At 70.6% G+C, this 115343-nt stretch carries 81 protein-coding genes and 2 pseudogenes; 40 read left to right on the top strand and 43 right to left on the bottom strand.

Annotated features, from left to right (window positions below):
• The first annotated feature begins 291 nt into the window (after window positions 1–291).
• From CAP_RS09410 to CAP_RS44100, 4 genes are all read left to right on the top strand, one after another.
• Window positions 292–1398 (top strand): penicillin-binding transpeptidase domain-containing protein, encoded by a 1107-nt coding sequence (locus CAP_RS09410; RefSeq protein ID WP_044238779.1) that lies wholly within the window; start codon window positions 292–294, stop codon window positions 1396–1398.
• Window positions 1399–1533: 135 nt separating this feature from the next.
• Window positions 1534–2166 carry an endonuclease III gene (gene nth / locus CAP_RS09405; protein WP_044238776.1) on the top strand — a complete coding sequence of 211 codons (633 nt, stop codon included), beginning with the start codon at window positions 1534–1536 and terminating at the stop codon, window positions 2164–2166.
• Window position 2167: 1 nt separating this feature from the next.
• Window positions 2168–2851, top strand: coding sequence for a uracil-DNA glycosylase (gene ung / locus CAP_RS09400; RefSeq protein ID WP_044238773.1), 684 nt, complete (start codon window positions 2168–2170; stop codon window positions 2849–2851).
• Between the two features lie 13 nt (window positions 2852–2864).
• Complete coding sequence (locus CAP_RS44100; protein WP_231511250.1) at window positions 2865–3674, top strand: YkgJ family cysteine cluster protein; 810 nt, start codon at window positions 2865–2867, stop codon at window positions 3672–3674.
• A gap of 77 nt (window positions 3675–3751) precedes the next feature.
• Here the strand turns inward: CAP_RS44100 and CAP_RS44095 are convergent, their stop codons facing one another.
• The 3 genes from CAP_RS44095 to CAP_RS09380 all read right to left on the bottom strand — a co-directional run bounded on the left by CAP_RS44095 (window position 3752) and on the right by CAP_RS09380 (window position 10880).
• The gene (locus CAP_RS44095) at window positions 3752–7057 is read right to left on the bottom strand and encodes a DUF4215 domain-containing protein (protein WP_052374607.1); all 3306 of its coding nucleotides are present in this window, start codon (window positions 7055–7057) and stop codon (window positions 3752–3754) included.
• A gap of 162 nt (window positions 7058–7219) precedes the next feature.
• Complete coding sequence (locus CAP_RS53470; RefSeq protein ID WP_044238770.1) at window positions 7220–9730, bottom strand: DUF4215 domain-containing protein; 2511 nt, start codon at window positions 9728–9730, stop codon at window positions 7220–7222.
• Window positions 9731–9866: 136 nt separating this feature from the next.
• Window positions 9867–10880, bottom strand: coding sequence for a bactofilin family protein (locus tag CAP_RS09380; RefSeq protein WP_044238767.1), 1014 nt, complete (start codon window positions 10878–10880; stop codon window positions 9867–9869).
• Between the two features lie 143 nt (window positions 10881–11023).
• Here CAP_RS09380 and CAP_RS09375 point away from each other — a divergent pair, with 143 nt between their 5' ends.
• On the top strand, window positions 11024–12115 hold the full coding sequence (locus CAP_RS09375; RefSeq protein ID WP_044238764.1) for a Glu/Leu/Phe/Val dehydrogenase dimerization domain-containing protein: 1092 nt from the start codon (window positions 11024–11026) through the stop codon (window positions 12113–12115).
• Here the strand turns inward: CAP_RS09375 and CAP_RS09370 are convergent.
• A complete protein-coding gene (locus CAP_RS09370; RefSeq protein ID WP_044238761.1) occupies window positions 12087–12842 on the bottom strand; it encodes an SCE4755 family polysaccharide monooxygenase-like protein in 756 nt (251 codons plus the stop codon). The two genes, CAP_RS09375 and CAP_RS09370, sit on opposite strands and share 29 nt — an antisense overlap.
• 247 nt (window positions 12843–13089) lie before the next feature.
• The gene (locus CAP_RS09365; protein ID WP_044238758.1) at window positions 13090–14607 is read right to left on the bottom strand and encodes a hypothetical protein; all 1518 of its coding nucleotides are present in this window, start codon (window positions 14605–14607) and stop codon (window positions 13090–13092) included.
• Window positions 14608–14634: 27 nt separating this feature from the next.
• Here CAP_RS09365 and CAP_RS09360 point away from each other — a divergent pair, with 27 nt between their 5' ends.
• Window positions 14635–15981: an MATE family efflux transporter gene (locus CAP_RS09360; RefSeq protein ID WP_044238755.1), complete on the top strand. Its 1347-nt coding sequence runs from the start codon at window positions 14635–14637 to the stop codon at window positions 15979–15981.
• A 104-nt stretch (window positions 15982–16085) separates the two neighbouring features.
• Entirely contained in the window at window positions 16086–17054 is a 969-nt protein-coding gene (locus CAP_RS09355; protein ID WP_044238981.1) for a class I SAM-dependent methyltransferase, read from the top strand.
• Between the two features lie 51 nt (window positions 17055–17105).
• On the opposite strand, the gene CAP_RS09350 is transcribed toward CAP_RS09355, so the two are convergent.
• From CAP_RS09350 to CAP_RS09335, 4 genes are all read right to left on the bottom strand, one after another.
• On the bottom strand, window positions 17106–18164 hold the full coding sequence (locus tag CAP_RS09350; RefSeq protein ID WP_044238752.1) for a glycosyltransferase: 1059 nt from the start codon (window positions 18162–18164) through the stop codon (window positions 17106–17108).
• Between the two features lie 77 nt (window positions 18165–18241).
• Entirely contained in the window at window positions 18242–19435 is a 1194-nt protein-coding gene (locus CAP_RS09345) for a hypothetical protein (RefSeq protein WP_156040639.1), read from the bottom strand.
• Between the two features lie 12 nt (window positions 19436–19447).
• The gene (locus tag CAP_RS09340; protein ID WP_231511248.1) at window positions 19448–20602 is read right to left on the bottom strand and encodes a hypothetical protein; all 1155 of its coding nucleotides are present in this window, start codon (window positions 20600–20602) and stop codon (window positions 19448–19450) included.
• A gap of 71 nt (window positions 20603–20673) precedes the next feature.
• Complete coding sequence (locus CAP_RS09335) at window positions 20674–21834, bottom strand: hypothetical protein (protein ID WP_044238743.1); 1161 nt, start codon at window positions 21832–21834, stop codon at window positions 20674–20676.
• A 339-nt stretch (window positions 21835–22173) separates the two neighbouring features.
• Here CAP_RS09335 and CAP_RS09330 point away from each other — a divergent pair, with 339 nt between their 5' ends.
• Both CAP_RS09330 and CAP_RS54910 read left to right on the top strand, forming a co-directional pair.
• Complete coding sequence (locus tag CAP_RS09330) at window positions 22174–27990, top strand: alpha-2-macroglobulin family protein (RefSeq protein ID WP_044238740.1); 5817 nt, start codon at window positions 22174–22176, stop codon at window positions 27988–27990.
• Window positions 27991–28140: 150 nt separating this feature from the next.
• Window positions 28141–29478 (top strand): M20/M25/M40 family metallo-hydrolase, encoded by a 1338-nt coding sequence (locus CAP_RS54910; protein ID WP_044238738.1) that lies wholly within the window; start codon window positions 28141–28143, stop codon window positions 29476–29478.
• An 8-nt stretch (window positions 29479–29486) separates the two neighbouring features.
• Here the strand turns inward: CAP_RS54910 and CAP_RS09320 are convergent, their stop codons facing one another.
• The gene (locus CAP_RS09320; RefSeq protein ID WP_044238735.1) at window positions 29487–29807 is read right to left on the bottom strand and encodes a hypothetical protein; all 321 of its coding nucleotides are present in this window, start codon (window positions 29805–29807) and stop codon (window positions 29487–29489) included.
• 481 nt (window positions 29808–30288) lie between these two features.
• Between CAP_RS09320 and CAP_RS09315 the strand changes: the two genes are divergently transcribed.
• Window positions 30289–31902: a hypothetical protein gene (locus CAP_RS09315; RefSeq protein ID WP_052374605.1), complete on the top strand. Its 1614-nt coding sequence runs from the start codon at window positions 30289–30291 to the stop codon at window positions 31900–31902.
• A gap of 33 nt (window positions 31903–31935) precedes the next feature.
• On the opposite strand, the gene CAP_RS09310 is transcribed toward CAP_RS09315, so the two are convergent.
• Window positions 31936–32463, bottom strand: coding sequence for a Uma2 family endonuclease (locus CAP_RS09310; RefSeq protein ID WP_231511247.1), 528 nt, complete (start codon window positions 32461–32463; stop codon window positions 31936–31938).
• A gap of 307 nt (window positions 32464–32770) precedes the next feature.
• On the opposite strand from CAP_RS09310, the gene CAP_RS09305 reads away from it, so the two are divergent.
• Window positions 32771–33397, top strand: a complete 627-nt coding sequence (locus CAP_RS09305; protein WP_156040638.1) for a hypothetical protein — start codon at window positions 32771–32773, stop codon at window positions 33395–33397.
• A 16-nt stretch (window positions 33398–33413) separates the two neighbouring features.
• On the opposite strand, the gene CAP_RS44090 is transcribed toward CAP_RS09305, so the two are convergent.
• The 3 genes from CAP_RS44090 to CAP_RS09290 all read right to left on the bottom strand — a co-directional run bounded on the left by CAP_RS44090 (window position 33414) and on the right by CAP_RS09290 (window position 39286).
• A complete protein-coding gene (locus CAP_RS44090) occupies window positions 33414–36737 on the bottom strand; it encodes an AAA family ATPase (RefSeq protein ID WP_052374602.1) in 3324 nt (1107 codons plus the stop codon).
• A gap of 159 nt (window positions 36738–36896) precedes the next feature.
• Window positions 36897–37283, bottom strand: a complete 387-nt coding sequence (locus CAP_RS09295; RefSeq protein ID WP_044238733.1) for a hypothetical protein — start codon at window positions 37281–37283, stop codon at window positions 36897–36899.
• A gap of 359 nt (window positions 37284–37642) precedes the next feature.
• On the bottom strand, window positions 37643–39286 hold the full coding sequence (locus tag CAP_RS09290) for a DUF4419 domain-containing protein (RefSeq protein ID WP_052374599.1): 1644 nt from the start codon (window positions 39284–39286) through the stop codon (window positions 37643–37645).
• Window positions 39287–39818: 532 nt separating this feature from the next.
• Between CAP_RS09290 and CAP_RS09285 the strand changes: the two genes are divergently transcribed.
• Both CAP_RS09285 and CAP_RS09280 read left to right on the top strand, forming a co-directional pair.
• On the top strand, window positions 39819–41006 hold the full coding sequence (locus CAP_RS09285) for a hypothetical protein (protein ID WP_156040637.1): 1188 nt from the start codon (window positions 39819–39821) through the stop codon (window positions 41004–41006).
• 132 nt (window positions 41007–41138) lie between these two features.
• Window positions 41139–41402: a hypothetical protein gene (locus tag CAP_RS09280; RefSeq protein WP_044238726.1), complete on the top strand. Its 264-nt coding sequence runs from the start codon at window positions 41139–41141 to the stop codon at window positions 41400–41402.
• Window positions 41403–41614: 212 nt separating this feature from the next.
• Here CAP_RS09280 and CAP_RS09275 read toward each other — a convergent pair whose 3' ends face one another.
• A complete protein-coding gene (locus tag CAP_RS09275) occupies window positions 41615–42223 on the bottom strand; it encodes a Maf family protein (protein ID WP_044238723.1) in 609 nt (202 codons plus the stop codon).
• A gap of 97 nt (window positions 42224–42320) precedes the next feature.
• Here CAP_RS09275 and CAP_RS09270 point away from each other — a divergent pair, with 97 nt between their 5' ends.
• From CAP_RS09270 to CAP_RS09245, 6 genes are all read left to right on the top strand, one after another.
• Window positions 42321–43790, top strand: coding sequence for an FAD-binding oxidoreductase (locus CAP_RS09270; RefSeq protein WP_052374597.1), 1470 nt, complete (start codon window positions 42321–42323; stop codon window positions 43788–43790).
• Between the two features lie 2 nt (window positions 43791–43792).
• A complete protein-coding gene (ruvC, locus tag CAP_RS09265; RefSeq protein WP_044238967.1) occupies window positions 43793–44380 on the top strand; it encodes a crossover junction endodeoxyribonuclease RuvC in 588 nt (195 codons plus the stop codon).
• A gap of 253 nt (window positions 44381–44633) precedes the next feature.
• Window positions 44634–45320 (top strand): outer membrane lipoprotein periplasmic chaperone LolA, encoded by a 687-nt coding sequence (gene lolA, locus CAP_RS09260; protein ID WP_044238717.1) that lies wholly within the window; start codon window positions 44634–44636, stop codon window positions 45318–45320.
• A gap of 476 nt (window positions 45321–45796) precedes the next feature.
• Window positions 45797–47161: a protein-disulfide reductase DsbD family protein gene (locus CAP_RS09255; protein ID WP_044238715.1), complete on the top strand. Its 1365-nt coding sequence runs from the start codon at window positions 45797–45799 to the stop codon at window positions 47159–47161.
• Between the two features lie 183 nt (window positions 47162–47344).
• Entirely contained in the window at window positions 47345–48757 is a 1413-nt protein-coding gene (locus CAP_RS09250) for an MATE family efflux transporter (RefSeq protein WP_231511241.1), read from the top strand.
• A gap of 571 nt (window positions 48758–49328) precedes the next feature.
• The gene (locus CAP_RS09245) at window positions 49329–50507 is read left to right on the top strand and encodes a PrsW family intramembrane metalloprotease (RefSeq protein ID WP_044238708.1); all 1179 of its coding nucleotides are present in this window, start codon (window positions 49329–49331) and stop codon (window positions 50505–50507) included.
• 78 nt (window positions 50508–50585) lie between these two features.
• On the opposite strand, the pseudogene selD reads toward CAP_RS09245, so the two are convergent.
• The 3 genes and pseudogenes from selD to CAP_RS09230 all read right to left on the bottom strand — a co-directional run.
• Window positions 50586–51599, bottom strand: a pseudogene (selD, locus tag CAP_RS09240) (selenide, water dikinase SelD); the annotation flags it as partial.
• 288 nt (window positions 51600–51887) lie between these two features.
• On the bottom strand, window positions 51888–54422 hold the full coding sequence (locus CAP_RS09235; RefSeq protein WP_044238704.1) for a hypothetical protein: 2535 nt from the start codon (window positions 54420–54422) through the stop codon (window positions 51888–51890).
• Window positions 54423–54786: 364 nt separating this feature from the next.
• Window positions 54787–55635 (bottom strand): HAD family hydrolase, encoded by an 849-nt coding sequence (locus CAP_RS09230; RefSeq protein ID WP_044238701.1) that lies wholly within the window; start codon window positions 55633–55635, stop codon window positions 54787–54789.
• Between the two features lie 283 nt (window positions 55636–55918).
• Here CAP_RS09230 and CAP_RS47780 point away from each other — a divergent pair, with 283 nt between their 5' ends.
• The 4 genes from CAP_RS47780 to CAP_RS52080 all read left to right on the top strand — a co-directional run bounded on the left by CAP_RS47780 (window position 55919) and on the right by CAP_RS52080 (window position 60828).
• Window positions 55919–57604: a serine/threonine-protein kinase gene (locus tag CAP_RS47780; RefSeq protein ID WP_231511239.1), complete on the top strand. Its 1686-nt coding sequence runs from the start codon at window positions 55919–55921 to the stop codon at window positions 57602–57604.
• A 25-nt stretch (window positions 57605–57629) separates the two neighbouring features.
• Window positions 57630–58610, top strand: a complete 981-nt coding sequence (locus CAP_RS09220; RefSeq protein WP_044238699.1) for a peptidase associated/transthyretin-like domain-containing protein — start codon at window positions 57630–57632, stop codon at window positions 58608–58610.
• On the top strand, window positions 58610–59824 hold the full coding sequence (locus CAP_RS09215; protein ID WP_044238696.1) for a hypothetical protein: 1215 nt from the start codon (window positions 58610–58612) through the stop codon (window positions 59822–59824). Before CAP_RS09220 ends, CAP_RS09215 begins: the two co-directional genes overlap by 1 nt.
• A gap of 125 nt (window positions 59825–59949) precedes the next feature.
• Window positions 59950–60828 carry a hypothetical protein gene (locus CAP_RS52080; RefSeq protein ID WP_197041092.1) on the top strand — a complete coding sequence of 293 codons (879 nt, stop codon included), beginning with the start codon at window positions 59950–59952 and terminating at the stop codon, window positions 60826–60828.
• 18 nt (window positions 60829–60846) lie between these two features.
• On the opposite strand, the gene CAP_RS09205 is transcribed toward CAP_RS52080, so the two are convergent.
• On the bottom strand, window positions 60847–62295 hold the full coding sequence (locus tag CAP_RS09205; protein WP_044238694.1) for a M20 family metallopeptidase: 1449 nt from the start codon (window positions 62293–62295) through the stop codon (window positions 60847–60849).
• 310 nt (window positions 62296–62605) lie between these two features.
• On the opposite strand from CAP_RS09205, the gene CAP_RS44080 reads away from it, so the two are divergent.
• On the top strand, window positions 62606–63379 hold the full coding sequence (locus tag CAP_RS44080; protein ID WP_197041091.1) for a DUF4142 domain-containing protein: 774 nt from the start codon (window positions 62606–62608) through the stop codon (window positions 63377–63379).
• Between the two features lie 89 nt (window positions 63380–63468).
• Here the strand turns inward: CAP_RS44080 and CAP_RS09195 are convergent, their stop codons facing one another.
• Together CAP_RS09195 and CAP_RS09190 are read right to left on the bottom strand one after the other, a co-directional pair.
• Entirely contained in the window at window positions 63469–64356 is an 888-nt protein-coding gene (locus tag CAP_RS09195) for an RDD family protein (protein WP_044238693.1), read from the bottom strand.
• Entirely contained in the window at window positions 64353–65354 is a 1002-nt protein-coding gene (locus CAP_RS09190; protein WP_044238692.1) for a stage II sporulation protein M, read from the bottom strand. Before CAP_RS09190 ends, CAP_RS09195 begins: the two co-directional genes overlap by 4 nt.
• Before the next feature lie 239 nt (window positions 65355–65593).
• Between CAP_RS09190 and CAP_RS09185 the strand changes: the two genes are divergently transcribed.
• Complete coding sequence (locus tag CAP_RS09185) at window positions 65594–66799, top strand: CHC2 zinc finger domain-containing protein (protein ID WP_044238691.1); 1206 nt, start codon at window positions 65594–65596, stop codon at window positions 66797–66799.
• Between the two features lie 24 nt (window positions 66800–66823).
• Here the strand turns inward: CAP_RS09185 and CAP_RS09180 are convergent, their stop codons facing one another.
• The 4 genes from CAP_RS09180 to CAP_RS44075 all read right to left on the bottom strand — a co-directional run bounded on the left by CAP_RS09180 (window position 66824) and on the right by CAP_RS44075 (window position 75701).
• On the bottom strand, window positions 66824–67930 hold the full coding sequence (locus CAP_RS09180; RefSeq protein ID WP_044238689.1) for an STAS domain-containing protein: 1107 nt from the start codon (window positions 67928–67930) through the stop codon (window positions 66824–66826).
• Window positions 67931–67974: 44 nt separating this feature from the next.
• The gene (locus CAP_RS09175; protein ID WP_044238687.1) at window positions 67975–68694 is read right to left on the bottom strand and encodes a glutathione S-transferase family protein; all 720 of its coding nucleotides are present in this window, start codon (window positions 68692–68694) and stop codon (window positions 67975–67977) included.
• Window positions 68695–68832: 138 nt separating this feature from the next.
• Complete coding sequence (locus CAP_RS09170) at window positions 68833–73848, bottom strand: translocation/assembly module TamB domain-containing protein (protein WP_044238684.1); 5016 nt, start codon at window positions 73846–73848, stop codon at window positions 68833–68835.
• A 143-nt stretch (window positions 73849–73991) separates the two neighbouring features.
• Entirely contained in the window at window positions 73992–75701 is a 1710-nt protein-coding gene (locus CAP_RS44075; RefSeq protein ID WP_052374584.1) for a protein kinase domain-containing protein, read from the bottom strand.
• 102 nt (window positions 75702–75803) lie between these two features.
• On the opposite strand from CAP_RS44075, the gene CAP_RS09160 reads away from it, so the two are divergent.
• Window positions 75804–77423, top strand: a complete 1620-nt coding sequence (locus CAP_RS09160) for a phytoene desaturase family protein (protein ID WP_156040634.1) — start codon at window positions 75804–75806, stop codon at window positions 77421–77423.
• A 103-nt stretch (window positions 77424–77526) separates the two neighbouring features.
• On the opposite strand, the gene CAP_RS09155 is transcribed toward CAP_RS09160, so the two are convergent.
• The 14 genes from CAP_RS09155 to CAP_RS09090 all read right to left on the bottom strand — a co-directional run bounded on the left by CAP_RS09155 (window position 77527) and on the right by CAP_RS09090 (window position 92610).
• Complete coding sequence (locus CAP_RS09155; RefSeq protein ID WP_044238679.1) at window positions 77527–78747, bottom strand: hypothetical protein; 1221 nt, start codon at window positions 78745–78747, stop codon at window positions 77527–77529.
• Between the two features lie 410 nt (window positions 78748–79157).
• Window positions 79158–79754, bottom strand: coding sequence for a hypothetical protein (locus CAP_RS09150; RefSeq protein ID WP_044238676.1), 597 nt, complete (start codon window positions 79752–79754; stop codon window positions 79158–79160).
• A 161-nt stretch (window positions 79755–79915) separates the two neighbouring features.
• Window positions 79916–80299 carry a cytochrome C oxidase subunit IV family protein gene (locus tag CAP_RS09145; RefSeq protein ID WP_052374582.1) on the bottom strand — a complete coding sequence of 128 codons (384 nt, stop codon included), beginning with the start codon at window positions 80297–80299 and terminating at the stop codon, window positions 79916–79918.
• Window positions 80300–80312: 13 nt separating this feature from the next.
• Window positions 80313–80948, bottom strand: a complete 636-nt coding sequence (locus tag CAP_RS09140; RefSeq protein ID WP_044238675.1) for a cytochrome c oxidase subunit 3 family protein — start codon at window positions 80946–80948, stop codon at window positions 80313–80315.
• Window positions 80926–82599 carry a cytochrome c oxidase subunit I gene (locus tag CAP_RS09135; RefSeq protein WP_081864705.1) on the bottom strand — a complete coding sequence of 558 codons (1674 nt, stop codon included), beginning with the start codon at window positions 82597–82599 and terminating at the stop codon, window positions 80926–80928. The genes CAP_RS09140 and CAP_RS09135 overlap by 23 nt, the downstream gene beginning before the upstream one ends.
• The gene (gene coxB, locus CAP_RS09130; RefSeq protein WP_044238672.1) at window positions 82596–83705 is read right to left on the bottom strand and encodes a cytochrome c oxidase subunit II; all 1110 of its coding nucleotides are present in this window, start codon (window positions 83703–83705) and stop codon (window positions 82596–82598) included. Before coxB ends, CAP_RS09135 begins: the two co-directional genes overlap by 4 nt.
• Window positions 83698–84612 (bottom strand): SCO family protein, encoded by a 915-nt coding sequence (locus tag CAP_RS09125; RefSeq protein WP_052374579.1) that lies wholly within the window; start codon window positions 84610–84612, stop codon window positions 83698–83700. The genes coxB and CAP_RS09125 overlap by 8 nt, the downstream gene beginning before the upstream one ends.
• Window positions 84609–84977, bottom strand: coding sequence for a hypothetical protein (locus CAP_RS09120; RefSeq protein WP_044238671.1), 369 nt, complete (start codon window positions 84975–84977; stop codon window positions 84609–84611). The genes CAP_RS09125 and CAP_RS09120 overlap by 4 nt, the downstream gene beginning before the upstream one ends.
• Window positions 84974–86161: a hypothetical protein gene (locus CAP_RS09115; protein WP_044238668.1), complete on the bottom strand. Its 1188-nt coding sequence runs from the start codon at window positions 86159–86161 to the stop codon at window positions 84974–84976. The genes CAP_RS09120 and CAP_RS09115 overlap by 4 nt, the downstream gene beginning before the upstream one ends.
• Complete coding sequence (locus CAP_RS09110; RefSeq protein ID WP_052374575.1) at window positions 86158–86841, bottom strand: c-type cytochrome; 684 nt, start codon at window positions 86839–86841, stop codon at window positions 86158–86160. Before CAP_RS09110 ends, CAP_RS09115 begins: the two co-directional genes overlap by 4 nt.
• Complete coding sequence (locus tag CAP_RS09105) at window positions 86838–87455, bottom strand: DUF3341 domain-containing protein (protein WP_063748661.1); 618 nt, start codon at window positions 87453–87455, stop codon at window positions 86838–86840. The genes CAP_RS09110 and CAP_RS09105 overlap by 4 nt, the downstream gene beginning before the upstream one ends.
• Window positions 87452–88795, bottom strand: a complete 1344-nt coding sequence (nrfD, locus tag CAP_RS09100; RefSeq protein WP_044238665.1) for an NrfD/PsrC family molybdoenzyme membrane anchor subunit — start codon at window positions 88793–88795, stop codon at window positions 87452–87454. The genes CAP_RS09105 and nrfD overlap by 4 nt, the downstream gene beginning before the upstream one ends.
• Window positions 88796–88798: 3 nt before the next feature.
• On the bottom strand, window positions 88799–91762 hold the full coding sequence (locus tag CAP_RS54905; RefSeq protein WP_269324149.1) for a 4Fe-4S dicluster domain-containing protein: 2964 nt from the start codon (window positions 91760–91762) through the stop codon (window positions 88799–88801).
• Window positions 91763–91959: 197 nt separating this feature from the next.
• Window positions 91960–92610, bottom strand: a complete 651-nt coding sequence (locus CAP_RS09090) for a cytochrome c3 family protein (protein ID WP_044238659.1) — start codon at window positions 92608–92610, stop codon at window positions 91960–91962.
• Between the two features lie 238 nt (window positions 92611–92848).
• On the opposite strand from CAP_RS09090, the gene CAP_RS47770 reads away from it, so the two are divergent.
• The 8 genes and pseudogenes from CAP_RS47770 to CAP_RS09055 all read left to right on the top strand — a co-directional run bounded on the left by CAP_RS47770 (window position 92849) and on the right by CAP_RS09055 (window position 104410).
• Window positions 92849–93490 (top strand): carboxylesterase family protein, encoded by a 642-nt coding sequence (locus CAP_RS47770; protein WP_081864703.1) that lies wholly within the window; start codon window positions 92849–92851, stop codon window positions 93488–93490.
• Between the two features lie 584 nt (window positions 93491–94074).
• Entirely contained in the window at window positions 94075–94527 is a 453-nt protein-coding gene (locus CAP_RS09080; RefSeq protein ID WP_044238657.1) for a PA2169 family four-helix-bundle protein, read from the top strand.
• 666 nt (window positions 94528–95193) lie between these two features.
• Complete coding sequence (locus CAP_RS09075) at window positions 95194–97020, top strand: Hint domain-containing protein (protein WP_044238653.1); 1827 nt, start codon at window positions 95194–95196, stop codon at window positions 97018–97020.
• Window positions 97021–97389: 369 nt separating this feature from the next.
• A pseudogene (locus CAP_RS44060) lies at window positions 97390–98936 on the top strand (DEAD/DEAH box helicase); the annotation flags it as partial.
• A gap of 357 nt (window positions 98937–99293) precedes the next feature.
• The gene (locus CAP_RS55675) at window positions 99294–99683 is read left to right on the top strand and encodes a DbpA RNA binding domain-containing protein (protein WP_081864724.1); all 390 of its coding nucleotides are present in this window, start codon (window positions 99294–99296) and stop codon (window positions 99681–99683) included.
• A complete protein-coding gene (locus tag CAP_RS09065; protein ID WP_044238650.1) occupies window positions 99680–101863 on the top strand; it encodes a bifunctional alpha,alpha-trehalose-phosphate synthase (UDP-forming)/trehalose-phosphatase in 2184 nt (727 codons plus the stop codon). The genes CAP_RS55675 and CAP_RS09065 overlap by 4 nt, the downstream gene beginning before the upstream one ends.
• 76 nt (window positions 101864–101939) lie before the next feature.
• Window positions 101940–103211: a hypothetical protein gene (locus CAP_RS09060; RefSeq protein ID WP_044238648.1), complete on the top strand. Its 1272-nt coding sequence runs from the start codon at window positions 101940–101942 to the stop codon at window positions 103209–103211.
• Window positions 103187–104410, top strand: coding sequence for a hypothetical protein (locus CAP_RS09055; protein ID WP_156040633.1), 1224 nt, complete (start codon window positions 103187–103189; stop codon window positions 104408–104410). The genes CAP_RS09060 and CAP_RS09055 overlap by 25 nt, the downstream gene beginning before the upstream one ends.
• A 116-nt stretch (window positions 104411–104526) precedes the next feature.
• On the opposite strand, the gene CAP_RS09050 is transcribed toward CAP_RS09055, so the two are convergent.
• The gene (locus CAP_RS09050; protein ID WP_063748660.1) at window positions 104527–105837 is read right to left on the bottom strand and encodes a patatin-like phospholipase family protein; all 1311 of its coding nucleotides are present in this window, start codon (window positions 105835–105837) and stop codon (window positions 104527–104529) included.
• Window positions 105838–106625: 788 nt separating this feature from the next.
• On the opposite strand from CAP_RS09050, the gene CAP_RS09045 reads away from it, so the two are divergent.
• The 5 genes from CAP_RS09045 (at window position 106626) to CAP_RS09025 (ending at window position 112276) form a co-directional block, all read left to right on the top strand.
• Complete coding sequence (locus tag CAP_RS09045) at window positions 106626–107234, top strand: nuclear transport factor 2 family protein (protein ID WP_081864701.1); 609 nt, start codon at window positions 106626–106628, stop codon at window positions 107232–107234.
• A gap of 103 nt (window positions 107235–107337) precedes the next feature.
• The gene (locus tag CAP_RS44055; RefSeq protein WP_052374562.1) at window positions 107338–108540 is read left to right on the top strand and encodes an STAS domain-containing protein; all 1203 of its coding nucleotides are present in this window, start codon (window positions 107338–107340) and stop codon (window positions 108538–108540) included.
• 30 nt (window positions 108541–108570) lie between these two features.
• Window positions 108571–109464: an SOUL family heme-binding protein gene (locus CAP_RS09035; protein WP_197041090.1), complete on the top strand. Its 894-nt coding sequence runs from the start codon at window positions 108571–108573 to the stop codon at window positions 109462–109464.
• Window positions 109465–109576: 112 nt separating this feature from the next.
• Window positions 109577–110422 (top strand): hypothetical protein, encoded by an 846-nt coding sequence (locus tag CAP_RS09030; protein WP_156040631.1) that lies wholly within the window; start codon window positions 109577–109579, stop codon window positions 110420–110422.
• A 321-nt stretch (window positions 110423–110743) separates the two neighbouring features.
• Window positions 110744–112276 carry a hypothetical protein gene (locus CAP_RS09025; RefSeq protein ID WP_044238639.1) on the top strand — a complete coding sequence of 511 codons (1533 nt, stop codon included), beginning with the start codon at window positions 110744–110746 and terminating at the stop codon, window positions 112274–112276.
• 34 nt (window positions 112277–112310) lie between these two features.
• Here CAP_RS09025 and CAP_RS09020 read toward each other — a convergent pair whose 3' ends face one another.
• From CAP_RS09020 to CAP_RS50075, 3 genes are all read right to left on the bottom strand, one after another.
• On the bottom strand, window positions 112311–112718 hold the full coding sequence (locus CAP_RS09020) for a Uma2 family endonuclease (RefSeq protein WP_052374560.1): 408 nt from the start codon (window positions 112716–112718) through the stop codon (window positions 112311–112313).
• Between the two features lie 293 nt (window positions 112719–113011).
• Complete coding sequence (locus tag CAP_RS09015; protein ID WP_044238637.1) at window positions 113012–114004, bottom strand: SDR family oxidoreductase; 993 nt, start codon at window positions 114002–114004, stop codon at window positions 113012–113014.
• 101 nt (window positions 114005–114105) lie between these two features.
• Window positions 114106–114261 carry a hypothetical protein gene (locus CAP_RS50075; protein ID WP_156040630.1) on the bottom strand — a complete coding sequence of 52 codons (156 nt, stop codon included), beginning with the start codon at window positions 114259–114261 and terminating at the stop codon, window positions 114106–114108.
• Between the two features lie 824 nt (window positions 114262–115085).
• Between CAP_RS50075 and tssD the strand changes: the two genes are divergently transcribed.
• A partial coding sequence (tssD, locus tag CAP_RS09010) for a type VI secretion system tube protein TssD (protein WP_044238634.1) occupies window positions 115086–115343 on the top strand: 258 nt, incomplete at its 3' end.

The following is a 115343-nucleotide window of genomic DNA, read 5'->3' as shown; positions in this document are numbered from 1 at the left end:
GTCCCCAGAGTCCCGAGGACAAGCGCCAGTCCCACTGCAACTTGTCTTGTAAGACGCATAAGAATGCGTGCCCTTCCACGACGGCTTCGGCCCGAATGAACCTCCGGGCGCAGAACGTCCGGTCTAATAAATTATGCAACGAGGTAGGTTCATGGAAGCCGAAAGCACCCACGACAGTTTGGTTCGGCAGTAGGGGGTTGAGTCGCATTTCGCGACAGTGGGCCGGCTTTCGGGATCCAAGGAAGGTCGGATACTTGGCCCGCGTTGCCCGGCCCGGTGATGTAGGCACCTGTGCGACCCCATGGCCTCTTCGCGCTCGTTCTTGCCGCGCTCCTCGGCCTGATTCCGGTGCGGGCCCTTGCGGCTCCCGGGGTCCGCGCCCTGCGCATCCGCAACGACGCGGCGTTTGCGGTGGTGGGCGCCTCGGGCAAGCAGGTGAAGCTCACGGTGGATCCCGAGCTGCAGCGCGCCGCAGAGCGCCTGCTGGAGCGCTCCGGGGCCCCGGAGGCCGCCATCGTGGCCTCGGACGTGAGGACCGGGCGCATCCTGGCGTGGGCGAGCCGCGGTGACAGGGACTATGTGGTGACCCCGCTCGCCCCGAGCGCGAGCCTGTTCAAACTGGTCACCGCCTCGGCGCTGCTCGAGGAGAACAAGGTCACTCCGGCGTCCACCGTCTGTTACACGGGCGGGGAGCGGTCCATCACCCAGCGGGAGCTCTCCGCAAAGGGGGCGACGTGCACGTCGTTCGGCGACGCGCTGGGCTACAGCATCAACGCCGTGTTCTCGCGGCTGGCGGACAAGCACCTGTCGGCGTCGGATCTGCGCCGGAAGGCGCATGATCTGGGGTTCGCCGGGCGGGTGCCGATCGACATCCCGGTGCTCGCGAGCGAGGTGGAGATCCCGGAGGACGAGCTGGGGTTCGCGCGGGCTGCGGCCGGGTTCTGGAGCGGTCGGCTGACGCCGCTCGGGGCGCTGTTCGCGATGCAGACCATCGCCAACGACGGGGAGCGGGTGAAGCTGTCGCTGCTCGATCGGGGCGGTGAGCCGCTCCGGGTGGTGGAGGGCCGCGGGCTCGGAGGGCGTGAGGCGCGGATGATGCGGCAGATGCTGCAGATCACGACGCGCCGCGGGACGTGCGCGAAGGCGTTCCGGAAGCCGGACGGCACGCGCGCGCTCGGCACCATGCCCGTCGCTGCCAAGACCGGGACGCTGGTGGGCACGATCCCGGGACAGAAGGGGAAGCCCCGGATGTTCTCGTGGTTCGCGTCCTTCGCGCCCGCGGACAGGCCCCAGATCGCGGTGGCGGTGATGCTGAGCAACGGGGTGAAGTGGCGGACCAAGGCGAACCTGGTGGGCCGGGAGCTCCTGGAGACGTACTTCGCCGCGCGCAAGAAGTGAGGCGCGAGGGCACTGTCTCGGGGCGGTGGGCGGGGTCGCGGGGGTAAGACATTCTCTAGCCGGGACGCGCCTCCGGGACGCGCGGCGCAGGTGATCCGGGGTGCGCATCCAGGTAGGCTGCATGTGGAGTTGCCCATGACACCTGCCGAGATCATTCCCCCGATGCTGGCGCGGTTGCGAGAGGAGCACCCGGACGCGAAGTACGAGCTCGACTGGACCACGCCCTTCGAGCTGCTGGTCGCCACGATGCTCGCGGCGCAGTGCACCGACGAGCGCGTGAACCGGGTGACCGCGACGCTGTTCAAGAAGTACCAGGGGCCGCGCGCGTTCGCCGAGGCGGACACGGCGGAACTCGAAGAAGATCTGAAGCCCACGGGCTTCTTCAAGCAGAAGGCGAAGAGCGTGCAGTTGATGAGCCGGGAGCTGCTCGCGCGGTTCGGCGGCGAGGTGCCGACCACGATCGAGGCGCTGATCACGCTGCCCGGGGTGGCGCGGAAATCCGCGAACGTGGTGCTCAACACGGCATTCAACATGCCCACCGGGATCATCGTGGACACGCACGTGGCGCGGGTGAGCCAGCGGATGGGGCTGAGCCAGAAGGACAAGCCCGAGGAGATCGAGAAGGACCTGATGAAGGTCGTGGCGCAGGACGAGTGGACGTTCTTCGGGCCCGCGACAGTGCTGCACGGGCGCTACACCTGCATGGCGAAGAAGCCGCAGTGCAGCACGTGCGGGATGGCCGACCTCTGCGCGAAGAACGGGGTGTGAGGTGAAGATCGATCTGCCTGGATCGTGGGAGGCCGTGCTCGCCGACGAGCTGTCGAAGCCCTACTTCACGAAGCTCTCGGCCTACGTGGACGGCGAGCGCGCCGCCCATCAGGTGTTCCCGCCGGAGGACGACGTGTTCGCCGCGCTGAAGCTCACGCCGTATGCCGACGTGCGGGTGCTCCTCCTCGGGCAGGACCCCTACCACGACGATGGGCAGGCCCACGGCCTGTGCTTCTCGGTGCTGCCCGGGGTGGCGACGCCGCCCTCGCTCGCGAACATGTACAAGGAGGCCGTGGAGGACGTGCCCGGCTTCCAGATCCCGCGGCACGGATGCCTGACCTCGTGGGCCGAGCAAGGGGTGCTCCTGCTGAACACCGTGCTGACGGTGCGCGCCCACCAGCCGAACTCGCACAAGGGTCAGGGCTGGGAGACGTTCACGGACGCGGTGATCAAGAGGGTGAGCGAGAAGACCACGCCGGTGGTGTTCGTGCTGTGGGGCGGCCACGCGCAGAAGAAGGAGAAGCTCATCGACGCGAAGCGCCACGTGATCCTGAAGTCGGCGCACCCGTCGCCGCTGTCGGCGCGGGCGGGGTTCTTCGGGAGCAAGCCCTTCTCCAAGATCAACGAGGCGCTGCGGGGCGCAGGGCACCGGGAGATCGACTGGACGCTGCCCGTGGAGCTGTGAGCGTGGCGCGGGCGTGGAGGAGCGTCCCGGGGGTCACGTGACGGGCGACGCGGAGGCGCCGCGCCGGTCGCTGCCCCTCGCGCAGCCCACCCGCTACACGCCCGCCGTGCTGGAGGGCATCGCCGACGGGGAGCGCGCCGCGCTGGGGCCGCTGTTCAGGCGCGGCGAGGCGGGCGCGATCGAGGCCACGGCGCAGGCCCTGGGGCGCGCGGAGGCGCTCGCGGCAGCGGCGCGGGAGGCGGAGCCGCCGGAGACGCCCCTTGCGTGCGGGCCGAGGTGCCCGAGCTGCTGCCTGTCCAAGGTGCTGGTGCTGGCGCCGGAGGTGCTGCGCCTCGCCGCATGGCTCAGGTCGACGCGGACCCCCGAGGAGCTCTCCGCGCTGCTCGAACGGGTGCGGGCAGCGGACGCGGAGACGCGGGGACTGAGCCGGCTCGCGCGGGCGCAGCGGGGCGTGCCCTGTCCGTTGCTCGACGCGGAGGGGTCGTGCTCGGTGCACCCGGCGCGGCCCCTGGTGTGCGCTTCGTGGACCTCGCTCGACGTGGGCGCATGCCAGCGCCACGCCGCGGAACCCTTCGGAGAGCCAGCGGCGCCGCTCCACGCGCCCGGCTACGAGGTGACGAACGCCGTGATGGCGGGGCTCGGGTGGGCTGCGCGGGAGCAAGGGCTGGATGCGACGCCGCTCGAGCTGAACGCCGCGCTGCGGATCGCGCTGGAACGGCCGGGTGCCGGGGAGCGGTGGTTGAGGAGGCTGCCGGTGTTCTCGACGGCGCGGGATCCCGAGTGGCTCGCGGCGCACGGGGGACCGTCGGAAGGCGGGGGTTGAAGGGCTGAGCGGGCCTGTCTCGGCAGGGCTCGTGCGTCGCGCGCGAGTCCCTGCCGGAGGGGGCTGCTTCGTGGGGATCAGGCGGCGCGGCGTGAGCGCCGGCGGCGTGCTGCTGCCGTGAGGAGCCCGCCGAGGACGAGGAGGAGGCCCCCCTGCGTACCCTGCTCGGAGCCGGCGGTGCGGCAGCCGCAGCCGCTGTCACCGCTGCTCGGAGGCGTGCTGCCACCCGCGCCCTGGGTACCGCCTTCACCGGTGGCGCCGGCTTCACCGCCGGAGCCGCCCTCGCCACCAGCACCGCCGCTTCCACCGGCGCCGCCCGTGCCTCCCGCACCGCCAGCGCCGCCGCTCCCGCCGGAGCCGCCCGTGCCGCCAGCGCCGCCGACGCCGCCCTCGCCGCCAGCACCGCCGCCACCACCCGCGCCCCCCTGGCCTTCGCTCAGGCAGTCGGCGTCGCAGCCATCGCCAGCCGTGGTGTTGCTGTCGTCGCAGTCCTCGACACCATCCTGCACGTAGCCATCCCCGCAGGCCGCCACCTCGCAGCCGTCGACGCAGCCGTCGGTGTTGCTCTGGTTGCCGTCGTCGCAAGCCTCGACACCAGCGCGGACGAAGCCGTCGCCGCAGGAGGCCTGCATGCAGGTGTTGAGGCAGGCGTCGGTGTTGACCTGGTTGCCGTCGTCGCAGGTCTCGCCGGTCTGGACGACCCCATCCCCGCAGCTTGGCGAAGAGCAGTTGTTGCGGCAGGCGTCGGTGTCGACCTGGTTGCCATCGTCGCAGGCCTCGACGCCGGTCTGCACCACCCCGTCGCCGCAGGAGGCCGCGACGCAGGTGTTGAGGCAGGCGTCGTTGTTGGCCTGGTTGCCATCGTCGCAGGCCTCGACGCCGGTGCGGACGACGCCGTCGCCGCAGGTGGCGGGCATGCAGGTGTTGAGGCAGGCGTCAGTGTTGACCTGGTTGCCGTCGTCGCAGGTCTCGACGCCGGCGCGGACGAAGCCGTCGCCGCAGGCAGCCTGCGCGCAGGTGTTGAGGCAGGCGTCGTTGTTGCTCTGGTTGCCGTCGTCGCAGGCCTCGACGCCGGCGCGGACGAAGCCATCGCCGCAGGTGGCGATCATGCAGGTGTTGAGGCAGGCGTCGCCGTTGTTCTGGTTGCCGTCGTCGCAGGTCTCGATGCCGGCGCGGATGAAGCCGTCGCCGCAGGATGCCTGCGCGCAGGTGTTGAGGCAGGCGTCGGTGTTGACCTGGTTGCCGTCGTCGCACATCTCCACGCCCGCGCGGACGACGCCGTCACCGCACGTCGCCTGGACACAGGTGTTGAGGCAAGCGTCGGTGTTGTTGGCGTTGCCGTCGTCGCACTGCTCCGGGCCGTTGGTCACGCCGTCGCCGCAGCGCGGACCGAGGCCCGAGCAATCCGTCCGGCACTGGTTGTACTGCCCGTTGAGGGGGCCATTGTCACAGACCTCGCCCGGGCCCAGGATGCCGTCGCCGCAGATCGTCGGCGAGGGCAGCTCGTACGCACCCATGTCGTGGGCGGGCCCGTTGATCTGGTCGCCGTCCATGGGGCGAGGGTTCCCCTCGATGTCGCTGTTCGGTGCGCCGACCGAGGTCCCCGCGTCGATGCACTGGCTGGTGCCCTGGAGCCGCAGGTTCCCGGGCGCCCCCGCGTAGAGGGGGTTGACCGAGATGCACCCGGTGCCTGCGGAGACGCCGCTGTAGTCGAGGGTCGAGTTGCCCCAGACGTCGGAGTAGGTGACGGCGACGTTGACGGTGCCGCCGTTGGTGGAGCGGTAGACGCCGCGGGCGTTGCCGGTGATGATCGCGTTCTTGACGTTGACGGTCAGGTTCGCGGCGTTCGCGCCGTTGACGTCCACGCCGTAGCTGCTGTTGCCGTAGACGGTGCAGTTGGTGACGTTGACGATGCCGGTCGCGCTGGCGGCGATGCCGGCGTAGATGCCGGTGGAGCTGTTGTCCCGGATGATGGAGTTCAGCACCGAGCCGGAGGCATTGCCGGTGAAGTAGATGCCGTAGGTGTTGGTGTGGGCGGTCAGCCCGTTGAAGGTCTGGGTGCCCCCGTTGAGCCAGATGCCGTAGATGGCCTCGGAGACGATGGCATTGGAGAAGGAGCTGTTGGTGGAGGTGGGCGCGAGCTGGATGCCCCACCAGACGGAGGTGCCCGAGCCGCTGGAGTCGATGTTGACGGGCTGCGCCGTGGTCCCTGCCGCGTGCAGGGTGCCCCGCACGATGAGTTCGCTGCGGGAGAGGTCCTGCCCGGTGACCATGGCGTCGCTGGCGCCGAAGCGCAGCGTCGTTCCCGGCTGGAGGGTCAGGGTCACGCCGGGCGCCACGACGAGATCGCCGGTGACCAGGTGGGGAGAGCCGGCGGTGCCCAGGGTCAGGTCACTCCAGAGCGTACCGGCGAGGATGCCCGTGCTGTCTCCGGCGTAAGGCAAGGCGCCGATGTCGCCGCCGAGCTCCGCGGCGAAGCGCGCCGGGGAGTTCGAGGTGATGCGGAGGTTCGTCGACGAGACGTAGAGCGGGTTCGCGGAGAACGAGCCGGTGCCTGCGGAGACGCCGCTGTAGTCGAGGGTCGAGTTGCCCCAGACGTCGGAGTAGGTGACGGCGACGTTGACGGTGCCGCCGTTGGTGGAGCGGTAGACGCCGCGGGCGTTGCCGGTGATGATCGCGTTCTTGACGTTGACGGTCAGGTTCGCGGCGTTCGCGCCGTTGACGTCCACGCCGTAGCTGCTGTTGCCGTAGACGGTGCAGTTGGTGACGTTGACGATGCCGGTCGTGCCGGCGGCGATGCCGGCGTAGATGCCGGTGGAGCTGTTGTCCCGGATGATGGAACTCAGCACGGTCCCGGACCCATTGCCGGTGAAGTAGATGCCGTACGAGTTGGTGTGGGCGGTGATCCCGACGAGCGTCTGCTCGCCGCCGCTCACGTGAATGCCATAGATGGCGTTCCGCACCTCGAGGTTCGACGTGTTGAGCACGGAGCTCGCCTGGTCCGCGCGCAGCCCGTACCAGACGCTGGTGCCCGAGCCCGAGTTGGCCTGGAACACGACGGGGCTCGCCACCGTGCCGTTGACGTTCAGCGTCCCCCGGATGGTCATCTCCACCCGCGAGGCGTCCGTGCCGGAAGCCTGTCCATCCGAGGACGCGAAGCGCACCTGCGTGCCGGCCTGGATGGTGAGCGTGGCCCCGGCCGGGACGATGACGTCGCCCTGCACGATGTAGGGGCTCCCTGCGGGGGTCCACGTCTGGTTGATGACGTTGCCGCCGGTGACCGTCGTCTGCGCAGCGGCGGTCTGTGTCAGGCCGATGAGCAGGGCGAAGGTCCAGAGCAGGGCGAGCAGGGGAAAGGCGAGCGGTGAATGCCGCTTCAGCATGGTCGAGGCTCCTCGGGAAGCGAAAGCAGGGCAGCGGCGCCTGAGCCTCATGGGGAGCATCAGGGCGCCGAGCCCGCGACCCTATCCGAGGAGCCCCGCCGTCGCAACGGACAGGCTCTGGGGGTGATGCGGGGCGGAGCCGGTGAGCGCCGCCCCCGAGGCTCACGCAGCCCGTCGCGTCCTGCGCCGTCGGCTCCGCGCCACCGCGAGACCGGCGAGCACGAGGAGCACCCCGCCGCGCGTGTCGCCCTCGGAGCCCACAGCCCGGCACCCGCAGCCGCCTTCGTCACCGGACGACGCGCCCTCGCCCGGAGCCCCCGCGCCTCCGTTGCCTCCCGAGGCGTTGCCGCCTGCTCCACCCGCGCCGCCTGCGCCAGGCGAAGCTCCTCCGCTGCCCCCAGCGCCGCCGTTTCCGGGCTCGCCGCCGCCCGTGCTGCTCCCTGCGCCGCCCGCGCCGCCGGCACCGCCCGCGCCGCCTTGCCCTTCGAGCTGGCACGCGGCGCTGCACCCGTCCCCGTTGCTCGTGTTGCCGTCGTCGCAGTCCTCGGCGCCCTCCCGCACGAAGCCGTCGCCGCAGGTGGCCATCACGCAGGTGTTCAGGCAAGCGTCGTCGTTGCTGCCATTGCCGTCGTCGCACGCCTCGGGGCCATTCGTCATGCCATCACCGCAATGCGGACCAGGGCCCGAGCAATCCATGAGGCAATGGTCGTACTGCCCGTTCATGGCGCCGTCGTCGCAGGCCTCCCCTGAGCCGAGGATGCCGTCCCCGCACACCGAAGGCTGGGCGTACTCGTAGGCGCCCATGTCGAAGGCCGGACCGTTGATCTGGTCGCCGTCGAGGGGCCGCGGGTTCCCGTCGAGGTCTGTGCTCGGCGCCCCCGTGGCGGTGCCCGCATCGACGCACAGGCTGCTGCTCTGGAGCCTCAGGTTCGCCGGCTCGGACACGAACAGCGGGTTCGCCGAGATGCACCCCGCCCCGGCATTGGCGCCGCTGAAGTTGCCCCCCGTGTTGCCCCACACGTTGGAGTAGGTGACGTTGACGCTGGTGGTCCCGCCGCTGCTGAAGCGGGTGATGCCCAGGGAGTTGCCGGTGATGATCGCGTTCTTGATGTTGACGGTCAGGTTGCCGTTGTTCGAGTTGTGCACGGCGACCCCGGTGTCCGCGTTGCCGTAGAAGGTGCAGTTCGTGATGTCGAGGGTGATGGTCTGGATGACGCCGATGGTCACGTAGACGCCATCGTTCGTGTTGTCGCGGAAGAGCGCATTGACGAGCGAGCCCGAGCCCGAGCCCGAGTAGTACGCACCCCAGGTGTTGTTCTGCAGCGTGACGCCCTGGATGGCCTGCGTCCCGCTCTCCACCCAGAGCCCGTAGGTGGCCTCGGAGACGACCGCGCTGGAGAGCGAGCTGCCCGTCGACGTGGACGCGAGCTGGACGCCCCACCAGCTCCCGGCGCCGTTGCCGACCCCGTCGAGCCGCACCTGCTGTGCAGGCGTCCCCGCGGCGAGCAGGGTGCCCTGCACGATCATCTCGCTGCGCCCCGTGTCCTTTCCGGACATCATCGCGTCCGACGTGGCGAAGCGCAGGTTCACGCCCGGCTGGAGGGTGAGCGTCACCCCCGGCGCGATGGTCAGATCACCGCTCACCGTGTACGGCGAGCCGGCGACGTTCAAGGTCTGGCTGGTCCACAGCGTGCCGAGCAGGCCGTTCGTGGCGTCGCTCGTGTAGGGCAGGGCCCCGATGTCGGCCCCCGCCTCGCCCGCGAAGCGCGCCGGTGAGTTGGAGGTGAGGCGCAGGTTCGTGGGCTCCGCGGCGAAGAGGGGGTTCGCGGAGAACGTGCCCGTCCCCCCGTTCACGCCAGACAGGTTGCCCCCCGCGTTGCCCCACACGTCGGAGTAGGTGACGTTGACGCTGGTGGTCCCGCCGCTGCTGAAGCGGGTGACGCCCTGGGAGTTGCCGGTGATGATCGCGTTCTTGATGTTGACCGTGAGGTTGCCGCTGTTCGAGTTGTGCGCGGCGACCCCGGCGTCCGCGTTGCCGTAGAGGGTCGACCCGGTGATGTTGACGACGATGGTCTGACCCACCCCGATGGTGGCGTACACGGCGTCGTTGGTGTTGTCGCGGAGGACCGAGTTCACCACGGACCCCCCTCCGCTCTCCGAGTAGAAGACCCCCCAGGTGTTGGTGTGCGCGGTGATCCCCGTCAGCGTCGGCGCGCCGCTCGAGATGAAGAAGCCGTAGACCGCGTTCTGCACCTCCAGGTTCGCGGTATTCAGCACGGCCGACGCCTGATCGATCCGCACCCCGTACCAGCTCCCCGCGCCGGCTGCCGACTGGGATCGGAAGACCACCGGGCTCGCTGCCGTGCCATTGACGTTCAGCGTCCCCCGGATGGTCATCTCCACCCTGCCGGTATCGGTCCCGGAGCCCTGCGCATCCGTGGAAGCGAACTGCACCTGGGTGCCCGCCTGAATGGTCAGCATCGCGCCGGAGGGGACGATGATGTCCCCCTGCACGAGGTAGGGGCTCCCGGCCGGGGTCCACGTCTGGTTGATGACGTTGCCGCCAGGGACTGTGGTCTGTGCGGCGGCCGTGCGGGTGAGGCCGATGAACAGCGCGAGCGTCGCCAGCAGGGCGAGCAGGGGAGCTGCGGGTGCAGGCTGCCTCTTGATCATGGGGGATCTCCTCGGGTCGAAAGCGGCGACGCCGAGACCTGCGTGCATCTCGCTGGAGGTCCGGCGCGGCCGCGACGCTACCCGAGAACGCATGCCGTCGCAAAGCGCCCTCGCCCCGAGAGTGCTTCCATGACGCTCAGGTGGCGGCAGCGGCCTCCGGCGGTCGTCCTTGCATCATCCGCACGGAGCGCAGCACCAGCGCTCCGGCGCCCCAGAGCCCCGCTGCGAGCGCGAGCAGGGTCCCGATCCAGGGAATGAACGACACGAGCTGCAGCACGAGGAGCCCCAGCGCCGCTGCCGCATAGGGGTGGTCCACTGGCCGCGGCGCGCCGCGCCACCCGACGATGAGCACCCCGACGCCCACGCCTGCGACCAGGTATCCCAGGAACCAGAGCACGGGCAGCGCGAAGAGCAGCAGCGCCACTCCGATCGGGATGCCCACCACCGAGAACAGCGCCAGCGTCCCCAGCGCCGGGAGCCCGATCCACAGCGCGAGCGCTGCCACGCCAGCGCCGCCCGGTCGCGCCGACAGCATGCTCGCCGCGGAGGCGAGCTGCCGCCCTCCCACCGCAGCGAACAGGAGCCCGCAGGCCACCACGAACGCGCTCACGCTGAGCCAGAAGAACCACCCCACGCCCCACCCCCAGACGGGGCCGCTGCTCTTCGTGACCTGCCCGGAGATCGCTGCCCCAGGGACGAGCGTCAGCTCCGACTGCACCAGCGTCACGTTGCCCACGCGCGCCCCCGGGCCGAGGTCGAGGCGACCGCCCACGATGGTCACATTTCCCGTCACCTCTCCGGTGACCGAGGCATCGCCCCCGATCACCAGGAGATCGTCGGACACCACCCCGTCCACGCGCGCGTCACAGCCGAGTGTGATCACCTGGCCGACGCGCTTGCCCGCATCCACCTCGGCCGTGGCGCCCATGCGAAAGAGCAGATCGGACCCATCCGCCCGCGCGTCTGGCGTCGGGGCTGCTTCGCTCCTCGCAGAAGGCCCCTTCGCGCCTGCTTCCGGCGTCGCTGCCTCCGTGGGTGCCACGGGCACGGCCGTCGTGTCCGTCGTCGCTGGCGGCTGGGCACCTGCCGGGAATGGGAGACACAGGGAGGTGAGCAAGGCGAGCAGGGCGAGCGCATTCCAGCGGACCATCTCTGGCCCTCTTGCATGCCCCGTGCGCTGCCCTGGCCCTCGGCCATCGCGCTCATCCCCGCCTTCTCGATCATGCTCCTGCAGGCGCCCGGCCCCCGGCTGACCACCCTGTCGGCCCCGCGCCGCGTGGTACGGTCACCCGCATGCAGATCTTCGACACGCTGGCCTCCACGGGCCACGAACAGGTCCTCTTCTGCCAGGATCCCGGCGCGGGCTACCGGGCCATCCTCGCCATCCACAGCACGGTGCTGGGCCCGGCGATCGGCGGCACGCGCGTGCTGCGTTACGCGGACGAGGCGCAGGCCCTCGACGACGCGCTCCGCCTCTCGGCGGGGATGACCTACAAGAACGCGCTGGCGGGCATGCCTGCCGGCGGAGGCAAGGCGGTGATCCTCCTCGGCGATGCCCCTCCCGATCGGGAAGCGCTCTTCCGGGCGCACGGCAGGTTCATCGAGCGCCTGGGCGGGACCTTCATCACCGGCGAGGACGTGGGGACGAGCCCCGCCGACATGGAGTTCATCCGCCGCGAGACGCGCCACGTCAAAGGCCTCCCCGACGGCATGGGCGATCCCTCCCCGTGGACGGCGCGAGGTGTCTTCCAGGCGATGCGCGCCGCTGCGCACTGGCGCTGGGGCAGCGCGGATCTCGCGGGCAAGCGGGTCGCCCTGCAGGGGTGTGGTCACGTCGGCGCGCCCCTGGCACGTGCGCTCTCCGAGGCGGGCGCCCGGCTCGTCGTCGCGGATGTCGATGCAGCGCGCGCCGAGGTGGTGGCGCGCGAGACCGGCGCCGAGGTGACCACGCCCGCGTCGATCGCGCGCGTGAGCGCCGACATCTTCGCCCCGTGCGCCCTCGGGGCCGTGCTCGACGACGCGAGCATCCCCGACCTCCAGGTCGAGGTGGTGGTCGGCGCCGCCAACAACCAGCTCCGCGCACCCCGGCACGCCGACGCGCTCGCGGCGCGCGGCATCCTGTACATCCCCGATTACATGGCCAATGCGGGCGGGGTGCTGAGCGGCGGCGTCGACCTCTTCGACTGGCCACGCTCCGAGATGCAGCGCCGGGTCGACGGCATCCACGACACGGTGCTGGCCATCCTGGAGTCTGCGGTGTCGGAGGGGATCCTGCCGAGCGTGGCCGCAGACCGCATCGCCGAGCGGAGGATCGAGGAGGGGCGGCAGCGTCGCTCTGCGCCCCCCGCCGGAGCCCTCAACGCGCCGAGCGGCGGCGCCGGCTGAAGAGCGCCAGCAGGCCCAGCGCGGCTGCGGCTGCGGCCGCGGTGCTGCCCTGACCCTGACCCTGACCCATGGAGCAGCCCTTGCTATCGTCGGGATACGGGTTGAAGGAGTTGTCGTCGCCGCCGGCTCCGCCCACGCCCGCGCCGGTGCCGCTCGTCATTCCACCTCCGACGCCGGTCCCCGTGGCGCTGCTGGTGGCGCCTCCTGCGCCGCCGGCGCCGGCGGGCGTCAGGATGAGATCCGCGCACTCGTAGTAGGTCTCCTGCCCCGCTGCCGCGTCGTCCATCCACTGGATGAGCTGCAGCGTGCAGTTGTCGCAAGGCATGTCGGGCAGCGTCACGTTCATCTGGTACTCGGGCGCTCCAGCCTGATCCTGAATGCCGTCCGCGAGGCAATACACCCCCGGCGTCACCTCATCGCCCGTGGAGCAGAAGGTCGCTGCGCTCGCAGGGGGGAACTGGAACCCGTCCTGCGCGAACAGGATGCGGTAGTGCCCATTGTGATCGATGGTCTCGTCCCATTTCACGGTGATGTTCGAGCCGGCCACGTATTCCGTGACCAGCGTGGCGCTCCGCGCGTCGTTGGCCACGCCGCACGGCCCTGTTTTCTGGGAGTCGTTGCCCGTGTGCCGGGGCGGCGGATCGAGGAGATCGATGTGCGCCCGAGACGCGGTGGCTGCCGAGAAGACGGCAGCGAAAGCAAGGGATCCAGTCAGCAGCCTGCGCATGAGACCTCTCCAGCGCGCCAATCAGCGCACGGGGACAAGCTACATGCCCGGAGCTTCCGCTGTCTTCATCGTTCTCACCCGAGCGAATAGTCCCGCATGCCTGCAGGGGCGCACGGCCGAGGTGCGTCGTGAGGCATTGGCCCGGCGCCACCTCGGCCCCGAGCGAGCCCCGAGCGAGCCCTGAGCGAGCCTGGAATTTCCCTCCACCCTCCGAGGTGAGGGTCCCCGCGAGCCCCTGCCGAAGGCCTCAGGGCGCGAGCCTCGCCACGAAGCCGTCGACGCCGCTGGTGCTGACGAGCTGTTTGCCGAGATCCATCGTCCCTGAAAAGTAACCCGACACCACGGCGGCACCGGACCCAGCCACCGCGAGCCCGGTACCCACCTGCTCCGCAGCGTCGCCCGCGTGGAGGCTCCAGAGGTGCTGCCCATCCCCGTCGAGCTTGAGGACGAACAGGTCCATGTTCCCCGCGCTGGCGCGTGAGCCCCCGCCGAAGTCCACCGTGCCTTGCATTCCGCCCGTCACCAGCACCGCGCCCGAGGCGTCCACGGCCGTCTTGAAGGCGTGCTGTTCCAGGCCGTCGCCATAACGACGCCCCCAGAGAGGCGTCCCCGCGCCGTCGATCTTGAGCACGTAGACGTCGGGCCCTCCGGCGCTCGTCAGCACGTCGACGCCGAGATCCATCTGTCCCCACAGCGAACCCGCGGCGAGCACGTTGCCCGCGAGATCGAAGGACACGCGTGGTGCCCACTGACTGTCGCCGTCTCCGAGCCGCTTTCCCCAGAGGTACTCTCCGGAGGGGCCGAGGCTCGCGAGGAGCGCGTCATCATCAGTGTCGTCGCCCGGCAGCTCGCCTCCACCGAGATCCAGCGTGCCCGGCGAGTCCATCCCGAGCGCCACCCGGCCCCCGGCGGTCGCGGCCACGCTCCAGCCGAAGTCGGCCCCCGTGCTCCCGTAGGCGTGCGACCAGACCACCTCGCACTGCGCGTCGAAGCGGGCGATGAACGTGTCCCGATCGCCCGCGTTCCCGTAGGTGGTGCCGCCGAGCTCGATGGTCCCGAAGTACATCCCGACGACCACCGCCCCGTTGCCCACCGCGGCCACGTCGATGCCGAACTGGTCGCCGTCGGCGTCCCCGTGCTCCCGCGCGCACAGCGGCGCGCCCGACGCATCGAGGCGCGCCACGAACATGTTCGTGGTCTCCGGGCTGCTCAGGACCTCGCTCCCGAAAGCGAGCTCGCCCTTGTACTCCCCGGTGATGAACACCCCCTCTGCGGCGTCCACGGCCACCCCGTAGATCCGCTGGTCCCCCGGGCCTCCGAGGCGTGCAGTCCAGAGCAGGCCTCCTGTTGGTCCGAGCTTGAGCACGTAGGCATCGCGCTCTCCCAGCGAGGTCATGAGCAACTCCCCGTCACCCCGCAGCTCGCCGCGGAACGTGCCGGCCACGAACACGTTTCCTGCACTGTCGACGGCCACCGCCGGTGCCGGGGTATCCACGTCGTCGTCCGTCAGCGCCATGGCCCAGAGGGGCTCGCCGGAGGACGGCCCCGCGCCGGCACCACCCTGCCCCTGGCCACCCGGGCCTGTGTTGCCGGCGCCAGTCCCCGACCCCGGATCGCCCGCACCGGAGCCCCCTTGACCTGTGCCTCCCTGACTCGCTGCGTCGAGCCGCGGATCGTAAGCGCTCCAGTCGTGGCTGCACGCAGCGCCAAGCACCGCGCCGAGCAGCGCCACGGAGCGGCGCGCGGAGGAGGGGTTCGATCTCATCGGAGGCCCGCCATGGTATCAGGCTCCATGACGGTGAAGCACCACGTGGTGGACGGGCGAAGCCGGACCACCACGATCCTGGCGCTGGGTCTCCCGGTGATCGGGGGCATGATCTCGCAGAATCTGCTGAACCTGGTCGACACCGCCTTCGTCGGCACCCTCGGCAACGCGGCGCTCGCGGCCGTGGGGGTCGGCGGCTTCGTCTTCTTCGTGACCACCGCCTTCATCACCGGCCTCTCCGCCGGGGTGCAGGCCATGGCTGCGCGCCGTCACGGCGAGGGCCGCGTCACCGACACGGCCGTCCCGCTGAACGGAGGGCTCCTCCTCGCGATCGCGCTGGCGCTCCCCCTCACCTCCATCGCCTGGCTCGCCGCGCCAGCCCTGTTCCGGCTGCTCAACCCCGACCCTGAGGTCGTGGCGCTCGGTGTACCGTTCCTGCGCGTGCGCCTCCTCGGCGCCGTGTTCGTGGGGTGCAACTTCGCCTACCGCGGCTACTGGAACGGCATCAACCGGCCTGGCAACTACTTGCAGACGCTGGTGATCATGCACGCGGTGAACATCGTCCTCTGCTGGCTGCTCGTCTTCGGCAACCTGGGCGCGCCGCGCCTCGGCACCCTGGGCGCCGGCATCGCGACCTCTGCCGCGACCGGCGTGGGCACCCTCTACTACACCACCCAGGCGATCCGGCTCGCGCGCCCCTGGGGCTTCCTCCGCGAGGTGCCCGATCCCACGGCCCTGCGGACCATGCTGCGCATCTCCATCCCGGCCGGACTCCAGCAGCTCCTCTACGCCGCGGGCCTCACCACCCTGTTCGCCATCCTCGGCCGCGTGGGCACGGCCGAGGCGGCAGCCGCCAGCGTGCTCACCAACGTGATGCTGGTGGCGATCCTCCCCGGCATCGCCCTCGGCATCGTCGCCGCATCGCTGGTGGGCCAGGCCCTCGGCCGCAAGGATCGCGAGGACGCCTACCGCTGGGGGTGGGACGTGGTGAAGGTGGCCATGGTCGCCATGTCCTCGCTGGGCCTGCCAATGCTGCTCTTCCCCGAGCAGGTGCTCTCGATCTTCATCCACGATCCGGCGACGCTCGCGCTGGCGCGCCCCTCGCTGATGGTCTTCGGCGCCGCCATTGCCGCCGACGCGGTGGGCATGATCCTGATGAACGCCCTGCTCGGCGCGGGGGCGAGCCAGGCCGTCATGCTGGTGAGCGTTGGCATGCAGTGGCTGGTGTTCCTGCCAGCGGCCTGGTTGATCGGGCCCATGCTCGGGTACGGCCTGCTCGGCATCTGGATCGCGCAGTCGTGCTACCGCGCCATCCAGGCCCTGATCTTCGCCGTCCTGTGGCGGCGCCGCGCCTGGGCTGCCCTCGAGGTGTGACCCGCGCTTCTGGGTGGTGCCGAGCCATGGCAGGTGGGCCGGAGCGCGCGCGTCGTTCAGGAGTTTGAAGCAGCTTCCGGCGCCTTCCTGTAGACATGGCTCCCATGGACGAGGAGCTGCGCCTGCTGGAGGAGATCCACGACCGCTACCGCGCTGCAGGTCTCGACGCTGCCGCGGCCGTGAAGACGCCATCGCCCGAGGAGATCTTTTACCTGGCGCTCCTGGCGTTCGCCGATGACCGCGCCCCGGAGGCTGCAGCCTTCGCAGCGCGGGCCGCCCAGGCTGTGCCGGAGGATCGCCTGTTCCAGGCAGCGGCCACCTACCTCGCGCGGGTGGTCCGTGAGGGGAAGCGCCAGGTCTACGTGTCGGCCGAGGGGTTCGCTGCCTTCATCCGCGGCGGAGGCAACGTGCAGCTCTACGAGAGGACCAGCGCCGCGCTCTCGGGCCAGTACCCCGACGCTCCCTTCGATCTGCTCGACATCGGCGTGGGTGACGGGATGGCGCTCCTGCCGGCCCTGACGCGCGCGGTGCGCCACGTGACGCTGCTGGAGCCGGCGACGCCGATGCTTGAGCGCTGCGCCGCGTTGCTCGCGGCTCAGAACCTCCCCTTCGCCACCTTCGCCGGGAGCGCGCAGGCGTTCCTCGCGGCGCCCGAGATGGCCTCACGGCGCTGGGAGGTGGCGCAGGCGACGTACAGCCTGCACGCCATCCCGCCTGCCGACAGACCGGCGCTCCTCCGCTGGCTGCGCGACCATGTCGGCACCTTGCTCGTGGCCGAGTTCGACGCGCCCGACATGCACGACGCGCTCGAACCGCGCATGGTGCGCCACGTCCTCGGCCGCTACCGCGTGGGCCTCGGCGAGTACGAAGGCGCCGAGGGCGAGGTCGTCGTGCAGGGCTTCCTCATGCCGGTGATGTTCGGTTACGTGGACAGGGGAGTCACCCGGGCGACCTACGAGCAGCCGATCTCCGACTGGGCATCGCTCCTCGAAGATGCCGGGTTCAGCCACGTCGAGCGCCATGCGCTGTACCCGTACTGGTGGGCACCGGCCGTCCTCCTCGTGGCCCGCTGACCGGGCGTGCGTGGTGCGACGGGAAGCGCCGCGTGCCTGGGGGCTCCCGCGTCAGCCCTGCCCGCCGCCCGCTGACCGCGCCTTCAGCGCCTCCTGGTAGAGCCGCTCTGCCTCGGCCGCCCCTGCAGGATCGCCGATGGCGCGCAGCGCGAACCGGAGCACGTCGAAGGGCCCCTCGTGGAGCGCGCTCACGTGACGGAACCCGATCCGCTTCACCTTGTGGCCCTCCCCCATGAACAGCCCCATCGGGAGCGCGAGCCGCGCCCAGTACACCGCCTGCTCGGCCCGCCCTGCCTTCCACGACGCGAACGCCGCGAGCCACGGAAGCTCGGCGATCCCCGCGTGGAGCGTGAGCCCCGCCGCGCAGGAGTCCACGGCGTCGGTGTAGCGGCCCAGGGTGATCATACACTCGGCGGCCCTGTAGCAGGCCCACGCAGACTCCTCGTTCCAGCCGCGCAGCGCCGCGCACGCCTTGTAGGCCTTGATCGCCTCCTCGTAGCGCTTCAGGTTCTGGAGCGCGTCGCCGAGGTAGTAGAACCACCGCGGATCCTTGGGGTTCGCCTTGGTGTGCCGCCGCAGCACCTCCGCGTCGCGCTCGAACTTCTTCCGGTAGCCCTCCGGGGACTTGGGCAGCTCCGTGAAGCGCATCCGGGAGAGGGTGCGGCACCCGACCTTGTACGACGGGAAGGACTCGTGCGTGGGCCCCGAGAAGCGAACCTTGACGGGCAGGCGGAAGAACCGCTCCTTCGCATAGGTCCCCGCCGCATCCAGGACCATCAGCACCCCCTCGGTGGCGCCCTCGATCTCCGCGCGGACGTCCTCGCCGCGCAGCTCCATGCGCTCGTCGGTGTCGAGGGTGAGCGCCCAGTCCCCCTGGATCTCGTGGGCCGCGTCGAGGGCGAAGTTCCGCGCCGCCGAGAAGTCGTTGATCCAGCGGAACGTGCGCACGACGAGCTTGTCGCCGGCGATCTCGCGGGCGATCTCCAGGCTGCGATCGGTGACGCCCGTGTCGATGACGAGGCAAGCGTCGACCCAGTCGACGACGCTGCGGAGCGCATCGCCGAGGATGTCGGCGTTGCTCCCGGTGAGGGTGGTGGAGACGAGCTTCATGGAGGTGCGTGGGGAGGAGCCGGGTCGGGAGCGCCGTGCGTGTTGGTTGTCGTTGGTTGTCGGAGGAGGGGGGCTGGTCAGTTGGCGGAAGGGGAGGGCAGACGGCAGCAAAGTCTGGTGGGGCCCTCGGTCACCACGGAACCTTGCCCCTGGCCACCCGTACAAGTGGCCTGACCCGTCACTGTCCCGAGGCTGCTGCGGAGGGAGAACGAGTCGTTGGCGAGGGCATCCGTCACGTTCTGGCACTGAGTCGTCAGGGTGGTCTGCGCGCCCTCGGGCACGCACTCATTCCTGGAGTTGGCCGTGACGCTGCCTCCGGTGCAGCCCACCGCGCTCGTGTTGCAGCCACACGCCGAGCAGCTCCGCTGGTCCGTACCGCCTGCGAAGAGCTGCACGTCGAGCTGCGTCCAGCCGGGGTCGCAGCCATCCGTGCCCTCCTTCACGAGGCAGCTCAAGCCCTCCAGTCCGGGGACACCCGTGGGCGGACGGGGCTGGCAAACCTGACCCGCATCGCAGCCTCCACCCTGGCGCGTGTCGCTCTGGCAGACACGGACCGCGCGGCCCCACGGAGCAGGATCCTGCAGGGTGCTCGCACCCGTGACCGTGCACGTGCCAGCCTGACGCACCGTGCTGGGGCCAGTGATCCGGCAAGATCCGGTGCTCGGGACGGCTCCCTGGAATTGCAGGCATCTGTCCGTGTCCGTGGCATCGACCTGTTGCGTGCCGCCCGAACAGTTCTGCGAGCCCCAGTGGCAGGTGAACTGGGGCGCGAAGCAGGAAGCCGAGTTGGGATCCAGGACGCACGAGCACGCGCTGCACGACGCTGCGCTCGGATCGGCGAAGAAGTCCGCGCCGGTCGTGCCACTGGGGCACTCGGGGAGGTTGTCGATCTCCGCAAAGTTGACGAGGCCGGCGAACGCGTTGGCGGTCCACCCGGTCGGGGGTGTCGGCGCGCACTCGTAGTCCGCAGGGGCGCAGTCTTCGAGGTCGGCGCAGTCTATGAGCCCATCACCGTCATCGTCGAGGCCGTCGAGGCAGTTGGCTTCATGCTGGCCGGGAGTGCTGCCTCCGCCTCCTCCCGTGGTGGTCGGCGCACTGCCTGTGCCCGTGGTGGACGCACCGCCTGTGCCCGGCGCTGCGCCCTGGCCTCCGCTCGTGACCTCGTAGTCATCGAGCCCGCTGAGCACGGCGCAGCTCCCGGCGGTCAGCACCATCAGCAGCAAGGCTCCGGCATGACGCACATCCGTTCGGGAAGCTCGGCTCTTGCGCATGGTCATGTTCCTTCAGGGCACCTGCTGGTGACAGCACAGCTTCGTGGGACCTTCAGGCTCTACCGTGCCGCTACCGAGGCCTCCATCACACGAGGGCGGCTGGGGGGTGGCTGCGGTACCGCGGACGGAGAACTGGTTGTTGTCGATGTAGCTCGACTGATCGGAGCAGAACTGGATAATGGGCAGAACCCCAAACACCACGTTGCAGTCGTCGCTGTCGTAGGCGAAGGCGAAGCCGCCGGTGCAGGTCACCTCTCCACAGACGCAGGGTGAGCAAGCGCGGCTGTCCGCGCCATCGGCGTAGAGCTGGATCTCGGCATCGGTCCAGCCGGAGGGGCAAGCGCCCGTTCCTTCCTGGGTGATGCACACCCTCGCGTCGACGTCCGCGTTCCCGGTGGCGGCGCGGGGCACGCACACCTGGCCGTCGGTGCAGCCGCCGCCTCCCGGGCTCGTGCAGAGCCGCGCCGCTTCGGCAAAGGGAGCCTGCGTTTGCAGCTCACCCGCTCCGGGCGCGGGGGCGCAGGTCCCGGGGTTCGTCACCACACCCGGCCCGGTTCTCTGGCAGGAGCCGCCAGGCATCGGGTAGTTGACGCCCCTGCAGGTGTTGTCGACGAGGTCGTTGAACACCTCGAACGAGGTTCCGCCACAGGAGGTGTTGCCCCACCAGCAGGTCACCTGCGGCGGCGAGCACCGGGCCTGGTCGTCGTCCCAGTCACAGGCGCATGTGCTGCAGTCGGGAGCCGTCGCCGGAGTGGCGTGGTGGTCCTCGGCGGTCGTGCCCGGAGGACACTCCGGCAGTGATCCGGCATCTCCGGTGGGCACCACCGCGGCGCGCACGTTGCCGGTCCAGCCCTCGGGCGCTGCGGGAACGCACTCGTAGGCGGCGGGCGCGCAGTCCTCTTCGTCCTCGCAGTCGGTCAGGCGGTCGCCGTCATTGTCGATCCCGTCGAGGCAGTCCTCGGCGGTCCCGGATGTGCCGCCGCCGCCACCGCCAGCCGCGCCAGTGCCGCCTTCCCCTGCGCTCCCGCTGGAGGCCGTGGTCTCGCTGGCCGTGCCCTCCACGTCGAGCACGCACGACGCGGGCGCGAGCCCCACCAGGGCGATCCCGCAGAGCGCAAGGAGGCAGGCTCTCACCTGCATGCCGAGTCGGTCCTGACGTCCCCTCATGGACCGCAGGGTAGGACGTTGGTGCGGGAGCTACCAGGCCCAGGGCGCGCTCGGCATGCGCAGTCTCTTCATCAATTTGAAGGGGGAGAGGGCGTACGGCAGCAAAGCTTGGTGGGGCCCTCGGTCGCCACGGAGCCCTGGCCTTGGCCACCCGTGCAGGTGGCCTGTCCCGTCACTGTCCCGAGCCTGCTTTGGAGAGAGAACGTGTTGTTGTCGAGGGCAACCGTCACGTTCTGGCACTGAGTCGTCAGGGTGGTCTGCGTGCCCTCGGGCACGCAATTATCCCTGGAGTTGGCCGTGATGCTGCCTCCGGTGCAGCCCACCGCGCTCGTGTTGCAGCCACACGCCGAGCAGCTCCGCTGATCCGTACCGCCTGCGAAGAGCTGCACGTCGAGCTGAGCCCAGCCGGGGTCGCACCCATCCGTGCCCTCCTTCACGAGGCAGCTCAAGCCCTCCAGTCCGGGGACACCCGTGGGCGGACGGGGCTGGCAGACCAGACCCGCATCGCAGCCTCCACCCTGGTGCGTGTCGCTCTGGCAGACACGGACCGCGCGGCCCCACGGAGCAGGATTCTGCAGGGTGCTCGCACCCGAGGTGACCGTGCACGTGCCAGCCTGACGCACCGCACTGGGAGCCGTGATCCGGCACGAGCCTGAGTTGGGGACGGTTCCCTGGAATTGCAGGCATCTGTCCGTGTCCGTGGCGTCGACCTGTTGCGTGCCTCCCGAGCAGTTCTGCGAGTACCAGTTGCAGGTGAACTGGGGCGCGAAGCAGGAAGCCGAGTTGGGATCCAGGACGCACGAGCACGCGCTGCACGAGGCCGCGCTCGGATCGGCGAAGAAGTCCGCGCCGGTCGTGCCACTGGGGCACTCGGGGAGGTTGTCGATCTCCGCAAAGTTGACGAGGCCGGCGAACGCGTTGGCGGTCCACCCGGTCGGGGGTGTCGGCGCACACTCGTAGTCCGCCGGTGCGCAGTCGTCGATGTCCGCGCAATCGATGAGCCCATCGCCGTCGTTGTCCTGGCCGTCGAGACAGTCCTCCTGCGGAGGCGGCTGGCCGCCGCCCTCGCCTCCTCCCGTGGTGGTCGGCGAGCCGCCGCCGCTGCCCGGACCTCCTCCTCCCGGGCCATTGCCGCCGGTGCCTGCTGCGGGGTCCGGGGCTGTCCCCTCCACATCGAGCACGCAGGACACAGGCAGCACGGCGCACGAGACGAGCCCAAGGAAGGCGAGCATCCACGTCGTGCTGCGTCGGAGCCCAGGGTGAGAGTGGCCAATCATGCACCCGATGGTAAGGCGAGCGCGCCGGGAATGGAATCGGCCGGGGGCGGGAGGCGGGAAGAAGGACCACGGAATACGGCGTGACCTGAGTGGCGTTCGAGTGACGTCGCATGACTCCGGTCACGCTCAAGGAGGCTTTTTCCCATGGCTGATCAGCCCCAAGCACGGCCCGCAGAGGCGGAGCCCAGGCCTGCTGCGCAAGGCAGCAAACACCCCGAGGATGCGCATCAGCGCTCTCCTACGGTATCCACGGAACCGTGCGCTCCTCGTGCACGCCGCACGCTCTCTGGAAACTTGCGCCGCAGATGGCTCCTCGTTGCTGCCCTGCTCACCGCGCCCTTCGGTCTCGTCTGCGGTGGCGTCAGCCCCTCGCTGCCGGACGGTGCGCACCTCTCGGAGGCCCCGGTGGAGCTGCTCGTACGCAGCGTGACCGCACCTGCCGGCGAGGTGGTCTTCCCGCCTCCACCAGGTGCCCGCGCGCCGCGGGGCTCCCTCGCGTCGGTGCTCGGGGATGTCCTCGCGGATCCTCAGCGCAAGCAGCCTCCAGGCGTGTCCGAGCCGTCGCTCGATACGCACGGTGCCTTCGCGATCGTCGGCAGGAGCTTCCAGATCTCCTTCGATCAGAGCATGGAACTTCCACCGCTCGCCGCCGCGGCTCCCGCATCGCAGGAGCGCCGCGCCGCGCCCTCCACGCTCCGGCTCACCCCCGAGGTGCCCGGCGTGGCCCGCTGGATCAACCACTACACCCTGGAGTTCACGGCCGCCGCGCAGTTCGAGGCTGGCCGGACCTACGAGGTCGCGCTCGGCGCCCTGAAGAGTGCCTCCGGGGAAGCGCTGCCCGCCTGGAGCGCCAAGCTCACCGCCACACCCAGCGTCACCATCGCCGGCAAGGTCCTCGGCTACGTGCCCACCCCGGCCGTTCACCGCATCATCGCGGTACATCCCTCCGACGAGTCCACGCTCGCGCGCACGCCCACCCTGAGCGTGCTCTACGATCAGCCCATCTCCCTCACGGTGGCCCGGGGGCAGGTCTCGCTCACCGACGCGGATGACCGCTCCATCCCGCTCGTGCTCGACCACCCGCGCAGCGGCACGTTCCAGGGCATCTCCGTCGATCCGCGCCTCGTGGTGCTCGTCCGACCTGCAACCCCCCTCGTTCCAGGGCAGGATGTCGTTTTCCGGGCGAGCGGCGCGGCGAGCGGTGCGGGTGGAGCGCCGGGCCGGGGGGCAGTTGCCTACGAGGACAGCGAGGTCGTCTCCCGGCGCCTCCATGTCGCCAGGTCCCTCGCGCTCGAGGAGGTGAAGTGCGCCCCCTACTACGACGATGACGTGAAGTGCGCGGAGGAGAACGGGCAGATCTGGTTCGCCGATCGTGGCCTCTACCTCCGCTTCAACCACGGCATCGACATGGCCTCCAGCGCCCTCGCGCACCACGTCTCCGTGACGCCGCCCGTACGCAACCTCGCCGTGCGCAACGAGCCGTGGGACAACCGCGTGTCCATCTCCGGGGGCTTCGAGTCCTCGAAGAGCTACCAGGTGAACGTCTCCGGCCTCCTCGACGAGTACGGTGGACGCCTCGCCGAGCCCCTCCGGCTCACCGTGCGCAAGCGCCCCCAGGAGGCCAGCGTCACCATGCCGGAGGGCCTGCTCGTCCTGGACCCCGCCACCTCGAAGAGCTTCCCTCTCACCAGCCGGAACGTGGAGGAGGCCGAGTTCCTCGCCTGGGCCGTCCCTCCGGGCGACGCCGCTGCCTTCGACACGGCCCTCTCCCGCGCGCGGACCCACGCGATCCCCGCGGAGGCGCCCTCGATCCGCGTGCCGGTGCCCGTGAAAGCGCTCCGCAGCGATGCGCTGGTCACCACGGGTGTCGACCTCGGCAAGCTCCTCCCCGGCGGAGGGAGCTACCTCGCCACCGTGCGCCCCGTGAAGCTCGTGTCGGGCGCCAGGGCCGTGGCCTTCCCGCAGGACAGCGAGGCCTCCAGGCCCAGCGTCGCCCTCGTGCGCCCCGCGCGCGAGACCTCGCTCGCTGCGCATGTGCGCACGCTCGCTGGCGCCACCGTCGTGCACGTCACCCGCCTCGCGCGCGGTGAGCCGGTGGCAGGCGCCTCGGTGACGTTCGAGGGGCACGACGCGCAGCCCGCGAAGACGGACCCCCAGGGCGTCGCCCTGCTCGGCGCCTCACCGGGCGGCAAGCTCCGGGTGGAGATGGCCGGCGAGACCTTGTTCCTCCCGCTCGACGAGGGCGGGATCGACGCGAAGCAGCTCTTTCCGGAGCTGGCCGGTGGAGTGCGCAGCGCGGGGGACGAGGAGGACGAGTCGGAGGAGCCGGCAGACGTCGCGCCCTCCGTGGAGCGGGCCATGATCTTCACCGATCGCGGTATCTATCGGCCCGGATCGGCGGCGTTCATCAAGGCCGCCGTGCGCCGCCCCGAGGGAGATCGGCTGGTGCCCGTGGCCGGCGCCCCCGTCGAGGTGCGCGTTGTCGGTCCCACGGGCGAAGAGGTGCGCCGCGAGGCCCACACCACCGGGGATCTGGGCAGCGTCGCCGCGCGGTTCGACATCCCCGCGGACGGCAAGGTGGGCCGCCACCAGGTCCTGCTCACCTCGCAGGACAAGGTGATCGCCTCGACCATCGTGCAGGTGGCCGAGTTCGAGCCGCCCCGCTTCGCCGTCGACGTCGACGCCACGGAGACCCCCGGGGGCATGCGCGCGAAGGTGCGCGGGCGCTACCTCTTCGGCGCGGCCATGGATGGCGGCGACGTGAGCTGGACCTTGCGCCGCGAGCCCGCGTCGTTCCCCGACGGACCGCTCACGCAGGCAGGGCTGAGCTTCCGGCGCCCGCGCGCGTGGTGGGAGGACCGCGACGCGGGCGCCGCGGGCGCTCTCTGGAGCCGCGCCGGTAACGGCACCCTCGGCCCCGATGGCACCCTCGCCGTGGAGCAGGCCCTTGCCATGGACGGCACGGTCGGACCGCAGGCCTTCGTGCTGGAGGCCGACGTGACCGACAGCTCGAACCGCCACATCGCCGGCCGTGCCCGCATGGTGAAGCACCCGGTGTCGCGCTACGCCGGGCTCCGCGTCCCCACCTCGTGGGTCGGCGTGGGCGCGTCCGTGCCCGTGGAGCTCGGCGCGATCGACACCCAGGGACAGCCGGTGATCGGCGCCAAGGTCACCGCGCGCCTCACCCGGCTCTCGTGGTCGTACAGCCAGCAGCGCGGGCCCGGAGGCGCCTTGCGGTGGACCTGGTCGCCGCGCCGGACCGACGTCGGGCGGTGCGAGGTGAAGAGCGCCGCCACGGCGGTCCGCTGCGACCTCGACGTGCAGGGATACGGCGACCACGAGATCACCGCCGAGATCGACGGTCGCCCCGGGGGTACCGCCTCCCTCTGGGCCTGGCGGCATGGCTCCAGCGAGCAGGTGAGCTTCCCCGATCGTGGCCGCGCCGTGCAGCTCACCGCGGACAAGCCCCGCTACGCCGCCGGTGACACCGCGAAGATCCTGGTCCGCAGCCCCTACAAGGCAGCGACGGCCCTCCTCACCGTGGAGCAAGGCCGCCTCCTCGAGCACCGCAGCGTGCGCGTCGAGGGCAGCTCCGCGGTCTTCGAGGTCCCCATCACCGCCGCCCACGCCCCCCACGTGCACGTCGCGGTGACCCTGCTCCCCATCGGAGAGTCAGGCGCCACCGCCCTGGACTACAAGGTCGGCGCCGTCCGCGTCCCGGTCTCCCTTGCCGGTGCGCGCCTCGATCTCACTGCCCGCGCAGACCGGCGCACCTACGAGCCTGGCGAAGAGGTGGCCATCGACCTCTCCCTCAAGGACGGCCAGGCTCCCGTCGAGGGTGCCGAGATCGCGCTCGCCGTCGTCGACGAGGGCATCCTCCGCCTCACCGACTTCCACCAGCCCGACCCGGTGGTGACCCTGCGCCCCGGCCAGCCGCTCCGCTTCCGGCTGCGTGACAGCCGCGAGGGCCTCGCCGAGCTGCTCGAACGCAGCCACATCGCGGGCGACGGCAGCGGCTCCGAGCGCGCCACCATCGACCAGGCCCGCAAGGACTTCGTCGAGACCGCCCTCTGGCGGCCCGACCTCCGCACCGACGCCGCCGGCAAGGCCAGCGTCCGCTTCAAGCTCCCCGACAACCTCACCCAGTTCCGGATCATGGCCCTCGCCCTCGATCGCGCCGGCAAGGGAGCCGTGGCGGAGAGCGACTTCACCGTGCGCAAGCCGCTGATGATCGTCCCCGTCCTCCCCCGGTTCGCCACCCGCGGAGACAGGTTCGAGCTTGCCGCCATGGTCCACAACAACACGGACGCGCCCGTCGCCGGCACGGTCCGCCTCGGTGACCGCACCACCGCAGTCGCGGTCCCGGCGGGAGGCCACAGCAAGGTCGCCTTCCCGTTCCAGGCCACCCAGGCCGGCGAGCAGGCCCTCTCCTTCGCCATCGCCGATGGCTCCGGCAAGGTCCGCGACGCCGTCGACCTCAAGCTGCGCGTCGACGAGCCCGGCCTCGAAGAGCGCCCCCACCTCGAAGGCGCCTTCGTGGCCACCCAGGCCGTTTCCCTCGCCGTCCCCGCGAGCGTCGACACCCGCGGCGGCTCCCTCCGGCTGCGCGTGGGCCAGAACCTCTGGCCCGAGCTGGGCGCGCGCCTGGAGTTCCTCCTCGGCTACCCGCACGGCTGCGTGGAGCAGACCACGTCGAGCACCCTGCCCCTCATCGCCGCGCGCACCATCCTCCCGCGCATCGGCATCTCCCGCCTGAGCGATCAGGACATCGCGGTGCGCATCCGCGCCGGCCTCGATCGCCTCGCCACCATGCGCACCGCCTCCGGCGGCCTCGGGTACTGGCCTGGCGACGACGAGCCCAACGTCTACGGCACCGCCTACGCCATGCGCGCCGTCGTCCTCGCCAAGGCCTCCGGCGTCACCCCGCCCCCCGGCCTCCTCGACGGCATGAAGCGCTACCTCACCGACCGGCTCCTCGACGGCAGCGTCGGCCCCGAGGTCCGCGCCGCCATCGCCCAGAGCCTGGCCGAGCTGCACGAGCTGCCCCCGAGCGCCGCCGACGCCCTCTACGACACCCGCGACAAGCAGAGCGTCTTCGGCAAGGCGAGCCTCGCCCTCGCCCTCGCGAGCCTGCCCGGTCAGGACGATCGCGTCGCCACCCTCGTCGACGCGGTGCTCGCGGGCTTCGACGCCGAAGGCAAGCTCACCTCGCCGCCGAAGTCGGACGACTTCTACTACTACGGCTCTCCCACCCGCAGCCGCGCCCAGGCCGCCATGGCCCTGACCCGCCTGCGCCGGAGCGCCCCCGTCCTCCCCGGCCTGCTCTCCAGCCTGGTCCGCGAGACCGAGGCCTACACGACGCAGGCCACCTCCTACGCCCTCCTCGCCGTCGCCAGCCAGCTCGCCGCCGCCGCGGGGGAGGGGACCCCGGTCCGCGCCTTCGTCGACGGCGAACCCCTCGCGGTGTCCCGCGACCTGGGCTTCGGCAGCAAGGAGCTGACCATCCCCCTCGACAAGCTGCGCGGCAAGCGCGCCACCCTGCGCCTGGAGGCCGACGGTCAGGGCGCCGTCGCCTACCAGCTCGAAGCCGCGTGGCGCCGCGCCTTCGACAGCGAGGAGGCCGGCCAGCTCGCAGCCACGCGCGCCCAGCGCGGCCCCAGCGTGCACCGCATCTACACCGACCCCAGCGGCCGCCCCCTCGACCTCGCCGCCGTGCGCCCCGGTGACGTGGTGCGCGTCGCCCTCCTCATCGGCCTGCCCACCGGCGTCCCCCGCGAGCGCCTCGGCTACCTCGCCATCACCGATCGCCTTCCCGGGGGCTTCGAACCCATCCAGCCCGACCTCAACACCGTCGCGTCCGCGCCGGACCTCGATGGCAATCATCCGCTGGCCGGCGTGCTGCGCTACGGCAGCGACGCGAGCCACGTCGAGCTGCGTGACGACCGGGTGCACCTCTACTTCAACGAGGTCTCGGGCGAGCGCGTGGCCGCGACCTACCTGGCGCGCGCCACGACCGCCGGAGAGTTCGTGGTGCCGCCAGCGTCGGCAGAGCTGATGTACGAGGGGGATTCGACCGGGTACTCGGAGGCGGAGCGGGTGGTGATCCGCTGACGTCCTGCAGGATGCGCCAAGCCTCTGCGGCGCTCAGGGCTGCAGAGGCTCCGCGCTGAGGCTCGCGTCGTACGCAGGTCTTGACCCGCTCCATCCTCGACCTCTCACCCCTGTCCCAGCCTTCCCGCCTCATGCGAGCATGCCTCGGCCATGTCCTCGCCGCCCACCCCTCCCTCCTCCTCGTCTGCCTCCCCGCCCTCCCTCTCCACCGACGGCGACCTCGACGAGCTTGCCTGGGCCCGCGACTTCATCGCGCGCGTCGTCGCTGCTTGCCCTGCGCGCGCCTCCACCAGCGATGACGAGGCCCGCGCCCACACCCTCGTCGAGGCCGAGATGAAGGCCCTCGGCCTCGCCACCGAGCGCCAGACCTTCTCCTGGAACCAGAGCCTCTACGAGAGCCTCGCCCTCCACTTCGGCCTCGGCACCCTCGGCTCGCTCTTCACCGCGCGTGCCCCCCGCCTCGCCTTCGCCCTCCACGCGGGCACCGCGGCCTCGTACCTCGCCGACTCCACCCGCAAGGCCTTCGTCCTGCGCCGCCTCCTCGGCTTTCGCCCCTCCCAGAACGTCCTCGGCACGCTCCCCGCCACCACGTCTGCCGGCCCCGCCTCCTCCGGCCCCGCCTCCTCCGGCCCCGCCTCCTCCAGCACCCCCACCGCGCCCCGCCTCCGCATCGTCTTCCTCGCGCATGTCGACGCCGCCTACACCGGCCTCATCTTCCACCCCGAGGTCGCCTCCCGCGCCGCCGGCTCCAGGGGCCCCCTCGCCAAGCCCCTTCGCCTCGCCACCCTCGCCCTCGCCGGCCTCGCGGCCCTCGACCTCCTCCCGCCCGGCGTCGGCTCTCCCCGCCTTCGCACCGCGGCCCGCGTGGCCCTGACCATCCCCCCGCTCCTCTCCGCGGCGTTCAACCTCGACGTCTCCCTCCGCCGCCAGGTCGTCCCTGGCGCCATGGACGACCTCTCCGGCGTGGCCGCGCTCCTCCTGCTCGCGCGCCGCCTCCGCGCCCACAAGCCCGACGACGTGGAGCTGGTCTTCGTGGCCACCGGCTGCGAGGAGGCGGGCCTCGGCGGCGCCCAGGCCCTCTGCGACGCCATGAAGGAGCGCTGGGACCCGGCGCACACCGTGGTGATCGGCGTCGACAGCCCCGCGAACGGCACCCTCCGCTACTACCTCGAAGGCGAGATCGTCCCCGTCCCCCTCGCGCCGTGGCTCCGCGACGCCCTGGAGCGGGTCTCAGGCTCGGAGCCTCGCTTCGCGGAGGTGAAGCCGTTTGCCATCCCCGTGGGAGGCACCGACGCCATCCCCTTCGCCGTCGCCGGCTATCCGGCCGTCTCTCTCGGCTGCGTGGACGACCGCACCGGCACCCCCCGCCATTACCACCTGCCCACCGACACCCCCGAGAACCTGGAGCCCGAGGCCATCACCCTCTGCCTCGCCTACGTCGAGCGCCTCGTCGCGGAGATCGGCGCCCACGTCCGCGCCTCGACCTGAGCGGAGCCTCAGGCCCGCCCCCGACCCTCCCGCCCCCTCAGCCTCACGGCGCCCGCGGCGAGCAGCTCGTCCTGCGGCGCGCAGGCATGCTCGCGCAGCACGGCCGCCGCGAGCTTCACGTCGTGCTCGTCCTCGCTCTCCGCGCCGCCAGCGGCGATCGCGGCGGGCGAGGTGTCGAGCTTGCCGAGATCCACGTCGGGCGCGAAGGTGGTCCTGAGTGCGGAGCCTGCGGTCGCCGGGTCTGCGTGCGTCGCGTGCAGCGCTGCCACCACCTGGAAGACGGCGCCGAGCGCCGCGCGCTTCGCCTCCTCGTCCAGCACCTCGCTCACGAGCCGCAGCGCGCTCGTGGCGGTGACGGCGTGCAGGAAAACGAAGCACCCCGCGCAGATCCCCCGCGCCCACCGCGCGCTCGTACCGGGCGATGCCTTCCTTCGCCTCCTCCGTGAGTGGCCGCAGCTTCGGGAGATAGGCCTCCACGAAGGGCTCCACCCGATCGGGCCTCCCGAGGGAGACGAGCGACTCGGCGGCCATGGGGCCGTGGTTGGAGAGGCCTTCGAGGCCCTCCGCTGCGTACTCGAAGTCGGTGGCATGCAGGCGCTCGAAAGCGCGATCGAGGGGGTCGGCCGACATGCCTGTAAGATGTCCCCCTCCACGTCCCGGTGCCACCCACTCCGGCTCCACGGCACCCGTGTACGGGGATGGCCCCCACGAATGCACCTTCACGCCACCTCTTTGCGCTCCTCTCCGGACCACCGGCATCGGAAGCTCTCGTCAGCACGCGACGGTTCCCCTGCAGCGAAGGACTCCACCATGCGCCTCTCCCTCTCCTCCCTCCTGGTTTTCACCCTCCTCGCCGCCTGCTCCAGCGACCCCGGCCCCTCGTCCACCGGCGGCGGCGGTCAAGGGCAGGGGGGACAGGGCGGTGGCCAGGGAGGGCATGCAGGCCACGCCGGAGGCAGCGGCGGTGGGAGTGGGGGCGAGGGGGGCGGCGTGACCGTCTCGCCGCCGCCGTACGACGTGGTGGGCATCGTCGGCACCGGCCAGAGCCTCTCGGTCGGCGTGAGCGGCAACCCGGTGCTCAGCACCACCCAGCCCTACGGCAACCTCAAGCTCGACGACGCTGGCTCCGACCCGAAGTACGACGGCCAGGGAGATGTCCTCTCGCTCGTGCCCCTCACCGAGCCCGTGCGCGGCGGGCTCACGGGCCTCCCCGCGGGGCCGTACCCGAACAACATCTTTGGCGAGACCATCCACGCCGGCATGGCCAACCAGCTCTCCGCGACCGCGATGGAGCACGGCTTCGACTACACCTCCGCGCACACGGTCATCGGCGAGTCGGGCCAGAGCATCACGGTCATCGAGAAGAACGGCACCGGCAAGGCCTACGCGGCGACCCTCTACGAGGTGGAGGCCATCAAGGCGCTCACGGCCGCCGCGGGCCAGAGCTACGGCGTCGCCGCCATCACCCTGACCCACGGCGAGACCGACACCGCCGACCCCACCTACGCCGCGCAGATTCACCAGCTCTGGGCCGATTACAACACCGACCTGCCCGCCATCACCGGCCAGACCGCGCCCATTCCGATGCTCGTCACCCAGCAATCGACGTTCCCGGGCCAGGCCGGCGCGCGCAGCGTCTCGACGGTCGCGCAATGGCGGCTCGGCCTCGACTACCCGGGCGAGATCCTCTGCGTGGGGCCCAAGTACCAGTACGGCTACGCGGGCGATCGCGTTCACCTCGACGCCCCGGGCTACGTGCGCCTCGGCGAGAAGAACGCCGAGGTGCTCGCCCGGATCTCGCTGCTCAACCAGACCTGGAAGCCCCTCCAGCCGAGGGCCATGTCGCGCAATGGCGCCACGATCACCCTCGACTTCGACGTGCCGGACCCGCCGCTCGCCTGGGAGGAGACCATCACGCCTCCCCACCAGGTCGCGAACACGGCCTGGGCCAATGGTCGAGGCTTCGAAGTGGAGGACACCACGGGCCCGCTCACCATCGCCTCGGTGGCCATCGAGGGGCTCGCGGTGAAGATCACCCTCGCGGCTCCCCCCGCCGGCCAGAACCTCGTGGTGCGCTACGCCATGACCCAGGACGTGGACGGCTTCACGGGCGGCACGGCCGACGCGCGGCGGGGGCAGCTCCGGGACTCCGATCCCTTCGAGGGGCAGAGCAAGCAGACCGTCATGAGCACGGTGACCAGCGGCTCGGCGCAGATCACCGGGCCGGCCGGCGCCTTCGCCGCCCGCGCCGTGGGAGACCTGGTGAGCGGCGGCGGCCTCCCGGAGGGGACCGTGGTCCTCACCAAGGCGTCGAACGAGGCCCTGGTGCTCTCGCAGCCCTTCCCCGGCGCGAGCGGCGCGGCGGACCTGACCTTCCACCACGACCACCGGAACTACTGCGTCCAGTTCGAGATGGCCGAGTGAGTGAAGAGCGAGCGCTGAGGGACTCCAGGCCCCTCAGCGCTCGCCGCCCTCGTCGTCGGCCGGAGCCGGGAGCCAGAAGGGCCCCACGGCCATCTCTTCTCCGAAGGGCGGCAGCGCCACCCGAGCATCCTCCGTCGCCACGGCCGTGAGCGCGGGCTGGTGATCCACCGCCTCGAAGACTTCGATCCACCGCCGCCTCGGGTCGACGAGCCAGATCCACGTCACCCCCGACCGCGCGTAGAGTGGCAGCTTCACCGCCACGTCATCCCGCGCTGTGCGCGGAGACAGGACCTCGCAGCACCAGTCGGGCAGGATCGTGAGCGGGTTCTCGTCGGGCAGCTCGGGCACCCGCTCCACCCTGAACCCTGCCAGAGCCGGCACCAAGAGCCGCCCACCCGGGAACCGGATCTCGGCCTCCTGCCCGATCCACCACCCGGCGCCGCCCACGTTCGCGTCGACCTTCCCGAGCCCATGCAGGCACTGTCGCGCCGCGTGTCGGTGCGCCTTCCCGGGCCTCGACACGGTGCGCACGACCCCCTGCTCCAGGATCTCTCCTGCCACGTTCTCGGCAACGCGCGGATCTGTGCGTAGAGCTCGTCGAACGTCGGCGTTCTCGGAGCAGGTTGACCCACGCCCAGAGGTTACCCCGAGGCCCCCACAGGCGCGAGCCCCCCCCGTGCCCGCAGAGCGCATGACCGCTCCTCCTGCACGACTTCCTTCCACCCTTCCACACCCGTCCACCACCTCCTTCGCGAGGCCGCGGCGCTGCATTGCGTACGTGACGCTCTCGTCGCACCACGGGTACGCTTCCCACCGCGTTCCTCACCGCCCCGGAGCATCCATGACGTTTTCCCGATCCGTGTCCTCCATGTCAGCAGCCCTTCTCTTCGTCGTCCTCGCCGCCTGCGGCTCCAGCGACGACGGCGAGGGAGGCGCACCCGCGTCCGGTGGCGGCGGTCAGGGTGGCAGCGGCCACGGCGGCGCGCACCATGGCCATGGCGGCGAGGGCGGCAGCGGCGGCGACGGCGGCAGCGGCGGCGGCGTCAGCGCCGACGATCTCGACATGGCCGCGGCGGACTTCGACTGCATCCTCGGCTGGGACAAGGTGCGCAAGTTCCGCGTCTCGAACCGCCTCGGCCGCCAGGAGGAGGCCCTCGCCGTCGCCAACTCGCCGGACGGCGGGGTCTACCCGGTGGGCACCGTCCTCCAGCTCGTCCCCACCGAGGCCATGGTGAAGCGCCGCGCCGGCTTCGACGCCACGACGCGCGACTGGGAGTTCTTCTCGCTCGAGGTGAGCGCCTCGGGCACCACCATCCTCGCCCGCGGCGCGGCGGAGACGGTGAACGCCTTCGGCGGCAACTGCTTCGACTGCCACGCGCTCGCCCAGCCGCAGTGGGACCTCATCTGCGAGGACACCCACGGCTGCGACCCCATCCCCCTCAGCGCCGAGCAGATCCAGCAGATCCAGGACGGCGACCCGCGCTGCGCGCCCTGAGCGGCGCCCGCTAGCGTCAGCGCCACCCCGCAGCCGCGATCTCGGTGAGCACCTCCGCTGCCTCGCGGTAGACGGGCGTGTCGTGCCCCTCGACCATCTTTGCCATGGTCTCGGTCAGGTGCTTGCCTGCGCGCTCGCCCCCTCGACAGGACAGGAGGGCGCGGGCGAGCCGCGTCACCGCATGCAACTCGTGGTAGACGGCGCCGTGCTCCTGGGCGACGGCGATCGCCTGCTCGTAGTGCGGGATGCCCGCCTCGGGGTCACCGCTCCGAGCCGCGACGAGATCGCCTTTCAGGCGCAAGAACTCCGGCTGGTAAAAGCTGACCGAACTCGTCCACCCATCGGCGATGGCCTGGTCGATGGCCAGCAACCCATCGTCGTGGCGTCCTGCGCGCAGATAGACCTCACCGAGGGCAGCGCGATAGAGGACCAGCGATGGTTTCATCCCTTCAATGAGCTCGTGGGACCTGCTGATCTCTTCTATCTCCGCTGCCCAGTCATCGTGATCACCGAGCATTGCGCGAGCCCAGCCTCTGGCCCTCCGGACATTGACGTACCAGAAAGGGAATCCTTGCGCGGTGACCAGCGACGTCACCTTCTCCGAGAGCTCATAGGTTCGCTCCACATCACGCAGCTCACGGTGAACGATCACCGAGAACACCATGGCCAGGATGGACGTGAGAGGATGCCCGATGTGCTCTGCGAGTTCTCTCGCCTGGCAGGTCGATGTACGGGCCTGGTCGGCTCGCCCGGCCATGGCCTCGAGCCAGGCGCGATGGCCCAGCGCGAACAACCCGTGATCGTCGCCGAACAGCTCCACGAACCGCGGATTCATGCTGGTGTCGTAGGAGGCGATCGCCTGGTCCAGCGCGCGCCAGCCTTGGTCGAGGCGACCGCGGTAGAAGTGCGTCACGCCGACGGTGAAATGCGCCGTGACATCGCGCATGGGCGCCGGGTGAGCGAGCGCGAACTCGGAGAGCTGCGTCGCACAGCGCTCGGTCATCTCCCGGCGCCCTGCCGACATGTTGTTCGTGCATAGACCATAGAGCACCGGGAACAGGATCGTCGGGTCGCCGATCTTTTCGCCGAGCTCACGAGCCTGCAGAAGATTGTCTGTCACCTCTGGTGCGGCGTACCCCGTCACGGGTACGAGCGCGCCGCCGAGCGCAGAGCGAAGGGCGAACTCCTGGTGCCACCGCTCGTTGTCCTCGGGCAGGCCGTCGAGCAGCGTGATGCCCTTCTTGAGCGAGGCCATGGCTTCCTTGTTCGCCCCGCGACCGAGCGCCCTTCGGCCAGAATGGAGCAGGTAGGTCGAGGCCTTGCTCAGCGACTCCGCGGTCTCCCAGTGCCGCGCCAGGATCTCCGGTTGCGCCTCACCCACCTCGGGGAAGTCGCGCTCCAGCGTGCGCGCGATCCGCCCGTGGACCTCGCGCCGCCGGCCCTTCGGCATGGTGTCGTAGGCCGTGTCCTGCACGAGCGCGTGCTTGAAGATGTACGAAGGGTTCCGCAGGCGGCGCCGGTGGTACACCAGATCCGCGGCCACCAGCGTGTCCAGCTCTTCGCGCAGCTTGCGCGCGTCGACGTCGAGCACGGCCCGGAGCACCTCGAAGCCGAAGTCACGCCCGATCGCCGCCGCCACCTGCGCCGCCTCCCGGGCCGGGCCGAGCCTGTCGAGCCGCGCCGCCAGGGAGTCACGGAGTGTGCTCGGGATGCGCGTCTGGTCGAACCCTGCCGCGAGCACCAGGTGACCCTCGCGCTCCACCAGCGTGCCGGACTCCAGCAGCATCTGCACCAGCTCCTCCACGAAGAGCGGCACCCCGTCCGTGCGGGCCAAGATCCAGTCGACCACCTCCGAGGACAGCGCGCGGCCCCCGCCGATGGCGGCGGCCATCTGCACGACGTCCGCCCTCTCCAGGTGGCCGAGCTGCAGGATGGGCATCACCGAGGCGGACCAGGGTGGCGTGAACCCGGGGCGCGCCGTGAACACGGCGAGCAGCTTCCCGGCCGAGGCGTCGCTCGCGAGCGCGGTACAGACCTCCAGCGTGCTCGCGTCGGCCCAGTGAAGATCTTCCAGGACGAGGAGCCCAGAGGCGCGTTCGCTCGCCTCGAAGAGCAGCGAGAGCAGCGCGCCATGCGTCAGCTCGCGCTGCCGCTGGGGTGTCAGATCCAGCGCCACGTATGGTGCGGGCAGCGGCAGCGCCAGCAGCGAGGTGAAGAGGGGCATGGCCTCGGCGAGATCGAAGCCATGTCGCTCGAGGAGCGCGCCCAGGAGGGCCGCCTTGCCCTCGGCCGCGTGCTCCCGGCGCGGATCCAGCCACCGGTGCAGCAGATCGATGAACGGGTGCAGTGGCGTGTTCATCGCCTCCTGGACGCAGCGCCCTTCAAGGGCCAGGTGGACCTCGGCGCCGATCTGCTCCCGCAGCGCCCGGGCGAGCCGCGACTTGCCGATGCCGGCCTCTCCGCTCACCAGCATGATCTGCCCCTTTCCGGAGCGCGCCCTCTGCCAGCGTTCGACCAGCGCCTCCAGGTCTCGCTCCCGCCCCACGAGGGGCAGATCCCGCACCCCCAGCGTTCCCCGGCTCCCCAGCAGCCTGTACACCTCGGGCGGCGCCCCTGCCTGCGCCGAAGGGGAGTGCTCCTCCAGCTCGAAGCGGGCACGCAGCAGCCGGTACGTGGCTCCGCTGACCAGCACCTCTCCCGCATGCGCCAGCGCGCTCAACCGGCTCGCCGTCTGCGGCGTCGCCCCGCCGATGCGGTGCCCCCTCTGGCTCGCCGCGCCGCTCGACCCCCGCGTGACGATGATCCCGGTGTGGACCCCCACCTGCATCTCCACCCGCATCTTCACCCGCGCCTCGTGGCGCTTCGCCGTCGCAACGCTCCTGCGGTGCACCTCCGCGATCATCGCGAGGGCGGCGCGCGCGGCTCGCTGAGCGTCGTCCTCGCGCGCCGTGGGGTAGCCGAACAAGAACAGCGTGGTGTCACTCAGCGCGCTGTCCAGGTGGCCTCCGAAGCGGCGCGCGATCACCGCACAGGCCTCGTGCTCGGCGTCGAGCAGCGCGTCGAGCTCCTCGACCTCGAGGTCGTCATCCTCGCTGCCCGTCGCGGAGAGGGTGCAGCACACCACCGTCACCTGCCGCCGTTCGCCCTCGCTCGGCCTGGGCGTCGACGACCGAGGTCCCACGACGTGCGGCGCCTCCGTGCCCCCTCGGGCGCTCCCCTTCACCTGCTGGCGCGCCTTGTAGACATCGCCGAAGCCGCCCTCACCCACCTTGTCGAGGAACTCGTAGCGCTCCAGGACCGCAGGCACCGTCTGCGCCGTGCCTTCACTCCGACCGGTCATCGCCTCGTCCTCGTCCCTCGCCGCTCCTGCTGGAGAGAAGGGGAGACGACATGATGCAGAACTCCCGCGAGCTTGGGTAGGCGGTCTCCGGAGCGTTCTGCCGCTTCGGGCCTGACGCCCGTCGCCTCGGGAAACGGACAATGTCCCCGGCCGTGTGTATCAGGCGTGCGCGGGGTGCCGCTCCCGGAACATGTCGGCGGCGCGCTTCCTCTTCACCGGCCCCAGGTTGATCCCTGCGATGTTCGGGTGATCCGAGGCCCACTGCTCCACCTCGTCGAGGACGGCGAGCAGCAGCTTGCCGGTCGGTGACAGTGTCGCCGCGAGCCCCAGGGTGAGCGCATCGAGCCCCCGGGTCACCCACTCCCTGTCGAACCTCTCGTTGAGCTGATCGACGACCTTGTCGATCTCGTCCTCGATCACGTCCGGAATGAGGACCGCGTTCTTCTCCGACCCGGCCCCGCGCCGCGCGTAGTACGCGAGCGCCACGCCTGCCAGCGTCCCGCCGACCAGCGCCACCTTGCCCCAGGGAAAGCTCTTCTTCGCCATGATCTGCCTCGTCCGCGGGCACACCTGCTCCGCGGGGGCTCATCTAGGGCTGCCCCTCCCGCACCCGCAAGCGGCGCTCTGCAATGCGCTCGCGCCTCCCTGGTGCGCCTGTCGAGCGCCTCCCCGGATCACCCGTCAGCAGAGCCCCTAGCTAGACCGCCTCCCCACCCGGTCGCCACCACGGATCCACCTCGATAGCCAGCCAGATCCGGCACCACCAGACGGCCTGCGGAGAAGCGAAGCTCCACTTCCTCCTCGATCCACCTTCGTCGCGCCCGCGCCCGAGCTTCGCGTCGAGGTCTCTCAGCTCGACAGGCAAGAGGGGCCTCGCACGGCCCACGCGCCTCACGCGCGTGCGCCTACCGCTTCCCGCGCGGTTGCGGCGGAGGCGGTGGCCTCGTCAGGTACTCTGGCAGCACCTCGATCAGGCGCGCCTCTTCGGCGAGATCCACCGCTCCCTCCGCGTCGAGCGCTGCCGCCAGGATCTCGGCCAGCGTCCCGCGCAGCACGGGGATCTCGTCGACGTGCTGGCTGGAGCGCCGCTCGCGCGGTGGCCGTTCACCCCGCAGGAAATCTCCCGGCTCAGGGTCGCCAGGCTTCCAGGGAGGGAGGGGCTCCAGGGTATCGTCGCGCCCGCGCACGAGGACTGTCCGCGCCCTGGCGCGGGCCAGCGCGAGGAAGGTGCCGTCGGGCAGGTCGAGGAAGCGCAGCACCTCCGTGGTCCTGCCGTGCGGGCAAGAGACGATCACCCGCTCGTGCTCCTCGGAAGCGCGCACGGTCCAGGGGTGCGCCGGCGCGAACAGCGTCGCCGACTCCAGCTCCAGGTAGAGCGCCATGAAGTCGGCGGGCCCGGTCAGCCAGTTGAGTTCCTGAGGCGTACGCGGCGGTGCGGGGACGGCCTCGTGCTCCGCGCGGATGCGCGCGATCACCGCGCCCATCGTCGGCGTGGGTCGCCGCAGCGCCCACGCGCATACGGGGGCGAGCCTGCCGTCACCATCCTGGGTGACCGCGAGCACGCCCGCGTCGAGCGCCACCGCGACCTGCGCGTCCCGCACCACGTCGCGCACGTCGATGCGCGCGGTCGAGGCCCCGGCGACCACCTGGGAGGCGCGGATCGCCGGACCCGAGTACCAGGACGGCCCCTCCGCTGCCGCGCCGCCCGTCACGTCGCGTGGCTCGTCGAGGGGGAGCGCGAGGAGCGGGTTCCGGAGCGCGGCGCGCCCCTCCTCGATCAGGTACGGGTACAAGCGCGCGATCCAGCCGGTGATCACGTCGCCCCCGTAGGCGTCGCGTGGCTTGTAGATGCGCCGCCAGAAGGCGAGGTCGATCTCTCCAGCCGCGGTGCGCGCGAGCGCGTCGCAGATCGGCGCGAGCGAGGCGGTCCAGAAGCCGAGGTCGAGCTCGGCGAGCACCTCGACCCGCTGCCGGATGCGCTGCCAGTCCTCCACAGAGCCGAGCAGCGTCACCTCGGGGATGCCGCACACGCACAGGAGGGCGTACTCGAAGTAAGGCGCGTGGACGTCGAGCAGCGCGACCTGGCCGGCGACGCGCTCGACCTCCGTGCTGGTGGAGAAATCGCAGGCGAAGAGCCGCGCCCTGCCCGCGCCGATCTCTCCCGCCACCTGCGCGCTGAACGCGGCGACGATGGCGGTCCACGAGGCCGGGTCCTCGGGCATGGGCCCATCCCAGGCGACCTCCAGCTTCTTCGTGCCCTCGTGGCGCACGAGCCGCGGCCGGAGCGCGTCGGCGTGGAGGCGCACGTGCTGGGCGACCCCCTGAGCGATGGTGAGCCACACGGCGTCAGGCGAGAGGATGAGGGGCCGATGCTGGGCGAAGGCCAGGTGCACCGCGCCGAGGAGCGCATGGGTGTGGCCATGATCGACGACGGGCAGCTCGGGATCTCCGCCGAGCGCGAGCACCTCGCCCAGAGCGTCGCCGAGACGGCGGGTGGGGAGGGGCTCGGTGGCGCGGGTGACATCGTCGAGGGCGAAGGTGATGGTCACGGGGTGAGTCTCCCACGACGCGCTATGGTGGGAGAAGGTGAGGCCGAAGATGTAGGAAGGTGGGCGATGCTGTGGACCAATAGACGAGGTTGGGGGATGCCATGGACGGGGTCGAGTGACCTATCGCGATAGGTCAGGGGACCTTGCTCGATGGGTCGGGGGACCTATCGCGATAGGTCAGGGGACCCTGTTCGATAGGTCGAGGGACCTATCGCGATAGGTCAGGGGACCTTGCGCGATGGGTCGAGGGACCTTGCTCGATGGGTCGGGGGACCTATCGCGATAAGTCAGGGGACCCTGTTCGATAGGTCGAGGGACCTATCGCGATAGGTCAGGGGACCTTGCTCGATGGGTCGGGGGACCTTACGCGATGGGTCGGGGGACCTTGCTCGATGTATCGAGGGACACCGTGCGATGGGTCGAGCGACCCGTGGTCCGGGGCGGTTGCCTGCCGGAACGTCGACCGAGTAAAGGCTGCGGTCGCGTGGACGGTCACCGCGTGGGATGCCGGGAGCACGCAGGGAGCACAATCATGGTCCGGTCTCGCTTGCGTCGTGCCGCGTCGGTGTTCGTCGTCGGGGGTGTCCTCGCTGGGTGCGTTGCCGCGCCGCCGCCGCCGGTGGCGACCTCGCCTGCGGCCGCCGGGTCACAGGAGGCTGCCGGGGGGCCCTCGACGGGGCTGCCGGAGACGCCTGCGGTGGGCGACAGGGGCGCGCGGTCGGAAGGGCTCGCGGCGCCGGACAACGACCCGACCATCCTCGCGGCGCTGAAGAAGGCGCTCGCGTGCCCGTGGACCGCAGAGGACGGGTTCGACGTCACCTCGGAAGAAGGGGAGTTCGTCGAGTGCGCAGCGTACAAAGCGTGGGGAGAGGACGATCTGCTCGGCGAGGACGCAGACAAGGGGGCGCTGACGATCCTGAACCTGCTCGAGGACAAGGACGAGAAGGTGCGCTACCTGGCGGTGACGAAGCTGCCGTCGTCGGGGGCGCTCTACAAGGACGGCGCGACCGCGGGGCGGCTCGTGGGACAGGCGGAGCGCGAGACCTCGCCGCGCATCGCGAAGCCGCTCGGCTACGCGGTGGGGTGGATCCGGGTCGACACCGCGGGGCACCTGCCGCGCATCAAGAAGCTGGCGGAGGCGAGCCCGCTGCGGGGGCTCCGGGAGGGGATCTACGGGACGCTCTTGCCCACCAACGACACGTCGCGCGAGGCGTTCGATTTCTACCTGGCGTCGCTGCGGCAGGACGACGCGAAGATGCGTTACCTGGTGCTGCTCAGCCTGCGGGGGAGCAAGACGTTCGACCAGGAGATCTGCGGCGAGAACGTGCGGCTGCTCGACGACCCCAGTTCGGACGTGCTCGGGCTGGCCGCGCAGCGCCTCGGGTACGGGCCGCCCTGCGAGGCGCAGTTCGACAAGCTCCTGGCGTACGAGAAGAAGCGCGCCGCGGCCGGCGGGGTGAAGGAGCACCTGCTCCCGACGGCGCTCCTGAACGCCTGCGAGCGAGACTGGATCAACGAGGTGCAGCGGCAGGAGGCGGAGGCGATCGCAAAATCGCTCGCCTCCGGCAAGAACGACGATCTGGTGCGCGCGTCGGCGCTCGGGGCGGTGATGGTCTGCAACCCGACCGCAGGGCGCGCGTTCGTGCAGGGCTTCACGAAGGACCCCTCGCAGTGGGTGAAGGACGAGGCGAACCGGCGGCTCAAGGCGCCCAGGAAGTAGGCCAGCCGCGCGAGGCGGGGGCACTCGCGGGCCTGCCTCGCCGCTGGCAGGCATGGGCCGTGGAGAAGCGCGTCGCGCTGGCACTGCAGGAGAGGCGCGTCGCGCTGGCGCTGTATAGGATGCGCCTCGCCGATGGCGAACAGCATCCACGATGCGCTGTTCAAGGCGACCTTCTCACAGGTGGAGCAGGCGGCTTCCGAGCTGAAGGAAGGGCGGCAGGAAGGCGTGTTGGAGGGGCGCCGGGTGATGCTGCTGAAACAGCTCGGGGCTCGCTTCAGGACCTTGCCTGATGCCGTCGTGGCGCGGGTGAACAGCGCTGGAACTGCCGATCTCGAGGTGTGGGCGGAGCGGGTCCTGACGGCGGCGACGCTCGCCGAGGTCGTGGGTGACGTCTGATTCACACGGCAGGGGCTCGCGCCCCCGCCCCCCACCGAGCAAAGCTCGTCGGGGCCCCCCACTCCGCGCTCCACCCGCAGTTTCCAGAGCGCTTTGCCGCTTCGGGCCTGATGCCCATCGCCTGGGGAAGCGGACAATGCCCTCGGCCGTATGTATGAGGTGACGGGGCGCGCTCCAGCCGTCTTGCGGCACCACAGGGCAGCGGCCGAGCGTCAGGGGATCTCGAAGCCGAGGCCTGCGAGCGCGCCGGTGAGCCACAGGAGGGGGAGGCCGGTGATGGCGGTGGTGTCGGCGGTGTCGATGGAGGCGAAGAGGGCGATGCCGCGCGCTTCGAGCTTGTAGGAGCCCGCGCAGTCGAGGGGGGTGTCGGCGTCGACGTAGCGCTCGATCTGGGCGCGGGTGAGGGGGCGGAGGGTGAGGCGGGCGACGTCGGTGTGCTGCACGAGGCGGCCGTGGTGGTGGAGGAGCGCGACGGCGGTGATGAGCAGGTGGGTGCGGCCGGCGAGGCGTTCGAGCTGGGCGATCGCGGCGTCGCGGGTGCCGGGCTTGCCGAGGATGTCGTCGTCGAGGGTGGCCACCTGATCGCCGCCGAGGATCAGGGCGTCGGGGTGGGTGGCGCGGAGGCTCTCGGCCTTGGCGAGGGCGAGGGTCTCGGCGAGGCCGCGGGGTGAGGTGGCGGAGGCTTTGTAAGCGTCCTCGTCGCAGTCGGGAGCTGCCGCGGTGAAGGGGACGCCGAGGCGGTCGAGGAGCATGCGGCGGTAAGGCGAGGTGCTGGCGAGCACGAGCGGGGGAGGCGCGAGCGGTGCGACGGACGAGGTCATGCGCCTCACGGTAGCTCAGGCGAGCGGCGGGGGAGCGGTGGGGGAGCGGTGGGGGAGCGGCGCTGCGTCCGGGGGCGATCCGGGGTAGAGGATGAGGATGCGGCTGCATCCGAGTTTCCCTCGTCCTTCTGCTGCGATGGCCGACAAGGCGCGCTCTCTGCTGGAGCGGGCGCTGGGGCCGTCGAAGGTGCTGACGTCGCCGGAGGCGTGTCTGGCGTACGCAGGGGACGAGTCGGATCAGGAGCCGGTGGCGCCCGATGCGGTGGTGCTGGCGTCGAGCGCGGAGGACATCGCGAAGGCGATGCGGGCGGCGAGCGAGGCGGAGGTGCCGATCGTGCCGCGCGCTGGGGGGAGCGGGAAGTCGGGGGGGTGCGTGCCCGTCGCGGGCGGGGTGGTGATCGCGACGCTGGGGATGAACGGGATCCTGGAGATCAGCCGGGAGGAGCAGGTGGCGGTGGTGCAGCCGGGGGTGATCCTGGCGGACCTGCACGCGGCGGTGGAGGCGGAGGGGATGTTCTTTCCGCCGGATCCGAACTCGCTGAAGATGTGCGCGATCGGGGGGAACATCGCGGAGAACGCGGCAGGGCCGAGGGCCTTCAAGTACGGGAGCACCCGGGATTACGTGCTGGGGCTCGAGGTGGTGCTGATCGACGGGACGCGGCTCCGGACGGGGAAGCGGACGGTGAAGGGGGTGACGGGGTACGACGTGACGTCGCTGCTCGTGGGGAGCGAAGGGACGCTGGCGGTCACCACGGAGGCGACGCTGCGGCTGATCCCGAACCCGGGGGCGGTGATGACGCTGATGGCGCTGTTCCCGGACGTGTACGCGAGCGGCAGGGCGGTGAGCGCGATGATCGCGGCGGGGGTGAGGCCGCGGTGCATCGAGCTGCTCGACGAGGGGACGCTCGACGCGGTGCGGGCGCGGGGGGTGGCGGTGGACGCGCGGGCGCGGGCGATGCTGATCCTGGAGGTGGACGGGGCGCCGGCAGACTGCGAGGCGCAGGCGGAGCGGCTCGGGGAGGTGTGCGCGGTGGACGCGATCGACATCCTGGTGGCGCAGGACGCGGCGCAGCGGGACAGGCTGTGGGAGGCGCGGCGGCAGCTCTCGCCGGCGACGCGGGCGATGGCGCGGTACAAGCTGTCGGAGGACGTGGTGGTGCCGCGAGACCGGATCCCGGCGCTGCTCGAAGAGACGCGGGCGATCGAGGCGGAGACGGGGATCCGGATGATCACGTACGGGCACGCGGGGGATGGGAACCTGCACGTGAACCTGCTCTGGAACGACGCGGCGATGGCGCCGCTGGTGGAGCGGAGCCTGCACCGGCTGTTCCGCGCGGTGGTGTCGATGCGGGGGACGCTGACCGGGGAGCACGGGGTGGGGACGTCGAAGGCCGACTTCCTCGGGCTGGAGCAGCAGCCGGAGCTCATCGAGCTGCAGAAGCAGATCAAGCGGGTGTTCGATCCGAAGGGGCTCCTGAACCCGCACAAGATCTTCCCGCGGCGGCAGCTCGAGGCGGCGCCGAGCGTGGTGGATGGGCGCGCCGTCGCGCTCCACGGGGCGTGCTGACCATGCGGGTCATCGGGATCGATCCGGGGACGCGGCACCTCGGCTGGGGCGTGGTGGAGCGGCACGGGTCGCGGGTGCTCCACGTGGCGCACGGGGTGGTGGACGTGGACACGGAGGGGGCGTTCGCGTCGCGGCTCGTGCAGCTCGACGATGCGCTGGCGGCGCTCATGGCGGAGCACGCGCCCGTGGCCGGGGCGGTGGAGAGTCTGTTCTTCGCGAAGGACGCGCAGAGCGCGGCGAAGCTGGGGCACGCGCGGGGGGTGGTGCTGCTCAGGCTGTCGCGCGCGGGGGTGGCGGTGCACGAGTACGCGCCGGCGCTGGTGAAGCGGACGGTGGTCGGGCGAGGCGCGGCCGACAAGCACCAGGTGGCGATGGTGATGACGGCAGTGCTGGGGCTGAAGGAGCCGCCGCGCTCGGACGCGGCCGATGCGCTGGCGATCGCGATGACCCACCTGCACGTGGCGAACTTCAACGCGGCGATGGCAGCGTCGGGGCTGCCGCTGCCGGCGACCAAGGGGAGGGCGCGGCGGCCAGGGTGGGCGACGCAGGCGGCGCAAGCGGCGAAGGCGAAGGCGATGAAGAAGGGGTAGGGGAGGGGGGCAGGGGACGGGGGCGAGGGAGAGGAGGACGGGCCGGGGGGAAGGGGCTCGGGGAGAAAATCCCGGGGAAAAAGCCCCTCGGACGTGGCGGGTTTCAGGTTGTGCTATGTCCCCTTGCATCGGCCCGGGCCGTCGTGCGTCCAAGAGAATGAAAGGTCGGAGAGCCCAGCCCCGTTCCAGCGTCCAGCGGGTCGGGAACACGGGTCGCCGCCCACGCCTGATCGATCAAGGAGATCCGGAAGCCATGAAGCGTTCGTTGCTCTACCGTCTCGGCGTCGCCTGTCTGCTCGGGCTCGCCGTCCCCGCCGTGGTGCTCTCGCACTCGGCCGAGGTCGTCGCCGCTGAACCCACCGCGGAGGAGATCGGTCGTCGCGTCCAGCAGTTCTACGACTCGTCGAAGACGTTCCAGGCGACCTTCAAGCAGAACTACACCATCAAGGTGCAGAACGTGCAGAAGGTGTCGACGGGCAAGGTGGTGTTCGAGAAGCCCGGCAAGATGAGCTGGACTTACGACGCGCCGAACGGCAACCGCGTCGTCTCCGACGGCACCACGATCAAGGTGTACGAGAAGGAGAACGAGCAGATGTACGAGACCTCCGTGAAGGGGTCCCAGTACCCGGCGGCGCTCGCGTTCCTGATGGGCACCGGCAAGCTGACCAAGGACTTCTCGCTGAAGCTCCTGAACGCGCAGCAGATGAAGTTCGAGGGCGGCTACGTGCTCGAAGGGACGCCCAAGGAGGCGACGCCGGCGTACCAGAAGGTGCTGCTCTACGTGGACAGCGCGACGAACCAGGTGCGGCGCGTGCTGATCCTCGACGCCCAGGGCAACCGGAACCGCTTCGACTTCTCGGCGCCGGTGGTGAACCAGCCCGTGACGAAGGGTGAGTTCGAGTTCACGCCGCCTCCGGGGACGCGCATCGTGAAGCCGTGAGGAAGGTCGGGGCGCCCTCCCGCGCCCCAGCCTGACCCCCTCCGCGTCCGCGCCTGCGTCCCGCGTCCACGTCCACGTCCACGTCCGCGCCTGCGTCCCGCGTCCACGTCCGCGCCTGCTCCCCACCTACTTCCCGCGTCCGCGTCTGCGTCCCGCGCCTGCGTCCCGCGCCTGCGTCCCGCGCTCCCTGTCGCTTCCCTTGGCCTGAACACTTGACGAGGGAAGCCCTCGACCTGGTACATGGATGATCCAGACCTGGACGTTCCTGATCCGAATTGCGGCCCCGATCCTGGATCTGCATGGATCCGTGAGGGGCTCCGACCAGGGAGCCTCGGCCAGAGGGCGCAGACTGAAAAAGGCTTGGATTCTGCTAGCTTACATCGACGTACCCGAAGTTGCCCTGCGCCGGCCCGCTGGTTGCAGGTAGTCTGTGCAAGACCGCGGCAGCATCGCGGTCAGACCGACGGAGGACCCCCGTGAAATCGCGTCATCGATTGCTCGTAGCCGCGCTGCTCCTCGCCGCGCTCCTCGTCTCCGGGCTGGCGTCCGCCCAGGAAGTTGCTGGTTCGGATACCTCGGCGTTCCAGCGGGCCCTGGCCCAGGGACCGGCGGTCGCGATCGCCGCATGCTTCGGCATCGGTCTGCTCGCGAGCTTCACGCCGTGCGTTTATCCGATGATCATCATCACGGTCTCGATCTTCGGGGCAAAGGAGGCCAAGAGCCGGCTGCAGGCAGCGGCGCTCTCCGGCACCTTCGTGCTCGGGATCGTCAGCCTTTTCGCGCCGCTCGGGGTGCTGTCGGCAGTGTCGGGCAAGATGCTCGGCAGCGCGATGGCGAACCCGTGGGTGGTCGGCTTCATCGCGGTGGTGTTCCTCGCGCTGGCCGCCTCGATGTTCGGCGCCTTCGAGATGACACTCCCGGGCAGCGTGCAGAACAAGCTGTCCTCCGTGGGTGGCGTCGGCTTCAAGGGCGCCTTTGCGCTCGGCATGGTGTGCGCGCTGATCGCAGCGCCCTGCACCGGCCCCGGCCTCACCGGCGTGGCGATGTGGATCGCGACCACCGGCGATCTCGTCCTCGGCGTGGCGGCGATGACCTCCTTCGCGCTGGGCCTCGGGGTGCTCTTCTTCGTGGTCGGCACCTTCGCGGTGAGCTTGCCGAAGGGCGGCGCGTGGATGCTAGGCATCAAGTGGGTCTGCGGCGTGGCGCTCGCGTACATGGCGCTCGCCTACGTGCGCGACGTGATGCCGTCGCTCCAGGCGCTGGTGTCGCCCCAGGTGACCTACGGCATCGTGGGCGGCGCGATCCTCGGCCTGGGCCTGGTCTTCGCGCTGGTGCACCTCGCCGCCGAGCGGCGCCGCTCGCCCATCGCGCACCTGTCGAAGCCGATGAAGCTGGCCTCGATCCTCCCGGCCGTCGTGGGCGTGTTCATGTTCGTCTCCTGGGTGCAGCTCCCGCCGGCCGCGGCCGAGGGCGCCAGCGCCGCGGGAGAGGCTCCGCACATCACCTGGCTCGCCGACGAGAAGGCTGGCCGCGAGGCGGCGGCGGCGGGCGCGAAGCCGGTGATCGTCGACTTCGGGGCCTCGTGGTGCGGCGCCTGCAAGGAGCTGGAGCACAAGACCTTCCCCGAGGCCTCGGTGCGCAAGGAAGCGACGCGCTACACGGCGATCCGGGTCGACGCGACCGACGACGAGGATCCCAACGTGGTGGCGCTGCAGGCGAAGTACGGCGTGAAGGGTCTGCCGACGGTGATCCTGCTCGACAGCACCGGCAAGGAAGCGGCTCGGTTCAACGAGTTCGTTCCGGCAGACAACTTCGCGAAGGCGCTCGCCTCGGTGAAGTGACGATGCGTGCCCCAGGTCAGGGGACCGCCCTCCCCTGACCCAGCGCTCCAACCCTCGGGGGCGCGTTCCTCGGCACCTCCCGCCCCTGTCTCTCCCGCCCCTGTCTCTCCCGCCCTGTCTCTCTTGCTCCCTCTCGCGCGAGCCGTCGCGCGGCGCGTCCTCGCGCGCTACCTTGCGCGGCCCGTGACGCAGCCAGCCCGTCCCCCAGCCTACTTTCCCCAGGATCTACGCCGTCTGCTGCGGCTCGCGGGGCCCATCGCCCTGGCGCAGGCCGGGATCACGGCGATGACCCTCATCGACACGGCGATCGTGGGGCGGATGTCGGTGAAGGAGCTGGCGGCGGCCTCGATGGGACGCGCCATCCTGTTCGCGTCCGGGGGGCTCTCGGTGGGGGTGGCGTCCGCCATCGAGCCGCTCGCGGCGCAGGCGCTCGGGGCAGGGGAGGTGGGGCGCGCGCGCTCCGCGCTGGGGGTGACCCTGCAGGCCTGCCTGCTCATGTCGGCGGTGTCGGTGCTGCTCGGGTTCCTGGTGACGCTGGTGCTGGTCCCCATGGGGATCGACGCGGATCTCGTGCCCGGCGTGCGCAGGTTCATGCTCGGGCACGTGCCGGCGACCTTCTGCTACGCGCTGTTCTCGGCAGGGCGCACGTTCCTGCAGGTGTACGGGCGGACCAGGCCCGCGATCGTGGCGGTGTTGATCGCGAACGTGGTGAACTTCCTGGCGTGCAGCGTGCTCGTGCGCGGCGACGAGGCGCTGGCCGTGGTGGGGCTGCCCGCGCTGGGGTTGCCGCAGCTCGGCGCGCTGGGGGCGGGGCTCTCGGCGAGCATCGGGGGCGTGGTGCTCGTGGCGGTGATCCTGCGCGCGGCGGCGAGTCATGGCGATACGCAGCGTGATACGCAGCGTGATGCGCAGGAGGCGGCGCATCCGGATGCGTCGGCAGGGCCCGGGGCGCGGGTGACCCTGGCCCAGGTGCTGCGCCTCGGGACGCCCGCAGGGATGCAGATCCTGATCGAGGGCGGGGTGTTCTCCGCGGTGGCGCTCGTGGCCGGGAAGATGGGCATCCACGCGGTCTCCGCGCACCAGGTCGCCATCGGCCTGGCGAGCTTCAGCTTCATGAGCGTCCTCGGGGTGAGCAGCGCGACGGCGGTGGCGGTGGGGTACGCGGTGGGCGCAGGCCGTCCGGCGCGTCGCCCCGGGCTCCTCGGCATCACCACCGGGGGCGCGCTGATGACCATCTCGGCGCTGATCTTCACCCTGTTTCCGAGGGCGCTCGTCGGTCTGTTCACCGAGGACCCCGAGGTCATCGCGGTGGGCGTTTCGCTGATGCGCATGGCGGCCATCTTCCAGATCTTCGACGGTGTGCAGGCCGTCGCGACAGGGGCGCTGCGCGGGGCGGGCGATACGCGGGTCCCGTTCGTGGCCACGGTGATGGGACACTGGCTGGTGGGGTTTCCGCTCGCGCTCCTCTGCGGCTTCGTGCTGAAGCTGGGCGCGGTGGGGCTGTGGATGGGGCTCACCGCAGGGCTGATGGCGGTCTCCGTGCTGCTCACGGGTCGCTTCATCGTGCTGACCCGAGGGGTGGTGGCTCGGGTGTGATCCGTCGGAGGGGGACGCGGCAGGGGCATCTTCCAGGATTGTGATGGTGTCCAGGTTGTCGCGACCGGCGCCTTGTGGGCGTGATCCGTCGCCCGCCAGTGCGACGACGTCGTGGTCTGTCCGTGCGACGATGTCATGGCCTGCTTGCCCTGGCGCGGGGTGTACGCCCCCCGAACCATCGCGTACCCTGGAAAAGAACCGTCGCGCCCTGCGCGATGGCAGCTTCCCCATGAACAATCCCCACGGACCTCCTCCCGGACCAGGCTCCCCCGGAACCCCTCAGTACCCTGCCCACCCGCAGGGGCACGGAGGTCACCCGCAGCAGGGATACGGTGCCCCGCAGCAGGGGGCGGGCTTCGCGCAGCCGGGGTACGGTCCACCGCAGGGCCACGGCCATGCGGCGCATGGGAACGGGCCGTACGCGCAAGGTCACGGTCACGCCGCGCAGGGGGGGGCGCCACGCCCTCACGGTCAGAGCTACCCGGCGCAAGGCGGGGCTCCGTACCCCCAGGGTCACCACGGCCCGCCTCAAGGCTACGGCCACCCCGCCCAGGCGCACGGACCGGCGAGGATGAACGGGCCGGTGGCCGTGCACGGGAGGGCGTCGTTCACGGTCTCCTCGGAGCACGACGCGGAGCAGAAGCGCCGCAGGTTGGGCCTCACGCTGTGGATCACCGGCATGATCCTCGGCGTGGTGTTGAACCTCTTCTACACCTTCCGCGGCATCCTGGCGACGCAGGGGAGCATCATCCCCGCGATGTTCGTGGGGGCGGTGTTCGCGTTCCCCCCGCTCGTCGTGTACCTGTTCATTCCCTCCGTCCTCGACCGCTTCGATCCGGAGCCCTGGTGGTGCCTGCTGATGGCGTTCCTCTGGGGCGCGGTGGCGGCGACGGGCTTCTCGATCCTCATCAACTCCACCGTGCACGACGTGTTCTCCGCGGCCTTCGGTCCGAAGGTGGGGGATCTGGTGAGCGCGTCCGTGAGCGCGCCGTTCGCCGAGGAGTTCTGGAAGGGCCTGGCAGTGCTCGGGTTCTTCTACTTCATGCGCCGCGAGTTCGACGGGATCGTGGACGGGATCATCTACGCCACGTTCACGGCGCTCGGGTTCGCGGCGGTGGAGAACGTGCTGTACTACGCGAAGGCGGCGATGGAGGGGGGCGACGTCCTCGCGGGGACGTTCGTGCTGCGCGGGGTGTTCACGCCGTGGCTCCACCCGCTGTTCACGGCCATGACCGGGATCGGCTTCGGCCTCGCGCGCGAGTCCACGAAGTCGTCCACGCGCCTGCTCGCGCCCGTCGCCGGGTACATGATCGGCGTCTCCTTGCACGCGATGTGGAACTTCCTGCCCACGGCCCTCGGGAGCGCGATGGGCGCGGTCTTCGTGCCGTGGCTCCTCCTCTGGCTCCTGTTCGTGGCGGCGTTCTCGGTGCTGATCATCGCCCTCGTCGTGCGCAAGGGGCGGCTCATCCGCGAGAACCTGCGCGACGAGGTGCTGCTCGGGCACCTGAGCCAGGAGGAGATCGACCTGGTGTGCTCGCCGGTGGGCAGGCTCCGCTGCACGTTCGGCTGGCGGGGCGCGTCGGGGCGCAACTTCATCCGGGCAGGGGCGCGGCTCGGGCTGAGCAAGTGGCACACGGCGCGGGCGATGAAGGGACAGAAGCGGACGATCAGCGCGGATTTCATCATCCCGCTGCGCGACGAGATCAAGCAGCACCGGGCGGCGATGATGGCCCGGGCGCCTCGGTACTGAGGGGCGCGCCTCGTCACCACGCCGCATCCCGCCGCATCCCGCCGCCCCACGCCGCACCCCGCCGCGGGGAGACGGGGCTCAGCCGGCGCGGGCGCGGACCTGGATGCGCGTTGCCGGGCCCTCGCCTGCCGCCGCCTCGGGGGGCTCCAGGTGGCCGATGAGGGCCGCCCGGTCGCACCCGGCGTCGCGCAGCCGTGCGAGGGCCTCCTCCGCGCGCGCCTCGGGCACGCAGAGCAAGAGGCCCCCCGAGGTCTGCGCGTCGGCGAGAAGGAGCCGCTGCGCCTCGGCCACGTCGTCGGCGAACACCGTGACCGCGCTCGCGTAGGCGAGGTTTCGCTTCGATCCGCCAGGCACGAGCCCCTCCTCGGCGAACCCGAGCACCCCCTCGAGGATCGGCACGGCTCCCGCGTGGAGCGTCGCCAGGAGGTCCGACGCCTCCACCACGTTGCGCAGGTGTCCGAGCAGCCCGAATCCCGTGACGTCGGTGCATGAGCTGGCGCCCACCGCGAGCCCGACCTCGCACGCCGGGCCGTTCAGCGCGAGCATCTGCGCCGTCGCCCGGGCGACCAGCGCTGCGTCGGCGCGGCCTGCCCGGATGGCCTGCGACACGATCCCGGTGCCCAGCGCCTTGGTGAGGATCAGGGCATCCCCCGCGCGCGCGCTCCGGTGGGACCAGACCCGGGCCGGGTCGACGCTGCCCACCACCGCGAGGCCGCACTTCGGCTCCGCGTCCGCGAGCGTGTGCCCTCCGACGATGGCGCACCGTGCCCGCGCGCAGGCCTCCTGCAGCCCGCGCAGGATCTCTCCGAGTACCTCAAGAGGGACCTTGTCCGTGGGGACGCCGGCGAACGAGAGCGCCACCTCGGGGCGGCCGCCCATGGCCCACACGTCGCTCATGGCGTTGGCGGCCGCGATGGCGCCGAACGCGCGCGGGTCGTCCACGATGGGCGTGATCACGTCGATGGTCAGCACCATCGCGCGCGCGGCACCCTCCGGGCGCACCACGGCCGCGTCGTCGAACGGGCCAGGCCGGTCATCCGTCCACGGGTGGGCGTAGCTGGGAATGGTCTTCAGAACCTGGACCAGGCTCTCGGCGGGGAGCTTCCGCGCTCAGCCGCCACCCTGGACCAGCGTCGTCAGCCGCACAGTCGTCATGGATACCTCCTCTCGCGGCCCGTTATGCCGCATGCAGGAGGGGCTGTCACCGCGCCTCACCAGGCGGAGAGCCTCGAAGACGGTGATCGTGAAGGGGAACCGCGATGGAGGGAGACGGCGGGCGCTGAGGAGCACCCTACCGTCGGGGATCCGGGGAGTACCCCCCGCCCTGCAGGCCCTGCCGCCAGGCGGCGGAGGGCCCGAGAGGGCGCTGCGCGCAGCAGCTCAGGGGAAGTAGTAGAAGCGCGCCGTGTAGTCGAACATCCCGTCGGGCTCGTAATCGGTCGAGGACGCGATGCGCACGTAGTAGGTCCCGGCCGTGGTGATCTGCACGAGCGCGGCGGAGCAGTAGTTCCCGAAGGGCGAGATGTCCTCGGAGAAGGCGAGCGAGGTGCCGCTGGGGCTGTAGATCTCGAGCTCCGAGTCGATGTCGACGCCGCACTCGTTGACCATGCCGCTGTCCACCTGCGCCACGAACCGCACGTTGGCGGGCAGGGGCACCGCGTACCAGTCGTTGTCACCAGCCACGCCGATGGCGCCGATGGCGTCGGGGCTGCCCATCGTGCTGTCCGCCGTGGCCGAGGTGTTGTTCGGCTCGCTCTCGGTCACCGAGGCGGGCACCAGCAGGACCTGCATGTTGTAGGCGTCGCCGGTGTACCCGAACGTCGAGTTCGAGATCTTGATGTGGTACGTGCCGGCCGCCGTGATCACGGGGCTCGCGTGGATGTCCTGGTAGTTCAGGTCCGGGCTCGGGCCACCGAAGGAGGTGGTGCAGTCGCTCTGGAAGAACTCCACGACCGTGTCGACCTCGTCGTCGCCAGGCGAGGTGACCACGAACAGGCGCTGCCCCACCGCGGCGGCGTCCAGCGTCACCGCGAACCAGTCCTCGTCGGTCTGGGGGATGAGCGAGAGGTTCATCTCGGTCGCCGGGAGCGTCAGCGCCGTGGAAGCCTGGCAGGTGTTGTTCGGCTCGTGCACGTCGGGGGCCGTCGGCAGGTCCACGGTGACGGACAGGTCGTACGCCATGCCCGTGTTCGTGGTGGTCGGCGAGTTGGAGACGCGGACGAAGTACGTGCCGGGCGCCGTGAGCGCGTCGCTCGTGTAGCTCTCGTGGTAGTTGTCGTCGATCGGCTCGCTGAGGGCCACGGAGCAGTCGTCGGGCCCGAAGACCTCGATCATGGTGTCCGTCTGCGCGTCACCGGGGAGGGTCGCCACCGTGAAGGTGCCGCCCACCGCAGCCGCGTCCACCTCGAACGAGAACCAGTCCTCGTCGGTCGCGGTGTCCAGAGACTGGTCGAGGAGGCTGACCGGCAGCGGACCGCCGTCGGTGGCCATCGCGCAGGTGTTGTTCGGCTCATTCGTGTCCGGACCGACGGGCACGTTGAGGTTGATCGAGAGGTTGTAGCCCCCTGCGGCGTACGGCGCGTAGTCCGAGTAGGACACCTTCACGTAGTACGTACCGGCCGCGGTGAGCTCCGGGCTGACCAGGGTCTCGTGGTAGTCCTGATCGCGCGGACCCGCGAACGCCACCAGGCAGTCGTCAGGCCCGAAGATCTCGAGGATCGTGTCGGCGTTGGCGTCGCCGGCCGTGGTGGCCACCGCGATGGTGCCGCCGAGGGCATCCGCGGGCACCTCGATGGCGAACCAGTCCTGGTCCGCGTCGTCCTCGAGCGTGAGCCCGGTGAGGTTCGCCGGCAGGGGAACGACGGCCGCGTTCTCGCAGACGTCGGCGGTCTCCGCCTCCACCGCCGTGGTCTCGATGGTGAAGTCGTAGCCCGTGGCGCTGTCGAGGTTGATGGCGATGACGTACCAGGGGTCCGTGGAGTTCGAGGCCGGCACCCTGTTCCCGAGCCAGAACTGGACCTGGGCCAGGTCGTCGAACCGCCCGCTCGGGGGCAGGAGAACGAACGCCGCGCCCTCGCCGTTCGCAGCCTCGATCTGCACGAAGACGTCCTCGGTCGGCAGGGGCGCGACCTCGAAGAGGTGGGTCTGGAGGGAGCTCGCGAACGAGCCCACCGCCGGCGTGCCGAGCGCGATCGGGGTGGGCGTCCGGGGCGTCACATCGAAGAACTGACTCGCAGGGAACCGGTAGGAGACCGGCGGGAAGTCCGGGTCGCCCTGGAAGCCGTTGAGGAGGACGATCTCCTTCTGGCCCGGGGCGGTGTTCACGTCCACGAAGGCCAGCCCGGAGAACGAGTAAGGCGCGACCTCGCCGTCTGCGGGCGAGAGCACGTACTGGCTGTTGCCTTGCCCGAGCTCGAGCGTGGTCTCCTCCAGGGTATCGATGGGCGTCGAGCGATCGATGACGTCGCCCTGGACGAGGAACAGAGAGCCCTGCGCGACGGTGCCGAGCCGGCCCAGGTTGGCGATGGGCGGCTGGACCACGAAGGCGCCAGCGAAGGTGACGGTGCCCGTGGAGTCGGTGACGTTGACGTCACGGAGGCTCGTGACATCGGCATCGGGAGCGACCGAGATGAACACGATGAGCGAGGTGTCGCTCGCGACGATGATGTTCTGCTGGTCGACGGCGATGCCGGGGCCGAAGTCGACCGTCACCCCGCTGGACCAGCGCGTGCCGTAGCCGCTGATCATCACCTCGACCTGGCGGTCCAGGTACACGATGTTCGGGCTGACGGCGCTGACGCTGCCTTCGCCAACGGTCCCGGGCCCGGGAGGCCCTTCAGTCCCCGGCGCCCCCGGGTCACCCGGGTCACCCTTGGGGCCTTCTCCGCCGCAGCCCACCACGAACGCGAGCGCCATGGCTGACGCCCAGCCCGCCCATGCGAATCGCAACTTGTTTCCGGTCATCAGGAAGCTCCTATGTGCGCGCACCACATGGCTGCGCTGCATTCATTCGGCCTATCGCCCAGGATGGACGCGGCTGCAACCATCTCGCAGGGAGGCAACGGCTGGACGGAAGCCGATTTCGTGGGCTCGTGGACGCCGGACCACCACCGCTGGGTGCAGTGAGCAGGGCAATTTTCCTCGCCGCTGCGCGACCCCTGGCGGTGGGTGGATGTCACGCCGTTTGCGGCGCGCGCGCGTATGTATACGCGTCGCGATGCGCCCGCGTATGTACATGCGTCGCGATGCGCCTGCGTATGAGCGAGTCTGCGCGCGTCAATCAGCCGAGGCGCGTGAGCAATCCATGGAGATCCTTGCTGAACCCACCGCGTTCACCCAGCGCAGACATTTCATCGATCTCGTAAGCGTAGGTGTGCTCGCGCGCGATGAGGTGCACGTGCGCGCCGAGCGCCGCTGGCATGGCCAGGTCGAGTTCCCAGATGTCCCCGCACACCAGGGTGGTCTCCGGCCGCGCCCCGGTCTCCTTCCAGATGGCCGCGAGCGCCTCGAAGTACCGACCCCGCCCGAGCATCACCGGCCGCGCCAGCCCCGCGACGTGCCTCTCGCGCGGCAGGGCGTCGAAGCGGGCGTCGCTCTCGGCCGGAGCCGCCACGTGGAACTTCCTCGCATCCCCCCGGATCTGCAGCCTCCCGAACCCCTCTGGGGCGAGCTTCCCGAGCTTGTCGACGGCCGCGTCGGTCGCCGCGTTGGTGACGAAGTACACCGGCAACCCGCGCGCGAGCACCGCCTCCAGCACCCGCTTCGCCTCTGGCCGGAACGAGGCGCCCGTGTGCCGGTAGGCCCGTCGGTACACGGCGGTGAGCACCTCGGCCCGCAGGGTGAGATCGCGGGTGAGCACCCCCTCCTTGTCGAGCAGGAGCTGCGCCGCGCACGTGGCGAGGATGTACGGGTCCGCGTCTGCCGGCGCCACGATGTGCCCCCCGAACTGCCAGCCGAGCTCCGAGGAGCGCGCGCGCGTCTCCGTGACGAGCGCCTCCCAGTGGGCGCCGAGGTCGCGGCCGAGCAGGTCACCGAGCAGCACCGGATAGGCCTCGGAGAAGGCGGCCGCCTCCTGGGTGACGTCGGTGAAGGTGCCGTCGAGATCGAGGACGATGCAGTCGATGGACATGGTTCGCGCCTCTACACCCGAGGGCGCCCCGCCGACAAGGGACGGACGAAGGCTCAGCGCATCTGGCTGCATTGCGTCGTGCGCGCGGCTATTTCCATGATGGGCCGCCGCGCCGCCGCCGCTCCGTCAGCCGCCGCTCCATCAGCAGATGCAGCACAGGAATCGCATGACACTGGCCGAGCGCACCCACCCTTTGCGCGGGCGGTCCCCCAAGTAGACCCGGGCCTGGGGACCATGGTAGTGCATGGTATTCGGATACCTTGATACCTTGAGGGGAGCGCCTGTGACCCCGGCCAGCGGGACCATCATCGCCGACCGTTTTCGCCTGGTGCGCACCCTCGGGGAAGGCGGCATGGGCTCGGTGTGGCTCGCGCAGCACCTGAAGCTCGACGTGCTCTGCGCGGTGAAGCTCATCCAGGCCGACTCCCGCGGTTCCGAGGACGTTCGCCGCCGCTTCGAGCGCGAGGCGAAGACCGCGGCGCAGATCCGCAGCCCGCACGTGGTCCAGATCCTGGACCACGGCGTCTGGGAGGACACGCCCTACATCGCCATGGAGTTCCTCGAGGGCGAGGATCTCGAGCAGCGCATCGGCCGGGTCCACCGCCTGAGCCCCCTGGAGACGGCGACCGTCATCTCCCAGGTGGCGCGCGCGCTGAGCCGCGCCCACGCCGCGGGCCTGGTGCACCGAGACCTCAAGCCGGCGAACATCTTCCTCGCGCGCGACGACGACCGCGAGATCGTCAAGGTCCTCGACTTCGGCATCGCCAAGGAGGTCACACCCTCCGTCGCGAGCACCACCAAGACCGGCTCCCTGCTGGGGACTCCGGTGTACATGAGCCCCGAGCAAGCCCAGGGCATCCGCGCCGTGGATCACCGCTCCGATCTCTGGTCGCTGGCGGTGGTCGTTTACGAGTGCCTGACCGGCTACCTCCCCTTCGTGAGCGAGGCCTTCGGGGATCTCCTGCTCAAGATCATGACCCAGCCGCTCCCGGTGCCCTCGCAGTTCGCCGAGGTCCCCGCCGGGTTCGACGCCTGGTGGGCGCGCGCCGCGGAGCGTGACCCCGACAAGCGCTTCCAGAGCGCGAAGGATCTCGCCGAAACCCTGCTCGTGGCGCTCGGCCTGGCCCCTGGCGCGACCGAGCTGCTCACCGGCATCTCGGGCAGCTTCCGCCTCGACGTCGTCTCGTCGCCCTCGTTCCCGCCGGGCGTGCTCCCTGCTCCGGAGCGGATCTCCGTGCCCCCGCTGGAGCGTCGCTCCTTTCCCACCCCCGAGCCGCTCTCGGACCGCTCCTTCGACGACGCTGCCTCCAGCGCCAAGACCCTCCCCGCGCACGAGAGCCACATGGGCCTGTTCAGCGTCCCTCCGTCGCCGTCCTCCGGCGAGGGCCCGGCGTCGCTGCCCATCGTGATGCCCGCGGGCGTGAGCGCACCTCTGGGAGCAGCCTCGCCCGATGCGCGCCCCCACTACCCCACGGCAGGGCCTGTCTCGACCTCGCTGAAGCCGGGATCCCTCCGCTCCGCGCCGACGAAGACCATCACCAGGGTCGCCGCCGTCGTGCTCGGCATGGGGGTCGCTGCCACCGGGGCTTTCCTGCTGCTCCGCGGCAGCAGCGCTCCTCAACCCGGTGCAGACCGCGACAGCGCCGGGGCCACCGCGCGTCCCGACGACAAGGGGAGCCCCGGGGAGCAGCCGCCGGCGGTCACCCCGGCGTCCCCGGGAGCCACCCCTCCTGCCGTGCCCACCGAGGCCGCGCCCCTGGCGACCGCAACGCCCTCCGCAGCGCTCGCCGTCGGCGCTGCCGGCACCGCCGGGGCGCACCGGCCCAGCGGCACCGCCGCGAGCGCCACGGCAGGCGTGCCGCCGCGCCCCAGCGGCACGGCGAAGACGCCCGCGCCCACCCCGACCGGTTCCACTGCGCCAACCACGCCGAACACCAAGAAGCGCGACCCGAAAGACTTCGGGATCTGAGCGCGACTCCCAACCCTGGGCTGCCATGACGCATCGCCTCTGCGCCACCACCCTGCTTGCCTTCCTCTGCCTCGCGCCAGCCACGGCGCTCGCCGACGACATCTCCGACGCGGACCGCGCCACCGCGCGCACCCTCGCCGTCGAAGGTCAGGACGCGCTCGAGCGTGGCGATTTCCGCACCGCCCTGGATCGCTTCAGCCGCGCTGACGCCATCATTCAGGCGCCCACCCTGCGCATCGGCGTGGCCCGCGCGCAGGTGGGCGTGGGAGAGCTGATCAAGGCCCAGGAGACCTACAACCGCATCCTCCGCGAGAACCTCTCTGCCGACGCCCCCGAGGCGTTCGTCCTGGCGGTGGAAGAGGCGCGCAAGGAGGTCGCTCACCTCGCCCCGCGCATCCCGGCGGTGACGATCACCCTTGCAGGCGACGCTCCCTCCCCGCGCGTCACCATCGACGACGTGGCCCTTCCCGCCGCCGTGATCGGCGTGCGGCGCCTCGTCGATCCGGGGCCCCGGGTGATCCGCGCGACCGCCGAGGGCTACGTGCCCGCCGAGGCGAGGGTGAGCCTCACCGAGGGCTCGCACCAGGAAGTGCGCCTCACCCTCACCCGCGTCGGCGCCACGCCTCCCGCCGCCGGCGGCAAGTCCCCCGACGGGGCCGAGGGCGGCGGTTTCCCCGCGAAGACCCTCGGCATCGTGGCGCTCGGCGTGGGAGGCGCGGGGCTCATCCTCGGCGGCGTGACCGGCGGGCTCGCGCTCGGAAAGCACAGCGACCTGTCCGAACGCTGCCCGGGCGGGCAGTGTCCTTCGGGCGAGGCGTCGACCCTCGACAGCTACCACACCCTCGGCACGCTCTCGACCGTGGGCTTCGTGGTGGGCGGCGTCGGGGTCGCGGCAGGCACCATCTTGTTGCTGACCGCGCCGCGCGCGTCTTCTGCGTCCTCGCAGGGGGCCTGGATCGCCCCGCGCGTGGGCCTTGGCTACCTGGGCGCCGAGGGGAGGTTCTGATGAAGAGCATCGCACTGGGTACAGCTTCGCTTCTCCTCGGCCTCGCGGCCCTCACCGGTGCCTGCACGTCCCTCCTCGGGGACTTCGAGCTCGAAGGTGCCGGAGGCTCCTCGGGCACGACGAGCTCGATCAGCGCCGGGGGGGCGGGTCAGGGCGGTGACGCCGGCAGCGGCGCCGGAGTCCCCGCGTGCGAGACCGTCTGCGAGCAGGGACTCGGCGACTGCGACACCTGCGACGGCACCTGCGAGACGCTCCTGGTCGGGGCGGATGCGAACAACTGCGGCGCGTGCGGCAAGACCTGCGAGGACTCCTTGTGCGTCGTGGGGGTGTGCCAGCCCGTGCTCGTGGCGGACATGCAGACAGATGAACCCGTCAGCCTCGCCGTGGACGCCACCCATCTCTACTGGCTCAACCAGGGCGACCTCGGCGGTGCGACCGGCACCGTGGCCAGGCGCCGCCTCGATCTCACCGACGACGTGGCCGAGCTCGTCAATGAGCAGGGAGCGCCGAGCACCCTCGTCGTTCACGGCGAGCATCTCTACTGGACCAACCGCAACCCGAGCGATTACGGCTACCTGGTCCGGATGCCTCTCGCGGGAGGCGAGACGCTGGCGCTCGCGCAAGGCCAGAGCCTGGTGGGGCTCGCGACCGACGGGACCGCCCTCTTCTGGACCGATCAATATGACGACAGCGTGGGGAGCAAGCTGCTCCCCGGTGTCCCAGGTGCCAGCCAACCCATCGCCACTGGCCAGGGAAAGCCAGGAGGGATCGCGGTGGACGCGAACCACGTCTACTGGGTGAACCTGGACGCAGGAGAGGTGGTGCGTGCGGACAAGGACGGCATGAGCCGCACCACGCTCGCCGTCCAGCAGCAGGGGCTCCGCGCCATCGCCGTCGACGACCGGTACGTCTACTGGACCTACGTGTCCTCCGGTGGTCCTCAGGACTCGGGAGGGATCATGCGCAAGGCGCTCGAGGGCGACGGCAATCCCGAGCCCCTCGGCGAGAGCGCCGTTCCGCGGGAGATCGTCTCGGATGGCGAGAGGGTGTACTGGACCGACGCCAGCGCCTCGAGCCTGTTCTGGGTCCCCCGCGAGGGAGATCCCTCGATGCAGCAGGAGGTCGTCACCGACAGCCCCACGCAGGCCGTCACCGTCGATGCGAAGCGCGTCTACTGGTCGACGAACAACTCCATCTACAAGATGGTCAAATAAGCCCATCGCGCCGCGTGCCCGAGGCAGCCTCGGCGCGCAGCGACGATGACGCGTGGGTGCTGTCGAGCCTCGGCCTTGACACGGGCACTGGTGATGTCTGCGGTGAACCGGTGTACCTTCGGTCCATGCACGCCTCTGTCCTCCTCGTGGCGATGGCGGCCCTCGGGCTCGCCGGATGCGGCAACTTCGGCTCCCCACCTGGCAGCACGACGACCACCTCAGGGGGCGGCGGCGCCACCACCAGCGGCGTAGGCGGCGCAGGCGGCGCCACGAGCAGCACGGCGGGCGGCGAAGGAGGCAGCGGGGGAGTCGGAGGCAGCGGAGGCAGCGGAGGTACAGGCGGCGCAGGCGGCGCAGGCGGCGCAGGCGGCGCAGGCGGCGGTGCCCTCGCAGGTTACGGCGCCCTCTCCGGTGCATGCGGGACCATCGACGGGAGTGACATCGACTCGCCTCAGCCCCAGCTCATCCAGTCCGAGATCGACTTCACGGGCGAGTCCACGTTCGACGCCGACTTCCTCAGCGATGGTGGCCGACAGATCTATGCCACCCCCAACCTCGGAGGCAGCTCGATCTACTCCGAGATCTTCGCCTTCGAGGTGCTCTACCGCTGCGAAGGCGCCGTGCTTCTCAAGACCGAGGCCGACATCGCCTACGACGTCGACGGCAAGAAGACCGACATCCTGGTCGAGATCGCCAGCGAGAAGGTCGGCGTGAGCGTGGTGCGCGCGATGAGCTACCCCGAGGGCGCGGCTTTCCCGTTGAACACGGCGCGCGACCTCCTCGAAGGAAAGCTCTCGGACATCCAGGAGAGCACGGCGAACGTCGCCCCCGCGGATGCCTGGGAGAAGCAGATCCTCTCCGTCATCGCGCAGACCTCGGGTCACGCGGACACGATCGCCGCCGCCTACGACCTGGTCGATCCGCTGGTGAAGGCCGACACGATCGTCGTCGTGACCGTCACCGAGGGGACCGACCAGTTCATCTATTACAACCAGAACCCGTGACCGCCGCCTTCGGGCGCGTCACTGCCGGGAAGCGTGGTCGGCGAGGATGCTGGCCACGCAGCAGGTGAGCTTCTTGCCGTAGGCGAGGTGCAGGAACTCGTTGGGGCCATGCGCGTTCGACTGCGGGCCGAGCACGCCGGTGATGAGGAACTGGGCCTCGGGGAACTTGTCGCCAAGCATGGCCATGAACGGAATGGTCCCCCCCTCGCCGAAGGCGATGGCCGGCTTGCCGAAGAAGGCCAGGGATGCCGTCTCCATCGCCTTCTCCAGCCAGGGCGCGAGCGCCGGCGCGTCCCAGCCCGAGGAGGGCTCGGAGACCTTGAACGACACCTCCGCGCCGTACGGCGGGTCCTTCTCCAGCGTCTCCTTGAGCGCCGCGGCAGCCTTGCGCGGATCGAGGCGGGGCGGGATGCGCATGGACAGCTTGGTTTTGGTGAAGGGGCGCAGCACGTTGCCTGCGTTCGCGATGGGGGGCAGGCCCTCGGCGCCCGTGACCGAGAGCGCGGGGCGCCAGGTGCGCCGGAGGAGCAGCTCCTTGCCCTCCGCGGTCGTCGGGCGGGCGCCGCCCACGAACGGCAGTTCGTCGTGCACGTGGCTCCCCAGCACCGCGGCGGCGGCCCCGGCCTGCTCCATGCGCGCGGGCGGGATGTCCACATGCAGGGCACCGACGCGCACCTCGCCCGTGTCCTCGTCCTCGATGCGCGAGAGGAGCTGTCGGGTGATGCGGAACGTCGACGGGACGATGCCGCTCGCCGCGCCGGAGTGCACCCCCTCGCGGAGGATGCGCACCTCCAGCGTGCCCTGGACCAGGCCGCGCAGCGAGGTCGTGGTCCAGAGCTGCTCGTAGTTGCCGCAGCCCGAGTCGAGGCACACGATGAGGCTCGGCTTGCCGATGCGCTCGGCCAGGGCGTCCACGTAGGCCGGCAGATCGGGGCTGCCGCTCTCCTCGCAGGCCTCGATGAGCACCACGCAGCGCGCGTGGGGGAGGCCCTGCTCGGCGACGAGGCGCAGCGCGAGCAGCGAGGCGAAGGCGGAGTAGCCGTCGTCGGCGCCGCCCCGCCCGTAGAGCTTGTCGCCCTCGCGCACTGGCTCCCAGGGGCCGAGGGGCTCGCGCCAGCCGACCATCTCGGGCTGCTTGTCGAGGTGCCCGTAGAGCAGCACGGTGTCGCCAGCGCCTTCACCCTTGCCCGCGCCCCCACCCCGGGCGGGGATCTCTATGTAGATGACCGGCGTGCGGCCTTCGAGGCGCACCACCTCCACGGTCAGGCCCTCGATGGGCTGCTTCTGGCACCAGCCGGCGATGAGCTCCACGGCGCGGTCCATGTGGCCGTGCTCGCGCCACGCCGGGTCGAACGAGGGCGACTTGTTGGGGATGCGGATGTAGTCGACGAGCGCGGGGACGATCTCCTGCTCCCAGGCGCGATCGGCAGAGGCTTCGACGTCGGCGATGCTGAGCTTCGTGGACATGGACGGGCCCTCCCGGGGGTTCGGGGTCTAGGGCGGCGGACTGTACAGGGCTTCGTGGGGCCGCGCAGCGGATCCACGCATGCGGGCAGCCCGGATCCAGAGGAGACCGTGTGCAAAGGGTACATACGGGCGCGTGGCGCACCAGCCCCTCGATCGCCGGACGGGGCCGCATGCGCGCCTGATGCCCACGGCGTCCGGCACGCCCGTCGCAAGGAGAGCTTCATCAGGAGGAGTTGTCATGCGAGGAGTCTGGATGCTAGCTGCCCTGGCGCTGTTGGCTGGGTGCGATCCGGGGAACCAGGGTGAGGTCGTGGCTTCCGAGAAGCCCACGGGCGTGGCACCGGGCCAGGGACAGAAGGGTGGCGTGGTCGTCGAGGGCGCGGCCATGGACTCCGAGCCGATGGCCACCGCGCGCCTCCTCGCCGCGACCGAGGTGATGGCCCAGGGCGAGATCGCCAAGGCCAAGCTCGCGCTCGAAAAGGCGACCACCGATGAGGTGCGCAAGTTTGCGCAGACCATGATCGACGACCACCAGCGGCAGCTCGACAAGGTGGGCGAGCTGGCCCGCGACAAGAAGCTCGACGTGCAGAACGTGTCGCTCGCCGACGCCCAGGTGCGCGCCCAGCTCGACGCTGGCAAGCAGGCCCTGACCATGCTGCAGGGCATGGTGGGGCAGTCGTTCGACGCGGCCTTCATGGCGGGCCAGCCCACGGGCCACATGCTGATGGAGCACCTCGGTGAGCAGGGTCAGCGCGTCTCGCGCGATCCCGACATCGACTACTTCTTCTCGGACGTGATGGCGCGCGCGCAGGCCCACCGGGAAGAGGCCATCCGGATCACCCCCATGGCCTGCGGAGGCGCGCCTCCGGCGCCCCTCGGCCAGACGACCACCAACAGTCCAGACGCGCACGGCAGCCCCACGGGCGAGGTGCCGGCGGCGGCCAAGCCTGATCCGGCGGTGCGTGCCGCTCAGCCTGGGGGTGGATCGACGATGGGCATCGGGCCGCAGCAAGGCGCGCGCGGTGGCCAGGACGGCGCCGAGCCGAGGCCCCGCAACGACGCGCCCCGGACCGGGGTGCGCTGAGCGTCGACGAAGCGTTGACGGATTCTCCGACGATCGCGTGACGATTGCGCGACGATCGCGAACGAGAGCGGGAGGCCCGAGCTACGCGCTCAGCGGACCTTCCGCTCCTGGCGTTTTCCGAACAGCATCTTCTGCTCGAGGCGCTTGCGCTGGGCCTGATAGAAGGCGCGCAGGAACGTCTCGGGATCCACCTTGTTCCTCGCGTGCCACCCGATCTTGCGCTGGACCCGCTCGGTGATCGACGCCAGCAGCTCGTCCGAGCTCGCGACCTCACCGCGGAGCACGTCCTCCAGCACCTGCAGCTCGTGGATGCCGTAGATGTCGAGCTGTGCGTCGGTGAACGTCAGCTCGCGCGGAGGAGCGCGGCGCCCCTCCACCTGAGCGGTGACGAGATCGGGCAGGAGCGTGGCACGCGGGGTGACGACCACCACCGTCCCGGCGACGAGGTCGCCCACGCGGGCGCGGTGCCGGTTGAAGAAGGGCATGAGGGCGATGATCAAAAGCCAGATGCCGCAGGCCGCACGCTCCCAGGAAGAGAGGCCGCCCAGCACCGACGCGGGCGCGATCAGGGCGAGGAGGGGCAGGAAGATCTCCAGCTCGCGGGTGAGGTTCCTGGCGAAGACCATCTCCGCACTGAGGCCTCCGCCGTCGCGGGCGATGACCCGCAGGCCGAGGGCGCGCTTGCCGAGGGTGCGCCCCTCCCAGCGCAGCTCGAAGAAGATGAAGTAGAAGTTCCGCAGGAAGAACAGGGCGACGAGCAAGAGCGCCATGGGATAGGCGCCGACGTCGCTGAACCCAGCCTGGATCAGGATCCCCAGCAGCCCGAGGGCGAGGAGTGACCCGGCGATCGCGGCGCCATCGAGGAGCATGGCGAGGAAGCGGCTCGACACGGGGGCCAGCTCAAAGCCCAGTGAGACGTGCTCGGGGGTGGTGATGGTGACGCGCGCGTGGCGCTCGATGCTGACCCCGGGGCTCATCCGGCCCCCCTCTGCTTCCCGAAGCGGAGGAAATAGCCGATCCAGAGGAGGGCGGTGACCAGGGCGACGGCAAGGCGCGCGGGGATGTGGTGCACGATCTGCCGGAAGTAGCCTTCGAGCAGGGCCGCGATGAAGAAGAGCAGCACCGCGCCCACCACCACCGCCCCGGCCTCGCGCCCGCGCCGGGCGAGGCTGTCGAGGCGGCGCAGGCGGCCCGGGAAGATCAGGGCCTGTCCCACGCTGAGGCCCGCGGCGCCGCACAGGCACACCGCGAACAGCTCCGTCACGCCGTGCGGCAGCACCCAGGCCACGAAGTCGAGGCCGAGGCCCTTCTGCACGTGGATGGCGAGCATCGCGCCCAGGGTCAGGCCGTTCACGAACACGAGGAGCAGCACCGGGACGCCGCCGAGGAAGCCCAGGGCGAAGCAGGAGAGGCCGATCTTGGCGTTGTGGGTGAAGAGGAAGCTCGCGAAGGCGGTGAGCTGTCCCTCGCCGTCGCTGCCGTGGCGGAGGATCTCGGCAAGCTCCTCGCGGCTGCTGGTGGGCCCCCGACCGCCGGCCATCGCTGGTTCCACGAAGCTGTAGTAGCGCTCCGGGTCGAAGAGGGTGAGCGCGAGGCCGACGCCGGTGCCGGCGAGCATCAGCACGGTGGTGACGAGGAGGGCCCGGCGCATGCCAACCACCAGCGCCGGGAAGCGGCGGGAGAAGAAGGCGAGCGCCTCGCCGAAGAACCTCCGCCTCGGGCTGTAGACGCACACGTAAGCGCGGGCGACGAGGCCCTCCAGGTAGGTGAGGAGGTTCTTGTCGAGGGAGATGGCGCGCGCGACCGAGAGCGAGGAGAGGGCGCCTCGGTAGAGCAGGGGGAGTCGGCGGAGCTGCTCCTCGGTGAGCGAAGCGATGCCCTGGCGCTCGACGCGACCGACCAGGACCTCCAGCTCGGTCCACGTCGCCTCGCGTTCCCGGCGGAACTCGAACGACTTGAGGATGAACGCAGCCATGCAACGCGCCTCGGGAGAGCTGCAGCTTACCGGGGTGGCGGCGCGGGCGTAAGGCGCTCCTCCCTGGCGTCGGCGTGAGGCGCGCAAGAGGCGCGCAAGAGGCGCGCAAGAGGCCGTATGCCCCGGTCCCGTGATCGATCGATGCCGGTTTCTTCGCCCTCGGAGGCGTTCCCTGCGATCCTCATCGGCACATGTTTCCTGCACGGCGCGCCTACTCGCCGACGCCGGCAGCGTTTGCCATGGCGAATCGTACCGAGCCCAGGCTCACGGCGGCGGAGGTGCGTCGCGCGCTCGACGACCCTCGCACGCTGTGTGCGCGGCTCGGGCTCTCGCGCGGCGCGCGCAAGCAGCGCGGTGGGTTGATGATCCTCTGCCCCTGGCACGAGGAGAAGACGCCCTCGTGCTCCGTGCGGGGGGGGCACGACGGCACGGTCGTCGCGCACTGCTACGGGTGCGGCGCCTCCGGGGACGCGCTGTCCCTGGTGGCGGTGGCACATGGGCTGGACGTGCGGCGCGATTTCCCGGAGGTGCTGCAGGAAGCAGCGCGCGTGGCGGGGCTTCAGGCAGGGCGAGGAGAGACCAGGCAAGAGGCTGCGGGGAGGGCTGCGGCGACCGGTCCGGCGCTCGCGAAGGTGGGGGTGCGTTCTTCCTCGCCGCGGGCACGGCACCTGGTGCTGGTCCCCGGCCTCCCTTTGGCGCCAGCCCCCACGTCCGCAGCCGCTCCCGCGCTCGACGACGCCACCTTCGCGGCGATCTCCGAGGTGCTCCTGCACGCCGGGAGCCTCGACGGGGGGGCGTTGACGGACGACGTCGCGCGCTACCTCGCCGACCGCAAGCTGCTCGACCTGGCCCGCGCCGAGGGGTGGGCGGCGCTGCCGGCTCCCGGGCCCACGCAGGCGGCGTGGGTGAGGATGCTGGTGGACGTGTTCGGGGCCAAGGCAATGGAAGCCTCAGGGCTGCTGTGGAAGCGGGGACGCGGGCACACGTTCGCCCATCCGGGCCACCGGCTGGTGATCCCCTGGCGAGCGCCGGGAGGGGCGGTGCAGACCCTCCAGCGGCGCAGGATCGACGGGGGATCCGAGAAAAAGTACGTGTTCCCCGCCGGCAGGGCAGCGCGCGACATGTACGGCGTCGACCAGGTGCGCGCGGGCTCGGTGCTGGCGATCGTGGAGGGCGCGGCAGATGTGCTGGCGCTCCGGTGGCTCCTGGCGCGGGACGGGATCGAGGCCTCGGTGGTGGGGCTCGCGGGGGCGCAGCGCTGGGACGCCGCGTGGGCGCGTTACGCCGGAAAGCAGGCGATCCTGGGCCTCGACGCGGACACGGCGGGGCACCTGGCGGTGGGGGGGATCGCGCATGACCTGGTGCTCTCGGGCGTGGAGCACCTGGAGCGCTGGAAGCCCCGGTCGGGGAAGGACTGGGCGGACACGCTGCGCGCCGAGCGGTGAGCGGCCCGGCGTGACGCGCTGGCGTCAGCGATCGTCGCGGCCAGCGCGTTCGAGGGCGTCGCGGAGGGTGCGCCGCACGAGGAAGCCGGAGAGGTCGCTGCCGCAGCCGACGAGGAGCCGTGCCGCGTCGGGGCGGATGCCCGACAGGACGGTGCGGGCCCCGAGGAGCTGGATGGTGTGCGCGATCTGGAGGAGGCGCCCTGCGCTGTCCGCGTCGAGGTGGGTGACGCCGGTGAGGTCCAGGATCACCGAGGTCGCGCCGCGCTCGACGACCGTGGGGAGGAGCTGGTCGACGATGCGCGTCGCCCGTGCGGCATCGAGGGTGCCGATGATGGGGAGCGCGAGCTGACGGAGGCCCACCTCGAGCACAGGTACGGAGAGCGCGAGGATCTCCTCGTGCTGACGCGCGAGGACGAGGGCGTCGGCCTCTGCGGCCTGCTCCGTGAGCAAGCGCGCGGTATCGTCGACCTGCTGGACGAGTGCGACGGGCTCTCCCGTGACCGGATCACGGACCATGCGCATGTCGATGGTGTGGAAGCGCTCCCCCTCGGTGGTCCGTACGATGTGCTCCGCCGTGACGTGGCCCGTGTCGATGACCTGCTGGAGCAGGCTGAGGGAAGCGTCGGCCTCGGAGAACCACTGGTGGAACGAGGTGTCGCCGAAGGCGCTCAGGGTGGCGGGGTTGCGCATGAGGAGCTCGCCGTCGAGGGCGATCATCGCCACCAGGGTGGCGCTGTGGCGAACGGCCTCGATGCCGCGCACCAGGTCGGCGTCGGGCGCGGTGTCACGCTCGGTGACCTGGACGAGGAGGCCGACGCGCCCGTCGGGGAGGCCGATCGCCGTGGTGTGCGTGGTGACGGTGGCAGGGAACCCGAGGGGATAGAAGGTGGTCTGTTCGACCACGCTGCGACCGGCGCGGGCCTCGGAGGCCTGGCGTGCGACGCGCGTGCGCATGGAGGGCGAGATGTCCGAGAAGTCGCGGGCGATCAGCGCCTCGCGGTCCTCGGCGCTCCACAGCGAGGCGGCGAGATCGTTCGCCCAGACGATCTGGATGCGCTCGGGGTCGAGGACCCAGGCCGGGAGGGCGAGGAGGTCGAGTCCGGCCATGCACGCTGCCAGCGTCTTCGTCATCCAGGAGGCCTCGTCGAGGTGCTGGCCGGGGCGCGCACGGCGCTTCAGGCGCGCGGGAGATCCGGGAAGAACCGCTCGCGCATTCGCTCGCAGTAAGCGACGAGGTTCGGCAGCGCGCGGCCGTGGTCGCGCACCGTGCTCTGGAGGGGCACCTCGATGGTATTGGCGACGTGGCTGTAGGCCGTCGCGTCGACGCTGGTGGGGCGATCACCCATGAGGAAAGGCTTGGCGCCGAGGAAGTCGGAGAGGGCGGTGAGATCGGCCATGCCGATGCGGTCGACCTCCTCGAGGCTATGGCGCCCGAGCCCCTGGTTCTGGAGCTGCTCGATCATGTTCCGGTAGATGGTGTCGGCGATGGCGAGCTTGACGTCGGGGGGCGCCGTCGTCTGCATCCCGGCCAGGACCGGGCGGTAGAGGCTCCAGTTGTGCGGGTCGCTGTAGCGCATCTTGAGCGTGACCCAGTAGAGGTTCTCCTTGCAGAGGCGGCGGAAGGCGACAGAGATGGCGCGCTCTTCCCGCGAGAGACCTGCGTCGGGATCCCGGCCCCGCGTCGCGATGAGGTGCTCGATGATCAGCGTCGAGTCCCCCATCAGGGCGCCCGCATCATCGACGTAGGGGATCTTGCCTTTGGGAGCGACGTTGAAGTCGGGAGCAGCGATCGTGTAGGGGATGTCCGCGAGCCGCAACCACGTCTCGAGCTTCATACACGCGGGGCTGAGGTTCGGCAGTGCCCAGGCGGGGGGAGGTTGAAAAAGGCAAAGCATACGGGGACATGATGCCGGGGCGAAGGTGGTCGCGCAACGGGCGCTCTTCCAAGGCGACGCGCGACGCGCGACGCGCGACGCAGCGGATCGACCTGGTGTCCGCGAGGTGGTCGCGGGCACGACGACAGGGACCGACCGTCAGTAACGGTACTGCCAGAGCACGTCGAGGACGCCGGAGCTGGTCTGGGTGTTGCCGACGCCGACGGTGCCGCGGATCAGCCAGTTGCGGTGGAAGCGCCAGTCGACGCTGAACTCGGTGCGGGCTCCGACGCTGCCTGCCGCGCCCGTGGGCGTGCCCGAGGTGGTGCCCGTCGTGGCGCCACCGCCCGCGGTGCGGCTCTTCGAGGCTTCCTCGTAGGTCGCCGCCGCGGTGAGGTTGTTTCCGATCTCGTAGGCGACGCCGGTCTTGAGGCCGCCAGTCTCGGTGGTCCCGAGGGTGGTCGAGAGACCGCGCAGCGGCGTGAGGCCCTGGATGAGGGCGTCGAGCTGGGAGGACGCGATGGACCCGCCCACGTCGGCGGCGACGCCTCCCGCGCCGGTGCTCCCACTGCTGCTCTCGTCGGTGCTCTGTCCGGAGCCGAAGAGGAGCTTCGAGAAGATCTCCTGCTGGGTGAGCGCGGGCTCCGAGCGGAGGCGCAGCTTGTCGTCGGTGATGGGCAGGACGTCGCCGCTGTACTCGATGAAGATGCGCGTCCCGTCGGGAGCGTCGTAGTAGGCGACGGCGTTGATGTAGGGGTTCGAGACATTCTCGGGGCGCAGCCGGACCAGGGCGCGCTCGACGTCGAGGCGCTTGCCGAACCCCTCGAAGGATCCCTGCCTCACCACGATGTCGCCGGAGATCTTCGTCTCGCCACCGGAGACGATGGTGAGCTGCGCGTTCTGCGGCGAGGTGACGTGGATATCGAGGCCGGACCCCTCGACGTGGATGTCGCCGAGCGGGACGCGGAGCACGAGGCGCGACTTGCTGTCGGAGGGAGCCTCGGGCTCTTCCTCGGGGCCGAGCTTGTGGGAGATGGCGACGTCGGCGTTCGCGCCGAGCCCTTGCACGGAGGGCGCGCTGAGCGAGGGGAGGTTCAGGTTGAAGGTGGGAACGCTCGCCACGATGACCAGGTCTTCCCCCTTCTTCTCGGCCGTGACGTTGATCTCCGTGCGCATCGTGCCGAGGGGGACGCCCTCGATGGTCAGCGGAATCTCCTCGCCTTTGGCGATCTTGATCTCGCCCTTGGCGTTGACGAAGCTCAGGCCGTCGAGGCGGACCTCGGCCCCGCCCGTGAGGCGGCCGCTGAGGCCGTTGGCGGAGAGGTCGGTGACGGTGAGCTTGCCGTTCTTGGCCTGGAGGCGGAGGGTGAGGTTCTGCAGCTCCTGGCCGAGGGTGGGGATGTTGACCACGCCCTGGCTGACCGTCATGTTCGCCTCGAGCTTGTCGAGCGCGACGCCCTCGGTGAGGGCCTTGCCGAGGTGCAGGCTGCCGTCGAGGTAGCCGTCGATGCGGCTCAGCACGCCCTCGACGGCGGGCTGCGCAGCCGCGAGGCGGAAGCGCTGGGCGCGGACGGTGACGTCCGAGGGGCGCTTCGCATCGAGGCCGGGGATGAGCCCGTCCTTCCAGGTGACGCCGGCGAATCCCTTGAGGTTGAAGCTTCCGCCGTCCTTGGTGACGAGCTCGACGCTGGCGACGGCCTTGTCCCCGGGGCCCTGCGCGGGGGCTGGCGCGGGTTGCGTGGCTTGCGTGGCTTGCGTGGGCTGCTCACCGGGCGGGGCGATGGAGAAGGCGATCGCCGCGCGATCGAAGGCGAGATCGTCGCCGATGCGGAGGTCGGGGATGTCGAGCTGGACGTTGACCGTGGGGTTCACGCCGAAGCCCCGCATCGCGATCTCGCCGCTGAGCGTCCCGGCGACGCCGAGATCGCCGAGCAAGGGCAGCTCGCTCAGGGGAGCCTTGGTGATGCGGGCGACGAGGTCTCCGGTGATGCGGGAGGCGGCCTTCGTGTCCGTGGGGGCCGCGCTGGTCCCGGAGGCCCCTGCTCCCGCCGAGGACTCCTCCTTCCCGAGCATGGCGAAGGGGCGCTGCTTGGGCGCGGGCTCGGTGAGGAGGGCGAGGGGGACGGTGGCGCGACCCTCGATGGTGGCGATCCGCGCCGAGCCCTTGGCCACCGTGGCGTCGAGGGCGACCTTGTCGGCCGCGTAGGTGGTGCGGAGGTCGAGATCGAGGGGGAAGGCGAAGCGCTCCGAGCCCGCCGTGCGGCGGTTCCCGTAGGAGACGCCGTAGCCGCGGAAGCGCATGTCCAGCGAGGGATCGGCGATCGTGCCCTTGACCGAGGCGTCGAGCTGCACCTCGCCGGAGAGCGGGGGGATGCTCTCGTTGAAGGGCGCCGGGAGACGGCGGCGGAAGGTCCCGACGCGCCGCCGCGGAATGGCGAGCGTCGCCTCGAAGGGCGTGCGCTGCAGGGTGGCCCAGCGGTCGAGGGGGCGATCGAGGAGCGCGGCGAGATCGAGATCGGCGCCCAACGCGACGGCGAGGAGCGAGTCCCCATCGTGCACGTCGAGCTTCGTCGTGGCGCGGCCCGACTTGCCGTCGAGCGAGGCCTCCACCTGGGCGTTGATGAAGCGCGAGGTCCACGGGGGCTGCTCGGCCTCCTCGAAGAAGCCGCGAGGACCGGAGACCTGCAAACCGGTCGTGTTGACGACGAGCTTGGAGAGGGTAGGGAAGCGGTCGCCGGCGGTGCGGGCGACGGCGGCGTAGGCGTTCAGCCTGCCGCGCACGTCGCTCACCCAGGTGGAGGCGATGGGGAACGCCTCCACGAGGCACCCGAGGTCGAGGCGCTCGGCGGCCACCTCGGCGGAGCCGAGGGCCTCGTTCCAGGTGCTCGCCTGGAGGAGAGGGCCGGAGACCTTGGCCTGGGCGCGCGAGAGACGCACCCGCGCAATGGAGCCGCCGCAGTGGAGGTCCTCGACAGCGCCGAGCGCGCCGGGCTCAGGCCGGGTGGTGCCGATGGGAGGACGGTTTGCCGTGCGCTCCTGCGTGCGCTCCTGCTCCTCACCGATCAGCCGGAACAGGCCGTCGGCGAAGAGCTGCTCCTCGGCCAGGGTCGCCGTGAAGTGGGCGCTGACCCCGCTCACCGAGGCGAAGGCCCCGTTCTCCAGCTCCAGGAGGACCTTGCCCTTGGGGCGGCCCTGCGCGTCGCGGTCGAGGGCCACGTCGACGCTGGCGAGGCCACCCACGGCGAAGGGGAGGCCCACCATCTTGGCGATGCGGGTGAGGTCGAGGTTCTCTGCGCGCACCGCGCCGGTGATGTCGCTGCCGTTGATGGTGAGCCCCCCCTGGATCCCACCGACGTCCGTGCCCTTGATGTCGACGCCTTCGATGCGGAGGCCGCCGGGGCCCTGACCGATGCGCGCCACCTTGCCCTCGATCTCCTCTCCCCCGCGCCGGACGGAGAGGCGCACGTTGCTGGCGCTCATCGCGGCCGCCGAGAGGTTGGCGCTCGCCGCGATGGCATCGTCGCCCCTGGTGAGGCGCGCGCTGACGGTGGGGGTGGTGAGGCCGCCGTGGGCCTCGACGCGCACCGTCTCGAAGGCGAGATCTCCTGCCTGCAAACCGCGGCCGGCCACGGTGGCGGCAATGCGGGGGTTGTCGATGGGGCCGGTGAGGCTTCCCTCCAGCGTGGCGCTGCCGAGCGACGCCGCACCTGCGGCGCCGATGCCACCCAGGTTGCCGCGCAGGCGCACATCGAGGGCCTCGCTGCTGGCCGTCCCCTCGACGCGCACGCGGGCGCTGCCGGTGAGGGCTCCTCCGAGACGAGGGACCGCGGCGAGCGAGGGCGCCTCCGTCTCGACGAGGAAGCGCACCACGTTGCGCGGGAGCAGGGTGAACATGCCGCGCACCGGCATGCCTGACTCGTGGGCGGTGAGGGTTCCGCTCAGCTCGTCGCCCGCGTAGACGGCGTGCACGTCCGCGGCCGGAATGTCCTGGCCCACGATGCTCGTCGGCTCGGTGCGTACCTCGGCGATGGCCCACAGGTTGGAGAACCCGGCGCTGACATGGGCCTCTGCACTGGCCTCGGTGGCGGGGAGATCCTTGCCGACCAGGCGCAGATCGAAGGCCTCCACGCCGATGTCGGCTTCGAGCGCGCTCTCGTCGAGATCGACGCGGGTATCCACCCGGACCTGCGCACCGAGCAGGGCATCCTCCGGCGCCGTGTTGACCTCGACCGCGCCCTCGATGGAGTCCAGGGGCCCATCGGCTTCCACCGAAAGGCTCACCGGCTGGGTGACGGGGTGGTCGGGGACGAGCGTCGCCAGCTCCTCCGGGGTCACGTACGGAATGCTGACGGTGCCGCTCAGGCGGTCGTCGTCCATCCCCCCGCTGACGCTCAGCTCCACCCCGCCGACGCGGCCGGCGTAGGCGCCCGAGAGGGCCATGGTGTCCCCGAGCCAGAGGTGAAAGACGACCGAACCGTCGAGCATCGCCGACGAGCCGGGGAGGTTCGCGGGGAGGAGCGCCCGCTCGACGAGCTGGGTGCGATCGAGATCGAGGCTCACCCCCTCGTCGGTCACCAGCACGGCGCCGTGGAGCTCCTTCACCTCGGCGTCGAGGCTCTGGGGCGGAGCGATGGTGCCGTGGGCCCAGGCATGTCCCACCTCGATCTTGGGCAGCGAGATGCGGGTCGGGCGGCTCGGGGTGGTCGGCGGAGCCTGCGGCTTCTTCGACGGAACCGGCTCGAAGGCCTGCCCGAGGGTGACGCCCCCGTCAGGCGAGGCCTCGACGAGGACATCGACGTGCTCCACGCGCACCGACGAGATGGTGATCTGCATCTCCCCGCTGCCGAGGAGGATGTTCTGGAGGATGGCGATCACATCGGCGCTGGCGGCCACGCCGCTGGCCTGAAGCACCTGTCCACCGCGCGGTTCCTGCACGATCACGTCGCGGAGGGTGAGCCCCCCGAGGCCGAGGGAGTCCACGGCGCCGAGGATGATGCGCCCCCGGAACAGGGAGCCCATCACCTGGTTGGTCACGTCCTGGGCCACCCTGCGCGTGACCGGCGTCCCCAGGTGGAGCAGCGCGCCGCCCGCGATGCTCCCCACGGCGACCACCGTGAGACCGAGGCCTGCGCCGATCCGTGCAAGCGCACGGCGGAGGCGGCTCGGTCGAAGCATAGGGGTCTGCATCGGGGTCGGAACCATCGGCCCCTCCTGAAGCTTGCTTCGTGCCGCTCCCGATCGGGCGGTAGCTGCACACCCCGGCGTTGCTGGTTGGTCGGGGTTTTCCCGGTCGGGCCGGGGTGAGCCCGAGCCAGACATCAGTCGGAGAGCTGCTCGAGCTCTGCGAAGAGGGGCGTGAGTTCGGGTCGGGCGCGCAGGGGCGCGCAGAAGCGGCTGGCGAGACGGAGCAGGTCGGCCTCGATGTGATCGGCGCGCCGACCCATCTCTGCGATGGCCGCCTGCGAGACGCGTCGGCGCTCGCTCATCTCCCGGTCCACCTCTTCGAGGCGGTTCCTGAGCTGCTTGATCTGCGCGTCCACGTCGGCGACATCGTGCTCCCGCGCCACGGCTTCGGCCTGCAACTCCCGCTCTTCCTTGCGGGCGTCGAACCAGGCGTCGATCACATCGGCGATCCTCCGGTAGCTGGCCGCCAGCTCCCGGTACGGCTCGATGAACCCGGTGCGCCCTTCCCAGTGGAGCACGTCCTTGTGGGCCGCCATCATCTGGGGGATGAACGCCTGCACGTGGGTCGTGGCGGGGGTCACCCTGGCCCGCAGCACCCTCGCCTCCTCGCGGGTCAGCGAGGCGTCGACGGTGAGCGCATCCATCGCCCGGCCGATCTGCAAGCGCCCGATGCGCCCGTCGTGCTCCACCTCTTCGAGCTGCGCCTGGGCCCCGAGACCACGGCGCCGCAGCTCGTTCAGCTCCCGCGCGTTTGCCTTGAGCGATTCGAGCAGGCGGGGCAGGTCCGGGGGCGAGTCGGGGCCGACCCCCTGCACCAGCATCCGCTCGAACAGCGCGATGCGGCTCCGCCAGGGATCGTGGCCCATGCTCGGTGGCGCCACCGACCCTTCGGGCGGCAGCGGCACCTCGGGCTCGGGCGGGACGGGAATGCCGAGGGCGTCCCCGATCTCGATGAGCTCCGCGAGCACCCGGTGCGCATCCGCGGGGCGATCCGCGGGGTTCTTCGCCATGAGCGCCGCCACCAGATCGTCGAGCGCCTGGGGCGCGTCGGGGAAGCGCGTGCGCAGGCGCGGAGGGACCTCGGTCGCGTGCTTCATCAGCCAGGTGGCCGGATCCGGCGCGGTGAACGGCAGATCCTGGGTGAGCATCTCGAACATGATCACCCCGAGCGCGTAGAGGTCGGCCCCCGCGCCCGCGTCGATCGAGGTGGCCCGCTCGGGCGCCATGTACTGCGGCGTACCGAAGATCTCGCCCAGGTTGGTGAGCCGTGCATCCTGTGCGCACCGGGCGATCCCGAAGTCGAGCAGCTTGATCCGCTCATCCTGGAGCACGAACACGTTCTCGGGCTTGAGATCGCGGTGGACGACCTCGAAGTCGTGGGCGCGGGCGAGCGCCCGGGCCATCTGCGCCCAGATGGGGAGCGCGCGCCGGAGCGGCACGCGGGTACGCGCCACCACCGACGCCAGCGGCTCGCCGACCAGCAGCTCCATCACCAGGAAGGGCGCCCCGTCGTCGGTCTCACCCTGATCGAAAATCTCGATGATGTTGGGGTGGGCGACCCGCTGCGCGTGGCGCGCCTCCCGGCGGAACCGCTCGCGCGCCGTGGCGTCCTGCGCGAGCTGGAGGCTCAGGATCTTGATCGCGCAGGGCCGGTCCACGAGCTTGTGGTGCGCCCGGTAGACCGTGGCCATCCCGCCGATGCCCAGGGCCTCTGCGATGACGTACCTGCCAGCCACGGTGGTCCCGACACGCGGATCGTTCTCGACGACGAGCGCTGCGCCGTCGATGAAGCAGAACGAGGTCTCCGCGGGATAACGCTGGTTACACTGCGGGCAGGTCTTCATTGGGGCGAGGGGCGAGGGACGCTGGCTACTCTAGGTGGGGCTGCTCCCGAGGGTCAACGGCCGGACGCTCCACCGGGAACGTCTCTGCTACCCTCCGCGCACGTGGAAGGCGGGGCAGTGGTGCTCGGTGAAGGGATCGGCGGCGCCGCGGTGGCGCTGCTGCTTGCATCTTCCGGGCTCCCCACCACGCTCCTCGGCAGCGCCGCGCGGGAAGCGCCGGCCCCTCCTGCGGAACCCTCGGCGTCCGGGGCGCTGGGGGGTGACCGTGGCGCGCCGGCTCCTGACCGGGCACCGGTGGTCTGCCTGGGCCCGCGCGGCGCGCTCTCAAGACTGCTGCGCCGCGCCGGGGCCGAGGGGGCGATCGCCTTCCGCCGCGCCCCCCTGACCCTGTGGCTGCCGCGCCCCTCACCGTCGGGCGCGCCGGATACCCCCTCGCCGAAGGCCCCCCCGCGCCGCGTGCCCCTCACGCCCACCCAGCCCGGGCTCTTGTGGAGCCTGCGCGCGCTCGTGCGTGGGTTCGGTCAAGAGCCTCGTGCAGCGCTCGGCATCGCCCGGCTCGTGGTGATGGCCCTGGCCGCCACGGAGGCCGAGCTCGTCGCCTGGAGAGGACGCCCCCTCTCGTCCCTGCTCGACACCGCGCGCCTGCAGGGCCAGGCCCGGGCGCTCGTCCGCGCGCTCACCGGGCTGGTGTTCGCGCCGCCCCTCGACGGAGTGGACGCCGCGGAGGCGCTGCGGGCCCTCCGGGCGTGCGTGGAGGCCGGAGGGATCGCGCGCACCTCGGCCGACGCGGCGACCCTCGCGCAGACGCTCCGCACCCTCTCCGAGGCGCGAGGTGCGCAGCTCCGTGACGACGTGCGGCCACAGCGCATCCTCGTGAAGGACGGTCAGGTGCGCGGCGTGGTGCTGGAGGGAGGGGCGCTCCTCCCGGCAGCGGTGGTGGTGAGCGCACTCGACCCGGCACAGACTGCAGCGCTCCTCGACGAGGAGGATGTCGCGAACGAGGAGGATGTCGCGGGAGCGCTGGCGGCCCGTCTGCGCGCGATGGGCGGCGCTCGTGCGGCGCTCGTGCTCCAGCTCCGCGTGCGTGGCAGGGTCCTCGGCGACGAGGCGATCCTCTGCGCGCTGGAGGAACAGGGCAGGCTGGTGGGCGCCGTCTTCTGCACCCCCAGCCCCGCACCGCCCCTGACGCCCGGCGCGGACTCGCCGCCCACGCCGCCCACGCCGCCCGCACGCGCGTCATCCGGCATGACCGACGATGCAGACCTCCTGCATGCCCACGTCTTCCTCGACGGCGACGACGTCCCGGAACGAAGCTCCGAGGCCCTGCAGGCCACCGTGGTCGAGGCGCTCACGCGGGTGATCCCGACGCTCGCAGCGCAGACCTGCGCCATCGACGCAGTGATCACGCTCCCCCTCGCGGGAGCGGCCCCCACCGGATGGCAAGGCGAAGGCGCCCGTCCTCCCGTGTTCACGGCCGTGCGCGGTCTCTACCTCGCCGGGAGCACCGCCGGAGGCCGTGGTGCCGGGGTGGATCTGGCAGCGTCGAGCGCGATGGAATGCGCAGACCGGATCCTGGTGGATCTCGGCCGCGATCCTGGCTGCCCCCCGCCCCTCCGCCCCCGCGAGGTGGTCCGGGCGCTCTCGCGACGTGGTCTCCGCGCCCTGGCTGCGTGGCTCGGACCCGCGCCCGACGCTGCTCCTGCCTGGTCCTGCGTTTCCTGAGTTCGTCTCGGGTCCTTGGCGTGACGCTCGCGCGAGAAACCAGGGGTAGCGACCATCGGGAGCGCAGGGGGCCAATCGGCCCCTGATCCGGGGTACGCAGTACTTAGCTCGACCCGCCGCGGGCGATCGTCTCGTGCGGGAGTTCCTGCTCCTCGAAGACCGCATCGAGCGCGTCCCCGCCGTAGCGAACCCCGGAGCGCGGCTCGGAGGGCTTGGCGCCTGTGCCTTTGACTGCGGGCATCGAAGGACGTGTCGGCGTCGCTCCTGCCGCTCCTGCCGCTCCTGCCGCTCGCGGCTGGCTCCCGCTCGGCGCTGGCGCGGCGGGCGAAGGCTGCACGTTGCGCACCGACGGAGGGGCCGGGAGGCTGCCTGGGACGGGCGTCACCGACCCTTGCATGCCCCTCGTCCCGAGCGGCCCACCCCGTGGCGCAGGGGGGCCGGGCAGCATCCCGTTGCGGATGGACGGCGGCGGCTGATCCGCCCCCGAAGGCGCGAAGGGCGGCAACGGCGAGGCGCTGCGCTGGGACATCGGCGGGCGCACCGAAGGCGGCGGCATGTCCGGGACCGTGATGGAGCGCTGGGACATCGGCGGGCGCACCGAAGGCGGCGGCGCGTCCGGGCCTGCAGCCGTACGCGGCGCGAGCGGCGCTCCCGGCACCATCGGCGCGCGCATGGAGGGCGGCGGCGGCGGCGACCTCACCGACGAGGGCGGCAGCGGCGGCGACCTCACCGAGGAGGGTGGCAGCGGCGCCCTGACCGAAGGGGGCGGCGTCTGGTTCGGGAACACCCCGGCGTGCTGCGACTGCCGGGTTGCGGCGGGCGCGACGCTCGCCTCGGGCCGCATCGTGCGCGAGGGCGGGGGCATGGTCCCGCGCGGCGCCGCGGGAGGCTGGCTCGCGCGCGGCATCGGCGCCTCGGCCTCCACCTGGTGGATGAGCGTGTAGCGACTGCCCTCGTCGCGCCGATCCCGATCTCGGTCTCGGTCCCGGTCCCGGTCCCGGAGCATGGCCGTGAACATCGCCTCCAGCTCGCGCTCGGTGATGTCCTCGTCCACCTTGAGCAGCGTCGCGTGCACGTCGCGCCCCAGAGCCTCGAACTCGTCCGGGTCGAGTTCGTACACCGCCTGTGACATCACGATCGCCAGCGGCCGCCGCTCCGTCGCGAAGGTCGCTGCACCGGCCACCTCACACCGGTGCAGGAGCACCCCACTGCGCACCGCGGCACCCAGGCACCGCGCAAACAGATCGGGCCACGCAGCATCGAGCACCACGAGCACGCTCGGGACATGGATCGGAGTCGCCGTGATCTGACCTGTTCGCGCCATCGGAACGATAACGGTAACCGATGCTCTTGAGGTAGAACAGCCATTCCATGTCTCGATAGGTCATTTACAGACCAAGGATGTCCTGACCAAGGGGTGGCTGGATGGTGCGTGCAGTATGCGCTGGTCGCTGCCATCATGACATGAACAGCCGTGAGCCCGAGCACGGTCAGCCGGTGAGACGCATGCATTCCGGCGGGCTCGTCCCTCCGCGCACGGCGAAGGCGCGCCACGGTCGCGGGTGCACGTAGCGCTTCCTGTCGGCGCTGCGCGATGCGTGTGAGCGCTGCGCGATGCGCATCCGCGGTGAACAGGAGAGCTTCAGTGGATGGGGGATGCTCGAGACTTCACCGGCGCTGGTGCGGCAGCGGCGGTGGCGGCGGCGGCAAGGGCGCGTGCCCCCGCCGCGTCACTCACATCGACGCGTAGATGGTCGCGAACGACGCTGCCTCACCGCGCAGCAGCGTGCTGACCCGCGGGTTCGGCACCTTGAACGTGTGCAGCTTCGCCTTGCGCACGTCGAGCACCGCGAACACCGTCCCCGGAGGCGCGATTCCTTCCAGACCGTTGGTCAGCAGATTGAGCATGACCGTCAATCGCTTCGCCGAGAGAGACTCGCCGCGGAAGTACATCTTGATGAGGTGCGGCTTCCCGTCGATGTTGAGACCCAGCTCGGGGTTCACGTTGATGTCCAGGTCTCCGATCCGGTAGGTGCCCACCGTGGGCTCGAACCACGTCACCTTCCCGCCTGCGAGCAGCTTGCGGTACCCCGCGATGATCCCCGGATAGATGCGGCGCCGCCGCTCATCGGTCTGCGCGGCCAGAAAATCGTCGAGCACCCGATCGCTCTTGTTGCCGCGGTGCATGGCCACGATCGCCTCGCGCACCTGCCGGTAGAAATCCGTGAACAGCTCGTCCTTGCGCTCCTTGATCTCCCGCACTCCCGTGAGCTTCGGGGTGCCGGCCTTGAGCACGAAGTCCACGAAGTACGTCATCGAGATCTTGTCCATGAAAGCTCTCCTCGCGTCGGACGCCGTGTCCCCCACGCAGATACAGTGATAGCCCCATTCAATGCGCGCGAGAAGACGTCGGACGGACGGAGAATGTCCGGAAGGCCCCTCCCTGGATAGAGAATGTCCGCCCCCTCTCGGGGGCGCGTCAGCCCTGGATTTCAGCGCTTTCCGGCGCTCTCTCCGGCCCTGCTTCTGACGCTCTCTCTGGCGCTCTCGCTGCCGCCCTCGCTCTCACCGGTGATCACGAACGGCGCTGGCGTGGAGTTGATCCTGGTCGCCACGTCCGCGGCCATCAGCGAGGTGAGCAGCGCGATGAAGAAGACCGTGCACCCGAGCACCAGCCCGCTCACGGTGCGGTGCTCGAGCAGGTGCATGAAGAAGAGCACCACCAGCGTGCTCTTCACCACCGCGATCAGGAGCGCGATCACCGTGTCCACCGTCCCCAGGTGGAGCCACGAGAGCCCGAACGAGAGCGCCGTGAGCCCCACCAGGGCGAGGTAGACCGTGACGTAGCGCCTGGTGGACCCGTGCTTGTGGTTCATGGCGTCGAGTCCCTCAGGAGCGCGAGAGGTAGAGGAGCGGCCAGAGGAAGATCCAGAGGATGTCCACGAGGTGCCAGTAGAGCCCCCCGAGCTCCACCGGCAGGTGGTCCTCGGCGTCGTAGCGCGCCCGGAAGCAGCCCACGGCCACCACCCCGAGGAAGATCATCCCCGCGATCACGTGGAACGCGTGGAGCCCCGTGAGCAGGTAGTAGAGCGTGAAGAACCGGTTCGCCCCCATGGAGGGCAGCGCCCCGAAGTGATACGCGCTGCCCGGGAGAATGCCGTGGTGAATGTGGTCGGCGTACTCGTGCCCCTTCAGCCCCAGGAAGACCCCCCCCAGCACCAGGCTCAGGACCAGCAGCCATCCCGCGCGCTTCCCGGCTCCCGCACGGATCGCCCCCACCGCCAGCGCCACCGTGAAGCTGCTGGTGATCAGCACCAGGGTGTTGATCGTCCCCAGCCAGACCGCATTGTGCGCCGCGGCCTCCACGAACGCCTGCGGGTACATCGTCCGGTAGGCGCCATACAGCCCGAACAGCGCCCCGAACAGCAGCGTCTCGCTCCCGAGGAAGATCCACATCCCCAGGCGCGCGGCGTGGGTTTGCTTCTCCAGATCCTCGAAGTGCTCAGCCAGGCGAGACGCGCGCATGAGCCTCCTCCTCGGTCAGGTGGTAATCGTAGGGACCGCGCCCGATCCTGGGGGGCACCGCGAAGTTGTGCTTGGGGGGCAGGGTGGGCGTCATCCACTCGAAGCTGCGCGAGGTCCACGGGTTGCCATCCGCACGCCGCCCCCGCTTCAGCGCCACGAGCAGGTTTACCAGCGTCAGCAGGAGCGCGCCCCCCAGGAGGAAGGCACCCCCGCTCGACAGCGCATTGAGCCACTGGAACCGCTCCGGGTACGCATAGTACCGGCGCGGCATCCCCGCATTGCCCAGCAGGAACTGCGGGAAGAAGGTCAGAAAGAAGCCGCAGAACACCCCGGTCGCCCCGATCATCCCCACCCGCTCGGAGTAGAGGCACCCGAACATCTTGGGGAACCAGTAATGCGCCGCCGCCAGGAACCCGGTCAGCGTGGCCCCCACCATGATGAAATGGAAATGGGCGACCACGAAGTAGGTATCGTGCCAGTGCACATCGAGCGATTGCGTCGCCACGGCGACCCCGGTCATCCCCCCGAACACGAACAGGAACAGAAACGAGAGAAAGTACAGCATCGGAGTGCTGAACTGGATGGACCCCCGGTGCATGGTCGCCACCCACGTGAACACCTTGATCGCGGAGAAGATCGCCACGAACATCGAGAGAATGCCGAACACCCCGGCGTCGAAGGTGCTCATCCCCGCCACGAACATGTGGTGGCCCCAGGTGAAGAACCCGACGAACGCGATCCCCAGCGAGGAGATGAAGATCGCCTTGTAGGAGGCCGGCGGCTTGTGCGTGAAGGTGCAGACCACCTCGCTGATCACCCCCATCGCGGGCAGGATCATGATGTACACGGCCGGGTGCGAGTAGAACCAGAACAGGTGCTGGAAGAGCACCGGGTCCCCCCCGAGCCTCGGATCGAAAATGCCGAAGTGATAGACATGATCAATGCCCACCAGGGTGATCGACATCCCCAGCACCGGCGTGGCGAACAGGATGATCACGCTCGTCGCATAGATGGCCCACACGAACAGCGGCACCCGCGTCCAGCTCATCCCCCGTGCCCGCATCGTGTGGGTGGTCACGATGAAATTGAGCCCGGTCATGATCGATGAGACCCCCAGGATGAAGATCCCCGCCACCACCGGCACCACGGCCGTGGACGTCGAGGTGCTGTAGGGCGCGTAGAACGTCCAGCCCGTGTCCGTGCCCCCGAGGGCCGCGCCCCCCAGCGTCACCACGGACCCCAGCGCGAACACGTACAGGCTGAGCAGGTTCAGCCGCGGGAAGGCCAGGTCCTTGGCGCCTAGCATGAGCGGCAGCACGAAGTTGCCGAACACGTTGGGGATCGAGGGGATCATGAACATCCACACCATGATCACGCCGTGCAGCGTGAACATCCGGTTGTAGGTGTCCGCCTCGATCAGGGTCGGCTCCGGGGTGATCAGCTCGGCGCGCAGCACCATCGCGAACAGGCCACCGAGGATCAGGAACAGGACCACCAGCCCGTAGAACATCAGCCCGATGCGCTTGTGGTCCGTCGTCAGGAGCCACGAGCGCACCCCACCCTCGGCCCGCAGGTAGTCGACCTCGTGAGTCTCCTGCGGCCCTACCGCCTCCTGCGGCAGGTCCGCGTCTCCGGTGAGAGCATGGCTCATGGTGCTGCCACCTCCTCGTCGAAGCTCCGGATCCCCTCCTCCAGCGCCCCCTCCGCGGGCTCGACGCGGCGCAGCGAGCGGATCAGCTCCACGATCGCCGCCACGTCCGGCGGCGCGATGCGCCCCAGATACGACGGCATCACCGGCGAGAACCCCAGGTGAATCTCCCTCACCGGATCCATGATCGACGCCGTGATGAACGCCTCGTCCACCACCGCCTCACCCCCCGACTCCAGCGGCACCCGCCGACCGTACAGCCCCGCGAACGTCGGCCCGATGTGCCGCGTCCCGTCCAGCGTGTGGCAGCGCAGGCACCCTTGCTCCGCGGCCACCCGCTGCCCCCGCCAGGCCATGGTCTGCTCGGCCTGCGCCGCTTGCGCCTCGCGCGGCGCGTCGAGCTTCTCCACCCGCCCGGTCAGGTCGGTCTTCAGCGACGGCTCCCGCGGCACGATCTTCTCCCCGTCGGCCCGCCACCGCGCGTAGTCCTCCGGGCCCAGCGCCACCACCTGCCCCCGCATGTACGAGTGCTCCGTCCCGCAGTACTCTGTGCAGAGAATCTGGTACGTCCCCGGCTCCGTGGCCTGGAACCACACGGTCGTGTACCGCCCCGGCACCACGTCCTGCTTGATGCGAAAATCCGGCACGAAGAAGCTGTGCAGCACGTCCCGCGAGGTCATGGTCAGCCTCACCGGCCTCCCCGCAGGCACGTACAGATCCGTCACCGAAGCCGCCCCGTGCGGGTACGCGAACTTCCACATCCACTGCTTCCCCATCACGTACACATCGAGCGCATCCTCCGGCGGAACCGCGAGGCGCATGTACTGCCGGTAGCCGATCAGCCATAGCCACAGGAACAGCGCCCCCAGCAGCACCAGCACCACGATCTCCACCAGCAGCGCGGGCCGCGACGTCGCCCCGGGATTGGGCTTCCCCACCATCTCCGCCCGCCGCCGGTACTTGAACAGAAAGTACCCCCCCGCCAGCGCCACCGCGGTCGCCCCCACCATGGTGATGGTGATGACCAGGAAGTGCAGCCCATCGATCTCCGCGGCCACCGTCGAGCGCTGGGGCGGCAAGAACAGCAGCCTGCGCAGCAGCTCATTCATGGCCGGCCTCCTCGCGCTCCTGCCTCCGCTGCTTCCGGTCGCGGTGCCAGAGCGTCGCCAGCAGCGTCCCCACCGTGGCCAGGATCCCCACGCTCCCCAGCCTGAAGAAACCGCTGATCGCCGGCCCGTAGCGGCGCGTCGCCGGATCGTAGCGGTAGCAGGTCATGATCACCCGATCGACGATCCCGCCCACCTTTCCCTCGCTGGCCTCCAGCAGCGCCAGCCGCAGATCACGCGCCGGGTAATCGGCCCCGTACAGGTAACGCGAGATGCGCCCATCGGGCGTCAGCACGAAGACCGCGGCCGGGTGCGCGTATTGCTCCGTCGCTGGATCGAACGCGAACTGGAACCCCAGATCCGCCGCCAGCGCCCCGATCTCCGCCTCCTTCCCCACCACGAACGGCCACGCCTTTGGCGACACCGCCGCCCCCTCCCGCCCCCGCGACAGCTCCGCCAGCACCCCTGCCTGCTTCTTCGCCGCCGCCGCCGCCGTATCCCGCGGATCGAAGCTCACCGTCAGCACCTGGTACTCGTCCCCGGGCGTGAACGAGAGCCGCCCCAGCCCCTCCACCAGCCCCCGCAGCACCATGCTGCACAGCGCCGGACAGCGGTAATACGCCAGCACCAGCACCAGCGGCCGATCCCCCCCCAGGTAATCGCCGAGCCGTACCTCCCGCCCCGCCGCATCGGTGAACGCCAGATCCTTGCGCACCGCCTGACCCAGCCGCTCCTCGATGTCCGCCCCCCGCGCCACGGGCGGCAGCGCCACGGCCCCCCCCGGCGGAGGCGCTGCCGCAGGCCCACCCTGTCCCGCGAACGCCGCGCCTGCCCCGAGCCCCACGCCCGTCAACGCCAGCGCCACCGCCAGCCTCACCACCGCCAGCCTCACCACCGTCCCCCGCCTCATCGCTGGCTCTCCTCAACCACCAGATCCATCGCCACATCGATGGGTACCCCCACCCGACCCCCCTCCCGGTCCACCCACCGGAACGCCCCCATCTCCGCGCGCTTCTTCCGCTCCAGCGCCTGCCCTGGCCCTGTCTCCCCGAAAGGTTCCTGCTGGATCACCGGAAACGCCCGCCGCTCCTGCCGCGCTTCCGGCCACACCCGCGAAGGCCTCAGCGCATCCAGGCTCGACCCCAGCAGCAGCGCCGACGCCATCACCATCACCCCCGCGATCCCCACCATCGCGAACGCGAGGAGCAGCACCTGCCCCATCGGCACCTTGTCCGCCTCCTGGCGGAGACCCGGCTCTCGCTCCTCGTCGCTCATAGACTCTCGTACTGCAATGCCCGGGGCAGGGAAGGATCCCCCACGGGCATCGCCCGCTTCCCCCGCAGCCTTTGCGTGGTGAACGCCACGCACGCCCCCCCGAAGAAGAGCAGCGCCGCGACATCGAGCCAGTGGTACGGGAACCACGCCCTCGCGCGTGCCTCCGGGATCACCAGCCAGTGCATGTCCACGTAATGGGAGACCACGATCCACGCGGCCACCACCGCCAGGTATCCCGGCCGCCGCTTCAGCCGGTAGCTGAGCAGCATCACGAACGGCACCACGAACCTCGCCGCGCACAGCGCGACCGTCGTCGCCTTCCAGGGCCCCTCCCACCGCCGCAGGTAGAACGCCACCTCGTGCGGATGATCGGCGGACCAGATCAGCAGGAACTGAAAGAACGCCGCGTAGGCCCAGAACGCCGTGAACGCCAGCATCAGCCGTCCGAGCGCGGAGTAGTGTGACCCGTTCAGCCCTGGCAAGAGCCCCGCCCTCTGCGCCGCGCAGGTCAGCGCCGTGAGCAGCCCCAGCGCCCCCACGAACCCCCCTGCGAACACGTAGATCGGAAACATCGTCGAGACCCACGTCGGATCGAGCGACATCAGCCAGTCGAACGACGCGAAGACCAGCGACAGCCCCACCACCGGCAGCCCTACCGCGCTCAGACCATTCATCCTCCCGTCCACGTCCAGCTCCGGCGCCTCATCCCTCCGCAGCGACCACCGCCGCAGCAGGTGCCCCGCCACCCCCCACACCGCGAAGTACACCCCTGCCCGGATCACGAACCCTGTCGCGTTGAGGTACGGCCGCTTGTGCTCCAGCAGATGCCGCACATGTTCGTCGGCCGCTGCTTCCGGGTGGGTCCACGGATAGATTCGATCGAGCCCGAAGAGCAGCGGCACGAACAGCAGCGCCAGCAGCGGCAGCGCGCTGACGATGGTCTCCGTCAGCCGCCTCAGCGCCACCGGCCACCCCGCCCGCATCGCGTGGCAGATCATCAAAAAGACCAGACCCCCCGTGGCGATCGTCGCCGCCCAGGCAAAGGCCGCGAGGTACGCGAAGTGGAGCCGATCCGGGTTCACCAGCAGCCCTGCCAGGAGCCCCGCCGCCCCCAGCACCGACATCCCCAGCGAGGCGGCGAAGAGGCGGCGTCCGCCCTGAAAGCGAGGTGCATCGTGGATCATCGAAGCTCCGAGAGCGCGCGCTCCCGCACGGGTGCAGGCAGCGCATCGAGCGACACGCTGCGCGCCCGCTGCAGCGCCTGCACGTAAGCCACCACGGCCCACCGATCCGTGATGGAGAGATCGGCCGCATACGACCGCATCAACCCGTATCCCTGATCGATGACCTGGTAGACCCGCCCCGGCGCGTACCCCGCGATGGGCGCCTCCACCAGGCTCGGCGGCGGCCGCTGGGTCATCACCCTGGCCACCTCCGACACCCCATCCCCGGCCACCCCGTGGCAGAGCGCGCAGAAGATGTCGTAGCGCTGCTGCCCCCGCCGCAGCACCTCCCGGCTGAGCGTGATGGGTACCCGCGCCGCGTGGCCCCCCTCCTCGGTCAGCCCCTCGCTGAGCAGCGCGCTCTCCGTCACCCGATCACGCGGCACCGTCCCCTCGGGCGGGTGACGCATCACCTTCCCATCGGGAAACACGGCCGCCGGCTCCCAGGCGTCGTACCGGGGCTGGTAGATCATCCGCTCCAGATCGATCTCCAGACGCGCCGCCCCCCGCTCATCGCCCTCGCCTTCCAGCGCCGGATCATCCTGGAGCGCGCACCCCGCCACCCCGCCCGCGAGCGCAACTGCGCCGAGGAGCAGCCCGCGCCGCGCCCAGACCACCGCCCAGACCCCGCCCCGCCTCACGACGGCTCCTCCTTCGTCACGGCCCCGGGCACCTCCTCCGCGGCCTCGGTCGGCTTCTTTACCGCCTCGCTGGTCTCCGCCGCCTTTGCCGTCTCTCCTGTCCACGCCACCCGGCTCGCCCCCAGCGACGCCAGCAGCGCCTCCGTCGTCCCCCGCTTGAGGGCCGGGTCCCGCCCATCAATGCCCAGCCAGAACCGATCCTGGCTGGCCCCCGCGAATCCCTCCACCTCGAAGATCGGGTGGTGCAGCTCCGGCAGCTTGCACAGCGCAAAGAAGATCAGGACCCCCATCAGCGCCGTCGCCAGCACCATCATCTCGAAGCTGATCGGCACGAACGACGGCGCCGAGTGCGGCGGCCTCCCCCCCACGTCGAGCGGATAGTCCCACCCGTTCAGATACGCCTGCAGCCCGTAGCAGCCCCCCCCGCCCCCCAGCGCGAAGGGCAGCACCAGCCAGGGCAGCTTCGACCGCGGCAGCCGCAGCGCCTGCTCCAGCCCGTGCACGGGGTAGGGCGTGAACGCATCCAGCACCCGGTAGCCGCGCCGGTACAGCTCTTCCACCGCGGCGAGCAGCGCCTCTGGCGTCTCGAACTCGGCGAGCAGATCGGCCTTCATCCGTGCCCCTTCCGCAGCTCGTGGTTCAGCTCCTTCACCTCGGACACCGGGATGAACGGAAAGAGCCGCAGGAAGATCAAAAACAGCAGCGAGAAGAACCCCAGCGTGCCCGTGAAGAGCCCGATGTCCACCCACGACGGGCTGAAGTCCCCCCACTGCGCCGGCAGGAACTCACGCTGCAGCGACAGCACGATGATCACGTACCGCTCCGCCCACATCCCCACGTTCACCAGCACCGAGATGATCCACAGCGCGACCCCGCTCTCGCGCACCCTCCGCGACCAGAGGAGCTGCGGCACCAGGGCGTTGCACACCATCTGCACCCAGAACACCCCGGCCCCGGGCGCCGTCGGGCGCGCCACGAAGAACTGGTAGCTCTCCACCTCCGACCCGCTGTACCAGGCCGCGAAGAACTCGATGATGTACGACCCGATGACGATCCACGCCGTCACCAGGATCATCTTCGCCAGCGCCCCGATGTGCCGCTGCGTCACCACGTTCTCCAGCCCGAACATCCGCCGCACCGGCAAGAGCAGCGTCAGCACCATGGCGAACCCCGAGAAGATCGCCCCCGCCACGAAGAACGGCGGAAAGATGGTCGCGTGCCACCCGGGGGTCAGCCCCATCGCGAAATCGCTGCTGACGATGGAGTGCACCGAGATCACCAGCGGCGTCGCCAGCCCCGCCAGCAGCCCGTAGAGCACCCGGTAATGGGTGAGCTGCCGCGTCGACCCCCGCCACCCCAGCGCGAAGATCCCGTAGAGCACCCGCCGCGCCTTCCCTGGCGCCCGGTCCCGCAGCGACGCGAAGTCCGGGATCAGCCCCACGTACCAGAACAGCAGCGACACCGTGAAGTACGTCGCAATCGCCGCCGCATCCCAGGGCAGCGCGCTCCGGAACTGCGGCCACACGTCCAGCGTCGACGGGTAGGGCACCAGCCAGTACCCGAACCACGGCCGCCCGAGGTGCAGCAGCGGGTACATCGCCGCCTGGATCACCGCGAACAGCGTCATCCCCTCCGCGAACCGGTTGATGCTCGTCCGCCACTTCTGCTCCAGCAAGAGCAAGATCGCCGAGATGAACGTCCCCGCGTGACCGATCCCCACCCACCACACGAAGTTGATGATGTCGAACGCCCACGCCACCGGGATGTTGTTCCCGAACACCCCGATCCCTGTGCTCACCGTGATCGCCGCGCACAGAAAGAACAGCCCCGTCCCCGCCGACGCCGCCGCGAACGCCAGCAGCCAGAGCCGCGACCGCGGCCGCCACACCACCGACAGAAGCTGCTCTGACAGCTCCCGATCGCTGGGCTCACCGAGGATCAGCGGCTCGGCCACGGCTCACCCGATCTCCGGGTTGGGGTTGTGGATGCGCGCCAGGTACATCGTCCGCGGCCGCGTCCCCAGCTCGTGCAGCACCGCATAGCTCCGCGGCTCCTCCCGCCAGGTCACCACCTTCTCCCCGGTGTGGCTGAGCGACCCGAACTGGATGGCCCCCGTCGGGCAGGCCTGCTGACACGCCGTCACCACCTCCCCTGGCTGGATGTCCCGCCCCTCCACCCGCGCCTGGATCCCCGTCTTCCGGATCCGCTGCACGCAGTACGTGCACTTCTCCATCACCCCCCGCTCCCGCACCGTCACCTCCGGGTTGCGCTGCAGCCTCACCAGCTCGTCATTGAGCGGACCGCGCTCCGGATAATCGAAGAAGTTGAACCGCCGCACCTTGTACGGACAGTTGTTCGAGCAGAACCGCGTCCCGACGCAGCGGTTGTAGACCATCTCGTTCAGCCCATCCGGGCTGTGCACCGTGGCATTCGTCGGGCACACGTACTCGCACGGCGCCTTCTCGCAGTGCTGACAGAGCATCGGCTGGTGCACGACCTCCGGCGCCTCCACCGCTCCGCTGTAGTAGGTGTCGATGCGCAGCCAGTGCATCTCCCGGCTCTTCCGCACCTGCTCCTTCCCCACCACGTGCACGTTGTTCTCCGCCTGGCACGCCACCACGCAGGAACTGCACCCCGTGCAGATGCTGGTATCGATGGTCATCGCCCACTGCTCCCCCGCCCGCCGCGGCTCCGGCAGCAGCGTCGGCAGCCTCCCTTTCTGGGAAGCCGTGAACGCCGGCTCCTTCCGATACGCCTCCAGCGTCGCGCTCAGCGCGATGGGCCGCCCGTGCGTCGACCAGTGCTCCTGGGTGATCGCCAGCGCATGGCGCTCCCCCTCCACCCGCCTGATCACCATCCCCTCTGCCGCCGCCACCTCCCCCTGCCGGAGCGGGTACGCATCGAAGCCCACCCCCTCCGCGATCACCTCCGCCCCCCGCCGCCCGTACCCCAGGTGCACCGTCACCGCACCGTCCGCGTGCCCTGGCGACACCAGCACCGGCGCGCGCACGCTCCGCCCCCCGAGCGACAGCTCCACCACCTGCTCGTTCTCCACCCCCAGCCGCCGCGCCATGGCCGGGCTGATCAGGGCCGCATTGTCCCAGGTCAGCTTCGTCACCGGGTCCGGCAGCTCTTGCAACCACGCATTGTTCGCGAAGCGCCCATCGTGCACCCGCGCGCACGGCGTGAAGGCCACCTCGACCACCTCGTCCGTCACCGTCTCCACCGTGGCGTCTGCGCTGTCCCCTGACGCCGTCGGCGCCGCGCGCGCTGCGCGCACCGTCTCGAACCGCACCGCGAGCCTGGTGAGCGCCTCGACGAGCCCCACCTCGTCGAGTTCCGCCTCCACCCGCGGCAGCGCGCTCCCCGCCACCGTCCCCCGCCGCAGCACCTCTGCCCACCACCGCCCGAACCCCTCGCCCTGGTACCGCCGCCGGGCCGCATCCTCCAGCAGCCGGCGCGCCTCCGGGTACATCTCCCCTGCGAACACCGCCAGCAGCTCCCCCGCCGTCCGCCCCCCGAACAGCGGCTGCAGCAGCGGCTGCACCGTGGACAAGGTCCCATCCCAGGCCCGCGCATCCCCCCACGACTCCAGAGAATGGGCCATGGGCACGAACCACCGACAGTCGGCAGCGGTCTCGTTCTCGTGATGCCCCAGGTAAATCGACTCCCGCGCCGCCCGGATGGCCTCCGACAGCCCCAGCTCCGGCGGCCCTGCATAGGAAGGGTTCGCCTCGATCACCACCAGCGTCTCCACCCGCCCCGCGCGCAGATCACCCACCAGATCGGAGAGGCTCTGCTGCGCCGCCCGTGCCTGGATCAGCGGCGACTCCGTGGTCCACGCCGCCTTGCGGCTCCCGAGCAACGCATTGGCGAGGTGCGCGAGCGCGTGCACCTCCGGCCTCTGCCGGTCCCCCGCGATGACCAGCCCTTCCCCCGGCCCCGCAGCCAGATCCCGCGCGATGGCCTGCGCCAGCCCTCGTTCCGCCCCCTCCGCCGCCCGCAGCCGCATGAGCACCGCCCGCACCCCCTCCGGCACGCTCCCTGCCACGCCCCCTGCCAGGCTCCCTGCCACGCCCCCTGCCACCTCTTCCGCCGCGCCTGCCGCCCCCTCCGCCGCCCGCAGCACCCCCAGCTCCGCCACCACCGCCGCCGCGAAGCGCGCCACCTCTCCGGGGCGTCGCGCGAACCGGTGGTCCGCCATGCTCCCCGTGGGGCTCAGCGCCGTCTCCACCACGTAGAGCCGGTTCATCTCGCTCGCGGGGCTCGGCGTCCTTCGCCGCTCCGCGAACTGCCGCGCATACCGCAGCGAGAACGGCATCCCCGCCAGGAAGTCCGCATCGAGCGAGAGGATCGCCCGCGCCGCCGCCACATCACGCTGCGGCGAGAGCCTCCTCCCGAACGCCATCTCCGCCCCTTCCCACGGCGCATCGCTCAGCGCCGGCGCGTGGAACGTGAAACGCGCCTCCGGATGCCGCGCCACGATGCGACCCACCAGATCGCCCACCAGCGGAGAACTCTGCGGCAGCAGCAAGAACCTCAGCCCTGCCCCCCGATCGGCCCGCGCCCCCCCGAACCGCTTCACCACCGCCTCCCAGCTCGTGGGCTCCTTCCCCTCCCGCATCCCCCGCGCCCGGCTCGGATCGTAGAGCCCCAGCACCGAGGCCTGCTCCAGCACCCCGCTCGCCCCCAGGCTGGCCGGATGGTCGGGGTTCCCGTCCACCTTCGTGGGCCGTCCCGCAACGCTCTGCACCAGCACCCCCGTCGCGAACCCGTCGAGCTCCAGGCTCGTCGCGTAGAAGCGCGGCACCCCCGCCGTCACCTCCCGCGGCTCCTCGATGTAGGGCAGGATCCCCTCGACCCTGCTCACATTGCACCCCGGGATCCCTGCGAGCGCGAGCCCCGCCCCGAGAAGCTTCATCCACTCCCGCCGGCTCACCCCGGGCGGCGCGTCCGCACCTTCCGGAAACTCGCCGCCGTCCTCCGCAAGGCCTGCGTCCTCTCCTGGTCCACCTGGTCCACCTGGCGCACCTGGTCCACCTGGCGCACTTGGTCCACCTGGCGCACCTGGTGCTCGCCGCCATGTCTTGCGCTCGTCCTCGCCCATCTCCTCGTCCCTCAGCGGTGGCAGGTGGTGCAGTGCATGAGATGCTGGACGTTCAGCGCTTCCGCGACGCCTCGCCCCACCTCGTCCCCACCCCCTCCGGGCGACCAGGTCATGTCCGTGATGGCCGAGAGAGGCCGGAGGTGTGGCTCGGGCGCGCGGTGGCAATCGAGGCACCATTGCATCGTCAGCGGCGCCGATTGCCTCACCGAGGCCATCTGATCCACCCGCCCGTGGCAGGTGACACAGCCGACCCCCTTGTTCACGTGAATGGCGTGGTTGAAGTACACGAAATCCGGCACGTTGTGCACCCGTCGCCACCGGATCGGCCGCCCCGAGAAGTAGCTCTCCCGCACCGGCGCGAGCTGCGGACTATCGTTCCAGATCTGGCCATGGCACCCCATGCACTTGCCCACCGACGGCATCCCCGCCGTCGCGCTCTCCTCCACCGTGTTGTGGCAGTAGCGGCAATCCATGGCGTCGTCCTGGTAATGGTGCCGGTGGTCGAATTGCACGGGTTGCACCTGCGCCTCGCTCTCCCCCGAGCTCCAGTCCGACCTGATGTAGATCATGGGCGCCGCGACCGCCGACGCCCCACCGAGCAGCAGGGAGGCCAGGGCAACGCGGACCGCGGTGTTGCTCCAGGGTGGAAACAGGAACGCCATGCAGGAAGCCCGAGCGAGCAGGATGCATCAGGCGTCCTCGCTCGCTGCTCGATGTCCCTACGGGTCGATGCCCGTGAAGGGCAGATCGTTCCGGGGCATTCTGCCTCAAGGCGCGCATCTCCGGGCCGGCGCCGCGAAACCATCACTGAATGAATTCCGGTCTCTTCGCAGCAGGCAGCGCCCGACAGGAATCCTTGTACGTGCAACCTTCGAGGCTCCCTCGCGTGCCTGAGCGCGCATGTCCAAGCGCGCGTGCCTGAGCGCCGCCTCCTTGTCAGGATGGACGCCATGTCCCAGCGACGCTCCGCCGCTCAAGCCAGTGCTGGTGTGGCTCCACGGCGGCGGCGGCGCCAACGGCGCGGCCCACTTCTTCGGCGCCCGCCGGCTCGCCACCGACGAAGACCTCATCGTCGTCACCGTCAATTACCGCCTCGGCATCTTCGGCACCTTCTCCCATCCCGGCCTGGACGGCTCTGGCACCTTCGGCCTCCAGGACCAGCAGGCAGCGCTCCGCTGGGTCCAGCGCAACATCGCCGCATTCGGTGGCGACCCCGCCAACGTCACCCTCTTCGGCCAGTCGGCCGGCGCCCTCCACGTCACCGCCCAGCTCACCTCCCCTCCTGCCGGGGACCTCTTCCACCGCGCCGCCATCCAGAGCGGCCTCGCCTTCATCGATTACCCCGCGGGCACCTTCATGCCCGGCTCCCCCCCGATCCCCGCCATGCGTCTCACCCGACGAAGGCGACGCCCTCGGCGCCTCCGTGGCCGCTCAGCTCGGGTGCCCCGACCCGGCCACGGCGCTCGACTGCCTGCGCGCCCTGCCCGCCCAGGATCTGCTGCCCGTTTCCTCCATCTTCACCCGCTGGGTTTTCGGCAATGACATCCTGCCCGAGGACCCCCGGACCGCCCTCCTGGAGGGCCGCTTCACCCGCGTCCCTGTCATCTCCGGCGCCACCCAGGACGAAGCCCGCCTCTTCGTCGCCCTCTTCCACGACCTCGCTGGCATGCCCGTCACCGACGCCAGCTACCCCGACCTCCTCACCTCGCCGCTGGCGAAGACACCGTCCACCCCGAGCCCTACGCCAGCGTGCACCAGCTCGACTTCTGGATGAACCTCCCCTGAACCACCGCCACCAAGGCACCTCCCCGAAGGCGCCTCCCCGCGCCACCGCGCGATCCGCCCCCGACAGCGCTCTCCGGAATGTACCTCCCGTGCGCGGTTCCCCGTGCGCCGTGCCGTCCGCGCTGACGGTGCTGACACTTCTTCGCCGCTCTTCGCCGCCCGGAGTCCTGAAGTTGCAGCCAATCCTGGGTAGCCCCGTCCCTGGCATGCCATTCGCTCAGGCCGACCCTCGCTGTCACGGCACCGTGAAGAACGGTGCCACGGGGAGGGGCGGTTTCGAGCGCGCACGCCGCGTCCCTCGCCGCGATTCACGCCATCGCGCTCAGCGCAGAGAGACATCCATGAGCCAGGAAATCATTTCGACCCTCAATGACCTCGTCGAGACCCTCAAGGACGGCGAGAAGGGCTTCACCGTCGCCGCCGAGGACACCAAGGACGCCTCGCTGAAGTCGGTGTTCACCACGCTGGCCCAGGAGCGCGCGGCGAGCGCCAGGCAGCTCCAGAGCGTCGTCGCCTCCCTCGGCGGCGAGCCGGAGAAGTCCGGCAGCACCGCCGGCGCGGTCCACCGGGGATGGATCAACCTCAAGTCCGCCGTGACCGGCCGCGACGACACCGCCATCCTCAACGAGTGCGAGCGCGGCGAGGACTTCGCCAAGGCCGCGTTCAAGAAGGCCATGGAGAAGTCGCTGCCGGCCGAGATGCAGACCGTCATCCAGCAAGCCGCCCAGTCGGTCCAGAAGGGCCACGACCAGGTGAAGGCCCTGCGCGACCAGCACAAGGCCGCCAGCACCTGAGCAGGGTAGGGGCGTACGCGCCCTCTGTTCACCCAGTCACGCCCTCCGCTGTCACGTCACCACGGTGATGTCGACAATCCCAGCATCCACACCCAGCTACAGGCTCTGCCCACCGATTCCGGGGGGATGCGTGCCACCCTGTGAGGAACCTTGCCGTCGTGACGAGGTTCTGGAGCCTCCTGGAAGAGGCTCTGGCGCTTTGTGGAGGAGACTCGGTGGCCACGTGGAGGAGAGTCGGCGGCCACGTGGAGGAGGTCGCGGAGCCTCGTGCAAGACGTGGTGGAGCCTCGTGGAGGAGAGGCTGTGGAGCCTCGTGGAGGAGGCTGTGGAGCCTCGTGGACGAGGTGGTCGAGCCTGGTTGAACAACGCCGCGGCCGGTTGAACAACGCCCCGCCCGCCGGTTGAACAACCCAAGCTCGCCGGTTGAACAACCTGTCGTCCAGAAATTGAACAAGTCGCTCAGCCAGCGGTTGCACAACGCGACGACCCCTCGTTTTCGCGGGGATTCTTGCGATCCAGGGCGTGGCACGCGCCCTGCTTAAGGGTTGGTCACGGCGCGGCAAGGCCGGGAAGAGCGCTGCTGAAACCAGCGCGCCCCGGAGGAACGCCGCGGAGCCGTCTACGCCGACTCTCGCCACCGCCGCCACCAGCATCGAGGAGCGTGTCATGAGCAAGCTGTCCTTCCGCAATCTCCTGGGCCTCGTTTCTCTCTCCATCCTGGCCTCTGCCTGCACCATCTCGACCGAGGATGCCGAGGAGATGCCCTCTCCCGAGGTGGTCCGCGAGGACGCGAGCTACATGAAGATGCGCTTCGAGACGGCCGAGAAGCGGACCTCGCTCAAGCTCGATCTCGCCGACGACAAGCAGTTCCGCTTCATGGAGAACCGCATGCGCCGCGCGGGCATCACCGCGAAGACGGCCCCCGAGATCGTCGATCGGATCATGGTCGCCCGGGAGAAGGCCATCGCGATGAAGGCGGGCGTGAGCGGGTCGAGCCTGGAGGCGCGCGCCCTCGATGCGGCAGGCGCGGCGCCCGAGTCCTGCGACACCTTCGTCTTCGCCCAGGAGGTCGACGACCAGCACCTCAAGACCCAGGGCCGCGCGGGCTGCATCAACGGTCTCGAGTACGTCTACCAGGACAGCTACCAGTTCGACGCCAACCTCAACGTGCTGGCGTTCGACTACAAGGAGTCGACGGGCGTCGACGAGCCCGATGGCGTGGCGGACGTCGAGCTCGACACGGCGAACCCCCCGGTCGATCAGGGCGTGTACGCGGACAGCTTCGTGTTCGCCACCAAGAACGGCGTGGACGAGGCGTACTACCATATGAGCGCGCTGCTCGTGAACGCGGCCGCCGAGGCGCCGGTGCCGGTGAGCATCAACATGGGCGCGCCCTACGATCAGAACGTGGACAACGAGATCCGGCTCTGCCTGGAGCGCGAGACGGAGGACCCCGCCTGCGATTACAAGCACCGCCCCTGGGGCGCCTGCTCGGGCAACGCGATCTGCGACCGCAACGACAACCCGGCGTTCCCGATCTACCCGGCCGGCACGTACAACGACGACAAGCTCTACATGCCCATGAAGGGCAGCTCGACGCCGGCCGCCGCCAACTCGCTCAAGGTCGACAAGGCGAGCGCGTGGCTCACCCTGAGCTCCCCCGGCGACACCACGCCCGCCGGCGGCTTCTGCAAGGCGGACCTCACGGGCGCCCCCCAGATCCGGCTCCAGGCGTTCACCGCGGTGCGCAAGGGCCTGGTGATCGACGCCTTCGCCCCGGCGCTCGGCAACGCCAACTGGCCGGACCACTGCGTCGATCACCGCCAGTACGTAGACCTGCACGTCGAGGTGACCACGGTCGACTCGGTGACCGGGGTGCAGGGGCCGACGTTCGGGTTCTCGTCGCAGAAGAACGCGGACCACATCTCGATCTGGTGGGGCTGCATGCCGCCCGGTACGGACATCACCATGGCCGACGGCAACAAGCTCGACATCGAGAAGATCGTGCCCGGCCAGAAGGTCCTCGCCGACGAGAAGGGCCGGATGCTGACGGTGGTGGACGTGGTGCAGGGCAGCGAGCGGCACCCGCTGGTCCGCGTGGTCGACAGCTTCGGCAACGCGGTCAGCATGACCAACACCCACCCGGTGCCCACGGTCGACGCCCGGATCATCAAGGCGGAGGACCTGATGATCGGTGACCGCATTCAGACGGCCGATGGCGTCGCGGTGGTGGCCCACGTCGAGAAGGAAGACTACGAGGGCGCCGTCTACAACCTGGTCCTCGGCACGCCGGAGGAGCGGGCGGCGATGAGCGCGGAGGAGACCACGATGTACGCGAACGGCGTGCTCGTCGGCGACTCGCAGATGCAGACGCTCGTCAAGCTGCGCTCCGACGAGGCAGCCCTCGCCAAGCGCGCCGAGAGCGTCCCGCAGTGGGTCCGCGCCGGCCTCCCCGGCATCGAGAAGCGCCGCGAGGCGCGCGGGGCCCGCTGACCCCGAGGTGACGCACGCGGTGCCTCCTTCAGGCACCGCGGCACCGCGTGACAGCCCCGAATCTCCCCGAGCCGCCGGTGCGCCATGAGCCGGTGGCTCGGTTTTTTTTGTCAGCGCCCCCGCTCCAGGTCCCAGCGCGGCGGGCACCGCTCTCCCGCTCCCCTCGAAATCACGCATTTGCACGCCGGAATGGCTGACGGTCCGTCCCGGCCGGGGAAGATGGGGATCGCGACGGCCTCAGGGCGTGCGGGCCGTGGTAGGGTCCCGCCGAACGAGGCCCCTGCCGTGCCGCTCCTGGCCCGGGTGGCCTCGCGCGCCGCCGTCGAGAACGCGCCGGCGTGCCCCGAGGCGCCTCGCGGCGCCGCGCTTCTCTCCGAAGAACCATGGCGACCGAATCCAGTCCTCCCCCGTCCGCTTCCGCCTCCCGCTTCACCAACCTCGGCCTCCAGCCCATCCTGCTCACCACCCTCGCCGAGCTGGGCTACGAGGAGCCCACGCCCATCCAGCGCGAAGCGATCCCACCCCTGCTCACCGGCCGCGACCTGGTCGGCCAGGCCGCCACGGGCACCGGCAAGACCGCGGCGTTCGCGCTCCCCCTCCTGAACCGCCTGGAGATGGAGCCGGGCGGTCCGGTGAAGCCCACCGCCCTGATCCTCGTCCCCACCCGCGAGCTGGCCATGCAGGTCGCCCAGGCGGTGCACCGCTACGGCAGGCCCCTCGGCGTCCAGGTGCTGCCCATCTACGGCGGCCAGTCCTTCTCGCTCCAGCTCCGGGCGCTGCGCCGCGGCGTCCACGTCATCGTCGCCACTCCGGGCCGCGCCCTCGACCACGTCGGACGCGGCACCCTGGCCCTCGATGGCATGCGCACCGTGGTCCTCGACGAGGCCGACGAGATGCTCGACATGGGCTTCGCCGACGACCTCGAAGCCATCCTCTCGGCCACGCCCGCCGAGCGCCAGACGGTGCTCTTCTCGGCCACGCTCCCCCCGCGCATCGCCGCCATCGCCGGCAAGCACCTGCGCGACCCGGTGCACATCAAGATCGCCGTCGAAAAGACGGCCCCCGGCGAGCTGCCCCGAGTTCGCCAGACCGCCTACGTGGTGGGCCGCGCCCACAAGCCCGCGGCGCTGACCCGCGTCCTCGACATGGAGAGCCCGGCCTCCGCCCTGATCTTCTGCCGCACCCGGAACGAGGTGAACGAGCTGACCGAGGCCCTCCACGCCCGCGGCTACGACGCCCAGGCCCTCCACGGCGGCCTCTCCCAGGAGCAGCGCGACCGGGTGATGTCCCGCTTCCGCTCGGGCCAGGCCGAGCTGCTCGTGGCCACCGACGTCGCGGCCCGCGGCCTCGACATCGACCACCTCTCGCACGTGGTCAACTACGACGTCCCCCCTGCCGCCGAGGTGTACGTGCACCGCATCGGCCGCACCGGCCGCGCTGGCCGCGAGGGCGCCGCGGTGACCCTGGCCGAGCCGCGCGAGCACCGGCTGCTCCGCAACATCGAGCGCCTCACCGGCCAGCGCATCGAGATCGCCTCGCTGCCCACCGTCGCCGACCTGCGCGCCCGGCGCCTCGACGTGACCCGCGAGTCCATCCGCGAGGTCCTCACCGAGGGCGGCGCCGAGGCCTTCCGCAGCGTGGTCTCGGCCCTCGCCGAGGAGTTCGACATCATGGACGTCGCCGCCGCCGCGGCGAAGCTCGTCCACCAGGCCGCCTCCGGCGATCGCGACGAGGCCGAGGAGCAGGACATCCCCAACCCGCCGCCGCAGCAGGACCGTTACGGCGCCTGGGGAGGGCCCTCCCGCTTCCGCGGCAACGAGGGCCGGTTCCAGGGCCGCGCACCGGGGCGCTGGGAGCGTCCGGGCAACGAGGGTCGCGGCCCTGGAGGCTGGCAAGGCCGCCCCCAGGGCGAGGGCCGCGGGCCGAACCGCGGCCCTGGCGGCTGGCAGGGCGGACCTGGCGGCGAGGGTCGTGGCCCGTCGCGTGACCAGGGCGGCTGGCAAGGCGGACCTGGTGGAGGCGAAGGGCGCGGCCCGTCGCGTGACCAGGGCGGCTGGCAAGGCGGGCCTGGTGGAGGCGAAGGACGCGGCCCGTCGCGTGACCAGGGCGGCTGGCAAGCCCCTCCCGAGCGCGAAGGGCGCGGCCCGTCGCGTGACCAGGGCGGCTGGCAGGGCGGGCCTGGTGGAGGCGAAGGACGCGGCCCGTCGCGTGACCAGGGCGGCTGGCAAGCCCCTCCCGAGCGTGAGGGACGCCCGCCCCGGTGGCAGGACCTCATCGAGGAGGGGGAGGGCCGTGGCCCGGCGCGCGGTGCCCCGCGCCATGGACCGCCTGGCGCCGAAGGACGCGGCCCGGGGCGCAAGGATCAGGGAGGCGTCGCCCGCCTCTTCATCAGCGCCGGGCGCAGCGCGGGCATCCGCCCGTCGGACCTGGTCGGCGCCATTGCCAACGAGGCCTCGCTGAATTCGAGCGTGATTGGCAACATCGAGATCTCCGATCACTTCTCCGTGGTGGAGGTGCCCGAAGGCTCCGCCGACAACATCATCGGTGCCCTGAGCGCGACGCGCCTCAAGGGCCGCAAGGTTCAGGTCCGTCGCGACCGCGACGGCCATCGAGAGGGGCCTCCCGGCACCGGCATGGCTCCGCCCAGGAGGCCCAAGCGGTGACCACGTCGCGCCTGCTCATCGTCTCGAACCGTCTCCCCGTCACCGTCTCCAGTGACGGGGGAGAGTTCACCGTCTCCCCCAGCGCCGGGGGCCTCGCCACCGGCCTCAAAGGCCCCCACGAGCAATCGGGTGGGCTCTGGATCGGCTGGCCGGGCGACGTCGGGAACCTCGACGATGCGCAGCGCGCGTCCCTCGACGAGAAGCTCGCCGAGCTGCGCACGGTCCCCCTCTACCTCGACCAGGAAGAGGCGAGCCGATTCTACGAGGGATACTCCAACGGCCTCCTCTGGCCGCTGTTCCATTCCCTCGTGGATCGCATTCCCCTCGAATCCAGGGACTGGGAGGTGTATCGGAGCGTCAATCAGCGCTTCGCCGATCTCACCGTCGCGCACTACCGCCCCGGCGACACCATCTGGGTGCAGGACTATCAGCTCATGCTCGTCCCCGGCATGCTGCGCGAGCGCCTGCCCTCGGCGACCATCGGCTTCTTCCTGCACATCCCTTTCCCCTCCTCGGAGACCTTCCGGGTCCTGCCGCGGCGCCAGGAGATCCTCACCGGCCTGCTCGGGGCCGACCTGATCGGGTTTCACACCTTCGCGTACCTCGACCTGTTCACCCGCTCCCTGATGCGCCTCCTCGGCGTGGAAGCCGAGGTGGATCGCGTCCGGTACGCGGGCCGCAACCTGCGCCTCGGCGTTTTCCCCATGGGGATCGACGCGGCCCGCTTCTCCTCGGTCTCCTCCTCGCCGGAGATCATTGCCGCGTCGGCCGCGATCCGGGAGCGCATCGCGCCGCTCCGCATCCTGCTCGGCGTGGACCGCATGGACTACACGAAGGGCATCCCCCGGCGCTTCCTCGCCTTCGAGCGCCTCCTGGAGAAGGAGCCGGAGCTGCGGGGCAAGGTGGAGTTCGTGCAGGTCGCCGTGCCTTCGCGCACCTCGGTGGACGCGTACGTGGCCCTGAAGCAGCAGGTCGACGAGCTGGTGGGCCGCATCAACGGTCAGTACGGAACCATCACCTGGACGCCCATCCGGTATCTCTACCGCTCCATCCCCGAGGCGCAGCTCATCACCCTCTACCGCGCCGCGGACGTGATGCTGGTCACGCCGGTGCGCGACGGCCTGAACCTGGTGGCCAAGGAGTTCATCGCCTCCCGCGTCGACGACGACGGCGTGCTGGTGCTGAGCGAGCTGGCCGGGGCCGCCTCGGAGCTCGGCGAGTCGCTCCGCGTCAACCCCTACGACATCGACGCGACGGCGGAGGCGATGGCCACCGCGCTCGCGCTCTCTCCCGAGGACCGCAAGGCCCGGATGAGCGCCCTGCGCCGCCGCGTGCACGCCCACGACGTCCACCAGTGGGTCGCGCACTTCCTCCGCGCCCTCGACGACGCAGCGACCCAGCGCGAGCCCGTCGGCGGCCAGTCCCCGGCGGAGGAGATCGAGGCCCTGGTCACCTCGCTCCGGGCCGCGCCCTCCCTCGTCCTCTTCCTCGACTACGATGGCACCCTCGTGCCCTTCGCGCCCACCCCGGAGAAGGCAGTGCCCGATGCCGAGCTGCTCACCCTCCTGCGCGCGCTCTCCGAGCGGCCCCGGACGCGGGTGCACGTGGTCAGCGGGCGCTCGCAGAAGGACCTGGAGCGCTTCTTCGGCGACCTGCCCATCGCCCTCCATGGCGAGCACGGCCTCTGGTCGCGCTCCGCGCCTGGAGAGGACTGGCAGAGGCGCATCGACCCGCCCACTGCGTGGCGGGAGCACGTCCGGCCCATCTTCGAGCTGTTCGCGAGCCGCACCCCGGGCTCGCTCGTCGAGGACAAGGCGTCGTCCCTCGCCTGGCACTACCGCATGGCAGACCCTGGCTTCGGCGCCGTCCAGGCGAAGGAGCTGCGGCTGCACCTCGGGGCCCTGCTCAGCAACCAGCCCGTGGAGATCCTCCAGGGGCACAAGGTGGTGGAGATCCGGGTCCAGGGGGTGAACAAGGGATCCATCGTCCAGCCAGCCCTCTCCGGTGACGAGGGAGAGGCCGCCCTCGCGATCGGCGACGACCAGACCGACGAGGACCTCTTCGCGGCCCTGCCTCCCCACGGCACGGCCGTTCACGTGGGCCCGAGCGACAGCCGCGCCCCGCACCGCATCGCCGATCAGAAGGCTGTCCGGCGCCTACTCCACCGCCTCCTCGCCTGAGTCGGCACCCTCATCCTTTTTCGGGAACTCTCGCCGGCCTCTGGTGACTCAACCTCCTGCCTGCAGGAGGGAGCCCATGGAGAACGTCGACGAGCAAGGCGGGACGGGTGCCACCCACCTGGATCTCCCGCCCGAGGTCCCCGTCCGCGCGGTGGAGGTCCTCGACAAGGCCTGGGCGGCCGGTGCTCCGCCACGGAGGCGCCGCTGGGCGGGGCGCGCTGCCGTGGGGTGCGTGGTCCTCGCCGCCGCCACGGGGGCCCTAGAGTGCGCGCCGGCGCGGCCCGACCCTGCCGCACAGGTGAAGACCCTCCTGCAGCCGGAGACGGTGGTGCCCACGCGGGCCTCGCGCTGGAGCTGGCCCGCGGCGAGCACCTTCGCGGACGTCGCCGAGATGGCGGCCAGGGACGCACGGCCCATCCGCCTCTTCCACGGCGCGCTCAAGGGGTACACCGGGGTGCGGTTCGAGGGGGTCGATCTCGCCTTCACCCGGGACGAGGACGGCGTCTTCGCCTTCTGGCCTGTGGTTCCCATGAACCAGGAGGCCTCGCAGCTCCTGGACTACGGCATGAGCGAGGGGTGGCGGCTCCATGAAGGGGACGTCGAGGCGCGCCCCTCGGGGAAGCTCACGTTCGGCCGCCGGGGAGCCACGCTGGACTTCGAGCCGGTGTCCATCTCCGCGGCGAGCGCGCCCGAGCCGGCAGCGCTCGCGGACTGGGCGTACGTGGCCACCCTGCTCCTCGCCGAGCCTCCGGTGTACAGCGAGGAGATCCACCGGGACGACTGGGACGAGGTGGAGTTCCGGCTCGCCAGTGCCCTCAAGAGCGGCGATCACGAGACAGCGCTGGAGATCTACAGGAACCACGAGCCCGTGGGCCGCTGCTCCATGGATGAGAGGCCGGCGGAGGTGGCCCGTGATTACGCGGAGCTGTGCCATGGGCTCGGCAAGCTGGGGTGCTTCCTCCAGCTCCACCTGCGGATCATGGGCAACAACTTCGCGCGCGTGGCCTACTCGAACTACGGAGAGGCCGCGGCCGACACGGGGGCGGAGCTGCTCCTCGATGCCGGGATCGACGTCGACCGCTTCTTCCGGGGCCTCGTGGTGCGCTTCGAGGGTGTGCCCGCGGTGGGGGACCTCGGCGTCCGCCGGCTGGCGCGATCCATCAAGGAGTCGGGGCGGGCAGTCACCCTCACCGCGTCGCTGACGCAGATGGCAGAGAACCCGCATCTCGACGACTACAACCGCCTGCGCGCCATCCAGGTGCTCGCGCTCCTCGACAAGCACGGCGCGCTTCGCCAGGATGCTCTGCCGAGGGTGGCGCGGACATGGCTCGATCACCAGGGGCGATGAACGCTGGAAGTCCAGGGCGGCACCGCTGGGCCCTGGGTGCTGCGGTGGGGGTGGTGGCTGCTGCGGTCCTGGCGGGGAGCCTCACGCGCGCCCTGGCGGCACCCGACCCTGGCGTCGCGGCGCGCGCGCTCCTCGGGCCCGAGGCGGTGCTGCCCTCCGGCCCCACGCGCTGGGATTGGCCCGAGGCCAGCACGTTCCAGGACGTCGCCGACACGGCGGCCCGGTACGGAAGACCCATCCGCCTCGTGCGCGGGCTGCTCGAAGCGCCGGGGGGGCATCGGTACGAGGGCCTGGACCTCTCCGTGCGCCGCAACGACGACGGCACCTTCGTGCTGGAGGTGGCGACGCCGCCGGCCGCCGAGGCCGCGAGGCTCGTGTCTCCCTACGTGCACGCGGGATGGCGGCTGGAGGGTGGCGATCTCGACGAGGGCTCCTCCAGGCGACTCACCTTCTCCGACGCCGGGGAGCTGGTGTGGCTCACGCCATCCTACGTGACTCCCGTGAAGGCCCCCGAGCCGGTCGCCCTCGCGGACTGGGCCTATGCGACGACGTTCCTGCGCTCCGAGCTGCCCGTGTACGCCGCCGACGCGCGCGGGGGACACTGGGAGATCCAGGAGATCGCGCTCGCCCCCGCCCTCACCAGGGGCGACCACGAGGCAGCGCTGCGGATCTACCGCAACCACCTCCCGTGGACGCGGGGCTGCTCCATGGACGAGAGGCCGGACCAGGTGCAGCACGACTACGCGGAGCTGTGCCACGGCCTCGGCAAGCTGGGGTGCTTCCTGCAACTCCACGTCCGGACCATGGGGACCGGCTTCGACAGGACCACGGGATCGAGCTACGGCGAGGCGCCGGTCGACACCGGGGCAGGGATGCTGCGCGACACCGGGATCGACCTCGACCGCTTCTTCCGGGGGCTCGTGGTGCGCTTCGAGGGCGTGCCCTCGGGAAACGAGGTGGATGCCGGGCGTCTCGCCCGCGCCATCCAGGAGGCCGGGCGCAGCCCGTCCATCACCGCATCGCTCCTGCAGATGGTGGAGAACCCGGCCCTCGACGAGTACAACCGCCTGCGCGCCACCCGGATCCTCGTCCACCTCGGCAAGGACGGCGAGATCCGCGGGGACGCGATGTCGGCGCCCGTGCGTGCCTGGCTCGACCACACCCGCGCCCTGCTCGCCGTGGGACACCGGATCTGGTAGCGGCGGGCGCCGCGCTGGTAGCGGCGGGCGCCGCGCCGCGTCGGGGGGTCGGGAGGGGCGGCCGTCAGGGGGCAATGAGGGGGTCCCCGGTCACCCGGCGATGAGGGACTCCCCGGTCATCCGGCGGCGAGGGGCTCTAGGTCCCCGCCGGGTTCCCGGGGCACCGCGCTCCTCACCACCTCGGCGTCGCGCCTCAGGGCCTCCTGCTCCAGCGCGCTCCGCGCTGCCTCCGCGAAGAAGCGGCAAAGCTCCTCGTGGCGCGCCCTGGCGTCGGCGCGGCCCATCTCGATGAGCTGACCGGCGAAGCCACCGTCGAACAGCAGGTAGGAGAGCAGGTCGGCCTCGCTGCGTGAGTCGCGCTCGGCGAGCCGCCGGAGGAGCTTCACGCCCATCCCCGACGCCCTGGAGAAGGCCGGGGACCGCACGAAGTTCACGGCGAGCTGGCCGATGTCGTCCGAGGCGCGCACCAGCATGGCCTTCATGGTCCGGAGGCCCACCCCCTCGGGGAAGCCCATCTCCCGGTTCAGCGCCTCGACGAAGCCGGGGCCCGCGACCCGCGTCCCTGCCTCCAGGATCCGGTTGATGCTGGAAAGGCGCGCGAGGTCCGTATCGATCCGGTCGAGCAGGAGCGCATTGAGCGTCTTGCCGAGGAGGAACAGCGGTCCGGGAAAGATGTCCTCCGCGGCCCCGTCGTCGAGGGGCGTGGTCTCCAGGTGACGGGGATTGACCACCAGCACGTGGGACGCCCCCAGCCGCCGCGCCGGTGACAGGGGTACGTTCTGACGGAGTCCTCCATCGCAGTGGTAATCGCCATCGAGCTTCACCGCGCGGAACAGGATGGGAATGGCCGCCGAGGCCAGCGCGTGCTGGGCCCCGATCCTGGCGGCCCGGGCAATGGTGGTCGGATCGTTGCCCCAGGAGGGGATCTCACCCTCGTGCGTGTCCACGTAGACCACCGTGCGCCCGCTGGCGACGTGGGTGGTGGAGACGGTGAGGGCATCCACATAGCCGGCGCGCAGGTTGTCCTCGATCCTGGCGAAAGGGATGCTGTGGGCCACGAGCCGCTCCAGGCCCTCTGGATCGATGAGCCCTCCTTCCCGCGCGGGCACCCGCGTCGTCGAGGGCCGGCCGAGGAGCCGCGTCCCCATTTCCAGGATCCCGCGCGCATCAGGTCGCACCAGCTCCGACACCTGTAGCCTGGTCCACACCTCGATCAGGCGGCGGGCGCCTCCCTGGCCGAGATCGGCGAAAGCCGCGAGCCCGCACGCATTGAGCGCTCCCACCGACGTGCCGCACAGCACATCGAACCGCACCACGTGGTCGAGATCGCGCGCCACCTCCTCCACGAGGTGCTGCACCACCCCAGCCTCGTAAGCCCCGCGCGCCGCTCCCCCGGCGAGCACCAGGGCCGTCCTGCCCTGCCTCATGGGTCCCGGCATGGCTACCGCCGCCTCTTTGCAGCAGCCGGAGCGGCATGGAGCGGTTGCGACGCGTCGCGGCGAGACCAGGGGAACGCTGCCGCGATCATGATAGAGGAGACATCCTTCACCATCAGGGACCATCCATTGTCAGGTGGGTGCCAGTCGGGGCTCGGAAGCAGCCCGAGCAATAGTGGACGAGCGTCCAGAGTAGGAATCGTACCCTGAAGATTCCAGTCCTGCACCTCGCTGCCCGGCCATTCCTCCAGCCCATCCGTACCGTGCGGCACACCTGAGGGGCCGGCCGGAGCCCGCGCTCCCGAGGGACGGCTCCGCGCTGCATCGTGTCGCAGCACGTCGGACGCCCGGCTCAGGGAGCGGCGATAAACGCGTAGAAGTACCGCATACCCTGAATCAGATGTCTCTCGCCGCATGCGCTCCGCGGTCGCGCCGTGCGTCGTTCGCGCGTGCGCCCGTCGCCCGTCGCCCGTCGCCCGTCGCCCGTCGCCCGTCGCCCGTCGCGTCGCGCGAAGCAGCACCGTGACCCACTTCCTCTCACTGGGTGGTCATTGCACCTTGGTATTGTCGATGACGCCGGACGATTCTTCTCTGCATTGGCATTAACGTCTAGACATTCTCGCGTGTCCGTGAGAAAACAAAGTTGCGTGCCCCAGATTCAACATTCGTTCGCCAGCACTGGCGACGACGAATGGATGGTTGACCAGGCATGCGAACAACAGACCCCGTAGTGCTTCATCCCCCGAGGACCCCGGCGGGTATCACAGGAGAGATCTGTCATGGAAAATAACAACCAGCCCATTGCCCGGAAGAACATGCGTCGTGTCGCTGCAGCGCTCTGCGTGGCGTCACTGGCGGTGAGCGGCGTCGTGGCCGCCATTCCCGCGTCCGGCACGCCCTCGGGTGGCGTTCCGAACAGCACCCTCCAGCGCCTCGTGGACGAGGCGGAGATCGAGGCGCTCACCAAGTGCTATGCCCAGGCCACCGACGCGGTGGCTGCGGGCAACAGCCAGCTCGCCGATTCGCTGTACGAGAAGTGCTTCCTGCACAACGCGATCATCGACGTGTACAACCCCGGTGACCCCGAGGGCTCCCCCAGCCTGGTCGACAATGCGGGCGACTGGGTCCACATCGTGGAGGATGCATTCGACAGCGGCGGCTATGGGCGCACCCAGCACCTGATCAGCAACATCCAGATCAAGTTCATCAACTCCAACACCGCGAAGATGTCGACCTACCTCCACGCGACGCACGTCATCGAACCGGAGAGCGCCGTCGACATCGCCAACGGCACCTACGAGGACACCGTGGTCCGCACGTCGCAGGGCTGGAAGATCTCGCGGCGGACCTTGCGCCTGATCACCTACTACCGCGTCGAATCACCCTGATTCTGCGCAAGGCTCACCTCGGGGGGCCGGGGTGAGGTGAGCCCGTGCCACGCTCAGGGATCTCTTGACAGTAGTTGGAGTGGCAGGCATCTGTACGAGGCTGATGTCATCCGTCTCCAACGAGCGACAGATCCATTACGACTACTTCTTTCAGACGTCTTCGGATCTGCTCTGCGTTCTCGACGAGAGGGGACACCTGATTGCAGTCAATCAGTCGTTCCGGGATGTGCTCGGCTATCCGGGCGATGTGCTGATCGGCGAGCCGCTCGCCACCCTGCTGCACCCGGAGGACGTCGAGCCACTCCGTACGTTCTTCTCGCCGGAGGGGGCGACGCGGCCCCTGCTGCGCCTCGACGGGCGATTCCTCCAGCGCGACATGAGCTACCGCAAGCTCATCTTCGGTCTCCGCCGCGTCGAGGGCGACCCGCACGTCTATGGCGCCGGGCACGAAGACGGACCGCAGCGCTCCGTGGAGGAGGGGCGGCGGCAGCAGGTCATGCTCCAGAAGATGCAGGCCGTGGCGCGGGTCGGAGGCTGGGAAGTCGACTGCCGCACCTGGGACCATATCTGGACCGAGGAGACCTTCCGGATCCACGACCTCCCGCCCGGCGTCGAGCCCAGCGTGGAAGGCGGCATCAACTTCTACGCCCCAGAGGACATCCCGATCATCAACGCCGCCTTCAAGGCATGTGCGACCGAGGGCAAGCCGTACGACATGGAGCTGCAGATCGTCACGGCCAAGGGCCGCCGGGTCTGGGTGCGCACGGCTGGCTCTCCGATCATCGAGGACGGGGAGGTGGTCCGGGTCATCGGCGCCTTCCAGGACATCGACGACATGAAGCGCCGCGAGCTCGATCTCGCCGAGAAGCTGTCGATCATCGCCGAGCAGCGGTCCGCGATCCACGCCATGTCGGCGCCGGTCATCAACGTGTGGGATGGCGTCCTGGCGCTGCCCATCGTGGGCACCGTCGATCGGGCGCGGGCCGCCGAGATCACCTCGCGCGTGCTCGACGCCGTGGTCGAGGGGAGGGCGCGCTATGCCATCCTCGACCTGACGGGCGTGGAGATCCTCGATGAGGCGACGGCCGATCACCTGGTCCGCATCCTTCGCGCCATCCAGCTCCTCGGCGCCAAGGGCCTGGTGACGGGCATCCGGCCCGCCGTTGCCCAGACCCTGACGGCCCTCCACGCCGGCTTCTCCGACGTGCGCACCCTCAGCAACCTGCGCGAGGCCATCAAGCTCTGCATGCGCGAGCAACGCCCCCGCAGCGCCTCAGCGCTTGGCCGAGGGGTGGCCGAGCGGTAGCTCAGCGGTAGCTGAGCCGATGGCTCAGCGGTGGCTGAGCAGCGAGTGAGCGCCCCTGCCCGGCACGGCACCTGCCTGTCCAGGCAGATCATGCAGAATCCCCTCGCCTCCGATCCGTCCGACCTGGCCACCTCGGCCACCATCCTTCCGGTGTCCGCGGAGTTCGGCGACCCCCCCATCCTGTCCCAGTCGCGTCGCGCCCGTACCCTGCGCGTGGCTGTCCCGGTCCTCGCGGGCGTCTCCGCAGCGGCAGCCATCGTGGCGGCGACCCGGCTTCCGCGCCCTCACCAGCGCGCCATCGCCCTCACCGCGCTCGGCACGGCCGTGGGGGTCGGGCTCGTGCGCTGGCAGCTCGGCCGGCTCTTCGTCGAGCAGCCTGCGCACACCGTCAAGGGGCGCATCGGCGCGCTCGAGATCCGCACCTACCCGGCCACTGTGCAGGCGGTGACCCTCGTCGAAGGGGTCTTCTGGAGGCGGGCCCTCGACGAGGGGTTCCGGCGCCTCGGGGCCTTCATCTTCGGCAGCAACAGCGCCGGTGAGCACATCGCGATGACCTCTCCCGTCATCGCCACCGCCGCCGTCGCCGAGACCACGGCCATCGCCTCCACGGAAGGCTCCACCACCGACGGCGCCGCGGGCCTCAACGTCGCCTTCATCATGCCCGAGGCGCGCTCCTCGGGCTCCCTCCCGGTCCCCCGCGACCACCGCGTCCGCTTCCGGGACGTCCCCCCGCGCCGCGTCGCCGTGCTCCGCTTCACCGGGAGGTACGAGGGCACCAACGTCGCGCTGCACCAGCGCAAGCTCCTCGACCTGGTGGAGCGCGCCGGTCTCACGGCCCGGGGCGAGCCCACCTTCGCCGGCTATGATGGCCCTTCGACCATCCCCATCCTCCGCCGTCTGGAAGTGTGGGTGGAGATCGACTGACGCGTCCTCGACACGCCCACCCACGCCCACGCCCACGCCGTCTCACGGCGGCTGTCGCGGCGCGCTCCCGAGCCTCTACCATGCGCCTGACATGCACCTGATGCGCGCCCCCTTGGCCTGGCCTCTCCAGCTCGTCACCATCCTCCTGCTCGCGTCGTCGTGTGACCGGAGCGCCCCTCGCGAGGCTCCGCACGGCACCCTCCCCCTGCCGGCGACGCGGCCGGCGTCCTCCGGTGTCGTCGCGGCGCCCACGGTGCCCACGGCGTCGTCTGCGCCGTCGCCGGTCCGCGGACCTCTCCTGCCCGAGGTGCTGATCCCGGGGCCCACCGTCAAGGTCGCCATCGGACAGTCGGCGACCATCGATGACGTCGTGACCATCGCCCTCCTCGGCGTCCTCTCCGATGGACGCTGTCCGTCGAGCGTCGACTGTGCCTGGTCTGGCGAGGCCACCCTCCGCGTGAGCTTCACCAGCCCCGGAGCCCCCGAGGGGAGCCCGCGCGAGCTCCGGATCTTCGGCGGCCGTAACGCGCAACCCGCGGGCAAGAACAACGTCGCGCCGCTCCAGGGCGACCGCGTGGCCGTGCTCGTCTCGCTCGACCCGTACCCGGAGAGGCCGAACCAGACCATCGACCGGACGTCGTACCTGGCCACGTTCGCGGTCATCCCCTCCGGCGACATCCCCCGCTTCAACGAGGCCCTGAGCGACCGGGTGGTCCTCGCGGCGTGCCTCGCCCACGCCCGCAGCGCAGGCCACGACGTCGACCCCAGCAGCGCGGCGCTCGCGGCGCTCGTGAAGACCCCCGGGCTCCTGCCGGCCGCCATCGCGCCGGGCGCGCTGACCGATCACTGGGTGCTCCGCGTCCCTCGCCCGGGCAAGGCCGACCTCTGGCTCCTCCACGACAAGAAGACCTACCGCCCCGTCAGAGACGTCGTGGTCGACGCCGCTGCGACGCCCTGAGGCCTCGCCTTCCTGACGTTCGGGTCGGTGCCCGCGACGTCCCGGTCAGGGCCCGACCACGGGCGCGGCGGCGAAGGCGCACTCCCGACGGCGCGATGTGCGACGGCACCCTCCAGAGCGCAATGTCCCGCCGCGAGACCATTTGACACGGCCACTCCGGGAGATCATTCCAGTGCACTGTAATTCCGGTCGCTCCTGGCGAATCCGGCGTGACGCGGATGCATTCGTGCGTCGCCCTGGGGTCTGCAATGGCAGACCAGGGCGGGCCGAGGTCACGCGTGCACGCGAGGTCCGCCCACCGATCGGAACCGGGGGGAATGCATGAACCTGAATCGAATCATCCGGTGGGGTGTGTCGCTCTCCACCCTGGCCCTGGGCGGCTGTGTCGACGCCGGGGCCACTGGGGCCACCGCCACGCAGACCGACGTGGAGCGCGTGTCCGAAGCCTCGGGCGCGGTGGTCACCGCCTGTCCTTTCCCGGAGCCCACCGAGCCGATCGCCTTCGAGAAAGAGCTGGTGATCCGGCACCGCAGCGTCGTCGATGACCCCTGCCGCACCACCTGGACCGGTGCGGGCTGCCTCCCCGAGCGCCGCGGCGTCTGGACCTTCGGCCACATGATGACCCTCATGGCGGGCGTGACCAGCCCCGACGACCCGGTGGCGAAGCAGTTCATGGCGCGCTGGCTCAGCACCTGGGAGACCGATCAGACCATCAATGGTCACCTCGTCGCCAGGCGCTCCGGCATTCGCGCGGTGCTCATCGACCCGTGGCTGCAAGCCTCGGGGTGCATGCCGGGCGCTCCCCTGCTGGGCCCCGGCGCCTGCGCGCTCGACCTGAGGAAAGCGCCCTTCCGTCTCCTCGCATTCGTCAACCGGGTCGATCTCTCTGGCAGCGCCTCGCACGGCAATGCAGCGGCCCACGCGTCTGGTGAATTCAGGGTGGTGTTCGGCGCCCTCAACCTCGACCAGCTCCAGAGCGCCGCCCCGGACGACAGGCAGGGTGTCCTCGACGCGACCGTGGTCCTCGAATACCACCTGCCCCAGATCCTGCCGGGCCATACCTGGGCGTATTACCTGCATGGCCTGAGCACCATACCGCTGCCCGCGTCGAGCATCCCCCATGCGGCACCGCACTCCACGGTCTTCAGCGACGCGCTGCAGGCCCGCACCGACGGCATCCTCCGCGCCGGCACCGACCCCTGGCGCCCGAACCGGGGGAGCTTCTCGGGCCAGGTGCGCACGAACGAGGTGTCCTTCGACATCAGCGCCGCCCCCGGCGACAAGGTCTGGGAGATGCGCGAGCACCGCCTCCAGTGCCCCCCGGGCATCCTGAGCGGCTGCCAGCTCGTCACCTCCACCACCGCGCAGACGCCTCCGAACACCCTCGCTGGCACCGCGTCCCTGAGCACCTACCTCATCGACGACCAGGCCCAGATCGAGACCGCCTCCCACTCCCTCTCCGCCTACTTGCGGGGCGCCGCTTCCCAGGCGCCGACGGGCGCTGGCCCCCTGCTCTGGAGCAACCCGGATCCGACGGCCATCTCGGGCCTGGCGCGCCACGGGTTCTCACTGTCCACGTGCAATGGCTGTCACCACCAGGAGACTTCCGCCACCAGCCATTTCCACATCGCTCCCCGCAAGGCGACGATGCAGTCCGGCCTGTCCCCCTTCCTGGCGGCCTCCATCGCCTCGTCTTCTGGCGACATGCCCGACGAGGAGCTCCTCCTGGACGACCCGGACCTCACGACGGGACTGCAGTTCGCCTACAACGAGCCCTGGCGTCGTGCCTGCGAGGTCCGCCGTCTGCTGACCGGCAGGCCCAGCGCCTACACCTCCCCCATTGGCCATTTCTAGACGGCGTACCCTGCCATCAGGCGCCGCTGGGTCCCTACGATCCTGAGCGCTTCTCGCGCAGCCGCGACAGCTCGGCTTCGAGCGCGCGGATCCGGTCCTCGGCCTCGTGCCGGGCCGCCGCCTCCACGCGCACCCTGTCCTCGGCGGTCTGCGGGGCTTCCTCGTAGTCGTTGCGCCAGTCGTCGGAGACGATCTCCACCGCCCAGCGAGGCGGCCTGTGGCCAGGCAACCAGGTCTGCCACATCTTGGGCCTGGGGCGGGGCGGCGGATCGTCGAGGAGGTACACGTCGGGCGAGACGCGGACCAGCGGCTCTTCCTGGATCCAGGCGAAGAAGTTGTCGCGGGACAAGAGCACCTCGGTCCAGCCCCGCATCGCCGCGAGTTCGCTCAGTACAGAGAGCAGGATGGTGATGATCTCGGCGTGCTCGCCGCTGTCTCCCATGTCCTCTTCATCCGTCAGATACCACGCTGACCAGTCGATCCGAGCAGCGACGTCCTGCGGCGCAGGATCGCGGACGACGAAAGCCCAGGGCCTGCGGACAGGTCTGTTGGCCTGCGGGGAACTGCCGTGCTCCATGGGGGAGAGTTTAGCCTGCAGCTCCGGTGCAGAGCAGGTCGCTCTGTGCCGTGATCACACGAACGAGCAACAAGGTGGTTCCACAAACGAGTACGTCGGCCATCTCGTAACGCCTCGAACCCGCTTCCGCGATCGCGGTAACGACACCCCGCGCCGGCCTACCGGCGCAGGAACAGCACCACCGCTGCCATCGCCGCGACCGCCGCGGCGGTCGGCACCGCCACCGCCATCGCCGCGGGCAGCCGCTTCCTGCGACCCTGGGTGCCATCGTGCTTCCACCCGCCGCTCACCCCGCTCAGCTCGGGCATCGACTGGAACAGGTTCCCCGGAGACAGCGGCGCGGGCCGCTCCTGCAGGTGCTTGTCCTCCACCATCCTGGCGATCTGCCGCTCCGTCATCCCGGGCGCGAACTTGTGCTGCACCGCCAGGAGCTTCGCGGCCCACCCGATGATCAGCTCGCGCCGCGGCCTCTCCGCGAGGCTCACCATCGCGTGAGCCACCCGGTAGGTGTCGATCACGGGCGGCATCGGCTGGACCGCGCGCCCCGTGTAGTTGGCGGCGTGCTGGAAGATGGGCGTATCGATGGTGGCGGGCATCAGCGTGCACACGTGGATGTCCGGCGTGTCGAGCAGCTCCTGCCGCAGGCTCTCGCCCAGGCCGCGGATCCCGAACTTGGTCACGCAGTACGCGCTCGTGTAGGCCTGCCCGTAGATCCCCGCCACCGAGCCGACGTTGATCAGCACGCCGTACCCCTGGCCGCGGAAGCAGGGGATCACGGCCCTGGCGCCGTGAATGCAGCCGAAGAGGTTGGTCTCGATGACCTGCTTGTAGGCCTCGTACGGAGCGTCCTCGGTCCGCGCGAACAGCGACACCGCCGCATTGTTCACCCACACATCGATGCGGCCGAACTGCTTGAGGGCGCTCCTCGCCAGCGCCTTCACCTCGTCCTCGCTGCGCACGTCCGTGGGCACGACCAGCGGCACGCCGCCGGCCCGCCGGACCTCGTCGGCCACCTCTTCGAGCTTCTCCCGGCCGCGCGCCGCCAGCACCACGGAAGCCCCGGTGGCAGCGAAGAGCTGCGCAGCCGCGCGGCCGATGCCACTCGAGGCGCCGGTGATCACCACGACCCTGTCTGACGTCTTCTCTTGCATGAGCGCTCCACGTGCAGGCGATGAACCTGGCGGCCTGTGACAGGCAAAGCACACGCCAGCCTGCGCAGGGCGCAGGTTGCGCACTGGACAGGAGCAACCGGTCACGTCCACACGAGCAGGGGAATGAAGATGTACGCGACCTGCCAGGTCTGGCGGGAGGCGCAAGGCAGGAGCGAACCCGCGTGCGCCGGATCCATCACCTTGACCGCAATGGCGGAGAGGAGCTGAGCATGCCGCGCCACCCATACCTCGCCCATCCCGCCGCGCGTCGGGGCGCCCTCAAGGCGACCTTGCCTCCGACGAGGGAGCCAGGGCCGAGCGGCACGAGTCAGCACCTCACTCAATGACGTGAGCGGAACAGATTGACCACAGACTGCTGGAGTGATTCACGGCGGCACCACCTCATTGTGCGCAGGTGCGACGCCCATTGGTGCGCTGATCTTGAGAGAACCCTGCTGACATCAAGTAGAGCGAATGGGCCGATCGCTTCCAGGCTCCTGTCAGGGACGACACGGTGCGCGTCAGCAAACGCCGCCAAGCGGGGAACGAACGCCACCCCCGCATGAGGGGTCGGACCTTGGACCCTGGCACGCCTCATGCTCTCTCCAGCGCCTGCGGGTCGCCCTCGGATCCAGTCGTGAAGAACGTCCAGGCGACATTCTTCGTGGAAGGATGACAGGTCGGAACGGTCCGGATGACCTTTCCTGGTGAAGGAAAGACAGGGGGAGCATTCCGGGCTCCTCTCCTGGCGACGCGAGGGGTCGATGGGGGATGTCAGGGGGCCAGAGGGGTGGCGCGCTGCGGCAGCCGCGTCACCGGAGGAGGTCACGGATGGACCATTTCAAACCCTCTGGATCGACCGCCGATTGTCAGCATGGCGAAGGCAAACGGGGCAAGGAAATGCATTGACGGTTGGGCGAAAGTGCGAGATGTATGTCGTCGCTTCCTGGAGACATCCAGAAGCCAGCAGCGATGAGCTGCTGCACCACCCGATCCCGAATCGGCGATTCATCTGCCAGCGCGCAATGGGGCGTAGACTGAGTCCAGGCGAAGAACCGTAGTAAGGAAAAGGCACACTGACATGGCACTCGCAGCATATCTCCGGTTGAAGGGTCAGACCCAGGGCGACATCAAGGGCTCGGTCATCCAGAAGGGCCGTGAGGACTCGATCATGGTGATCGCGGTCAGCCACGAGATCATCAGCCCCCGCGATGCGGCCAGCGGTCTCCCCACCGGCAAGCGCATGCACAAGCCCTTCGTGATCACGAAGGAGCTCGATAAGTCGTCGCCGCTTCTCTACAACGTTCTCACCAACAACGAGAACATCGTGGACATGAGC

The organism is Chondromyces apiculatus DSM 436, assembly GCF_000601485.1.
GTDB lineage: Bacteria > Myxococcota_A > Polyangia > Polyangiales > Polyangiaceae > Chondromyces > Chondromyces apiculatus.
This window is presented reverse-complemented; position numbering and strand designations above follow the sequence as displayed.

What these genes read in the sequence shown, in the direction of transcription:
- nth (WP_044238776.1), top strand. Translation starts at nt 1,534, where the DNA reads ATGACACCTGCCGAGATCATTCCCCCGATGCTGGCGCGGTTGCGAGAG.
- CAP_RS44095 (WP_052374607.1), bottom strand. Translation starts at nt 7,057, where the DNA reads ATGCTGAAGCGGCATTCACCGCTCGCCTTTCCCCTGCTCGCCCTGCTC.
- CAP_RS53470 (WP_044238770.1), bottom strand. Translation starts at nt 9,730, where the DNA reads ATGATCAAGAGGCAGCCTGCACCCGCAGCTCCCCTGCTCGCCCTGCTG.
- CAP_RS09380 (WP_044238767.1), bottom strand. Translation starts at nt 10,880, where the DNA reads ATGGTCCGCTGGAATGCGCTCGCCCTGCTCGCCTTGCTCACCTCCCTG.
- CAP_RS09375 (WP_044238764.1), top strand. Translation starts at nt 11,024, where the DNA reads ATGCAGATCTTCGACACGCTGGCCTCCACGGGCCACGAACAGGTCCTC.
- CAP_RS09370 (WP_044238761.1), bottom strand. Translation starts at nt 12,842, where the DNA reads ATGCGCAGGCTGCTGACTGGATCCCTTGCTTTCGCTGCCGTCTTCTCG.
- CAP_RS09365 (WP_044238758.1), bottom strand. Translation starts at nt 14,607, where the DNA reads ATGAGATCGAACCCCTCCTCCGCGCGCCGCTCCGTGGCGCTGCTCGGC.
- CAP_RS09360 (WP_044238755.1), top strand. Translation starts at nt 14,635, where the DNA reads ATGACGGTGAAGCACCACGTGGTGGACGGGCGAAGCCGGACCACCACG.
- CAP_RS09355 (WP_044238981.1), top strand. Translation starts at nt 16,086, where the DNA reads ATGGACGAGGAGCTGCGCCTGCTGGAGGAGATCCACGACCGCTACCGC.
- CAP_RS09350 (WP_044238752.1), bottom strand. Translation starts at nt 18,164, where the DNA reads ATGAAGCTCGTCTCCACCACCCTCACCGGGAGCAACGCCGACATCCTC.
- CAP_RS09345 (WP_156040639.1), bottom strand. Translation starts at nt 19,435, where the DNA reads ATGCGCAAGAGCCGAGCTTCCCGAACGGATGTGCGTCATGCCGGAGCC.
- CAP_RS09340 (WP_231511248.1), bottom strand. Translation starts at nt 20,602, where the DNA reads ATGAGGGGACGTCAGGACCGACTCGGCATGCAGGTGAGAGCCTGCCTC.
- CAP_RS09335 (WP_044238743.1), bottom strand. Translation starts at nt 21,834, where the DNA reads ATGCTCGCCTTCCTTGGGCTCGTCTCGTGCGCCGTGCTGCCTGTGTCC.
- CAP_RS54910 (WP_044238738.1), top strand. Translation starts at nt 28,141, where the DNA reads ATGTCCTCGCCGCCCACCCCTCCCTCCTCCTCGTCTGCCTCCCCGCCC.
- CAP_RS09315 (WP_052374605.1), top strand. Translation starts at nt 30,289, where the DNA reads ATGCGCCTCTCCCTCTCCTCCCTCCTGGTTTTCACCCTCCTCGCCGCC.
- CAP_RS09305 (WP_156040638.1), top strand. Translation starts at nt 32,771, where the DNA reads ATGTCAGCAGCCCTTCTCTTCGTCGTCCTCGCCGCCTGCGGCTCCAGC.
- CAP_RS44090 (WP_052374602.1), bottom strand. Translation starts at nt 36,737, where the DNA reads ATGACCGGTCGGAGTGAAGGCACGGCGCAGACGGTGCCTGCGGTCCTG.
- CAP_RS09295 (WP_044238733.1), bottom strand. Translation starts at nt 37,283, where the DNA reads ATGGCGAAGAAGAGCTTTCCCTGGGGCAAGGTGGCGCTGGTCGGCGGG.
- CAP_RS09285 (WP_156040637.1), top strand. Translation starts at nt 39,819, where the DNA reads ATGGTCCGGTCTCGCTTGCGTCGTGCCGCGTCGGTGTTCGTCGTCGGG.
- CAP_RS09280 (WP_044238726.1), top strand. Translation starts at nt 41,139, where the DNA reads ATGGCGAACAGCATCCACGATGCGCTGTTCAAGGCGACCTTCTCACAG.
- CAP_RS09275 (WP_044238723.1), bottom strand. Translation starts at nt 42,223, where the DNA reads ATGACCTCGTCCGTCGCACCGCTCGCGCCTCCCCCGCTCGTGCTCGCC.
- CAP_RS09270 (WP_052374597.1), top strand. Translation starts at nt 42,321, where the DNA reads ATGCGGCTGCATCCGAGTTTCCCTCGTCCTTCTGCTGCGATGGCCGAC.
- ruvC (WP_044238967.1), top strand. Translation starts at nt 43,793, where the DNA reads ATGCGGGTCATCGGGATCGATCCGGGGACGCGGCACCTCGGCTGGGGC.
- lolA (WP_044238717.1), top strand. Translation starts at nt 44,634, where the DNA reads ATGAAGCGTTCGTTGCTCTACCGTCTCGGCGTCGCCTGTCTGCTCGGG.
- CAP_RS09245 (WP_044238708.1), top strand. Translation starts at nt 49,329, where the DNA reads ATGAACGGGCCGGTGGCCGTGCACGGGAGGGCGTCGTTCACGGTCTCC.
- CAP_RS09235 (WP_044238704.1), bottom strand. Translation starts at nt 54,422, where the DNA reads ATGGCGCTCGCGTTCGTGGTGGGCTGCGGCGGAGAAGGCCCCAAGGGT.
- CAP_RS09230 (WP_044238701.1), bottom strand. Translation starts at nt 55,635, where the DNA reads ATGTCCATCGACTGCATCGTCCTCGATCTCGACGGCACCTTCACCGAC.
- CAP_RS09220 (WP_044238699.1), top strand. Translation starts at nt 57,630, where the DNA reads ATGACGCATCGCCTCTGCGCCACCACCCTGCTTGCCTTCCTCTGCCTC.
- CAP_RS09215 (WP_044238696.1), top strand. Translation starts at nt 58,610, where the DNA reads ATGAAGAGCATCGCACTGGGTACAGCTTCGCTTCTCCTCGGCCTCGCG.
- CAP_RS52080 (WP_197041092.1), top strand. Translation starts at nt 59,950, where the DNA reads ATGCACGCCTCTGTCCTCCTCGTGGCGATGGCGGCCCTCGGGCTCGCC.
- CAP_RS09205 (WP_044238694.1), bottom strand. Translation starts at nt 62,295, where the DNA reads ATGTCCACGAAGCTCAGCATCGCCGACGTCGAAGCCTCTGCCGATCGC.
- CAP_RS09195 (WP_044238693.1), bottom strand. Translation starts at nt 64,356, where the DNA reads ATGAGCCCCGGGGTCAGCATCGAGCGCCACGCGCGCGTCACCATCACC.
- CAP_RS09190 (WP_044238692.1), bottom strand. Translation starts at nt 65,354, where the DNA reads ATGGCTGCGTTCATCCTCAAGTCGTTCGAGTTCCGCCGGGAACGCGAG.
- CAP_RS09185 (WP_044238691.1), top strand. Translation starts at nt 65,594, where the DNA reads ATGGCGAATCGTACCGAGCCCAGGCTCACGGCGGCGGAGGTGCGTCGC.
- CAP_RS09180 (WP_044238689.1), bottom strand. Translation starts at nt 67,930, where the DNA reads ATGACGAAGACGCTGGCAGCGTGCATGGCCGGACTCGACCTCCTCGCC.
- CAP_RS09175 (WP_044238687.1), bottom strand. Translation starts at nt 68,694, where the DNA reads ATGCTTTGCCTTTTTCAACCTCCCCCCGCCTGGGCACTGCCGAACCTC.
- CAP_RS09170 (WP_044238684.1), bottom strand. Translation starts at nt 73,848, where the DNA reads ATGCTTCGACCGAGCCGCCTCCGCCGTGCGCTTGCACGGATCGGCGCA.
- CAP_RS44075 (WP_052374584.1), bottom strand. Translation starts at nt 75,701, where the DNA reads ATGAAGACCTGCCCGCAGTGTAACCAGCGTTATCCCGCGGAGACCTCG.
- CAP_RS09155 (WP_044238679.1), bottom strand. Translation starts at nt 78,747, where the DNA reads ATGGCGCGAACAGGTCAGATCACGGCGACTCCGATCCATGTCCCGAGC.
- CAP_RS09150 (WP_044238676.1), bottom strand. Translation starts at nt 79,754, where the DNA reads ATGGACAAGATCTCGATGACGTACTTCGTGGACTTCGTGCTCAAGGCC.
- CAP_RS09145 (WP_052374582.1), bottom strand. Translation starts at nt 80,299, where the DNA reads ATGAACCACAAGCACGGGTCCACCAGGCGCTACGTCACGGTCTACCTC.
- CAP_RS09140 (WP_044238675.1), bottom strand. Translation starts at nt 80,948, where the DNA reads ATGCGCGCGTCTCGCCTGGCTGAGCACTTCGAGGATCTGGAGAAGCAA.
- CAP_RS09135 (WP_081864705.1), bottom strand. Translation starts at nt 82,599, where the DNA reads ATGAGCCATGCTCTCACCGGAGACGCGGACCTGCCGCAGGAGGCGGTA.
- coxB (WP_044238672.1), bottom strand. Translation starts at nt 83,705, where the DNA reads ATGAATGAGCTGCTGCGCAGGCTGCTGTTCTTGCCGCCCCAGCGCTCG.
- CAP_RS09125 (WP_052374579.1), bottom strand. Translation starts at nt 84,612, where the DNA reads ATGAGGCGGGGGACGGTGGTGAGGCTGGCGGTGGTGAGGCTGGCGGTG.
- CAP_RS09120 (WP_044238671.1), bottom strand. Translation starts at nt 84,977, where the DNA reads ATGAGCGACGAGGAGCGAGAGCCGGGTCTCCGCCAGGAGGCGGACAAG.
- CAP_RS09115 (WP_044238668.1), bottom strand. Translation starts at nt 86,161, where the DNA reads ATGATCCACGATGCACCTCGCTTTCAGGGCGGACGCCGCCTCTTCGCC.
- CAP_RS09105 (WP_063748661.1), bottom strand. Translation starts at nt 87,455, where the DNA reads ATGAAGGCCGATCTGCTCGCCGAGTTCGAGACGCCAGAGGCGCTGCTC.
- CAP_RS54905 (WP_269324149.1), bottom strand. Translation starts at nt 91,762, where the DNA reads ATGAAGCTTCTCGGGGCGGGGCTCGCGCTCGCAGGGATCCCGGGGTGC.
- CAP_RS09090 (WP_044238659.1), bottom strand. Translation starts at nt 92,610, where the DNA reads ATGGCGTTCCTGTTTCCACCCTGGAGCAACACCGCGGTCCGCGTTGCC.
- CAP_RS47770 (WP_081864703.1), top strand. Translation starts at nt 92,849, where the DNA reads ATGTCCAAGCGCGCGTGCCTGAGCGCCGCCTCCTTGTCAGGATGGACG.
- CAP_RS09080 (WP_044238657.1), top strand. Translation starts at nt 94,075, where the DNA reads ATGAGCCAGGAAATCATTTCGACCCTCAATGACCTCGTCGAGACCCTC.
- CAP_RS09075 (WP_044238653.1), top strand. Translation starts at nt 95,194, where the DNA reads ATGAGCAAGCTGTCCTTCCGCAATCTCCTGGGCCTCGTTTCTCTCTCC.
- CAP_RS09060 (WP_044238648.1), top strand. Translation starts at nt 101,940, where the DNA reads ATGGAGAACGTCGACGAGCAAGGCGGGACGGGTGCCACCCACCTGGAT.
- CAP_RS09055 (WP_156040633.1), top strand. Translation starts at nt 103,187, where the DNA reads ATGGCTCGATCACCAGGGGCGATGAACGCTGGAAGTCCAGGGCGGCAC.
- CAP_RS09050 (WP_063748660.1), bottom strand. Translation starts at nt 105,837, where the DNA reads ATGAGGCAGGGCAGGACGGCCCTGGTGCTCGCCGGGGGAGCGGCGCGC.
- CAP_RS09045 (WP_081864701.1), top strand. Translation starts at nt 106,626, where the DNA reads ATGGAAAATAACAACCAGCCCATTGCCCGGAAGAACATGCGTCGTGTC.
- CAP_RS44055 (WP_052374562.1), top strand. Translation starts at nt 107,338, where the DNA reads ATGTCATCCGTCTCCAACGAGCGACAGATCCATTACGACTACTTCTTT.
- CAP_RS09025 (WP_044238639.1), top strand. Translation starts at nt 110,744, where the DNA reads ATGAACCTGAATCGAATCATCCGGTGGGGTGTGTCGCTCTCCACCCTG.
- CAP_RS09020 (WP_052374560.1), bottom strand. Translation starts at nt 112,718, where the DNA reads ATGGGAGACAGCGGCGAGCACGCCGAGATCATCACCATCCTGCTCTCT.
- CAP_RS09015 (WP_044238637.1), bottom strand. Translation starts at nt 114,004, where the DNA reads ATGCAAGAGAAGACGTCAGACAGGGTCGTGGTGATCACCGGCGCCTCG.
- CAP_RS50075 (WP_156040630.1), bottom strand. Translation starts at nt 114,261, where the DNA reads ATGGGCGAGGTATGGGTGGCGCGGCATGCTCAGCTCCTCTCCGCCATT.